Source organism: Herbiconiux gentiana (assembly GCF_024978135.1).
Taxonomy (GTDB): Bacteria; Actinomycetota; Actinomycetes; order Actinomycetales; family Microbacteriaceae; genus Herbiconiux; species Herbiconiux gentiana.
Window position 1 is genome coordinate 340,587 of the sequence record NZ_JANTEZ010000002.1, and the last position, 110,822, is coordinate 451,408.

The window sequence follows — 110,822 nt, forward strand, 5'->3', positions numbered from 1 at the left end:
GAAACGCCTGAACCCGAAGCGCATCGTGGTGCTCGGCGGGCCCAACGCCGTCACCGGCGCCGTCTACGAACAGCTCCGCGCCTACACCGGGCACTGACCGCGGTCGGCCCGGCGTCAGGCGAGGGTGTCGGCGTAGGACCTGAGGGCGTCGCGCACGAACGCCGCGCCCGCGGGGCCGCCGTAGTTGGCGGCGAAGCGGTCGTCGGCGACGTAGAGGTCGGCGAGACCGCGGAAGTAGTCGAGGTCGGGGTGAGCGGGGGCGCCGGGGTGGGATGCGTCGTCGGGCTGGGCTGTGTCGCCGGGGTGGGTGGAGGCGCCGGGGGTGCCCGAGATGGTGGCGAGCCAGGCGACGTGGCGGCGGGCCAGGGTCTGCGCCTCCGGGCCCGTGGGGTCGAGGGCGCGGGCCGCCGCGGCGCGCCAGTCGGCGTTCAGGGTGGCGAGACGCTGCTGCCAGGCGGCGCGCGCATCCGGGGTCATCGACGACCACCAACCGCTTCCCGCCGCGGCCGCCGGGGCGCCCCAGCGCGACTCCACCTCCTCCTCGTAGCGGGTGGGGTCGAAGCCGTCGAACATCGTCTCGGGCATGAGGGTTCCTCCTTCGTCCAGGGTGTCGATGGTGGTCTGCACCGACGCGATCTGCCGGTCGAGCCGGGAGCGTTCGCGTCGCAGGTGGTCGAGGTGACGGCGGAGGGCGGCGGGAGCATCCGTCGACTGATCGAGCAGCCGGGCCACCTCGCCGAGCCCGACGCCGAGCCCGCGCAGCAGCAGCACACGCTGCAGGCGCACGAGGGCCGCCTCGTCGTAGTGGCGGTAACCGTTCGCGCCGATGCGGCTCGGCCGCAGCAGGCCGATGCGATCGTAGTGCCGCAGCGTGCGGCTGGTGATGCCGGTGAGGCGGGCCACCTCGGTGATCGACCTGTCCATCGGATGCTCCTCCCGCCGGTCTCGTGAACCGACTGTAGAAGCTGACGCCGCGTCAAGGTCAAGCCGAAGGTCGAGCGGGCGCCTAGCCCGCGGCAACCTGACCGTGAAACTGTCGGAGGTTGGCGGTAACGTCGGATCATGGCCCCCTTCCGCCGCCGTCGACGTGACGACGATCAGCGTGAGCCCCTGCATCCGAGCCCCGCGGCCCCCGATGCGGCGGGCGCGGTCGCGTCGCGCCGCGCGTTCCTCAAGGCCGCCGCCATGGGAGCCGCCGGAGCAGCCGCCGCGGGCATCGGCGGAGCGGCCATCGGCGCGGGCGTCTACGCGCAGGAGTCGAACCTCGATTTCGCGCCCGAGACGCAGCAGCAGAAGCCCGGCTTCGAGCACCTCGTGGTGCTGATGTACGAGAACCGCTCCTTCGACAACGTGCTCGGCTGGCTCTACAAGAACGAAGAGCTGAAGGCCGGCCAGACGTTCGAGGGCCTGCACCAGGGCCGCCGCTCGAACCCCGTGCCCGGCACCGACGACGAGGTCGAGGCGCGCCCCTACTCGGGCTCCACCGACGAGATCATGCAGAGCCCCAACCCCGACCCCGGCGAGGAGTACTCGCACGTCAACACCCAGCTCTTTCAGCGCGTCGACCCCGTCGACAACCGCGACCTGCACGCGAACGGCCTGAGCTACCCCTACAACGCGCCCGGCCCGAACGACCAGCCCACCATGAAGGGCTTCGTCGAGGACTACATCATCAACTACCGCGAGATCACGAAGAACAAGAAGGAGCCCGGCCGCAAGGAGTACGAGACGGCGATGGGCGGCTTCACGCCCGAGATGCTGCCGGTCTTCTCGACGCTCGCGAAGAACTTCGCCGTCTTCGACCACTGGCACAGCGCCGTCCCGTCGCAGACCTTCTGCAACCGCCTGTTCTTTCACGCCTCCACCTCGCACGGCTACGTCACCAACAAGGGCGACGGCGGCTACGACAAGTGGCTCGACGCCTCGAAGGCCGACGCGCCCACCATCTTCAACCGGCTTCAGGATGCGGGGCTCACCTGGCGCGTCTACTACGACGCCGCGCAGCTGGTCTCCATGACGGGCGTGCTGCACGCGCCCGTGCTCGAGCCGTACTGGAAGTCGCACTTCCGCGTGATGGAGCAGTTCTACGACGACGTGGCGAACGGCGACCTGCCCGACTACGCGTTCATCGAGCCGCGCATGGTCTACAACCACAACGACATGCACCCGCCGCACGGCACCCTGCGCGAGAGCGACGACGTCACCGACGACGGCGACGTGGTGATCGACGGTGCGCTGTCGGATGCTCGGGCCGCCGATGCCCTGTTGCACGCCGTCTACTCGGCCATCCGCACGAGCGACTCGGCCTCGGGGTCGAACGCGATGAACACGATGCTCTTCGTCACCTTCGACGAGCACGGCGGCACCTTCGACCACGTGCCGCCGCCCTCGGCGGTGCCGCCGTCGACCGGCGACCCGGGCGAGATGAACTTCACGTTCGACCGCCTCGGCTGCCGTGTGCCGGCCATCGCGATCTCGGCGTACACGGCGAAGAACACCATCGTGAACGAGCAGATGGATCATGGCTCGGTGATCGCCACCCTGACGAAGCTGCACGGGCTGAAGCCGCTGACCCGGCGCGACGCCGCGTCGCGCGACATGTTCGACGCCGTGAACCTTACGGCGCCGCGGCCGGCCGCCGAGTGGCCGCAGACCATGCCGCAGTACTCGCCGCCGAACCCCGAGGTCAGCTTCGACGGAACATCCGAGGCGCAGCGCATCAAGCCGATCAGCAATCCGGCGAAGGGGCTGCTCGGGCTGCTGATCGCGAAGTTCGGCGTCAAGGGCCAGGCCGAGCCGCAGACCTACGCCGAGGCGTACGCGACGCTGATGGAGACGCAGAACGCCCAGGGCCAGCTCTTCGGCACCCTCGACGCGGTCGACGGCACACCCCGAGCCACGCCCACCCCCGCCCCCACGTCCTAGCGCGCATCCGTCGCTCGATCGAGCCGTCGCAAATCGCCCTCTGGCGGGCCTGAGAGGGCGATTATCGACGGCTCGATCGCGCGCGGCGGGGGTGCGCCCGTGGGCTACGCCCCGACGAGGCGCTCGGCGAGGTAGCCCGTGAGGCGGTCGAGCGAGACCCGCTCCTGCGCCATCGAGTCGCGCTCGCGCACGGTCACCGCGTTGTCCTCGAGCGAGTCGAAGTCGACGGTGATGCAGAAGGGCGTGCCGATCTCGTCCTGGCGACGGTAGCGGCGGCCGATGGCGCCGGCGTCGTCGAAGTCGACGTTCCAGTTCTTGCGCAGGTCGGCCGCGAGGCTGCGCGCGAGCGGCGACAGCGCCTCGTTCCGCGACAGCGGCAGCACGGCGGCCTTGACCGGAGACAGGCGCGGGTCGAGCTTCAGCACGGTGCGCTTGTCGACGCCGCCCTTGGTGTTCGGTGCCTCGTCCTCGTGGAACGAGTCGACCAGGAACGCCATCAGCGACCGCGTCAGACCGGCGGCCGGCTCGATGACGTAGGGCGTCCAGCGCTCGCCCGTGGTCTGGTCGAAGTACGACAGGTCGGTACCCGAGGCCTTCGAGTGCGTGGTGAGGTCGAAGTCGGTGCGGTTCGCGACACCCTCGAGCTCCCCGAACGCGCTGCCCGTGAAGCCGAAGCGGTACTCGATGTCGACCGTGCGCTTGGAGTAGTGCGACAGCTTCTCCTGCGGGTGCTCGAACAGACGCAGGTTCTCGGGGTCGATGCCGAGGTCGGTGTACCAGCTGAAGCGCTCGTCGATCCAGTACTGGTGCCACTGTTCGTCTTCACCCGGCTTGACGAAGAACTCCATCTCCATCTGCTCGAACTCGCGGGTGCGGAAGATGAAGTTGCCGGGCGTGATCTCGTTGCGGAAGCTCTTGCCGATCTGGCCGATGCCGAACGGCGGCTTCTGCCGCGAGCTGTTCAGCACGGCGTTGAAGTCGACGAAGATGCCCTGCGCGGTCTCGGGCCGCAGGTAGGCCATGCCGCCCTCGTCGTCGACGGCGCCGAGGTAGGTCTTCATCAGCCCCGAGAAGTTCTTCGGCTCGGTCCACGAGCCGGGCTGGCCGGTGTCGGGGTCGCGAATGTCGGCGAGGCCGTTGACCGGCGGATGCCCGTGCTTCTCCTCGTAGGCCTCGAGGAGGTGATCGGCGCGATAGCGCTTGTGCGTGTGCAACGACTCGACCAGGGGGTCGGAGAACACCTCGACGTGGCCCGAGGCCTCCCACACCTGGCGCGGCAGGATGACCGCTGAGTCGAGCCCCACGACGTTGTCGCGCGACTGCACCATGAACTTCCACCACTGGCGCTTGATGTTCTCCTTCAGCTCCACGCCGAGGGGGCCGTAGTCCCAGGCCGACCTGGTGCCGCCGTAGATCTCTCCGGTCGGGAAGACGAAGCCCCGGCGCTTGGCGAGGGCGATGACGGAATCGAGACGGGATGCAGGCATGAAGGCTCCGGGATATCTCCGCGCGGCCGGCTGCTCGCGCTGGATCGCCACCGATTCTACCGGGGAGCCACGGGGCACCCCGAACTCAGGAGGCCTTGGAGGTCCCATCCGATTACTCATTCCGCTGGCTGTCGCTTCAAACTACGCTTCCGACATAATTGATGAATTCTCAGGCGTCACGTGGGTGCACTATGCCCAGGCGTACGTTCAATCCGACGACGACACCGAGCTCGACGTCGACGGAGCCTTCGCCGACCAGAAGAATGGCCTCTGTGGGGCGGCCGTCGCCGGATCGGTCGTCCTCACGACGGGACTCCAGACCGGTGACGTCGGGCTCCGGGTCCTGATCCACGATTCCGAGCCTCCTGCGCCGGATCCCACCTGGGAGGACGTGGTCGAATTCCCATTCACCGCGACAGGTGCGACGGTCGAGCTCGTCGACTTCGAGGGAGATGTCGTCTGCGTAATCCCCCTCGACACGGGAGATTTCCGCGCCCGATGCAGCGCGACGGGTATGGACGAGGGACATGCGCTCGACACGACAGAGGAGGATGAGATCTCCCCGGACCATTACCTTCTCGAGTTCTGGCCGCACCCCACCGAACCCGATCGCGTCCTCCGCACCGCGAGCGCCCTTGCCAGGAGGTGGAACTCGACTCGGGGAACTGCTGAGTGAACCGAACTCAGGAAGCCTTGGAGGCCTTCTTCGCGGCGGGCTTCTTCTTCGCGGGGGCCTTGGCAGTGGCTTTCTTCGCGGGCGCGTCCTCGGAGTCGTCGGAAGCATCCGCCTTCGGCCCCGCCGCACCGCGGCTCTTGTCGACCGACCGCCTCAGCGCCTCCATCAGATCCAGCACCTCGCCGCCATCCCCGTCGTCGGGCGAGCGCCCGAACGTCTCGTCGGTGTCGACCGAGTCGCCCTGCGCCAGCTTCGCGTCGATCAGCGTGCGCAGCTGCTCCTGGTAGTCGTCGGTGAACTTCTCGGGCTCGAAGTCGCCCGCGAACTGGTCCACCAGCGACATCGCCATGTCGAGCTCCTGCGACGACACCCGCGTCGGCTCGTCAAGCGCCGGGAACGCGGCCTCGCGCACCTCGTCGCCCCAGAGCAGCGTCTGCAGCACCAGCACGTCGCCGCGCACCCGCAGCGCCGCCAGCCGCGTCTTCTGCCGCAGCGCGAAGTGCACCACGGCCGTGCGGTCGGTGGTCTCGAGCGTCTTGCGCAGCAGCGCGTAGGCCTTCGGAGACTTCGAGTCGGGCTCGAGGTAGTAGCTCTTGTCGAACATGATCGGGTCGATCTGTTCGCTCGGCACGAACTCCACGACCTCGATCTCGCGGCTCTTCTCCTCGGGCAGCGACGCCAAGTCGTCCTTGGTCAGGATGACCGTGCGCTCCCCGTCGTCGTAGGCCCGCGCGATGTTCTGGTACTCGATGATCTCGCCGTCGATCTCGCACCGCCGCTGGTACCGGATGCGCCCGCCGTCGGCGTCGTGCACCTGGTGCAGCGCGATGTCATGGTCCTCGGTCGCGCTGTAGACCTTCACCGGCACGTTGACGAGGCCGAACGTGATGGCGCCCTTCCAGATCGATCTCATACCTGATTAGACCGCGGATCGGGGCTTTCCGGCTAGGGGCGCGCAATGCAGGATGAAGGCATGGCGACCTCGAGCGCGAACGAGCAGACCGTGACGGTGGGCGGCCACCGCCTGCGCATCTCCAATCTCGACAAGGTGCTCTACCCCGAGACGGGCACCACGAAGGCGGATGTCCTGCGGTACTACGCCGAGATCGCGACCGTGCTCGTCCCCCACGCCCGCAACCGGCCGGCCACGCGCAAGCGCTGGGTGCACGGGGTGGGCAGTGACGAGCATCCGGGTCAGGTGTTCTTTCAGAAGAACCTCGACGAGGGCACCCCCGACTGGGTGCGGCGGGTCGAGGTGCAGCACTCCGACCACGTGAACGTCTACCCGCTCGTCAACAACGCCGCCACGCTCGCGTGGCTGGCGCAGATCGCGGCGCTCGAGATCCACGTGCCGCAGTGGCGGGTGGATGCGCACGGCCGCCGCAAGAACCCCGACCGTTTCGTGATCGACCTCGACCCGGGTGAGGGCGCGGGTCTGCCCGAGTGCGTCGAGGTCGCGAAGCTGGCGCGCGCGATCCTCACCGGCATGGGACTCGACCCGGTTCCGGTGACGAGCGGCAGCAAGGGCATCCACCTCTACGCGGCGCTCGACGGCTCGCAGACCTCCGACCAGGTGTCGGCCGTGGCGCACGAGCTGGCGCGCGCACTGGAGGCCGATCATCCGGAGCTCGTCGTCAGCGACATGAAGAAGTCGCTGCGCACGGGCAAGGTGCTGGTCGACTGGAGCCAGAACAACGGCAACAAGACGACCATCTGCCCGTACTCGCTGCGCGGGCGGTCGCGGCCGACGGTCGCGGTGCCGCGCACCTGGCGCGAACTGGCGTCGAAGAACCTGCGCCAGCTCGAACTCGACGAGGTGCTGAAGCGGATGCGCACCCGGGACGATCCCCTGGCCGAAAGCGCTGAGGCACCCGGCGCCGTCGAAGCGCCCGCGGGCGAATGGCACTCGAACAGATCCGCCGATGACCAGCCTGATGCGCATCCCACCGCCTCGTCGGCCACCGACCGCCTCACCACCTACCGGGCCAAACGCGACGGCACCAAGACCCCCGAGCCGGTGCCGGCGGACACCCCCGCGTCGACCGACGGCCGCAGCTTCGTCATCCAGGAGCACCACGCCCGCCGGCTGCACTGGGACTTCCGGCTGGAGCACGACGGAGTGCTCGTCTCCTGGGCGCTGCCGAAGGGCGTACCCGACGACCCTGGCCAGAACCACCTCGCCGTGCAGACCGAGGACCACCCGCTCGAGTACGGCACCTTCGAGGGCAGTATTCCCGCCAGGGAATACGGTGCGGGCACGGTGACGATCTGGGACTTCGGGAAGTACGAGCTCGAGAAGTGGCGCGACGGCAAGGAGATCATCGTCTCGCTGCACGGGCAGCCGTCGGGCGGGCTGGGCGAACCGCGCAAGGTGGTGCTCATCCACACCGGGGGTGAGCGGGGGAAGGACAACTGGTTGATCCATCGCATGCGCGCTGGAGCTGAAAGCGACGATCCGGCGGATCGTCGCCGCGACGCCAGCGCCGAGCGGCCAGCCGCTCGGGCTCGCCAGAACGCCTCGTCGCCTGAACGACCAGGCCGGGAGATCAAGCCGATGCTCGCCACCCTGGCGGCCCCGGCCGACGTCGAATCCGACGAAGATGCCTACGCGTTCGAGATGAAGTGGGACGGCATCCGCGCCATCGCTCGCGTCGACCGCGGCGCCGTCACCCTGCACACCCGGAACGGCAACGACGTGACCCCGGCCTACCCCGAGATCACCGAGGCGCTGGCGCAGCTCTACCCCGACCGCTCGCTCGTGCTCGACGGCGAGGTCGTCGCCCTCGACAAGGCGGGCCGGCCGAGCTTCGGTCGCCTGCAGCAGCGCATGGGCCTGTCGAAGCCGCGCGACGTCACCGCGGCGCGCGCGCAGGTCGCGGTCGACCTGATGGCCTTCGACCTGCTCGAGCTCGACGGCACCTCGCTCGTGAAAGAGGGCTACGACGAACGGCGACGGATGCTCGCCGACACCCTGCCCGCCGACGAGGGCCCCCTGCACCTCCCGCCCGCGGTCGACGGCGATCTCCAGCATGCGCTCGACGCGAGCCGCACTCTCGGCCTCGAGGGCGTGATGGCGAAGCGCCGCGACAGCACCTACTCGACGACCCGCTCGCGCGCCTGGTTGAAGCTCAAGCACCACCTCGCGCAGGAGGTCGTGATCGGCGGCTGGCGCCCCGGGCAGGGTCGCCGGGCCGCCCAGATCGGCTCGCTGCTCGTCGGTGTGCCCGACGCCGACGGGGTGCTGCAGTACGTCGGCCGGGTCGGCACGGGCTTCTCCGACCGCGACCTGACGGCGATCGCGTCGCGCCTGTCGCCGCTCACCCGTAAGACCTCCCCCTTCGCCGACGTGCCCGCAGCGGATGCCCGCGACGCCGTCTGGGTCACGCCCTCCCTCGTCGGCGAGGTCTCCTTCGCCGAGTGGACCTCCACGGGCCGGCTCCGCCAGCCCTCCTGGCGCGGCTTCCGCTCCGACAAGTCCCCCGCCGAGGTGGCGCGGGAGGGGTGAGTGCACGTTCGTGCGGATTCCTGGTCACGACCGGGGCGGAGTGGTAGCTTCACGACAGATTCAAGGCCAGACAATCGAGGAGGATCTCATGACCGACAAGCACCACGAGCACCACGACCACGAGGCGCGCGGCGAGCGCGACGGCGAGTACACCGACACCGAGAAGGAGAACGTCAACGTTCCCGAGCCGGAGTCGGGCGAGTACACCGACAGCGTCATCCCCGGCGACGAGTAGATAACACGCCCCACCGAAAAGACGTTTAACGAGGGGCGGGAATATCCCGCCCCTCACTCGACTTGACAGTGGGTTGCCCGCGAGTAGTGTTCTCACTCGTGGTCAACGAAACCCGCTCGGCGAAACGCTGGTTGATCGGCGATCCACTGCCGAGCGACAAGCTCGAAGGCCAGCTCCTCCCTAAGCGCCTCGCGCTCCCCATCTTCGCCAGCGACCCGCTCTCCTCCGTGGCCTACGCGCCGCAGGAGCTGCTGATGATCCTGCTGATCGGCGGCCTGGCGTTCCTCACGCTCGCCCCCTGGGTCGCGGCGGCGGTCATCCTGCTGCTCGTGGTCGTGGTGGCCTCCTACCGGCAGCTGGTCAAGGCCTACCCGAGCGGTGGCGGCGACTACGAGGTCGCGCACAAGAACCTCGGCGAGAAGGCCGGCCTCGTGGTCGCCTCGGCCCTGCTCGTCGACTACGTGCTCACCGTGGCCGTCTCGGTCGCCTCGGGCGTCGACAACATCATCAGCGCCATCCCGCAGCTGAACCCGTTCCGGGTCGAGCTCGCGGTCGGCTTCGTCATCCTGCTGATGGCGGTGAACCTCCGCGGTGTGCGCGAGTCGAGCAAGGCCTTCGCCATCCCGACCTACATCTTCGTGGGCAGCGTCGCCCTGATGATCGTCACCGGCCTCGTGCGCACCGCCCTCGGCGACGCCCCCGTGGCCGAGTCGGCCGGCTTCGACGTCAAGGCCGAGCAGCTCACCCAGGCCGCGATGGTGCTGCTGCTCCTCCGCGCCTTCTCGAGCGGATGCTCGGCCCTCACCGGTGTCGAGGCCATCTCCAACGGCGTGCCCGCGTTCCGCACCCCCAAGATCAAGAACGCCCAGCGCACGCTGGTGCTGATGGGCTCCATCGCCATCTGCCTGTTCGCCGGACTCACCGCGATGGCGCTGATCTCGAACGTGCACTACGCCGAGAACGCCTGCCACCTGATCGGCTTCGCCGACTGCGCCACCACTCCCCAGCGCAGCCTCATGGCCCAGGTCGCGGCGGCCACCTTCGGCAACAACTCGATCCTGTTCTTCGTCATCCAGGCCGCCACCGCCGCCGTGCTGCTGCTGGCGGCCAACACCGCCTTCAACGGCTTCCCGCTGCTCGGCTCGGTGCTGGCGAAGGACGCGTACGCCCCCAAGGCCATGCTCACCCGCGGCGACCGCCTCGTCTTCTCCAACGGCATGATCCTGCTGGCCCTGGCGGCGACCGCCATCCTCGTGGTCTACCAGGCCAGCCTCACGCAGCTCATCCAGCTCTACATCATCGGCGTCTTCGTCTCGTTCACCCTGGGCCAGACCGGCATGGTGAAGCACTGGCTGACGATGCTGAAGAACGGATGCGCGGACCGCGGTGCCGTCTACCGCTCCCTCGCGATCAACGCCGTCGGCGCCGTCTTCACCGCCGTGGTGCTGATCGTCGTCACGATCACGAAGTTCACCCACGGCGCCTGGCTGGTGTTCGCGATCATGCCGGTGCTGTTCATCCTGATGATGGGCGTGAACCGTTACTACCGCGACGTTAACAAGGAGGTGGAGGTCGACCCCACCACCACCTTCGGCTCCTCGGGCGACCACGCGATCGTGCTGGTCGGCCGTATGCAGAAGCCCGTTCTCAAGGCCCTCGACTACGCGATCGCCGCCCGCCACGACTCGATCGAGGCGGTGCACCTCTCGATCGACGAGGAGCAGACCTCGCAGCTCGAGCAGGACTGGCAGAACATGAACATCGAGGTGCCGCTCAACATCATCGAGTCGCCCTACCGCGACGTGGCGGTGCCGCTGGCGAAGTACATCATGAAGCACCGGGCCGAGCACGGCTCCGAGGTCGTCACGGTGTACACACCCATCTACATCGTGGGCCACTGGTGGGAGTCGATGCTGCACAACCACAAGGCCCGCCGCATCCGCAAGAAGCTGATGCTCGTGCACGGCGTGACCATCGCCCTCGTGCCATGGCTGCTCGACTCCTCCGAGCTGCTCTACGGCCGCCGTTCGCGCCCGCTGCCGGGCCAGGAGCGACGCGGGGAGCCCGTGCGTCCGGTGCCCAGGCGACCCCACTCGGGCGAGCCCGCGGCGCACAAGCGGATGCGCGGCTGAGCTTCGGCTGGACGCCACCCGTCGCCCGCCCGGATGCGGGATGGCCGCGTGCTAAACTCGCATTCGATTTCGTAGTTTATTCGTCTCATCCCGGGCGGCAGAGCCCCCGGCCCGAATCGTGAGGGGGTCTCGCATGGGGCGTGGCCGTCAGAAAGCCAAGCACACGAAGGTCGCTCGCGAGCTGAAGTACTTCAGCCCCGACACGAACTACTCGGCGCTGGAACGCGAGCTCACGGGCAAAGCCGGTGAGCCCGACTACTCGAAGTGGATCGAGGAGGACGACGACTCCGACGACGCGTTCGAGCCGACGGCCTACGAGGCGACCGACGAGCAGAAGCTCGCGTAGCGCCCTAGCCAGCTCTCGAAGCACCCAGGCATCGAGGAAAGTCCGACTCCGGTCGGGCTTTCGTCGTTTAAGGCGCTTGGCTAGGCCCGCGGGCCCTCGTCGCGAACCTGCACGAACTCCACGTCGTCGCCCGGCTCGGGCGCGTCGTGCTCCTCGTACTCGGCGGCGACCGTGCGCGCCCGCTTCGAGCTGGCCCGGTCGACCAGGATGGCCGCGAGCGCACCCAGCGCCACGAACACCGCCGCGAGGAAGATGCCGGTGAAGCCGAACACCTGCAGCTGTGTGAACTGCTCCGTCTCGGGGAACGCGAAGGTGAGGATGAGCGCGACGATCACGCCGACCACGAGGCCGACGAGCATGAAGCGGTAGTAGCGCGGGGCGCGCCGCACCGTCACCGAGGACTCGGCGCTCGGGGCGCCGGTCGGCCGGGCGGATGCGGTGCTGTCGTCGGGCTGCTGACTCACCCCTCCATTGTCCCCCACCCGGCTGGGCGCGGGGCGCGAAACGGCCGATCCGGGTTCAGCGCACCGGCACGTGCGCCGAGAGGTCGGCCCGCTGCCCCGAGGCGTGGATGCGCGCGGTCGCGAGACCGTCGGCCCACGCGAGCGCGCCGGTGGCGAGCTGCAGCCAGGTCCGCGCATCCATCTCGACCACGTTGGGCGGGGTGCCCCGGGTGTGGCCCGGCCCCTCGATGCACTGCACGGCCCCGAACGGCGGCACCCGCACCTCGACCGAGTTGCCCGGTGCCTCGTCGGCGAGGCGCTGCAGCAGGTAGCGGACAGCGGATGCCCGGGTGTCCCGGCTCGCGCCGTCGAAGTCGCCCGTGGCGGCGCTGACCGCCGCGGCCCCCAGCTCGTCGGAAATGCGTGCCTTGCCCATGCCCCCACGCTAGCCCGACCCGCGGCCGTCGGCGGTGCTCGGTAGGCTGTGGGCGTGAAGATCCTGGTTCTCGGCTCCGGCGCGCGCGAGCACGCCATCATCACGGCGCTGCGGCGCGAGGGCGACGGGCCGGAGGGCACGGTGCACGACATCGTCGCGGCCCCGGGCAACGCGGGCATCGCCGCCGACGTGCCGGTGGTCGCGCTCGACGCGAACGATCCCCGCGCCGTCACCGCGTACGTTTTCGAGAACGACGTGCAGTTCGTCGTGATCGGGCCCGAGGCGCCGCTGGTAGCCGGGGTGGCCGACGCACTGCGCACGCGGGGCATCCCCGTCTTCGGGCCCGGCCGCGCCGCCGCCGCCCTCGAGGGCAGCAAGGCCTTCGCGAAGCGCGTGATGGACGAGGCGGGCGTGCCGACGGGCGGAGCCTCGACGGCGTCCACCCTCGCCGAGGCCGAGGCCGCCCTCGCCGCGTTCGGCGCCCCCTACGTCGTCAAGGCCGACGGTCTCGCCGCGGGCAAGGGCGTGCTCGTCACGAGCGACCTCGTGGCGGCCACCGCGCACGCCCGGCACTGGCTGCAGCACGGCGACGTGCTGATCGAGGAGTTCCTCGACGGCGAGGAGGTGTCCCTCTTCCTGCTCTCCGACGGCCACTCGGTCGCCCCGCTCTCGCCCGCGCAGGACTACAAGCGGCTCGCCGACGGCGACGAGGGCCCGAACACCGGCGGCATGGGCGCCTACTCGCCGCTGCCCTGGCTCGCCGAGCGCTTCGGCAGCGAGACCGCGTTCGTCGACGAGGTGATCGAGACCATCGCCTTGCCGACGGTGCGCCGGCTGGCCGCCGAAGACACCCCGTTCATCGGCCTGCTCTACTGCGGCCTCATCCTCACGCCCGGGGGCATCCGCGTGATCGAGTTCAACGCGCGCTTCGGCGACCCCGAGACGCAGGTCGTGCTGCCCCGGCTCGAGACGCCGCTCAGCACCCTGCTGCTCGCCGCCGCGACCGGCACGCTCGAGGCGCAGCCGCGCCCCGTCTTCTCCGACGAGGTGGCGGTCACCGTCGTGCTCGCCAGCGAGAACTACCCCGGCTCGCCCGTCACCGGCCGCGCCATCACGGGGCTCGAGAACGCCACAGGCGCCGAGGGCGTGAGCGTGCTGCACGCGGCCACCGAGCTCGACGAGGTTCCGGATGCGCAGGGTCGGCCCGTGCTCCGGGCCACCGGCGGGCGGGTTCTGAACGTGGTGGCCTCCGGGCCCTCGTTCGCCGTGGCGCGTGATCGCGTGTACGGGGTGCTGGAGGGCATCCACCTCGAGGGCGCGCAGTACCGCCGCGACATCGCGGCCCGCGTCGCCGAGGAGGTGCGGTGATGGTCTCGGTGAGCAGCGCATCCGGCCCTGCAGCGGGCCCGGTCGCACCCGGCTGGCGGCACGTCTACAGCGGCAAGGTGCGCGACCTGTTCGTGCCCGACGACACGGCTCCGGATGCCCGTCCCGCCGCGCTGCTCGTCGTCGCGAGCGATCGCGTGAGCGCGTTCGATCACGTGCTCGAGCCGGGCATCCCCGGCAAGGGCGAGCTGCTCACCGGGCTGAGCCGCTGGTGGTTCCACCAGCTGCGCACGGTGCCGAACCATCTCATCGCCTCGCGCGACGGGCTGCCGCCGGTGCCCGAGGAGCTCGAGGCGCGGTCGATGGTGGTCGAGTCGCTCGAGATGTTCCCGGTGGAGTGCGTCGTGCGCGGCTACCTCTCGGGCAGCGGCTGGAAGGAATATCAGGCGTCGCAGAGCGTGTGCGGCATCGAGCTGCCGGCCGGGCTGCACGACGGCGACCGGCTGCCGCAGCCCATCTACACGCCCGCCTACAAGGCGCCGCTCGGCGAGCACGACGAGAACATCAGCTTCGAGCGCACGGTGGAGCTGATCGGGCTCGCCGACGCCACCGCGCTGCAGGAGCTGTCGCTGGAGCTCTACGAGCGGGCGGCGGCGATCGCCGAGGCGCGGGGGGTCATCCTGGCCGACACGAAGTTCGAGTTCGGGCGCAGCCCCTCGACGGGCGCGATCACGCTGGCCGACGAGGTGCTCACGAGCGACTCGTCGCGCTACTGGGATGCGGCGGCCTACGACTCGGGCGAGCGCACCGCGAGCTTCGACAAGCAGATCGTGCGCAACTGGCTGGCAGCGAACTGGGACCAGGTGGGCCCGCCGCCGACGCTGCCGCAGGAGATCGTGGAGCGCACCTCGGCGCGGTACGCCGAGCTGCTGGAGCGCCTGACGGCCTGAGCCGCCGGGCCCTCCCCCGGCCCTTCTCCGTTGTCGGTGGTGGCGGGTAGCGTCGCTGCATGGACCTCATCCTCATCCCCGGCTTCTGGTTGAACGGCGACTCGTGGAACGACGTGGCGCGCCCCCTGCGCGACGACGGCTTCACGGTGCACACCCCCACCCTGGCCGGGCTGCACTCGGTCGACGACGACCGCAGCGGCGTGACCCTGGCCACGCAGATCGCCGAGGTCGTGGCCCTCGTCGACTCGATCGAGGCGCCGAGCGAGGTCGTTCTCGTGGGGCACTCCGGAGGCGGGTCGATCATCCATGCGGTGGTGGATGCGCGGCCCGACCGCATCCGGCGGGCGATCTACGTCGACAGCTGGCCGACGGCCGAGGGCGTCGCCGTCAACGAGGAGCTCGAGGCGGTGGGCGACGAGGTGCCCCTGCCCGGCTGGGGCGAGTTCGGCGAGGCCGACCTGCGGGGGCTCACCGACGATCTGCGGGCGTGGTTCCGGCGCATCGCGATCCCGCAGCCGGTGCGGGTGGCGCGTGACCCGCAGCGGCTGCACGATCCCCGGCGCTGGGCGGTTCCGGTCACGCTCATCGCCAGCACGTTCACCCGCGAAGAGCTCGACGGGTACCGGGCGTCGGGTCACCCGTACTTCGCCGAGTTCCCGCATCTGTCGTCGCTGACCGTCGTCGAACTGCCCACCGGCCACTGGCCCCAGTTCACCCGGCCGGTCGAGCTCGCGGCGGCCATCGCGGAGGCGGCGCGCGCCTGACGGCAGGGCCTGCGCTGTCACCAGCCGGGCGTCAGGCGTCAGGCATCGGGCGTCAGGCGTCGGGTGCCCCGGCGGGCGACGCGATCCCGGCCGCCACGACGCGGGCCATGGGCTTGCGGATCATGTGGTCGCTGGCGGCGACGACGTGCGTGGTGACGCCGCGCATCCGCTCGATGATGGCCAGGTTGGCCGGCACGAGGAACTCGTCGAGTCGCCCGTAGACCACCTCGATCGGTCGCTCGACCCGCGCGAGGTCGCTGATCACGGTCTGCGACTCGATGCAGTGCTCCAGCGACTTCACGAACGGCGTCCAGTTCTGCTCGGTGATCTCCATCACGTGCTGCACCGGCAGCAGCTTCGACACCACCGCCGCCCGGGCGATCGTGAAGTCCTTGTTGGCGCGGAAGAACTGGTACGCCTGCAGGTAGCCCGCCATCCGCAGCCGCACCCGCGGGTCGCCGATCTCGGCCGGCGAGAGGTACACCGGCGGGCTGACGAGCACGAGCTTCGCGACGTGCGCGAGATGGGTCGCGGCGTAGCGGGCGCCGATCAGGCAGCCGAGCGAGTGCCCCACCAGCACGAACGGCTCGGCGAGATGCAGCGAGCGGATCGTGCGGGCGAGCGCCGCGACATGCTCCTCGAGCGTGTACTCGGCGCCCTCGGGCTGCGGGCTGCCGCCGAACCCGAGCAGCTCGATCGCGATCACGCGCTGCTGCGGTTCCACCAGGGGCACCACGAAGTGGAAGGTGGCGGCGCTCGAGGCGATCCCGTGCACCATCACGACGACGGGCCCCGGATGCTCGACCGCCGGCTCCCCCGTGTCGATCGCCACGTGCAGCAACGGGGCCTTCGGGTCGTGCAGCCCCTCGATCAGATCGCCGACCCGGCCCATGCGCTACGCGATCGTCGAGGCGTCGATCACGAAGCGGTAGCGCACGTCGGAGTTCAGCACGCGCTCGTAGGCCTCGTTGATGTAGTCGGCCGAGATGAGCTCGGTCTCGGGGGCGATGCCGTGCTCGGCGCAGAAGTCGAGCATCTCCTGGGTCTCGCCGATGCTGCCGATGCCGGAGCCTGCGAAGGAGCGACGGTTGCCGAACAGCGTGAACACGTGCAACGGCAGCGGCTGGCCGGGAGCACCGACGTTCACCATGGTGCCGTCGAGCGCGAGCAGCGAGAGGTAGGCGTCGAGGTCGATGACCGCGCTGACCGTGTTGATGATCAGGTCGAAGGAGTTCTTCAGGTCGCGGAAGGTCGCCTCGTCCTTCGTGGCGTAGTAGTGGTCGGCGCCGAGCTTCAGGCCGTCGTCCTTCTTGCTGAGCGTCTGCGAGAGCACGGTGACCTCGGCGCCCATGGCGTGGGCGATCTTCACGGCCATGTGGCCGAGCCCGCCGAGGCCGACGACGGCGACGCGCTTGCCGGGGCCGGCGTTCCAGTGGCTGAGCGGCGAGTAGGTCGTGATGCCGGCGCAGAGCAGCGGCGCGGCCTTCTCGAACGGGATCGACTCGGGCACGCGCAGCACGAAGTCCTCGACGACCACGACGTGGGTGGAGTAGCCGCCCTGCGTGATGGTGCCGTCGCGGTCGACGCTGGCGTAGGTTCCGGTGTTGCCCTTCAGGCAGTACTGCTGCTGACCGGCGAGGCAGTTCTCGCACTCGCGGCACGAGTTCACCATGCAGCCCACGCCGACGCGGTCGCCGACCTGGTGCAGGCTGACGTCGGAGCCGACCTCGGTGACCGTTCCGACGATCTCGTGGCCGACGGTCAGCGGGTACTTCTGGGAGCCCCAGTCGCCGCGCACGGTGTGGATGTCGGAGTGGCAGATGCCCGAGTAGGCGATCTCGATCAGCACATCGTTCGGGCCGAGGTCGCGGCGCTCGATGGTGGTCTTGACGAGCGGCTCGGTGGCAGAGGGGGCGGCGTAGGCGTCGACGGTCAGCATGGGTCTCCTGTTCGGGTGGGGCCTGTCCAGCATGGCACCCTCGGGTGGGGGCCGCCCGTGCGCGGCGCCCGATCGTCGACCACAGGCTCCGGATGCCCGCCCCGGCCGGGCGCGGCGGCGAACCCGCCCGGGCCGACCCCGGCCGCGCCCTGGTCACGCCGACTGGGTGGCGGCCCACTCCGCGACGCGGCGCGCGCTCTCCTCGGGCGAGACGTCCTCGACCCGGGTCATGATCGACCAGCGCACCCCGAACGGATCGAGGATCGACGCGAAGCGGTCACCCGAGACGAAGGTCGCGGGCTGCTCGCGCACGGTCGCCCCGGCCGCCTCCGCCGCCGCGGTCACGGCGTCGACGTCGGGCCGGTAGAGCGCGAGCGAGAACGACGACCCCGCGGCCGGGTCGGGCGCGACGAGGCCGTAGTCGGGCAGGGCGTCGCCCAGGGTGAGCTGTCCGGTTCCGAAGTCGAGCACCACGTGGGCGACGAGCTCGCTGCCGTCGGGCGCCGCGAACCGGGTGACGTCGACGACGCGCGCGCCGAGGACGTCACGGTAGAAGGTCAGCGCGGCCTCGGCCGGCGACACCACGAGGTGCGGGGTGAGGGAGGTCGAGCCGTGCGGCAGTCCATGGGTGGTGTACAGGCCGGTGGCCGCACTCGCAGCCGCGCCGGTAGTCGGGGTGGGGGTCGGGGTGGCCGCACTCGGAGCCGTGCCGGTGGTCGGGGCGGTCGGGGTGGCCGCACTCGGAGCCGTGCCGGTGGTCGGGGCGGTCGGGGTGGTCGTGTCGTCGCTCATGCCGCCATGCTAGGAAGCGCGGCCCGGCCGCGTCTTGTACTTCCACGACAGAGCTCGACCGAGGGGGCCGGATGCCCGAGCCGCACTCGAAGGGTCATCTCAACCCCGGGGCGGCGGGCGTCGCCTTCGACCGCTTCGAGCTCGGTCCCGGCCTCGGCGAGCTGGTGCGGCACGTCTGGGTCGCGCACTGGAACCTCCCCGACGGAGTCGAGCTGCCGCAGCGCGTGCTGGCCTACCCTGCGGTGAACGTCGTCATCGAGCCGCAGCGGGCCGTGCTCGCGGGCCCCGATCCGCGGCTCTCGGTTCAGCGTCTGACCGGGACGTCCTGGGCGGTCGGGGTGCTGTTCCGCCCCGCGGCCGCCGTGCTGCTCTCCGCCGATCCGCCGGCCGTCGCCGTCGGACGGCAGCTGCCCTTCGAGGGAGGACCCCGGCAGGACGTGCGCACGCTCATGACGGATGCGCCCGCCGAGAGCGCCCGGCAGGGCCTCGTCGACGTGCTGCGTCGCTGGCTGCTGCCGCTGGCGGCCGGCGTCGACGAGCGCGGCCGGCTGGTGAACGAGGTCTGCCGGCGGGCGGAGGAGGACGCCACGATCCTGCGGGCCGCCGAGCTGGCCGAGCTCGCGGGGGTGTCGCTGCGCACGCTGGAGCGGCTGCTCCGGGAGCGGGTGGGGGTGGGCCCGAAGTGGCTGATCGAGTGCCGCCGACTGCAGGAGGCCGCGACCCGGCTGCACGCGCATCCGGAGACCTCGCTCAGCGACCTCGCCGCCGAGCTCGGCTACACCGACTACCCGCACTTCTCGCGCCGCTACGCCGCCGTGCTCGGCGAGACCCCCGAGAACACCCGCCGCTCGGGCCGCCCCACCCCCTGACCCACGCCGCCCGCACGAGCGGGCGCGCCCGGGTCGCGCAAAAGCACCTTCGAGCCGCCGCAGAGCGTCTTTTGTGCGACCCGGCAGGGTGGGGGCTGTGGGCGCGGGGGCATGGGCGCGGTCAGCGGGCCGCGGCCGCCGCGAGCACGCGGGCCGCTTCGCGAGCCGCGCCCGCGTTGCTGATGCCCGCTCGGGAGCCCGCGAGCTTCGCCGCGATGTGCTCGCCCACCGTGACCGGCTCGTAGAGGTTCGGATGCTCGGCCGAGACGCACGACGGAAGCGTCGCGATCACGGCGTCGACGTCGCCGTCGTGGAAGAACGCGGCCGAGCGGCGCCGCTCGATCGTGCCGTCCACGATCGGCGGCTTCACGCGGTGCAGGGTCGACATCCAGCGCTCGTTCGTCCAGCGGGCGGTGAGGTCGCCGAGGTTGATCAGGAGCGCGCCGTCGGCCGGGCTGACGTCGTTCCACGACCCGTCGGATCCGAGCACCTGCAGCCCGCGCACCTGGTCGGCCCAGAGCACCGTCACGATGCCGTAGTCGGTGTGCTCGCCCATCCCGGTGAGCTCGCCGTCGAGGTCGACGGTGCCGGGCGGGAGTGCGTAGTTGTTCATGCGCAACACGTCGAGGGAGTGGCCCGTGAAGGCGTCGAAGAAGCCCGCGGGGAGGCCCAGGGCATCCGCGAAGATGTCGGTCATCGTGTTCGCGACGCGCCTGGCCTCGGCGAAGTAGGACTGCACGCGCGGCTCGAAGCCCGGTGCCTCGGCGCCCGGCCAGAGGTTCTCGGCGTAGTTCTCGGCGTCGAGCTCGACGCCCGGGTAGTCGCTCCGCGCGGCCCCGACGTTGAAGGCCTCGAAGAAGTCGTTCATGCGGCTGGCCGACTCGACGCCGAGGCTGAGGCTCAGCGACTCGGACTTCGGCGCCGAGTAGCCGCGGTTGATGCCGGGCGGGGTGCGGAAGGTCTTCTTCGTCTCGATGTCGAGGGCGAAGAACTCGTCGAGCGCGTCGGCGAGGCCCTGCTGCACCGACGGCGCGATGCCGTGCCCGAGGATCTGGATGAAGCCGACCTCGGAGCACGCCGCATCGATCGCCCGGGCGACGGCAGCACGCTCCTCGGAGCTGCCGCCTGCCACATAGGGCGCGATGTCGACGACGGGTACCTGGAACGTCATGGCGGGCCTCCTCGACCGGCCCGCGAGAGGTCTCGTCGGGGCCCGGGCTTCGAGGCTAGCGGCCCGCCGTTACAGGCGTATTACGCGAGGAGCGCTCGGCTCAGAGGTTCGTCTCGGGGCGGATCTCGTCGTACTCGCCCTGGTTCAGGATCTCGGAGACCTCGGCGAACCGGTACTGCGCGGTCGCGGGGCCCTCGGCCTCGGGGGCGTCGGGGACGAGGTGGTAGACGACCTGGCCGTCGCTGTAGGGGAGCACGAGCTCCTCGGGGGCTCCGTCGTCGAGCGGGATGGTCTGGTCGTCGAGCGGGCCGCCCGAGAGGTGGGCGAGTGCGGGTGTAGTCATGCGACCAGGGTACCCGGATGCCTGGGGTGGGCGCTCGTCGTCTGGGTGTCGGCTGGGCATCCGGTGTGGGCAGGTGGTGCTCGGGCACACTGGTCGCGAGCGAGGGGGCGCTTCGCGAGCACGGGGCGCGCAGCGTGAGCGAGGGGGACGCTGTGGTCGAGCGAGGGGGCGCCGTGGGTGAGCAGACGGGCGGGAAGACGGGCGGGCGCGGAGGCGCCGAGCTGCGCGGATCGGTGCGGGTCGAGCCGCGCGGGCCGTTCTCGTTGACGGCGGGCATCCGCTTTCTGGAGGGCTTCACGCCCGCGGCGCGGGAAGCGGCGGGCGCGGACTCGCTCGAGGCGGCCTTCGCGCTCGAGGGGTCGTGGAGAACGGTGGGCGTCTCGGTCGCCCAGGATGCCGCCGGCACCGTGCGCGGGCGGCTGTTCGCGGAGCGGGCGCTCGGCCGGGCGGAGCTCTCGGCGGCCACGGCGCAGCTCACGCGCATCCTGTCGCTCGACGTCGACGGCAGCGGATTCGCCGCGGTCGGCGAGCGCGACCCGGTGATCGGGGCGCTGCAGCGGCGCTACCCGGGACTCCGGCCGGTGGCGTTCTGGTCGTGGTACGAGGCGGCGGCGTGGTCGATCATCGGGCAGCGCACCCGCATGACGCAGGCGGCGGCGCTGAAGCAGCGGATGGCCGCCGAGCTGGGCGAGACCGTCGTCGTCAACGGCGGCCCGCAGCAGGCGTTCCCGGCACCGCGGGTGCTGGCCGGGCTGGGGTCGTTCCCGGGGCTGCCGGCGCCGAAGGTCGAGCGGCTGCGGGCGCTCGGCGAGGCGGCGGCCGCGAACCGGTTCGACAGCGCCGGGCTGCGCGCGCTGCCCCGGGAGGAGGCGCTGGCCGCGCTTCAGGAGTTGCCGGGGATCGGGCCCTTCTCGGCCGAGCTGATCCTGCTGCGGGGGGCCGGCGACCCCGATCACGCTCCGCTGCACGAGGGGCGGCTGGCGGATGCGGTGCAGCACGCGTACGGGCTGGCGACGCGTCCGACGCCGGACGAGCTGGAGCGGCTGTCGGCCGGGTGGGCGCCGTACCGCACCTGGGTCACGCTGCTGCTGCGGGTGGCGCTCGACGAGGCGTCGCGCTAGCCGCACCGCCGTCCGCCCGCGCCCTGCGCCCGTGCCCGCACCGGGGATCGCCGCTCAGGCCGGCCGCACCCCGTCGAGCGCGTCGGCCGCGAAGCGCGGCCAGAGGGCCGTGTGCTCGAGCGGCAGCGCCACCCAGTCCTTGAACGGCCGCCCCTTGCCGCCCGGGTCGAGCAGCCCGGCGCCGTCGAGGGCGCGGGCCTCGGCGAAGACGTCCGACCCCGCGCCGAGCTTCAGCCCCAGCGCGTCGCCGTTCAGCACGGCGAACATGGTGCCCGCGAGCGTGAGCACGGGCCGTCCCATCATGCGCGACCGCCGGATGCCCGGATCGCCGAGCTCCGCCACCACGAGGTCGAGGGCCTTGAGGGCCTCCTGAGAGCTGACCGGCGCCGCCATGAGGGGATGCTACTCCCCGGCCCCCGCGAGCGGACGGCGCCGCGCGAGCGGACGGCGCCCGGCGCGAGACCGGCGCTACGCGACCGGCGGGCCCTCCGCGCGCGGCGGCCGCTCCGCCAGCAGCAGCCCCGCGCGCTCGGCGAGCGCCGCCACCGCGAGCGTCGTGCGGTCGCCGAGGTACGGCCCGATCAGCTGCGCCCCCACGGGCAGCCCCGTGCGACGGCCGAGCCCCACCGGCACCGCGGTCGCGGGGTTCCGCCCGATAGCCGCGAGCCGGCTCCAGTCGCCCACGAGCGACGAGGGATGCGCCTGCCCGTCCACGACGATCGTGCGCGAGGCCGCGGGCACCGTCGAGTGCTCCTGCGCGGTCGTCGGCGCGATCGGAGCGAGCACGACGTCGACACCGTCGGGCCGCCCGGCCCCGCGGAACATCGCGCTCCACCGCTCGGTGACGCCCCGCTGCCGCTCCCAGGCCCGCCAGGCGTCGCCGATGACGACGGCGGAATCGCCCGGCGCATCAGCGACCGTGTTCGCCAACTCGATCTCCTGCAGCAGCGCGAAGAACTCCAGCCCCTCGGTGCCCGCGACCGGCGGATGCTCGAGCTCCACGACCTCGCAGCCCTCCCGCTCGAGGCGGCCGGCGAAGGACTCGATGGCCTCCGCCGTCTCGGCGTCGATCGGCAGCGCCTCGTCGCGCCAGAGCGCCACCCGGATGCCGGAGAGCGTGGACACCCGGCTCGGCGGCAGCGCGAGGCGCCAGCCGGCGTCGTCGGGTGCCGCCGCACCGGCCAGCACGTCCATCAGCAGCGCCAGGTCGCGCGCCGACCGGGCGAGCGGCCCCGAGGCCGACAGCGGCGGCTCGATCAGTCCGCCGTCGGGCCAGGGCAGATGCCCGCGCTTGGAGACGGTGCCCGTGCTCGGCCGGTGCCCGAACACCCCGCACCAGGCGGCCGGGATGCGGATCGACCCGGCGAGATCGCTGCCGAGCTCACCGGCCGCGAAGCCCGCCGCCACGGAAGCCGCCGACCCTCCCGAGGAACCACCCGGCGTGCGGGCGGCGTCCCAGGGATTGACCGTGCGACCGAAGTCGTCGTTGGCCGATTGGCTGTCGGCGAGCATCAGCGGCACGTTGCTCTTGCCGAGCAGCACGGCGCCGGCGTCGCGCAGCCGGGCCACCGCCGGGGCGTCACCCGCGGCGATGCGGGAGTCGCTCAGCCGGCCCTGGCTCGTGCGCAGCCCGCGCACGTCGAAGGAGTCCTTGATCGTCATGGGCACCCCGGCGAGCGCCCCGAGAAGCTCCCCGGCCGCCCGACGACGGTCGACCTCGGCCGCCTGGGCGCGCGCGCCGTCGGCGTCGACCGTCACCAGCGCGACCAGCTCGGCATTCTCCCGCCCGATCAGGGCGAGGTGCTCGTCCACGAGCTCGACGGCCGACACCTCCCGGCGCCGGAGCGCCCCCAGCAGGTCATAGGCGTCGAGGGAGTTCAGCGGGGCATCCACCGCGCCATCCTGCCCCACCCGCATTGCGCGCGTGTTTCGGGCCCACGGCGGAGCCCTGCGGCGCAGCCCTGCGGCTCAGCCCGCGTACGCCCCCACGAGCCGCACCGCTCCGCCGTCGACACCCTTGGCGCCCTGCTCGAACCCGTCGGCCGCCGAGAACGCCCGGGTCGCGGTCGAGACCGTGCCGACCGGCCAGGTGCGGATGCCCTCCGCCTCGATCGCCCCGGCCACCGCCGACGCCGACGACGCCGCGACCACCGCGAAGAACCCGATACCGAGGTTCCAGGTGCCCTCTGCCGACTCGAGCGTCGAGCCCGCGAGCGACGACAGCACGCGGAAGACCGGCGCCGGCGACCAGGTCGACCGGTCGACCTCGACCCATGCGCCGCGCGGCAGCACGCGCGCCAGGTTCGCCGCGATGCCACCCCCGGTCACGTGCGAGAGCGAGTGGATGGCGCCCGACAGCGCCGGCTGCGCGAGCACCCGCACGAGCGGCCCCGAGTACAGCCGGGTCGGCTCGAGCAGCACCTCGCCCACGACCCCGCCGAGGTCGTCGGAGCGGTCGGTGTAGCCCAGCGAGGCGTCGGCGAGGATCTTGCGCACCAGCGAGTACCCGTTCGAGTGCAGCCCCGACGACTCCAGTGCGAGCACCACGTCCCCGTCCTGCACCCGCTCGGCCCCGAGCAGCGAGTCGGCCTCGACCGCGCCCACCGCGGCCCCGGCGACGTCGTAGTCGTCGTCGCCCATGAGCCCCGGATGCTCGGCCGTCTCTCCCCCGACGAGCGCCGTGCCGGTCTCGGCACAGGCCGCGGCGATGCCCGCGACGATCGTGGCGATGCGCTCGGGCACCACCTTGCCGCAGGCGATGTAGTCGGTCATGAACAGCGGCCGCGCACCCACGACGACGATGTCGTCGACGACCATGCCCACGAGGTCCTGACCGATGGTGTCGTGCTTGTCGAGGGCCTGCGCGATGGCGATCTTGGTGCCGACCCCGTCGGTCGAGGTGGCGAGCAGCGGATGCTCGAACTGCTTCAGTGCCGACACGTCGAACATCCCGGCGAACCCGCCCACTCCGCCCAGCACCTCGGGGCCGTGGGTGCGCTGCACCGCCGCCTTCATCAGCTCGACCGCGCGGTCGCCCGCCTCGGTGTCGACTCCGGCGGCGGCGTAACTGTTGCTCATGCGCTCATTCTCCCAGTCCGGGCGCCGCGATCAGAAACCGCAGGCAGCGAGCTCCTGCACCGCGGGCTTCAGCGCGGTGGTGCCGCCGAGCAGCACCACGTCGGTGGCACCGAGATCGGCGATGCCCTCGAGCACCCCGCGCGGCACGCAGTCGCCGGGCACCACGTACAGCGGCGCGTCGCGGAGACCCGCGAGCACGCCTCCCGCCAGGGCGTCGGGGAAGTTCAGTCCGGTCGCGAGGTAGACCGTGTCGGCCGAGTCGAAGGCGTCGGCGTTCAGCGCGATCGACGTCGCGTAGCGGTCGTCGCCGCTGACCCGGGAGACGGCGGCCGGCACTCCCGTGCCGAGCGAGTCGGCCACCCCCTGCGAGACGCTGAAGGGGCCGCCCGCGACGGTGAGCGAGCCGCTCTTCAGGCCTCGGAAGAGGTCGAGGGTGGGCGCATCCGCCGTCGCCGCCGGGCCGTTCACGAGCACGACCGGCTCGCCCTTCGAGCCCGCGGCGCCGCCGGCCGAGAGGGCGTCGGCGAAGCCTCCGCCGGTGGCGACGTAGGCGTGGGGCTCGGTCGTGAAGGCGTCGGCCACGACGGCGCGGCTCGCCTCGTAGCGGTCGGCTCCGGCCAGACGGTCGATCCGGGCATCCGGAACCAGCTGGGCGAGCGTCGAGCGCACCGAGTCGCGCACCGAGTCGGTGCCGCCGACGACGACGATGCGCGCGGGCTTCAGCGCGGCGATCTTCGCCGCCACGACGTCGGGAACGGCATCGGGGAGCACCGGCAGCAGCGGGCCGCCCTGCGCGACGGCGGCGGGGCCGGCGCTCAGCGCATCCGGGTAGTTGGTGCCCGTCGCCACGTAGACCACGGGCGCGGTGCCCGGGAAGGCCTCGTCGGCGACGGCCACCGCCACGTCGAACCGGGTGGCGCCGTCGAGGCGGCTGACGGCCGGGCGGTCGGCGACGAGCACGGTGCCGGTGACCGTCTTCGAGCGCTGGATGCCCTCGCCGTAGCTCGCGAAGAGGCTGACGCTGTGGCTGCCGGCGCCGATGCCCGCCGCATCGGGGATCGACCAGCGCCCGTCGGCGCCGACCGGGACGAGCGTCTCGGGGCCGCCGTCCACCGAGAGGTGCACCGTGTGACGGAGGCCGCCGCCCGGCACCGTGCCGGCCGCCGCCTCACCGCGGTACAGCGGCACTCCGCCGAGGAGCGCCTCGCTCACGGGAGCGGCGACGTCGACCAGGGGCTCCCACGACGTCTGCACCTCGAGGGCGTCCTCGAAGAACGGCGAGTCGATCGGGAACGAGCCGGTGGTGCGACCGCTCTCGCCGCAGCCCGTCTTGTAGTCGCCGAACGAGATGACGCCCACGGCGTAGGAACCGGCGATGACCGCTCCGCCGCTGTCGCCGCCCAGGGCGCAGATGTTCGAGAGGAAGGCGTTGACGTCGGTCGAGCCGATCTTCGAGGCGATGTCGACGGACTTGACCGTGCCGCAGGTCCAGCCGGTCTTGCGACCCGATTTGCAGATGCTCTGGCCCACGACCGCGCGGGTGTAATCGCGCACCGTCGCGCGCTCTCCCGACTCGGCCGAACCCTGGTTGCCACCCCAGCTGCCGACGGCGGGCTGCGGGGTCCAGGCCGGGGCCGTGGCGTAGAGGGCGGTGTCGTACCAGCTGCCGAACTTCAGCGAGGCCGGCAGCGGCGAACCGAGGGTGGTGCCGGCCACGGTCGGGTCCTGACCGGGTCTCGGCTGCTCGAGCGAGAACACCCGGCCGCTGTACTCGGCCCCGGGGGTGACGCAGTGCCCGGCCGTGAGGAACTGCGCGGCGCCGGTCGAGCCGTCGATGCCGTTGAAGCCGACGGAGCAGAAGTAGTCGTAGAGACCCTTGTGGTTGTAGTACCCCTGACCGCCGACGAGATCGCGGAGGAACTCGGCGTCGGGGAGGTCGGCGCTCTGGCGGCTCGGCGTGGTCTCGGTCGAACCGCCCACCTCGGCGAGCGCGCCGGCCTGCCGCGCCGCCGCCGCGTCGGACTCTGTGGGCACCGTCACGACGAGTTCGGTGCCCTCGAGCCGCGACCCGAGCACCACGGTGCCCGTCGCCTGCAGGGCGTCGACGACCTCGGACGCGGTGGCCGCCGCGTCGGCCTGCGCGTAGAACTGCTCGGGGGTGATGCCGAGGTCGCGCTCGAGGGCGGCGGCGAGCTCGGGCGGGGTGCCCGCCGCTTCGGCGCCGTAGGCCTCGAGCGGGAAGCCGCCCATCACGACGGGGCCGGGGGCGACCGGCTCGGGGCCGGGGTCGGCGAGGGCGGCGGAGGCGGGTGCTCCCAGGAGGGCGCCGGCCGCGAGGGCGAGGGCGGTCAGCGACCCGGTGACGGCGGTGCGGACGGTCATGGCTGGTGCCTCTCGTTCGACCGAGGGCGCGTGCCGCCGCCCGAGGGCGTCACGATGATCGGAGTCCCCCCGGCTCGATCCTGTTCATCGTACGTCGTCGACTCGCGCGGGTCGACCCGGCCGCCTTGCCGGGTCGGCCCGGCCGGCTCGCCAGGTCGGCCCGGGCGGCTCCCCGGGCCGACCCGGCCGCTCAGAACGCGCAGGGCGTCAGGTCGGCCACCGCCGGCTTCAGGGCGTTGTCGCCGCCCAGCAGCACGACCTCGCTCGCTCCCATCGACGTGATGCTGCCGAGCACCGCCCGCGGCACGCAGTCGGTCGGCACGACGAACAGGGGCGAGTCGCTGATGCCGGCGAGCACCCCGCCGGCCAGCGCATCCGGGAAGTTGTAGCCGGTGGCGAGGTAGACCGTGCCGGCCGTCTGGAAGGCGCCCGTGTTCAGTGCGACCGAGGTGGCGAAGCGGTCGCTGCCCGTGAAGCGGTCGACCGCGGCCGGCACGCCCGTGCGCAGCGACCCCTCGACGCCGGTCGACACCGAGTTCGGACCGCCGACGATCGACAGCGACGTGGTCTTCAGGCCGCCGAGGAGCTTCACCGTGGCGGCGTCCGCCGAGGCCGCTCCTCCGTTCACGAGCACGACCGGCTCGCCCTTCGACCCGGCCGCCCCGCCCGCGGACAGCGCGTCGGGGAAGTTGCCGCCCGTGCTGACGTAGGCGTGCGCGGCAGTGCCGAACGCGTTCTTGACCACCGCGCGGCTGACCGCGTAGCGGTCGGCTCCGGCGATCCGCTCGACGGTCGCGGTCGGCACCAGGCTCTTCAGGGTCGTCTCCACCGAGGCGTTCACGGCGTTGACCCCGCCGACGATCACGATGCGCTGCGGCTTCAGCGCGGTGAGCTTCGCGGCCACGACGTCGGGCACGCCGTCGGTGAGCACCGTCAGCAGCGGGCCGCCCTGGGTGGTCGCGGCGGGACCGGCGCTCAGCGCATCCGGGTAGTTGTAGCCCGTGGCGACGTAGACGACGGGAGCCGTCGTCGGGAAGGCGGCGTCGGCGATCGCGACGGCGACGTCGAAGCGCGTGGCGCCGCCGATGCGGGAGACGGCCGGCCGCTCGGCCACGAGGAACGAGCCCGAGACCGCGCCCGTCTGCTGGCGGCCGTCGAGGTAGCTGGTGCGCATGCTGAAGGTGTGGGTGCCCGGGGTGAGCCCGACGGTCGATGGCGCCGAGAAGACGCCCGTCTTCGACACGGGCAGGGCCTCGGCGTCGCCTCCGTCGATCGTGAGCAGCACGCTGTGGTGCGGTCCGCCGCCGGCGACCGTGCCGGTGACCGGCGATCCGGCGTACAGCGGTGCACCGCCGCCGAGCACCGGGCTCGCCGGCTTGGCCAGCTCGACCAGCGGCTGCCAGCCGGGAGCGATGTCGAAGGCGTTCTCGTAGGGCGAGTCGATCGGGAACGACCCCGTGAGCTTGCCGCTCTCGGAGCAGCTCTGCTCGAACTGACCGAGCGAGAGCACGCCGAGGGCGTTGGAACCCGACATCACGGCGCCGCCGCTGTCGCCCGGCAGCGCGCACATCGTCGAGGTGAACGCGTTGACGATCGCGCCGGTGCTCGACTCCTCCCAGTACTCGTCGACCGCGGTGACCGTGCCGCAGGTCCAGCCGCTGGTGCGGCCCGACTTGCAGATGCCCTGACCGACGACCGCCCGGGAGTAGTCGCGCACGGTGACGGGCGTGCCGGAGGTGACCGAGCCCCGGTTCAGCTTCCAGGTGCCGACGGCCGCCCGCGGGGTGAAGTTGGAGGTGTAGGTCTCGAACGCACTGACGTCGTAACCCTCACCGAACCGCGTCTCGGCGGCGATCGGATTGCCGAGCGGGTCGCCCCAGCCGGGCTCGTCCTGATCGGGCCGGTTCTGCTCCAGGAAGTTGACGTAATGACCCGACTGTCCGCAGTGGCCCGCGCTCAGGAACTCGGCCGACGACGACTCCGACAGTCCGTTGACCCCCACCGAGCAGTAGTAGACCCAGGTGCCGTCGACCCAGTAGTACCCCTGGCCGCCCACGAGGTCGCGGAGGGCGGTGCCCGACTCGACCGGCTGCGCCGACCGGACGGGCGCGGAGCCGAGCTCGGCGACGGCCCCGGTCTCGGCGACCGCGGCGGCGGCGGTCTCGTCGGCCACCGTCAGCACGAGCTGCGTGCCCTCCAGCCGCGACGCGAGCACGTCGACGCCCGAGGCCCGTAGCTCGTCGACGACCTCGACGCCCGTCGCCGCGGCATCGGCCTGCGCGTAGTACTCCGCCGGGCTGAGGCCGAGGCCGGCCTGGAGCGCGTCGGCGAGCTCCGGCGGGGTGGCCGCGGCCTGCGCCGCATAGGCCTCGGCCGAGAAGGCGCCCATCACGGTGCGCCCGGCGGGAGCGGTCGTCGTGGGCTCGGGGGTCGGCGGCTCGTCGGCCCCGGCGGCTGGGGCTCCGAGGAGCGCGCCCGCGGCGAGGGCGGAGACGGTGAACACGCCGAGCACGCCGAGGCGGCGGACACGGGGACGGGGAGCAGGACGCAGCACGCGATGCCTCTCAGTGGGGCCGAGAGCGGACGTCGCCTTCCGGGGTGTCGTCGCTGACGCTCACGAGTCCCCCGGCTCGGATCTAGCTCATCCTAGGGCGGCGGAGGCGCAGGATCCGGGCCGCGCCGGGGTCCCAGTTCGGGGGTCAGTCCTCCGACTCCAGCAGCGCCGCCGCGTCGGCGACCTGGCCGAAGAAGAGCGCCTGGTCGGCGAGCTCGGCCGGGTCGCCCGACGAGCCCTGGATCGTGATCGTGAAGGCGCGGCCGTCGGATCGCTCGAGGTACCAGGAGCCCGCCAGCACGCCGACCGAGCTGCCGCCCTTGAAGGCGATGTACGACCAGGTGTCGCCGCCGGTGAGCTCCTCGCCGAGCCCCGGGTTGATCGCGAGGATCTCGCGCACCGGCGCACCCGTCGGCGCCTTCGCCTTCTGCTGCAGCCCGCGGTGCACGGCGACGAGGTCGTCGGGGGTGGTGAACCAGTCGAGCCCCTGCTCCCAGACCGGGGTGGTGACCGCGGCCGCGTCGACGTCGAGCAGGCCGGTGGGGAGTCCGGCGAGGAGAGCCCGCCGCCCGTCCTGGTCGGCCGCCTGCCAGGCGTCGGCCGACGACGGCGTGCCCCAGCCGAGCTGGAACAGCGCGCGGGTGGTCAGCAGCGGGGTGTTCTCGGCGGGGTCGTGGTGGCCGAGCTCGGCGAACGACCTCTCGACGGCCTCCGGCCCCACCGTCGCGACGAGCAGGTCGGTGGCCGTGTTGTCGCTCTGCGAGATCATCGCGGCAGCAGCATCCTGAACCGTGATCGTCGTGCCGCTCGGCTCGAGCCGCAGATCGCCCGAGGGCAGGCTCTTGACGGCGTCGGTGAGGGTGAGCGGCGAGTCCCAGGCGAGCGTGCCGGCCGCGACCGCGTCGGCCACCGCGCCGAGCACGTAGAGCTTGAACATCGAGCCCGAGGGCTTCGACTCGTCGGCATCGGCCTGCCCCGGGCTCGTGGCCTCGAGGATGCGCTCCCCGCTCGCCACGTCGGTGACGACGAGCGTGGTGTCGGCGGCGAACCCGGCGATCGCGTCGTCGAGCTCCTGCCACGACGCCGCCGGCACCCGGTCGGCGGCCGAAGGGCTGAACAGGATGCCGTTGATCAGCTCGTCGGCGTCGAGCGAGAGCTGCAGGTCGAGCCTCTGCCCGTCGCGGTCGACGATTGTCACGAGCGCCTGGCCCTCGGCTGACTGCACCGAGGTGGGCACCCACGGGCCGGAGGCGCGGAGGCCCGTGAACACCTCGGCCAGCTGGGCGGGCGTGAGCTGCGAGGCCACGGTGGGCGACAGGCGCTCGGTCACCTGGCCCTCGATCTGGTTCGGCTCGGTCGGTTCACTGCTGATCGACTCGATCACCCAGGCGGCGTGCTCGCCGACGGCGGTGTCGGGCAGGGCGACGGGGGTGGGTGCTGCGGTGGAAGCGTACGACGAGGCCGGGCCCGTGCCCGCACCGGTGCCCGCGCCGCTCCCGGTGCAGCCCGCGAGCACGGCGGCGGTCGTGAGGGCGAGGGCGGCGAGCGCCGTTCGGGCCGGGGCGGTGCGCGGTGAGAGAGTCATGGCTCCAGCCTTTCGAGCGGGCTCCGGATGCGCATCCGGCGGCCGGGGGACCGCCCTCCCCCTGGCGGCGGAACCCGCCGCGCCGGAGCGGCGGAACCGCCCGACCAGCAGCGGCCGAACCGCCCGACCACCGGGGCCCGATCGACCGGTAGAATCGTTGCAATGTGCGGCATCGTGGGCATCGTTTCGGCTGAGCCCGTCAACCAACTCGTCTACGACTCCCTCCTGCTGCTGCAGCACCGCGGGCAGGACTCCACCGGCATCGCCACCGCCGAGGGCAGCGTCTTCCACATCGTGAAGGCGAAGGGCCAGGTGCGCGAGGCGTTCCGCACCCGCGACATGCGCTCGCTGCTCGGCACCATGGGTCTCGGCCACGTGCGCTACGCCACCCAGGGCCAGGCCTCGCAGGAGCAGGAGGCGCAGCCCTTCTACGTGAACGCGCCGTACGGCATCATCCTGGTTCACAACGGCAACCTCACGAACACCCGCGAGCTCACGAACGAGCTGTACAACATCGACCGCCGGCACCTGAACACCAGCTCCGACACCGAGGTGCTGCTGAACGTGTTCGCCAACGAGCTGCAGTCGCAGATCACCGGCCTCTCGCTCGACCCCGATCAGGTCTTCACCGCCGTCGAGCGGGTGCACGAGCGCGTCGAGGGCTCATACGCCACCATCGCGATGATCGCCGGGCACGGGCTGCTCGCGTTCCGCGACCCGTTCGGCATCCGCCCCCTCACCATCGGCAGCCGCCTGCTGCAGAGCGGTCAGATGGAGTACGTCGTCGCCTCCGAGTCGCTGGTGATGGAGAGCCTCGGCTACCAGATCGTGCGCGACGTCGAGCCCGGCGAGGCCGTGTTCATCACCCTCGACGGCGAGCTGATCTCAAAGCAGTGCGCGCCGAACGCCCGGCTCATCCCGTGCTCGTTCGAGTACGTCTACCTCGCCCGGCCCGACTCGGTGCTCTCGGGCATCTCGGTCTACGAGGCCCGGCTGCGGCTCGGCGACTACCTCGCCGACACGGTCGCCCGCTACACGCCGATGGGCGACATCGACGTGGTCATGCCCATCCCCGACTCCTCCAGGCCGGCCGCGATGCAGGTGGCCCAGAAGCTCGGCGTCGAGTACCGCGAGGGCTTCTACAAGAACCGCTACGTCGGCCGCACGTTCATCATGCCGGGCCAGGCGGCGCGCAAGAAGTCGGTGCGTCAGAAGCTGAACGCCATGTCGAGCGAGTTCAAGGGCAAGAACATCCTGATCGTCGACGACTCGATCGTGCGCGGCACCACCTCGAAGGAGATCGTCGACATGGCCCGCCAGGCCGGGGCGAACAAGGTCACCTTCGCATCGGCGGCGCCGCCCGTGCGCTACCCGCACGTCTACGGCATCAACATGCCGTCGCGGCACGAGCTCGTCGCGCACGACCGCAAGATCCCCGAGATCGCGGCGGCCATCGGCGCCGACCACCTCATCTACCAGGAGGTGGAGGACATGCGGAAGGCCATCACGCAGGGCTCACCCCTCGTGCACGACCTCGAGATGAGCTGCTTCACGGGCGAGTACGTCACGGGCACCGTCACGCCCGAGTACCTCGCGTGGGTGGAGAAGAACCAGCTCTCCTAGGCTGGGCACATGCCGACTCCTGACTTCGTCCTGTCCCTGCGCGAGAAGATCGGGCACGAGCAGCTCTGGCTCACGGGGGTGACCGCCGTGGTGCTGCGGGCGGCGTCGGGTCAGGATGCTCGCGCCGATGTGCCGGGTTCGGTGGCCGACGTGCTGCTCGTGCGGCGCAGCGACAACGGCGCCTGGACGCCGGTGACCGGCATCATCGACCCGGGCGAGGAGCCCGCGGTGGCGGGTGCGCGCGAGGTGCTCGAGGAGGCGGACGTGGTCGCCGAGCCCGTCAGCCTCGCCTGGGTGCACACGCTGCCCGAGGTCGTCTACGACAACGGCGACCGCACGCTGTACCTCGACCTCTGCTTCCTGTTCCGCTACGTGTCGGGCGAGCCGTTCCCGGCCGACGGCGAGAACACCGAGGCGGCGTGGTTCCCGCTGGACGCGCTGCCTGTCATGAGCACCGAGATGCGCGCGCGGATCGACGCGGCGGTCGCGGGCGAGGCCGCGGCCCGGTTCGAGTTCTAGGCGCGAGCTCTTCCGCCTTCTCGCACTCGCGCCGGGGCGTCGCTTGGCGCTTTCAGGCACTTCCGAAGCATCCGCCGTAATCTGGCCCATATGCCCGAAGCACCACACCGCCTCACCAGTGCGTTCCAGCGCCTGATCGACGGCACCAAGCGCCCCGTCGGCATGATGCTCGCCCTCGGCGTGGCCTCTGCCCTGCTCGTCACCGTGATGGCCGTTCCCGCGGTCGCCGTCACCGGGGTGTACGCTTCGCGCACCGCCGACGTGCTCGACACGCTGCCCGACTACATCCGGCCGTCGACGCTCGCGCAGAACTCCGAGATCTACGCCACGAACAGCGACGGCACCCAGGTGCTGCTCGCCACGGTGTTCGACCAGAACCGTCAGGAGGTGGGCTGGGACGACATCTCGCCCTACGTGAAGGACGCGGTCGTCACCACGGAGGACCCGCGCTTCTACGAGCACGCGGGCGTCGACATCGCCTCGACTCTGCGCGCGGCCCTCGGCAACGTCGCCTCGGGCGGCGTGGAGAGCGGCGCCTCGACCATCACGATGCAGTACGTGCGCAACATCCTCGTGCAGCAGGCGGAGTCGCTCGACACCAAGGCCGAGCGCGACGCCGCCTACGAGGCCGCGACCACCGAGTCGGTCGATCGCAAGCTCACCGAGATGCGCCTCGCGATCGCGCTCGAGAAGCAGTATTCGAAGAACGACATCCTGCTCGGCTACCTCAACATCGCGAACTTCGGCGGCTCGGTCTACGGCATCCAGGCCGCGGCCGAGTACTACTACGGCGTCAGCGCCAAAGACCTCTCGGTCGCGCAGGCCGCCTCGCTCGCCGCCACGGTGAACGAGCCGAACGGGCTGCGCATCGACGAGCCCGAGAACATCCCTGACAACCAGGCCCGCCGTGACGAGGACGTGCTCGCCTCGATGCTGAAGCACAAGGCGATCACGCAGCAGCAGTACGACGAGGCCATCGCCACGCCGGTCACGCCCGTGATCACCGCGCCCACCACCGGCTGCCAGGCCGCCGCCAGCGGCGCCGCCTACTTCTGCGACTACGTCACCTACATCGTTCGGAACGACGCCACCTTCGGCGACACCTCCGACGAGCGCTGGTCGAACTTCAAGCGCGGCGGCTACAAGATCTACACGACGCTGAACACCGACCTGCAGTGGAACGCCGACTCCTTGATGAAGGAGTACGTGCCGGCGTCCAGCGACGAGGCCGACCTCGGCTCGACGATCGTCACGGTCGAGCCGGGCACGGGGCGCATCCTGGCGATGGCCCAGAACACGAACTACGCCGCCGACCCCGACACCCCGGTGGCCGGTTCGACCGCCCTGAACTACAACACCGACATCGACTACGGCGGATCCTCGGGCTTCCAGGTGGGGTCGACCTACAAGGTGTTCGCGCTGGCCGAGTGGCTGAAGCAGGGGCACACCCTGTCCGACCGGGTCTCGGGCAACGAGCGCGAGTGGGATCAGTCGACCTTCCCGAACAGCTGCCAGGCCCTCGGCGGCCCGTGGGAGCCGGCGAACGACGGCAGCGCCCGCCCGGGCACCATGTCGGTGCAGAACGCGCTCACCAACTCGGTGAACAACGCCTTCATCGCCATGGCGCAGCAGCTCGACCTCTGCGCGATCAAGGCCACCGCCGAGTCCCTCGGGGTGCACCGCGCCGACGGCAACCCGCTCGACACGCAACCCTCTTCGGTTCTCGGCACCAACGAGATCGCGCCGCTGACCATGGCCGCCGCCTACGCGGCCATCGCGGCGAACGGCGTCTACTGCGCTCCGGTCGCGATCGACCGCATCGTCGGCCCCGACGGCCAGGACGTGCAGGCCCCGCAGGCCAACTGCCAGCAGACCATGGACCCGTCGATCGCCTCGACGCTCGCCTACGCCATGCTCGGGCCGATCGAAGAGGGCACCGCGGTCGCCTCGAACCCCGAGGACGGCATCACGCACATCGGCAAGACCGGCACCACCGACAACGAGAAGGACACCTGGATGGTCGGGGCCTCCACCAAGGCCGCCACGGCGGTCTGGGTCGGCAACGTGACCGGTGACGTGTCGATGACCGACGTCTACCCGAACGGCTACCTCGGCTCGACGGTGCGGCACCGCATCTGGAACGGGATGATGACGGTCAACGACGAGGTGCTCGGCGGCGACGACTTCCCCGAGCCGAACGAGGAGCTCGTGGACGGCAGCTCGGAGCGCTTCGACTCGTCGAGCTCGTCGGGTTCGTCGAACTCGGACTCGGGGTCTGGCTCGGGCACTACGCCGTCACCGTCGTCGACGTCGGCTCCCTCGGCTCCGGTCGCGCCCGCGCCTGCCGACCCGGCTCCCAGCGCGCCGGCACCGGCTCCGGCTCCCGACCCCGTGGTGCCGGCCGACCCGGTTCCGACGCCGGCTGCGACGCCGTCGCGCTGACCTGATCGGCGGCCCTGTCGGGCGGAAGTTTTCGAGCATTCATCAGGCCTTTCTGATAGAATCTCAGTATGCTTCCAGCCGATCTCCCCACCGCGAGCGGCGTCGAGTTGCTCGAGGAGATCGCCGCGAGCGAGGCCCAGTTGCGGGTGCTCCAGGCGTGGGTGATCCGGCTCGCCGGTGAGGTGGGCGTGCGGTCGCGCCCTGAGCTCGGAGACGAGGGGTTGAGTCGCTCGCAGAACTTCACGTCTCCGGTCGCGCTGCTCGCCACTGTCACCGGCGCGTCGGCGAAGGAGTGCAAGAGCCGGCTCGATCTCGGAAAGCGGCTGCGGGGCGAGATGATGCTCGGTGGGGGCGAAGGGCCCGCGCCATACCCACGCGTGGCGGATGCGCTCGACTCGGGCGAGCTGCCCATCGAGGCCGCGGCGACCATCGTTCGGCGGTGCAGAGAACTCGCCGACCGCGGATGCGCGCCCGACGTCGTCGCCGGTGCCGAGGAGACTCTCGTCGATCAGACCCTCTCCTGCCACCTCTCGGCCGATGAAACGGCGCGGATGGCGATCCACCTGCGGGAGGTGCTCGACCCCGACGGGGCGGAGCCGCGCGACCAAATACACCAACAACTCCGCTTCCTCACCATCGGTCAATCGCCGGACGGGATGATCCGCGGCACATTCGCGCTCACCCCGGAGCAGGGCGGGGTGTGGCGGTCGAGCTTCCAGGCCATGCAAAGCCCCCGCGTGACCGGCCCGCGCTTCCTCGAGGAGGGCGACTACGTCACCGCCGACGACCGCACCTCAGCGCAGAAGAACGCCGACACCATCACCGAACTCATCGCCCGCGCGGCCGGTGCCGACGACATGCCCCGAATCAACGGGGCCACCACGACCCTGAACCTCCACGTGACGCTCGCCGATCTCGAGGCCGGGCGCGGGGTCGGGTACATCGACGGGCTCGACGAGCCGGTCCCCATGTCGACCGTGGAGCAAATGCGGTGCACCTCACCGATGGCGGTCACGCTCTTCGGCGACCGGGGCGAGGTCCTCTTCCACGGCAAAACCAAGCGACTCTTCACCGCCGCCCAGAACCGGGCACTCGCCGCCCGAGACGGCGGCTGCGTGTGGCCCAACTGCGACCGACCACCCTCCTACTGCGAAACCCACCACGCCGACGAATGGGTCTCCGACGACCACCCACCAGGCAGAACCGACATCGACAACGGCGTCCTCCTCTGCCACTTCCACCACTCCCACCTCCACAAAGCAGACTGGAAACTAGTCATGCAAGGCGGAGTACCCCACCTGATCCCACCCCGATGGAACGACCCCGAACAAACCCCCATCCCAACCACACGCCGACGCACCATCACACGCCCGGCCGCCTAACAACGCGCCCACCCGCACAACCCGGCCACAATCACCGAGGGCAAGCGCAAAGCGCGCGGCAGCCCCCCAGAGCCGGACCCCCGACGCTGGCCGCCGACAGAGCTGCCGCGCGCTGACGCGCTTGCCCTCGATGGTCATGGCGAAGTTATCGAGGCGCTGGAGGACCGCCCGACGTTTGTGAGAGATTGGTCGCCATGTGTGGGTCGGATCGGATGGATACTCCCGATATCGGCGCCTCTGCCTGGCGCTGATTCCGTCGCTGCGGGTTCCGGGTCCCTGGTCCGGGTTCCGGGTTTCGGGTCCCTGGACCGGGTCCCTGGTCCGGGTTCCGGGCTCCAGGTTCTGGGCCCCTGGTTCGGGTCCCTGGTCCGGGGTCCTGGTCCGGGGTCCGGGTCCGGGTCCGGGTTCCGGGTCCGGGGTCCGGGGGCCGGTCCGGGGTCAGGGGTCACGGGTCGGGGGTCCGGGTCCGGGGCCGGGGGCCGGACCGAGGTCAGGGGTCACGGGCCACGGGTCCGGGCCGAGGTCAGGGGGCCGGGGCCGCCGTTGCCGTGGGGGCGTCGGTGAGAATGCGGACGGCCGGGCCGTAGCGGTCGAGGAGGGCGTCGATCTGCGTCTGTTCGTGGCCCTCCAGGGAGAGTTCGAGCAGGCCGTCGACGCCGCTGCCCCAGCCGACCAGGTCGATGCCGTCGAGGTCGCCCGCGTCGACGTCGGCCGTCACCGCGTCGGCCGCCGCCTGCGCGTCACGGGCCGAGACATAGGACTGCTCGAAGAGCACCTGGTCGCGCTTCATGCCCGAGACGCCGACCAGGTCGTTCTCGATCGCCGGGTCGAGTTCGGTGAGGTAGATGCGCAGCACGTTCGGGTCGCCGCGGGTGCCGCTGGCGAGCCCCGTGTAGACCTCGGGGTAGCGGCCCGGGGCGTAGCCGCGGATCGCCTGCATGCCCGCGACGAGCTCCGGGCCGATCATCGCCATGTCGTCCTCGACGTCGCCCGAGCCGTAGTCGGCGGGGTCGTAGTCACCGACGTAGGGGACGACGAACGGGGGCTCCGCGTCCGAGGGGGACGTGGTCTGCGGTGCAGAGGGAGCACCCGTCGACGGAGCGGTGGCGGCGGGAGGGGTCGCGGTGGGTGACGGAGCGCCGGCAGACGGGTCGCGCTGCCCCGCGCATCCGGAGACCGACGCCGTGAGGGCGATCGTGAGCACCAGCCCGACCGCGAGCCGATTCGAGCGGACGTTCATGTCGCCTCCCCGTGCGCCCCGCTGCCGGTGGTTACGCCGACAGCTCGGCAAGCTTCTGTTCTATGACGGTAGCAGCGTCGTCGATCAGCGCCTCGGAGATTACGACGCTGGGCAGGAAGCGGAGGACGCTGTCCCAGCTTCCGGCGTCGAGCACGATCACGCCGTTCGACGTGGCGTGGCGGATGATCGCCGCCAGCGCCTCAGGGTTCGGCTTCTTCGTGCCCGGCTGCACCAGCTCGACACCGAACATCGCGCCCTTGCCTCGCACCTCGCCGACGATCGGGAAGCGCTCCGCCCAGTCGCCGATGCGGGCGAGGAACGCGCGCTCCACGCGCTGGGCCTCGCCGATCAGGTCATCGCGCTCGATGACCTCGAAGACCTTGAGCGCCGCCGCGGTGGAGACCGGGTTGCCGCCGAAGGTGCCGCCAATGCCGCCGGGCTGCACCGCATCCATGATCTCGGCCCGGCCGGTGACCGCCGCGAGCGGGAAGCCGCCCGCGATGCCCTTGGCGCTCGTGACAAGGTCGGGCACGACGCCGTGGTGCTCGATGGAGTACCAGGCGCCCGTGCGCGCGATGCCGGCCTGGATCTCGTCGGCGACGAAGACGATGCCGTTCTCGGTGCAGAACTCGCTGAGGCGTTTGAAGTAGCCGGGCGCCGGGATGATGATGCCGCCGTCGCCCTGGATGGGCTCGACGAACAGCGCGGCGAGCTCGGTGGCGCCGATGTGGGTGACGATGTAGTCGATCGTGCGCTCGGCCGCCTCCTCACCCGTCATGCCCTCGGGGTCGCGGAAGGGGTAGCTGATGGGCACGCTGTAGATGTCACCCGGCATCGGGCCCATGCCGGCGCGCTCGGGCCAGGGGCGGTAGGTCATCGCCATGGTGAGGTTGGTGCGGCCGTGGAAGGCGTGGTCGAGGGTCGCGATGACCCGTCGGCCCGTGTACTTGCGGGCGATCTTGACCGCGTTCTCGACCGCCTCGGCACCCGAGTTCACGAGGATCGAGTGCTTCTCGAAGTCGCCAGGGGTGATCTCGGCGAGCTTCTCGGCCACCCGAAGGTAGGTTTCGTACGGCGTGACCGTGAAGAGCGTGTGGGTGAGCTTGGCGGCCTGCTCGGCGGCGGCCGCCACGACCTCCGGATGCGCGTGGCCAACGGTCGTGACACCGATGCCGCAGCCCAGGTCGATGATCTGGTTGCCGTCGACGTCGACGAGGATGGCGCCTGAACCGTGGTCCATGTAGATGTCGGCGAGGGTGCCGGCGCCCCGCGACACGGCCTTGCGGCGCCGCTCGTGCAGCTCGCGCGACTTGGGGCCGGGCAGCTCGGTGACGAGCTTGCGCTCCTGGGGAACCGTGAACGGGGTGTCGGAAGCCATGCCCCGAGCCTATGCCTCGCCTCTGACAGAGGGGTCAGAAGGGTCAGCCGGGTCAGCCGCCCGCCGTGCCCGACTTCGACGAGGCGAAACCCGACTTGCCCGACGAGCCGAAGCCCGACTTCAGCGGCGCCCGCTCCCCGGTCGTCGCCCCGGCCGGCGCCGGCGAGACCACGTCGCTCTGCAGCCGCGATCCCGGCGCGGCGAACCCGGCCGACGGCACCGGCGCCCAGCCCGAGACACGCGACGAGTTCCACCGCGACCCCGCGAACAGCAGCGGCCCGAGCCACAGCCCGGTGTACCCCGCCCGCGGGTAGTTCGAGGACGGCTCGCACAGCTCCTCGGGAGTGTCCACGATGTCCTGCCCCTGCTTCTCGAGCACCGCGATCTGCTCGGTCACGTCGGCGATGCAGTCCTCCTTCGAGGAGTACATCGGCCGCTCGGCGTCCGACGGCACCACGTACTTCTGCCCGTCGGCACCCTCCAGCACCACACCCTCCTCGGTGGGCGCACAGCCCGAGAGCGCGAGCACCGCGCCGGCGATCGAGGCGACGGCCACACCCCGGGTGAGCCCCGGACGGTTGGCCACGGCGATGCCCGACAGCGACAGACGGGTCGAGGCGGCAGATCTCATCGGGAACCTCCGGGGGCGATGTAGTGCGGCACGAACTCGGCGAGGTCGCCCGTGATCGGCCCGCTCGTCTCGCGCAGGTCGATGCCCGCGGGCGTCTCCCCCACGATCCAGCTGCCGATCACGGCCGTCTTGCCGGGGATCGGCGGGAAGGCGGCGAGCGCCTGGTACACGAGGTCGTCGTAGGGGCCGGGCTCCGACGCGACCAAAGCACCCGAGGCATCGTGCACCGAGACGTTCGCGCCTTCGCGACCGAGTCGCGGCTTCGACACGTACGGGCGCCCGGAAAGAGCATCCGGAGCCGAGAAAGCGGGCAGCAGGTTCGGGTGCCCCGGGAACAGCTCCCAGAGCACGACGAGCAACTGCTTGTTGCTCAATAGCAGCTTCCAGGCGGGCTCGACCCACTGCGTGGCGCCCCGGCTGATCGGCAGGAAGCCGCCGAACTGCTCGGTGATCATCCACTCCCACGGGTACAGCTTGAAGATGTGGCGGATGGGCTCGTCGGAGCCGTCGAGGAAGAGCTGCCGGTCCATGCTCCAGCGCACGTCCTCCATGAAGACGAGCTTCGGGTCGAAGCCGGCGGCGGCAGCGGTCTCGGCCATGTAGGCCACGGTGTCGAAGTCCTCCACGATCAAGGCGCCGTCGCCCGTGTCGTGCAGCGAGGCGAGGTGCAGCCGGGCCCCGGGGGCGAGGCCCCAACGAGCGGTGCGGATGTGCGTCCACTGCTCCACGAGCAGCTCGTGCAGCCCGTTGAACTGGTCGGCGTCGGCCGGCAGCGCGCCCGAGGAGCGCAGGTCGTCGAACCACTGCCACTGGGCGGCGGCCGACTCGACGAGCGAGGTGGGCGTGTCGGCGTTGAACTCGAGCAGCGACACGGTGCCCGCCCCGTCGTAGGCCAGGTCGAAGCGGCCGTAGACCGTGGGGTCGTCGTCGTCCCAGGATGCGCGGACGAGCTCGTGGTACCGCCCCGGTATGCCGAACTCCTCGAACCGGCCCTGGCGCACCACGTGCTCGACGGCGTCCATGCACCGCGTGAACAGCTCGGTCGTGGCCGCCTCGATCAACTCTATCTCGGGCATCGTGAAGACGTAGGCGGCGGACTCGTTCCAATACGGCCGGCCGCCCTCCGACTCGAGGTCGTAGAAGCTGAAGCCGACCGCGTCGAGGCGGTCGCGCCACGCGTGTCGGGGGGTCATCTCGGTGCGATGCATCGTCACGAGCGTAACCCCGCGGCGGGGGTGCGGGGCGGGGCTTGCGGGTGACGCCCGGGTCGGGCATCCGCTCGCTCTGGCGAGAAGCCGGCAGAGCGGATGCCCGCCCGCACTACTTCAGCGCGTCGAGCTCGGCGAACTCCTCGTCGCTCAGCTCGATCGCGGCCGCGGCGACGTTCTCCTCGAGGTGGCCGACCGACTTGGTGCCGGGGATCGGCAGCATCACGGGCGAGCGGCGCAGCAGCCAGGCGAGCGCGAGCTGGCTCGGGGTGACGCCGTGCCGCGCGGCGAGCTCGGCCAGGGGCGAGCCCTCGCCGCTCAGCTTGCCGGTCGCGAGCGGGAACCATGGGATGAAGGCGATACCCTCGGCGGTCGCGTGGTCGAGCAGCGCCTCGGACTTGCGGTTCGAGATGTTGAACAGGTTCTGCACGGAGACGATCGGGGCGACGGCCGACGCGGCCTCGACCTCGTCGATCGAGACCTCGGAGAGGCCGATGTGGCGCACCTTGCCCTCGTCCTGCAGGGCCTTGAGCTCGCCGATCTGCTCCTCGAGCGGCACCTTCGGGTCGATGCGGTGCAGCTGCAGCAGGTCGATGCGGTCGACGCCGAGGTGGCGGAGGTTCAGCTCGGTCTGCTGGCGCAGATACTCGGGGCGGCCGACCGGGATCCACTCGTTCGGGCCCTGGCGGGTGAAGCCGACCTTGGTGGCGATGGTGACGCCCTCGGCGTAGGGGTGCAGCGCCTCGCGGATGAGGCCGTCGGTGACGAAGGGCCCGTACGCGTCGGCGGTGTCGATCAGGGTCACGCCGAGCTCGACGGCGCGGCGCAGCACGGCGATCGCGCCGGCGCGGTCGGCCGGCTCGCCCCACACGCCGGGGCCGGTGAGCTGCATGGTGCCGAAGCCGAGGCGGTCGACGCTGAGATCTCCGCCGATGGCGAAGGTTCCGGATGCGGCGGCGGGCTTCTGAGAGCTGGTGTCAGTCATGCAGGGGTCAACCGGGTGGGGCGCCGCTCTCTTCCCCCATGGCGTTCGCCAGGCGCGGAACACCGCGGCCGCCCTCGCGCCTCGAAGTGGAGTAGCAATTGCTCATCACGCCCCGGCCGCGTCGCCTGCCATCCTGAATCCGCACCGCGTTCCGGGTGCACCGCGGCTCCTCCCGTGCATGTCCCCCACCTCACGTGTGGCATCGCCGCCGCCCCGGAACGCGGTGCATCCTGCGCGCATCTCGACTGGACCGGCTCAGACCGCCTGGGCGAAGGGGGCCGGAGCGTCGGCGAGGGCCTCGAGATTCGCCGGCACCGGCCAGCCCTTGCGGCGCAGCGACTGCGCCCAGAGGCGTCCGGCACGATACGACGAGCGCACCAGCGGCCCCGCGAGCACGCCGAGGAAGCCGATCTCCTCCGCCTCCTCGCGGATCTCGACGAACTCCTCCGGCCGCACCCACGATGCCACCGGCAGATGCCGCGGCGACGGCCGCAGGTACTGCGTCACCGTGATGATGTCACAGCCCGCGTCATGCAGGTCCTGCAGCGCCGCCGAGATCTCCGCCCGGGTCTCCCCCATGCCGAGGATCAGGTTCGACTTGGTGATCAGCCGCGCATCCCGAGCCTGCGTGATGACCCCGAGCGACCGCTCGTACCGGAACGCCGGCCGGATGCGCTTGAAGATGCGGGGCACCGTCTCGACGTTGTGCGCGAACACCTCGGGCCGCGACTCGAACACCGTCTCAAGCAGCGCCGGGTTGCCCGAGAAGTCGGTCGCGAGGATCTCGACCCCCGTGCCGGGGTTCATCGCGTGGATCTGGCGCACCGTCTCGGCGTGCAGCCACGCCCCCTCGTCGGGCAGGTCGTCGCGGGCCACCCCGGTGACGGTCGCGTAGCGCAGGCCCATCGACTGCACCGACGACGCCACGCGCCGTGGCTCGTCCCGGTCGTAGTCGGCGGGCTTTCCGGTGTCGATCTGGCAGAAGTCGCAGCGCCGCGTGCACTGCGAACCTCCGATCAGGAAGGTCGCCTCCTTGTCCTCCCAGCACTCGAAGATGTTGGGGCAGCCGGCCTCCTGGCACACCGTGTGCAACTCCTGCGTCTTCACCAGCGACTGCAGCGCCGTGTACTCGGGGCCGAAGCGCGCCTTCGTCTTGATCCACTCGGGCTTCCGCTCGATCGGGGTCTCGGCGTTCCTGACCTCCAGGCGCAGCATCCGCCGGCCGTCGGGGGCCGCGGTCACGAGGCCACCGCCAGGCCGTGCAGCTCGCGCGCCGGGGCTGCGAGCGGGGCCGAGGCCGGTGCCGGGGCTGCGATCACCGGATGCCCGCCCGCCGCCTCCCGCGGCGACTCGAACCGCGCCACCACCGCCTCGACCACGTCGCGCGGCTCGACCCGGCGGCCGAGCACCTCGCTCAGCGTGGTGACCCCGGCGTCGCGGATGCCGCACGCGACGATCGCGTCGTACGGCTCCAGCGGGTTGCTGCAGTTGAGGGCGAAGCCGTGCGTGGTGACGCCGGAGGCGACGCGGATGCCGATGGCACCGAGCTTGTGCTCGCGGCCGTCGAGCGTGGTCCAGATGCCGGAGCGGCCCTCGACGCGATGGGCGTCGACCCCGAGGGAGGCGACGACGTCGAGCAGCAGCTGCTCGAGCATCCGCACGTAGGCGACGACGTCGATCGGGTCGGGCAGACGCACGATCGGGTAGCCGACGAGCTGGCCGGGCCCGTGCCAGGTGATCTTGCCGCCGCGGTCGACGTCGATCACCGGGGTGCCGCCGCCGGCCGCGCCCGCCGGGCGCTCGGACGGCTCGGTGCGCTTGCCGGCCGTGTAGACCGCCTCGTGCTCGAGCAGCACCAGGGTGTCGGGCGCGGAGCCCGCCACGACCCGGTCGTGCAGGTGCGATTGCAGCGTCAGGCCCTCGAGGTACGGGACGAGTCGATCGCCCACACCCTCGTTCAGAACATCCGTCATGGCGTCATCCTACGATTAATGTACGCGGCACAACAATGCACGTTGCGGGCTTCTTAGGGTCATTCGATAGGGTCAGGGCGCAGCGCCGTGCGGCGCGGATCGAGGAGCACCCACGGCATGAGCCCCGCCACGAGCGACAAGAGCATCTACGACGGCATGTCCAAGAAGGACAGGCAGGCGCTGTCGCGGGAGCTGGCGCGGCTCAGGCGCATCGAGGAGCAGAAGCGTCGGCGGCGCAACAAGATCATCGCGATCGTCGTCGCCGTGGTCGCGGTGGTGGCGCTGCTCGCCGGTGCGGCCTGGGCGATCTACAGCACAGTGCGGGCGAGCTTCACCGGCCCGGCGAACATGCTGAGCGACGGGATCGTGCTGACCGGCAGCGGCTCGGCGATCACCGCGACGACCACCGACGCCATCCAGCCCGGCGAGCAGCCGGTGCCCTCGGAGCTCGACACGGCGACCGTGCTGCGACTCACGGAGTACGTCGACTACGGCAGCGCCGACGTCGGCACCTTCGAGACGACGAACGGTGCCTCGCTGCAGAGCTACGTCAGCGCCGGCTACGCGAGTCTCGAGCTGCACCCCGTGGCGCTCGAGGGGCCCGACAGCTACTCGGCCCGAGCGGCGAACACGATCGCCTGCGTGGCGAACGCGGTGCCCGACGCGGTTCTTCCGGTGCACAACGCGCTGATCGCGAAGATCGCCGACCTGCCCGACGGCGGGCTCTCGAACGACGAGCTGGCGAAGCTGGTGTCGGATGCGGGACTGACCGACGACTCGGTCGCCTCGTGCATCACGGGGAACGAGTTCTCGGACTGGGTGACCGACTCCACCGCGCGGGCGCAGGCGGGTATCCCGAACGCCGACGTCGAGACGCTGGCGGCCGCGCCGCTGCTGATCGTCGACGGCAAGGCCTACACCGGGGCGCTCGACGACCCCGAGGCGCTCTCGACCTTCATCACCGAGACCTACACCGAGGTCGCCGACCCGCCGGCCACCGACGGCACCGACCCGACGGCCCCCGCCGACGGCACGGCCCCCGCCGACGGTACGGCCCCGGCCGACGGCACGGCCCCCGCCGAGTAACGGCGCGTGGTCATTTTCGGCGCGAAACGCACGGTTTTGGCGCCGAAAGTGACCACTCGCGAAGAGGTGGAGCGGGCGTCAGTGGGCGGCGCCGAGCTCGATGACGAAGACGCCGACCGCGATGAGGGCGATGCCCGCGATCATGCGCGGGGTCAGCTTCTCCTTGAACAGGATGCGCGCGAGGATCGCCGTGAGCGCGACCCCGCACGCGGCCCAGATGCCATACGCGATGCCGACCGGCAGACCGCCCGCGAGGGCGATCGCCAACAGCGTGAAGGCGAGCAGGTAGAACACCACGACGGGGGCGATCCAGCGTCGCTTGCGGAACCCCTCCGAGGCCCGGAGCGCCAGGGTCGCGGCCACCTCGGTGACGATGGCGCCGGCCAGCAGCAGCCAGATCATGGGCGGTCTCCGTCGACGGAGGCGGGATGCGCATCCGGAGCCTGGTGCGGTGAGCCCGTCTCGACCAGCACGACACCGACGATCACGATCGCGATGCCCACCCCGATGGTCAGCGTGAGCTGCTCGCCGAAGACGAGGGCGGCCAGCACGGCGGTGAGTGCCACGCCCGCCGCCGACCAGACACCGTAGATGACGCTGATCGGGGCGCCGCGGCGCAGCAGCACGGCGAGCGCCACGAACGCGCCGGCGTAGCCCGCCGCGGCGAGCGCCACCCAGCCGGGGTGGTCGACGGCGGCGCGCAGCGACAGGGTCGCCGTCACCTCGAGCGCGATCGCGGCCGCGAGCAGCAGCCAGTTGCGCAGATCCGAGCCCATGTAGCCGCCTTCCGTCGGGGCCACCCTAGCGGCGTCGCGCTCGGGTCGCCGGATCAGTCGTCGGCGACGGTGATGGTCACGTCGATGTTGCCCCGGGTGGCGTTGGAGTACGGGCAGACCTGGTGCGCCGCGTCGGCGATGGCCTGGGCGGTGTCGTGCTCGACGCCCGGCAGCACCACCTCGAGCAGCACGGCGAGCTGGAAGCCGCCCTGTCCGTTGGACGAGATGCTCACGCGGCCGCCGACGGAGGAATCGCTGACGTCGACCTTCTTCGAGCGGGCGACCATCTGCAGGGCGGAGTGGAAACACGCGGCGTAGCCCGCGGCGAACAGCTGCTCGGGGTTGGAGCCGTTGCCCGAGCCGCCCATCGCGGCGGGCACGGCGAGGTCGAGGTCGACCCGCCCGTCGGAGCTGCGGACGTGGCCGTCGCGGCCGGCTCCGGTGGCGAGGGCTTCGGCGGTGTAGAGGGCGTTCGACATGGGTGGTGCCTTTCGGGTGGGTGACGCCGGGGGTCGGCGCCGGGGGTGGGTACGGGTGGGCGGGTTCGAGCGGTCAGGGAACAGGAGGGGCGACGGGCGCCCGCATGCCGGAGGTGATGCGCCCGAGGGTCGACACGAGCTCGGAGAGCTCCGCAGCCGACGAGACGCCGTACCGCGGCCCCAGGCAGGCGATCGCCTCGCCCAGCTCACCGAGGGTGCGTCGGCCGTCGGCGGTGAGAGACGCCGTGACGCGGCGCTCGTCGCTGTCGCGGCGCTCGCGCAGCACGAGCCCGCGCTCGTCGAGCCGGCGCAGCAAGGGTGACAGCGTTCCGGAGTCGAGCCCCAGCTGCTCGCCGAGCCCCCCGACCGTGAGGCCGTCGGGTGCCGAGCCGAGCGCGACGAGCGCGATGTACTGGGTGTACGTGAGATTCCACGGCTCGAGCACCGTGCGGTGGGCCTGCGCCACCGCGTTCGAGGCGCGGTAGAGCGCGAAGCAGATCATGTCGTCGAGGGGATTCATCGCGGTCGATCATACGCAACCAAGTTGTGCGCAATCAAATGGAGGGAATAAGGTTGTCGATACAACCGTTTCAGATGCCATGACCTCGACCGCAGACCTCCTCGCTCCCGACACCGCCATGGGCGCCGTCACCCTCCGCGTCGGCGACCTCGACCGCATGATCGCGTATTACCGCGACGCCGTGACGCTCGACGTGATCGCGCAGCAGGGCGACTCCGCGGTGCTCGGCCGGGGCGGGGTGCCGGCCGTCGTGCTGCAGCACGCCCCCGAGCTGCGGAACCCCGAGCCCCGCTCGGCGGGGCTGTTCCACACGGCCATCCTGTTCGACACCGAAGCGGCGCTGGCCGCGGCGGTCTACTCGGTGGCCACCCGCTTCCCGCAGTCGTTCACCGGCTCGAGCGACCACCTCGTCTCGAAGGCCTTCTACTTCGACGACCCCGAGCACAACGGCGTGGAGCTCTACTGGGACCGCGACCGCACCGAGTGGAGCTGGGCCCACGGACAGATCGAGATGGGCACCGTCTACCTCGACCCGAACGCGTACCTGCAGCAGCACCTCAGCGCCGACACGGTGGCCGAGCCGCGCGTGGGCGGAGCATCCGTCGGCCACGTGCACCTCTCGGTGGGCGACGTCGCCCGAGCGCGCGACTTCTACGTCGACTCGCTGGGCTTCGAGACGACGATCGCGATGGGCTCGTCGGCGCTGTTCGTCTCGGCCGGCGGCTACCACCACCACATGGCGATGAACGTCTGGAACTCGAAGGGCGCCGGGCGGCGTCAGCCCGCGCTCGGGCTCGGCCAGGTCGAGATCGTGCTACCGGATGCCGACGGCGTCGCCGCGGCCGACGAGCGGCTGCGGGCGCGCGGTCTGCAGACGGCGAACGACGGGCTCCAGGTGACGGTGTCCGACCCGTGGGACAACACCATCCTCCTGAAGCCCGCCGTCTGAGACTCGCTCAGGCCGTGGCCAGACCGATCGCGCCGGTCGCGGTGCCGGCTGCGGGAGCGGAGCCCGCTGCGCGAGCCGTGCTGGCCGAGCGCGCAGGGCGCGCGACGGCGTCACGGGAGCGCCCGCGCACGGGCCCTTCGGAGTCGGTGTAGCGGCCGATCGGCCGCCGATTCACGGAATCCGTCGAGACATAGGAGCCCCAGACGTGTCGGGGGCCGTACTCTGGGTCGTGTTCGGTCATTCTTCTGCCTTCCAGGGTGGGGTGTTTCCGAACCCGCGGTGCCGGGGGTCCAGCCCGGCACCGCGACTTATCTCAGGCCGGGTCAGGCCTGGCCGATGCCGACCGTCTCGGGGGCGACGTCGGCGCCGGGAGCCGAGGGCTCCAGGGCCTCGGCCACCCGCAGCGCGAGGGTCGCGTCGACGTTGTGCCAGTACTCGAGCACACGCACGCGCAGCTCGGGGATGGTCACCTTCGAGACGTGGCCGGCGATGTTCGCCACCAGCCGGTCGCGCGCCGCGTCGTCGAGCACCTCGCGCACGAGGGTTCCGGCCTGGCCGAAGTCGTCGTCCTCGGGGTGCAGCGTGGCGGCGGTGCGGACGAGCTCGCCGTCGGCCTCCCAGCCCGCGTCGTTGCCGTGCCGCGCGGGGTCGGCGTGCGGTCCGCCGTAGGAGTTCGGCGCGTAGACCGGGCGCGAGGGCGACGCGAAGTCGTGACGCATCGCTCCGTCCTTCGAGTAGGAGTTGACCGGGCTGTGCGGCGCGTTGACCGGGAGCTCGGCGTGGTTCGTGCCGACACGGTAGCGGTGGGCATCCGCGTAGCTGAAGATGCGGGCGAGCAGCATCTTGTCGGGCGAGGCCGCGATGCCGGGCACGAAGTTCGAGGGGGCGAAGGTCGCCTGCTCGATCTGCGCGAAGTAGTTCTCGGGGTTGCGGTTCAGCGTCATGGTGCCGACCTCGATCAGCGGGTAGTCGCCGTGCGGCCAGACCTTCGTGAGGTCGAACGGGTTGAAGCGGTACGAGGCCGCGTCGGCGTAGGGCATGACCTGCACCGAGAGGGTCCACGACGGGAACTCCTCGCGGGCGATGGCCTCGCTGAGGTCGCGGATGTGGAAGTCGGCGTCCTCTCCAGCGATCTGGTCGGCGTCGGCCTGCGAGAGGATCTCGATGCCCTGGTTGGTCTTGAAGTGATACTTCACCCAGAAGCGCTCGCCCGCGGCGTTGATCCACTGGTAGGTGTGCGAACCGAAGCCGTCCATGTGCCGCCACGAGGCGGGCAGGCCGCGGTCGCCCATCAGCCAGGTCACCTGGTGCGCCGACTCGGGCGAGAGGGTCCAGAAGTCCCACTGCATGTTGTGGTCGCGCAGGTGCGTGCCGGGCAGGCGCTTCTGCGAGCGGATGAAGTCGGGGAACTTGATGCCGTCGCGGATGAAGAAGACCGGGGTGTTGTTGCCCACGAGGTCGTAGTTGCCCTCGTCGGTGTAGAACTTCAGCGCGAAGCCGCGCGGGTCGCGCCAGGTGTCGGGCGAACCCTGCTCGCCGGCGACGGTGGAGAAGCGGGCGAGCAGCTCGGTGCTGGCACCCGGCTGGAACAGCGACGCCCGGGTGTAGGCGCTCACGTCGCCGGTGGTCTCGAAGACGCCGAAGGCGCCGCCGCCCTTCGCGTGCACGACACGCTCCGGAACCCGCTCGCGGTTGAACTGGGCGAGCTTCTCGACGAGGTAGTGATCGTGGAGGACGACCGGCCCGTCGGCCCCGACGCTCTGCGAGTGGTCGTCGCTGGCGACGGGAGCGCCCGAGTTGGTGGTGGTGAAGTCGGTCATGTTCTCTCCGGTTCTGTTGTGGTGATCGCCTCGGCCGCCTGGCACGCGGGGCACAGGCCCCAGAACGTGACCTCGGCGGTCGTGACGCGGAAGCCGCTCGTCGAGGACGGGCTCAGGCAGGGCGCGGCGCCGTGCACGCAGTCGACGTCGTCGACCGCTCCGCATCCGGTGCAGACCACGTGGTGGTGGTTGTCGCCCACGCGCCGCTCGAACCGCGCGGGAGACCCCGCGGGCTCGATCCGGCGCAGCAGCCCGGCCTCGGTGAGGGCGTTCAGCACGGCGTAGGTGGCCGGCAGCGACAGCCCGGGGAGCTCCCGGGCGGCCAGCTGCCGCACCTCGTCGGCATCGGCGTGCGGGTGCGTCTCGAGCGCCCGCAGCACGGCCAGCCGCTGCTCGGTGACACGCAGGCCGGCAGAGCGGATGCGCGTCGCGAGCTCACTGGTCATGAGACGACCGTAGCCGCTAATCATGAATGTTTCATGATTAGCGGCTACGTCGGGCGTGTCGTCAGGCGGCTAGCCGGCGCACACCGTGAGGTCGGCCACGGCCATCGGAAGGGCCTGCTCGCCACCCAGCAGGGTGACCTCCGTCGCACCCAGATCCGTGATCCGCTTCAGCGTCTCGGCGGGGATGCAGGAGCCCGGCACCGTGAACAGCGGGGCGTCGATCCGGGGGCCGTAGGCGGAGCCCGACAGCGCATCCGGGAACCGCTCGCCGGTGGCCAGCAGCACCCGGCCGGCCTCGTCGAAGGAGTACCGGTTGATGCTGCGCGAGGTCGCGTAGCGGTCGGCACCTCCCAGACGCACCGTCGGGGCGATGGTCGCCGCCTGGTTCAGGATGCCCGCCGAGACCGACTCGCTGCCGCCGACGATCACGATCTTCGACACACCGAGCTGCTCGAGGAGGTCGGCGGTCGCGGAGTCGAGCTTGCCCGCGGGGCCGTTCACGAGCAGCACCGGACCGGCGCCGTCGACCGCGGCACCGGCCGACAGGGCGTCGGCGAAGGTGGTTCCGGTCGCCAGCACGGCGACGTCGGCGCCGTCGGGGAACGCGGCCTTCGCGAGGTTGCGCGAGGCCTCGAAGCGGTCGACGCCGCCGATGCGGGAGACCTCTCCGAGCTCCTTCAGGCTCGCCTCGGCCTCGGCCGAGACGGCCTCGACGCCACCCACGATGACGATCTTCTTCGCACCCAGGCGCTGGATCTCGGCCTTCACCGCATCCGGAACCGAGGCCTTCGTCGTCAGCAGCACCGGAGCGTCGGCACGCGTGGCGGCCGGAGCCGCCGACAGCGCGTCGGGGAAGGACTCGCCGCTCGTGACGTAGACCGTCTCCGAGCCGTTCGGCCAGCCGTCCTTCGACGCGTTCACCGCGACCTCGAAGCGGTCGGCGCCGCCAATGCGGTCGACCTCGGGAGGCGTGGGCAGTCCGCCCGTGACCGACACCGGGATGCGCACCACGGTGCCGCTCGGCTGCGCGGTGAGCACCAGTTGGCTCGCGGCATAGGCGTCGGCGGGCACCTCGACGGTGACCTCCGCGCTGCCGTCCGTCACCGGGACGGCATCGAAGGTCGCCGCCGATCCGGGCCAGGAGACCTGGAGCGAGGTGTTCTGCGGGCTGCCGAGCGAGGTCAGGTCGAGACCCGAGACCGTGGCCGAGACCTCGGCACCCAGCTCGACCGGGCCGGCGGTGACGTCGGTCACCGCGACCGCCTGCCGGGCGAAGTCGGGCGTGAGGCCCGGGTTCGCCTCGAGGTACGCGATCCACGCGTCGCGGTCGACCAGACCCGAGTCGCGCGTGTCGGTGCCCTCGGTGAACTCGCGGAAGTTGTCACCGCCCTGCAGCAGGAAGTTGAACGACCCGATGCGGTACGACGCGTCGGGGTCGATGGGCTTCCCGTCGATGAAGACGCCGGTGATGTGCGAGCCCTGCTCGGCCTCGGGGTCGAAGGTGTAGGTCACGTTCTTCGACAGCCCCAGCTGCAGGTACGGCCGCGACGGCACGGTGCCGTCGGGGTTCGTCTGCCACTGCTGCTCGAGCACCGTCGTGAACTGCTCGCCGGTGAGGCTCGTCGTCCAGAGGTTGTTCACGAACGGCAGCACCGCGTTGGCCTCGGCGTAGGTGACCACGCCGTCGGGGGCGAAGGTCAGCTCCTCACGGAGTCCGCCGGGGTTGACGACGCCGATCTCGGCACCGCCCCGGTCGGCGGAGCCGAGCGAGGAGACGAGCGAGTCGGCCACCAGGTCGCCGAGCGTCGACTCCGAGGCGCGGTCGTCGCGCTTGCCCCCGGTGTAGACGCCGTCGACGTAGGAGCCGCCGCTGAACGCGGTGGTGATGTCGGCGGTGACGGAGCCCTTCGGCTGGTTGCCGATCTCCGCGGCCTTCGCGAGTGCCGCATCCGTGATGGTCTTCACCTCGGCGACCGCCGGATAGGTGCTGACCAGCTGGGCGTCGAGCGCGGCGCTGTTGGCCGCGGTCTCCTCGGGCGTCGCGCCGGTGGCGGCGGCCAGGCGCTTGACGTTCTCGGCCGTGTAGCCCTCCACCTCGCCGGTGGCGGGGTCGAGGGAGAGCACGACGTGACCGATGTTCTCGCCGTAGTTGCCGGTCTGCAGCACCGGGCGGGTCTTGTCGCTGCCCGGGATCGGGCCGTCCCACGCGTACTGCTTGTGCGTGTGGCCGGTGAAGATCGCCGCCACACGGGCGTCGGTGTCGTTCACGATCTTCGCGAAGGCTCCGCCCTCGGCGACCTCCTGCTCGAGGGTCGCGCCCTCGACGAGGCCCGCGCCGGCGCCCTCGTGGTAGCTGGCGATGATCACGTCGGCCTCGCCGTTGGACTCGTCGCCGTCGCTCAGCTGAGCGGCCACGCGGTTCACCGCGTCCACCGGGTCGCCGAAGTCGAGGTCGGCGATGCCGCCGGGCGAGACGAGCGACGGGGTCTCCTGGGTGATCGCACCGATGACGGCGACCTTCAGCCCGCCGACCTCCTGGATCGAGTACTCGTCGAGCGCCGGCGTCTGAGTGCCCTTCTCGTAGACGTTCGCGCCGAGGTAGTCCCAGCTCGCGTTGCGCGCGTCGTCGGCGCCGATGATGCGGTCGACGAGATCGGCGTAGCCCTGGTCGAACTCGTGGTTGCCCACGGCACTCGTCTTCAGGTCGAGCGCGTTCAGCACGTCGATCGTGGGCTGGTCCTGCTGCACCGCCGAGGCGAAGAGCGAGGCGCCGACGTTGTCGCCCGAGGAGATGAAGAGCGAGTTCGGGCTCTGGGCCTTGAGCTGCTCGACCGTTCCGGCGAACTTCACGGTGTTGGTGTCGATGCGTCCGTGGAAGTCGTTGATGTCGATCAGGTTCAGATCGAGCGTCGACGGCTCCTCACCGGCCGCCGGCGTGTAGCCGACGATCACCGGGTCGTGGTCGCTCGAGCGGAAGACGTCCTCGGAGTAGAAGTTCGTCGCGTTGTAGTTGTAGCGGCTGTACTCCTTGGCGATCGTCTCGCCCGAGTTGATGTTCCAGATGTCGACACCGCTCACCTTGGCGTCGGCCGAGGGGCTGGCGTAGACGTGGTCGAGCGAACCGCTCGCGCCACTGAAGGAGTAGCTGTACTTGCCCGACTTGGCGCCCTGGTCGACGTAGCCCGCGTCGGTGATCGTGACGGCCGGGTCCTCCTGGGTGTAGGCGTTGAAGTCGCCGATCAGGAAGACGTCGCTGGTGCCGAGCTCGGTCTGCAGCGACTCGGAGAAGTCGAGCAGAGCGGTGGCCTGACGCACGCGGTCGCCGTTGAAGTAGCCCTGCGGGCCGTCGGCGTTGTCACCGGTGGCCGTGTCGGAGGACGACTTCGACTTGAAGTGGTTGACGATCGCGATGAACTCGCTACCCTCGGCGCCCACGGGAGCGAACTCCTGGGCGAGGGGCTGACGGGCGTTCGCGAAGGCCGGGTCGATCAGCACGCGCGAGGCGCCCACGGGGGCGACGACGGCCTTCTTGTAGATGAAGGCGGTGCGGATGACGTCCTGCTCCTCGATCGGGGGCAGCGCGTCGGCGGCCGGCGAGGGCACGAAGGCCCACTCGTCCGAGCCGGCGGCGGCGTTCAGCGCCGCGACGAGGGTCGACAGGGCCGCATCGCGGTCGGCGCCGAACTTCGCCGAGTTCTCGATCTCCTCGAGCGAGACGACCTCGGCGCCCAGGCCGTTGATCGCCGCGACGATCTTCGCCTGCTGGCGGGCCAGGTCCTCCGGCTCGGCGGCACCGCGGGCGTCGCAGCCGGTGTCGACCGTCACGGGGTCGCCGTCGCGGTCGGTGTAGTACGAGCATCCGGAGAGCTGGTCGCCGGTGGTCGTGAAGTAGTTCAGCACGTTGAAGCCCGCGAGCTGCAGCGCGCCGCCGACGTCCTCGGGCGCCGCATCCTGCTCGCCGGCGAAGCTCGCGGGGGCCTCGGCACCCGAGACGTACTGCGAGGTCGGCTGGAATTTCCAGGCGTTGTTGCGGTAGTCGAAGACGACCGGTGCCGCGAACGTCACCGACGAGCCCACGACGATGTCGGGGTTCTCGGTGAGGTAGGGCAGCGGGATGTCCTTGTTGGCGTCGGAGCCGAGGAAGTTGATGCTGGCGCCGTCGTCGAGGGTCACGGCGCGGGCGGCGTTGTCGGCGACGGCGGCCGTGTAAGCGTCGGTGCCCGGCCGGGCCAGCTCGGTGGGGGTGATCAGGGGCGAGTCGCCGGCGGCCAGGCCGATCTCGGCGTACTGATTGGTCGTGTAGGTGTTCGTGACGGTCCACTCACCCTGGGGCGCGACCAGCATGCTCTCGACGGCCTCACGACCCGCGGCATCCAGAGGCAGCGTGAGGGCCAGCGGTACCACCGGCTCCGCGGCGTCGAGCTTCACCAGGCCGTCGGCCGAGGCGACCTCGAACTCGGTCAGGCCCTGGAACTCGGTGACCGTGCCGGTGATCTGCACGTGGTCCCCGATGGCGACGGATGCGACGGTCGCCTTCGAGTAGACGAAGATCGCGTCGCTGGCGGTGCGCCCGTCGACCTCGGCACCGGTGCCGGGGGTCTGGACGACGTAGCCGTTGAACCCGCCGACCGGATAGGCCGCCGTGACGACACCGCTGGTGGTCACCACCGGCTTGTCGGGAGTGGCGAAGGGCGAGGCGTCGCCCGTGCCCTGGATCTCGGCGATGGTGTACTCCGCGGCGGCGGCCGCGGGCGCAGGCGCCTCGGTGGCGGAGGCGGTGGACACGACGCCGACGAAGGGCGACGCGAACAGCGCCCCTCCGGCGATCGTGGCGAGGATCGCTTTCAGCGACCTCGAGGGTGATTCGGACATGGATCTCCTAGACGAGGGGGCTCACACGGATGCCGTCATGCTAGGGAACCTGCGCAACGAAAGAAAGACTGAACATTTCGGGCAGGTTAATAAAGAGAAACTGAATGATTGTCACCCTGATGGGGGGCAAGAAGCGTATCGCGGGGCAACGGGTGTTGTCCACAAACCGCATCCGCTGGATAGTGTGATTGACAGAACGGAACGTGCTGATCCAGGGGGACGAATGCCGGGTACCACTCATCGACGGGTCGTCGGCGCCCCGTCGGAGAAGGTCGTGGGCCTCGACCGCGATCCCGACGAGATCATCGACGCGCTCCTCGCCGGAGGCAGCGTCGTCATCGTCGGCGCGCCGGGCAGCGGCAAGAGCCACCTCGTGCGAGCCGTCGCCGACGGGCTGCGCCGCCGCGGTGTCGATCCGGTGGTGCTGCGGTCCGGTGAGAGCGCTCCCGCTGGTCTCGGCGAGCCTGCGCGGCCCGGTTCGGCGCCCCTCGTGCTCGTCGTCGACGACGCCCTCGCCCGGCCCGCATCCGAGCTCGAGGCCATCAGCCACGCGGTCTGCACCGGCGCCGCCCGGGTATTGATGACGGCCGAGACAGACCCGTGCATCCAGATCTCGGGGTTGCCGCCCGTGCTCGCGCAGCTCTGGCTCGACGGCGTCGTGGTGCGCCACGACCTGCAGCCGCTCGACGACATCACTGCCGATCAGCTCATCTCATGTGTGGTCGGCGACGACGTGCTCGACTCGGTCACCCGCGCCGTGGTCACCCAGCGCGCGGCCGGCTCCCGGATGCTCCTCCGCGAGCTCGCGCTCGACGCCGCCGAGGCGCGGCGCGGCGGGGGGCACGAGCCGTGGGAGATGCGCCGGGCGAGGGCCGGATCGCGGCTCGCCGACGCCCTTCGCACCATGGTCGACTCCTACGACCTGGAGCAGCAGCTCGCCCTCGCCCTGGTGGCGAGACTCGACGGGGTCGAGTACACCACGCTCAGCCGAGTCGTCCGCTCGAAGGTGCTCGACACCCTGCTCGGTCGGCGCGTCGTGCGCGAGACGGGGCCGCACCGCCTGCTGCACGCCACCCTGCCGATCGCCCAGGAAGCCGACCACCGGCTGCCACCCGGCAGGGTTGACGCGCTCGTCGACGAACTGGTCACGCGCGTGCTCACCGAGCCCGGAGTGGGCCCCAGCCGACCGGTGATGCGCGCCGCCGCCGCGTCGTGGCACGCCGGGAGCACGTCGATCCCTGCACCGGCCGACGTCGACCCGGCCTTGAGGGGCCTGGTGCTCGGCACCGCCGCCGCGGCGGCCAACGCCGAGGGCCGGGCGGGGCTGGCACTCGACTACGTGGCCCTGGGATTCGCGGTCGACGGGCATCCGGGACTCAACCTCGAGGCGTCGCGCGCCCTCGCCCGTCTGCATCGCGTCGACGAGGCCTTCGAGCAGCTGTCGCAGCTCGACCCGGCTGCGGTGCCCACGGCCGAACTGCGGGGCATCGTGCGCTGGTGGGCGAGCATGATCGGGTGGCAGCCGGCCGGGCGCTCCCTCGGCGACATCGAGGCCTGGCTCGACGCAGCGGGGGTCACCGACCCTGGCGTGCTCTGCGAGCTCGAAGCGCAGCGCGCGGAAGAGCGCTACCTCGATCTGGACTGGACCGGTGGCGAGAAGCATGCGCTGAGGGTGATCGACGACGCTGAGGCCGGCACGCTCGCCCGGCTGCGCTCTGCGGTCGTGGCGTCGATGTGCGCGGCCCAGCTCGGTCGGGGGGCAGACGGGCTCGCGATGCTGGCCAAGGCCGAGCGCATCAACCGCGACCCGGTCACGAGCCGACCGGTGTCGCTGCGCACCGAGCTCGTGCTGATCTGCTTCCAGGCGTTCAGCGGCGTGATCGCGGGGAGCGTCCCCCCGCACCTCGACGAGCGACTCCGTTACGCCGTCGGTGTCGCGGCTCAGCGCAAGGATCGCAGCGGGCTCGCGCTGGCCGGCATCGTGTCGGGCGTCGCGCTGGGCTTCGCGGCCGGCGACGACGCCGTCTCCGAACTCGAGTTCGGCGCGGCGATCGATCGCATCGACCGCATCGAGTACGCCGTGTTCCGGCCGCTGGTCGGCAACCTCCGGGCCAGCGCCCTCGCTCGCCTCGGGCGGGTGGCCGAAGCCAGGCAGGTGCTCGACGAGATCGACATCGAGCAGCTGCGGGTGCATCGCCTGTTCCGCTACTCCCGGCACATCGTCGAGTACGACATCGCGATCGCCGCGGGCGAGCTGGGCACCGCGGAAGCTGCTCTGGTGGCCGCCGAGACGGAGCGGGCCATGGGTGATCCCTCGGCCGGGCCATCGGCGACCGACACGATGCGCCGCAACAGCCTGACCCGCACGCTCGACGCCCTGGATCCCGCCCCTCGGCTCGAGGGTGGGACGAGCCGGGTGCTGACCGACCGCGAGCACGAGATCGCCCTGCTCGTGGCGAGCCGCCTGAGCAACAAGGAGATCGCGCAGCAGCTCTATCTGTCGGTGCGCACGGTCGAGTCGCACATCTACGCCGCGCGCGGCAAGCTGGGCGCCGGCTCCCGTCGTGAGCTCGGCGAGCGCGTGCGCGAGCAGGATGCCCGGCTGCGCACCACGGGGCGGTAGACTGGGCGCGTCCTCCCCCGTCACTCCCCGAGGAGCAGCTGTGCCCAAGATCGTCGTCGACGTCATGCCGAAAGCCGAACTCCTCGACCCGCAGGGCAAGGCCGTCGCCGGCGCTCTGACGCGGCTCGGCAAGACCGAGTTCACCGGGGTGCGGGTGGGCAAGCGCTTCGAGCTCACGGTCGACGGCGACGTCGACGCCGCGGTGCTCGCCGACGTGCGCGAGATCGCCGACGAATTGCTGTCGAACTCGGTCATCGAAGACGTCGTGAACATCACGGTGCTCGACGAGGCCGGGGCGCACAGCGCGGCCGCCTCGGGGGCGCTGGCATGACCCGCGTCGGCGTCGTCACCTTCCCGGGCTCGCTCGACGACCGCGACGCCCAGCGCGCCGTGCGCTTCGCCGGGGCCGAGCCGGTGGCCCTCTGGCACGGCGACCACGACCTCCAGGGCGTCGACGCGGTGGTGCTGCCCGGCGGCTTCAGCTACGGCGACTACCTGCGCTGCGGGGCCATCGCCTCGCACTCGCCGATCATGCGTGAGGTCGTCTCCGCCGCCGAGCGCGGCGTGCCGGTGCTCGGCATCTGCAACGGCTTCCAGATGCTCACCGAGGCGCACCTTCTGCCCGGCGGCCTTATCCGAAACGACCACGGCTCGTTCATCTGCCGCGACCAGCTGCTGCGCGTCGAGAACGCCTCGACGGCCTGGACGAACGCGTTCGCCGTCGGCCAGGAGATCACCATCCCGCTGAAGAACGGCGAGGGCGGCTACATCGCGTCCGCCGAGACGCTCGAGCGGCTCGAGGGCGAGGGTCTCGTCACGTTCCGCTACGTGGGCGTGAACCCCAACGGCTCGCTGAACGACATCGCCGGCGTCTCGAACGAGCGCGGCAACGTGGTGGGGCTGATGCCGCACCCGGAGCACGCCATCGAACCGGGCTTCGGCCCTGACACGGCGCTCGCGATGCGCTCGGGCGTCGACGGCCTCGGCCTGTTCACCTCGGCGCTGCAGTCGCTGCTGGCTGTCTGAGCGCTCACCGTCAAGCCCCTCCGGTCGATCCGAACCGGGGGTAGACCTGATGCTGAGGAGCGATACCACGTGGCAGGGAGCTCCGGAGCACAGGAGGCACCGATGCCCACCACAGGATTCCCCACCGAACGCGCCCGGCCGGTCGATGCGACCGCCCTCGTCTGGCGCTGCCCGCAGCCCGACCTCTGGGTCGCCGTCGACGCGCACGGTCGCCCGGCCGGCATCGTCTCGCAGCGCCGCCGCAGCCTCTTCGTGACGACCGCCGTCACCGGGCACGCCCTCGGCCAGCACGAGACCCTCGCCGCCGCGCAGACCGCCCTCGAGCGCCACGCGGTGGCGTAGGGCATCCGCTCGACCGGGAGGTGGGGCGGGCTGGGGTGGTGGCGGTCGGTCGGCGGCGGTCGGGGTGGTGTTCGGGGGTGGCGGTCAATCGTCGGCGGGGCCGCGCTCGACGGCGGTGAGCGCCTGGGTGTCGAGAGCCGCGGCGCCGCCGTAGCCGCTGCGGCGGCGGTGCACGAACGTGACGGCCCAGAGCACGATGCCGAGCACGAGCAGGATGCCCGCGATCTCGTACTGCTCGGGAGGCCGACCCGAGGTCCACGGCAGCACGAGGTAGAGGCACGCGACCGCGCCGATCACGGGCAGCGCGGTCGGGGTGCGGAAGTGCGTGTGGTCGACGGGCTTCCGGCGGAGCACCAGCACGCTGACGTTCACCACCGAGAACACCGCGAGCAGCAGCAGCGAGGTCGTGCCACCCAGCAGCACCGCGATGGGGTTGTCGGGGTCGATCGAGACGAAGGCGGTGAGCCCGAGCGCGATGGCCGTGGTGAACAGGATGGCGGCCCACGGCGTGCGCCGCTTCGGCAGCACCTTCGACAGGAACGGGGGCAGCACGCCCTGCTTGCTCATGCCGTAGAGCAGGCGGCTCGCCATCATCATGTTGATCAGCGCGCTGTTCGCGACTGCGAAGAGCGAGATGAACGGGATCAGGGCCGAGATCGGGAAGTCGGGTGCCGCCGTCTGCACCACGGTCACGAGCGGGGTGTCGTTGCCGGCCAGCTCGCCGACGGGCACGATGGCGACCGCCACGATCGACACCAGCACGTAGATCACCGCCGTGATGCCGAGCCCCGTCAGCATCACCTTCGGGAAGATCTTCGAGGGGTTCTTCGTCTCCTCGGCCATGTTCACCGAGTCCTCGAAGCCGACCATCGCGAAGAACGCCAGCGAGGTGGCCGTCGAGATCGCGAGGAAGACGCTCTTGTCGTCGGGGGTGTCGAAGGCGACCGCGCGGGAGAAGTCGGCCTGACCGCCGAAGATGGCGAAGAAGCTGATGAAGATGACCAGCAGCAGGCCGGACAGCTCGACCAGGGTGAGCACGACGTTCAGGCCGACGCTCTCCGCGACCCCGCGGAGGTTCACGGCGGCGATCAGGATCATGAACGCCAGGGCGATCACGAGCGCGAGGCCGGGGCCCTCGCCGAGCCCGAAGCCGATGGCGAAGTTGCTGGCGAACGCTCCGGCCGCCGCCGAGGCCGAGGTGATGCCCGACGACATCACGGTGAAGCAGATCAGGAACGTGACGAAGTGGATGCCGAAGGCCTTGTGCGCGTACAGCGCCGCCCCGGCCGCCTGCGGGTACTTGGTCACCAGCTCGAGGTACGAGCACGCCGTGATGGTCGCCACGACGAACGCGATGAGGAACGGCAGCCAGGCCGCACCCCCCACCTCGGCCGCCACCTGACCGGTGAGCGCGTAGATGCCCGTGCCGAGGATGTCGCCGATGATGAACAGCAGCAGGAGCTTCGGGCCCATCACCTTCTTCAGTTCCGGTTCCGACGGAGAATTCGTGGGTGACGCTGCCGTGGCTGTCATGTGGCCACTATGCACCCTGTTAACCTTCGGCGGGCATAATGCGGGCATGGCGAAGAAGACGAAGACTGCACTGAGAGAACTGGTCAAGGCCCTCGAGAAGCACCAGGAGGTGCTGGAAGACAAGAAGAGCGGGCACGGCAAGCGCGACCGCGCGACCGCGAAGGTGCGCACCGCGGCCATCGCCTACGCCTCGGCCGTGTATGCCAGGAACGGCGGCACCAGCCCGTTCCTCGACCTCCCCGACCCTGGGCTCGACGAGTCGACCGTGGCGTCGCTGAAGGCCGAGAAGGAGGCGCTCGTGGCGAAGCAGTCGCAGAAGAAGTCGTCGAAGCACGCCGCTCCCGAGGGGAATGCGCCGGCCGACGAGGTCGCGCCGGCCGGCGAGGCCGCCGCCGCGTCCTGACGCCGGCGCCGGCGCCTCGGCGTCAGGCCGGCGACTCCGCCCCGAAGCGCTGACGACCCAGCACCGCGAGCAGCTCGAGCTTCGCAGCCGACTCGCTCCGCGGCGCGGCCGTGAGCACGAGCAGCGACTGCCCCTGGTCCTCGGTGAACAGGGCCTGGCAGTCCAGCTCGATCGGGCCGAGCTCCGGGTGGATCAGCGTCTTGTGGTCCTCGAAGCGCCGCGCGACGACCTGCGTCCGCCAGATCGTGTCGAACTCCTCGCTGACGCGTCGCAGCTCGCGCACGAGCGCGCCGGCCCGGGAGTTCTCGCCGGCGGCGCCGTAGGCCGCGCGCAGCCCGGAGACCTGCGCGCGGCTCTGCCTCTCCCGGTCGTCCTCGGGGTACAGCTCGCGTTCGGCCGGGTCGGTGAACCAGCGGTGGATGCCGCTCCGCGCCGCACCGGTGTGCCGCGAGTGGTCGCCCATCAGCGCCTTCGACAGCTCGTTCTGCACCAGCGTCTCGCCGAGGCTCGACAGCACGAGGGCCGGACTGCTCTCGAGCCGGTCGAGCACCCGCAGCAGCGCCGGGGCGACGTGCGTGTCGAGTGGGGTGCGGGCCGGTGCCGTGTGGCCCGCCTGCCGGTAGAGGTAGTCGCGCTCGTCGAGCCCGAGGCGGAGCGCCCGGGCCAGCGCGGCGAGCATCTGCTCGGACGGCTGCGGCCCGCGCACCTGCTCGAGGCGAACGTAGTAGTCCGTCGACATGCCGGCGAGCGCCGCCACCTCGTCGCGGCGGAGGCCCGCGACCCGGCGGCGCGGGCCGGCCGAGAGCCCCACGTCCTCGGGGCGGAGCTCGGTGCGACGGGCGCGGAGGAAGTCGGCGAGGGCGGCGCGGTTCATGATCCGATTATCGGCCGGGCGGGCATCCGGAGACAGGGATCGCGGATCCCCCGACAAGCGCTCCGCTCCCGCCCGGCGCCGCCCGCCCGCAAGCTGGGGCCATGGACATCAGAACCAGCACAGTATTCATCCCCGGCGCCACCTCGGGCATCGGCCTCGCCCTCGCCCTGCGTCTGCAGGCAGCGGGCAGCACCGTCGTCATCGGCGGCCGCCGCACCGAGCTCCTCGAGGAGCTCGCCGCCCACCACGGCTTTGACACGGTCGCCCTCGACATCACCGACCCCGCCTCGGTGACGGCGGCCCGCGACACGGTGCTCGAGCGCCATCCCGAGCTCGACACGATCATCGCGATGGCGGGCGTGATGGCCGTCGAGGACGTGCGCGACCCCGACTTCCTCGACGGGGCCCTGCGCGTGGTCGAGACCAACATCGTCGGCCCGCTGCGCCTCGTGGCCGCCTTCATCGGTCACCTGCAGACGCGGCCGCAGGCCACTGTCATGACGGTGTCGTCGGGGCTCGCCCACACCCCGCTCGCGGTGTCGCCCACCTACAACGGGTCGAAGGCCTTCATCCACCGGTTCAGCGAGACCCTCCGGCTGCAGCTGGCGTCGACCTCGGTCGAGGTCGTCGAGCTGGTGCCGCCGGCGGTGCAGACCGACATCATGCCCGGGCAGGCCGACGAGCCGAGCTACCTGACGCTCGACGACTACGCCGACGAGGTGATGGAGCTGCTCGGCGCGAACCCGCACGCGCACGAGATCCTCGTCGAACGGGTGAAGTTCCTGCGCTTCGCCGAGGTCGAGGGGCGGTACGAGGCGGCGGTCGCGGCCGTCAACGGGTGATCGGCGCGGGCGGGGCAGGCGGGGCGGGCGGCGGCTGAGGCGTTCGGGGCGGCTGCCGGCCGCGGGCGTCAGCCCTCCTGCTGGGGCGCGCTGGCTGCGTCGGCTGCGTCGCCTGCCCCGCCCGCCCCGCCGATGTTCACCAGCCAATTGATGCCGAAGCGGTCGCGCACCATGCCGAAGCTGTCGCCCCACGGTGCCTGCACCAGCGGCTCGGTGACCGTGCCGCCCTCGGCCAGCTTGTCGAAGTACCCGTGCAGGTCGTCGCTGTCGTCGGGCCCACCGCTCAGCGACACGGAGATGTTGGTGCCGACGGTCAGCTCCATGTGACTCGGGGTGTCGGACATCATCAGCACCAGTCCGCCCGGCGCGCTGAGCTGGGCGTGCATCACCAGGTGCTCCTCCCCCGGCTCGACCGGCATGCCGAAGTCGCCGAACGAGCTCACGCCCAGCTCGCCGCCGAAGACCGACTGGTAGAACTCCGCCGCCTCCCTCGCCTGGCCGCGGAAGTTGATGTAGGGGTTCAGGGTGGTCATGGTCGCTCCTCCGAGTGGTCGTGGGGGTACGCTAGCAGAACATGTGAACGCTGTACACATGTAATCGGTGAACGGATGCGCGAGCATCCGTCGCCCGTCACCCGACTAGCCCGAACAGGCCCCCGACGGCACCTCGTCGGTCGTCGACACCGCCGCCAGCACGGGCGCGATCTCATCGAGCGTGAGAGCGTAGCCCGTCTCGGCGTCGACGGTGGAGCGCGCGAACACGACGCCGACGACCTGGCCGGCGTCGTCGAAGAGGGGGCCGCCCGAGTTGCCGGGGAGCACGGTCGAGCGCAGGGAGTAGATCTCGCGGGTCACGGCGTCGGCCCCGTAGATGTCGCGGCCGACGGCGTCGACGACGTCGCGCACCCGGGAGGGGACGACGGAGTACGGGCCGTTCTCGGGGTAGCCCGCGACCACCGCCGAGTCGCCCGAGGCGAGCTCGGTGCCGAGCGGCAGGGGGTCGGCCGGGAGGCCGGGCACGTCGAGCACCGCGAGATCGCGCTGGGGGTCGAAGACGACGAGTCGGGCCTCGTAGGGGCGGCTCTGCCCGGCGAGCTGCACGGCCAGGGAGTCGCTGCCCGCCACGACGTGTGCGTTGGTCACGACCCGGTCGGCCGCCACGACCCAGCCGCTGCCCTCGGCGTCGGAGCCGCAGCGCGGGGCGGAGGACAGGATGCGGACGACACCGCCCGCGGCCTGGTTCACCGCATCCGGAACCGTGGGGTCGGGCTGGGGCGCGCCCGGGATGATCTCCTGACCGTAGGCGAAGACCTCGGGGAAGCCGGCCGTGTCGAGCGCCTGGCCGAGCGTGCCGAGCGCGCTCTCGGCGGGCACCGGGGCGATGCGGTCGAGGGTCGCGACGACCCGCGAGGAGGCGATGGCCTGGGTCAGCTGGGGGACGCCGGCCGAGGGCAGGAAGGCCGCCAGCAGCCACACCACGACACCCCAGATGAGCAGGCCCAGCACACCGCCGCCCAGCGCGTCGAGGCCCCGGCCGATCTTCACGATGCCGATCACGCGGCGCAGCAGCGAGGCGACGCCCGTGAGCACCGCCGAGGCGAGCGAGATGCAGACGATCAGCACGCCGACCGCGGCCAGGGTGCGCTGCAGCGGACTGCTCCAGCCGAGACCCGCCAGCCAGTCGACCACCGGCGGCGCGGCCCAGCCCGTCACGAGCGCGCCGACCACGATCCCGGCGAGCGCCGCCGCCGTGAGCAGGGCACCCCGGCGCCAGCCCCCGACGACGGCCAGCAGGGCGATCACGAGCAGCACGAGGTCGATGACGATGTCCATGTGCGGATCAGGCTACGCGGGGGGCGTGGCGGGTCGCTGGGAGAGTCCTGCGGCTGCGCCCGCCGGGGTTCCGCCAGGGCCTCCGGTCCGCCTCCGGCGCGTAGGATCGCGCCATGGCCCTGGACGACATCCCCCTCACCACGATCGACGGAGCGTCCTCGACGCTCGCCGACTACGCGCCCGTCAAGCTGATCGTGAACGTCGCGTCGCGCTGCGGACTGGCGCCGCAGTACGAGAAGCTCGAGGAGCTGCAGAAGCGCTACGAGGCGCGCGGCTTCACCGTGCTCGGCTTCCCGAGCAACCAGTTCCTGCAGGAGCTCGGCGACACGGACAAGATCAAGGAGTACTGCTCCATGACCTGGGGCGTCACCTTCCCGATGTTCGACAAGGTGAAGGTGAACGGGCGCTCGGCGCACCCGCTCTACCAGGAGCTCACCAAGACGCCCGACGCCTCCGGCAAGGCCGGGCGGGTCAAGTGGAACTTCGAGAAGTTCGTCGTCACGCCCGACGGGGCGGTGCACCGGTTCCGTCCGTCGACGGAGCCCGACGACCCGGAGATCGTGGCGCTGATCGAGGCCTCGCTGCCTGCTGCTGAGTAATGCTCGCTTAATCTGCGGTTCTCCGCTAGCGTCGGCAATCGGCCGGCTCCTTCCGGTCTCCACCGACGATCGGAGAACCCATGCGCATCCGCACCATCGCCCCTGTCGCCACGCTGACACTAGGTGTCCTGCTCGCCTCAGCCGGGGTCGCTCCCGCATCGGCCGTTCCCGCTGGCGTCCATCGCATCGGCGGAGCGGATCGCTTCGCGGTCTCTGCGGCGATCTCGGCCGACACGTTCGCCGCCGTGACCTCCGTTCCCGTGGCCTACGTCGTCTCGGGTGAGACGTTCCCCGATGCGCTCTCGGCCTCCGCGCTCGCCGGACTCAAGGGTGGGCCGGTGCTGCTGACCCGGCGGGACGGCCTGCCCGACGCCGTCAAGTCCGAGCTGTCGCGACTCCGTCCTGCGAAGATCGTGGTGCTCGGCGGGCCGGCGGCGATCAGCGCGGCCACCTACGACGCGATCGGCCTGCTCGCCCCCATGACCATCCGGCTCGGCGGGGCCGACCGGTTCGACGTCTCGGCGGCGGCGGCCCGTGAGGCCTTCCCCGAAGCCCTGCCACCGGTGAGCTTCGTGGCATCGGGCGAGAACTTCCCCGACGCCCTGTCGGGAGCGGCGGCCGCGGGCCACCTCGGCGGCCCGGTGCTGCTGACCCGCACGGCCGACCTCCCCGGCGTGATCCACACCGAGCTCACGCGCGAGAAGGCGGGCCTGGTCAAGATCCTCGGCGGGCCCAACGCCGTCTCGGCAGCGGTGCAGACCGCGATCGTCACGACCATCCAGCCCGAGACCGCCCGCATCGCGGGAGGCGACCGGTTCGAGGGATCGGCCGCAGTGTCGTCGACTCTGTTCGGGGCCGCCGACACCGTGTACATCGCGTCGGGCGAGAGCTTCCCCGACGCGCTCTCCGGAGGCGCCGCCGCCATCGTGAAGGAGGCGCCCGTGCTGCTCGTGAACAGATCGTCGATACCCGAGCCCATCAAGGCCGAGCTGACGCGCCTGAAGCCGACGTCGATCGTCGTCCTCGGGGGCACCTCCGCGATCGCCGCCTCGGTCGAGGCGGAGCTCAAGGGATTCCTGAAGCCATGACATCGTCGATCGGGGGTGCGGCGCGGAGACGCCACGGCCTGACCTGGGTCTGCGTGGCCGCGCTGGCGCTCGTGGCGGTGTCGAGCGCGTCCCCCGTCGCCGCGGCCGAGGAACCACCGGCCGACGGGGGCGCGGCGGAGCTCGGCACGAAGGAGGAGGCGGAGGCCCTGGCCGCGATCTCGGTGACCCGGATGGCGGCCGCAGATCGCTTCGAGCTCGGCGCCGCAGTCGCCCTCGCGACCAGGCCCAGCGGGGCCGACGTCGTGTACGTCGCGTCGGGCGCGAACTTCCCCGATGCGCTCAGCGCCGGCCCGGCGGCCGTCCAGCAGGGCGGGGCGCTCCTGCTCACCGCGCCGGATGCCGCGCCGCCGTCGGTGCTCGCGGCGCTGACCAGACTGAACCCGCGATCGGTGATCGTGGTGGGCGGCGAGAGCGCGGTGTCCTCGGCCGTTCTGGGGCAGCTCGCCGCGGCGGCCCCGCGCGCCGTCGTCGGCCGCCTCTCCGGCGCCGACCGATACGCCGTCAGCCGGGCCATCGCGGGCCAGGCGTTCCCGGCGGGGGCCGACAACGTGTTCGTGGCCACCGGGGCGAATTTCCCGGATGCGCTCTCCGCGGTCTCCCCGGCCGCCATTCTCGCGTCGCCGGTGCTGCTCGTCAACGGATCGGCCGCGGTTGCCGACAGCGACACGCAGCGCGCCATCGCCGCCGTCGCACCCGGCTCGCTCGTCGTCATGGGCGGTACGCTCTCGGTCTCGGCCGGCGTCTACGACACGCTGTCCCCCTCGGTCGCCACCGTGCGCATCGGCGGGGTCGACCGCTTCGCGGTCTCCGCGGCGGTCAACGAGCACTTCCTCGCCGACTTCAGCACCGTCTACTTCGCCACGGGAGCCACGTTCCCCGACGCCCTGGTGGGCGGCGTGCTGACGGGCACACGACACAACCCGCTCTACATCGTCCCGCCGGGCTGCGTCCCGGCGCCGGTGCTGTCCCGCCTGGCCCGCTCGGGCACGTCGCAGGTCGTGCTGCTCGGCGGCTCGGCCTCGCTCTCCCCCGCGGTGGAGGCGCTCACACCCTGCCCCTGACGGTCGGCCTGAGTAGAGTGGCGGCCGTGGCGACTGAGGGCGGGACAGCGGACGGGTGGGTCGTGGAGGCGCTGCGGGCCGCGGGGTGCGTGTTCGCCGAGGAGGAGGCCGCCGTGGTGGTCGAGGCCGCCGGCGGGGATCGCCGGGAGCTCGAGCGGCTGGTGCGGGAGCGGGCCGCGGGGCGTCCGCTGGAGCAGCTCGTGGGGTGGGCGGCGTTCGCGGGGCTCCGGGTGGTCGTCGAGCCCGGGGTGTTCGTGCCCCGGCGCCGCACCGAGCTGCTCGTTCGCGAAGCGGTGGCGGATGCGCCCGACCGCGCCGTCGTGGTCGATCTCTGCTGCGGCTCGGGTGCCATCGGGGCGGCGATCGCGGCCTACGGTCAGGGGCGCATCCGTCTCACGACCGATGCCGACGGGGACGTCGCGTTCGAGGTCGTGCCGCAAGAACGATGGCCCGATGTGCGGCCGGTGCGATTCGGCGTGGTCACCACCGATGATGACGGGGACGTCGCGTTCGAGGCCGTGTCGGAGGCCGACCACGACCGCGGTGCGGCCGGGGAACCGGGGCGCTTCGAGGTCGTCGCCGCCGACGTGGATCCGGCGGCCGTGCGGTGCGCCCGCCGCAACCTCGGGGCCGAGAGGGTGTTCGAGGGCGACCTGTTCCAGGCGCTGCCCGAAGGGCTGCGCGGGCGGGTGGACGTGCTGGTGGTCAACGCGCCCTACGTGCCGACCGCCGCCATCGCCACGATGCCCACCGAGGCGCGGCTGCACGAGGCCGGAGCCGCCCTCGACGGAGGCGGGGACGGGCTCGACGTGCAGCGGCGGATCGTCGCCGGAGCCGCCGCCTGGCTGCGCGATGGCGGCCGGCTGCTGATCGAGACCAGCGAGCGTCAGGCGCCGAGGACGGCCGCGCTGTTCGAGGCCGCCGGCTTCGCCCCCCGCATCGTGCGGGACGAGGCGCTGGACGCGACCGTCGTCGTCGGCCGGCGCTGACGCCGAGCCAGGCGCTCACGCCGAGTCAGGCGCTCACGCCGAGTCAGGCGCTCACGCCGAGCCGCGGGTCTGATGCCGGCGGGTCAGCCCTTGTAGGGCGCCCGAACCATGGCGATGAGGGCCGCGAGGCCCAGGACACCGGTGACCAGGCTGAGCAGCCCGATGAAACCGATCAGCAGATCTCCGACCACCATGTGCGCCTCCTAGAACGTCCCTTCAAGCCTACCGCGCACCGCCGACGCTCAGGCCCAGGGGTCGACCAGCACCTTGCCGTCGAGCCGGCCCGCCACGAGCAGCTCCAGTTGCTCCGGCAGGCCCTCGAGCGGCACCACGCCGACGAGCAGCTCCGGCCCGACGACACCCTCGGCGAGGATGTCGAGGGCGGGCCGCAGATCGGCATCGCAGACGTGGGCGAGGCTCGAGTCGATCGTCACCTCGCGGAACACCAGCGAGTGAACGTCGAGCTCCGGCTTCGCCTTGGGCAGTCCGACGGCGAGCACACGTCCGCCGTCGCGCACGAGGGCGACCGCGGTGGCGAGCTGACCCGGCGCTCCGCTCGCCTCGATCACGACGTCGGGCCGCTCGCCGCCGAGGGCGGCGGTGACCGCGGAGAGCAGCTCGGGGGCAGGGGCGGGCGCGACGACCGCCGCGGCCCCGAAGCGCAGCGCGCGCTCCTGCTTCGGGCCGGGGAACTCGACGACCACCACGGTCGCGGAGATCAGGTGCTCGAGCCCTGCCAGCACGAACGACGCGATCGCTCCCCCGCCGATGATCACCACCCGGTCGCCGTCGCGGGCGCCCGAGCGGCGGGCGGCGTGGATGCCGACCGCGAGCGGCTGGGCGAGCGCGGCGTGGTCGAACGAGAGCCCGTCGGGGATGCGCGCCAGCGTCTTCGAGGGCACGGCGACGTACTCCGCCATCCCGCCGTCGGTGCTGAGCCCCAAGGTCCAGTACTGCGAGCACATGTTCGTGCGCCCCTCGAGGCAGCGGGCGCAGGATCCGCACCACACCCCGGCCCCGCTCGCGACGCGGTCGCCGGGCTGGAAGCCGCTGTCCGCATCCGCCTCGACGACCTCGCCGACGAACTCGTGACCCGGGATCATCGGCCCGGTGTGGCCCGTGACGCGGTGCGCCGTCGCCACCGGGAAGACCTTGGGCCCGACCGCCCACTCGGTGGCGTCGGTGCCGCAGAGCCCCGAGCGCACGACCCGCAGCAGAACCTCGCCCGCCCGGCGCGTCGGCTCCGGCGCCGTGGTCGAGACCCGGATGTCGTGGTCGCCGTGGTAGATCGCGGCGCGCATCAGACGAGCACCGCGCGACGGCGGCGGGCGACCGAGTAGAACACGGCGGCGATCAGGATGAGCACACCCTGGAAGATGTACTGCCACATCTGCGACAGCCCCAGGAAGGTGGTGGCGTTCAGCACCTGGATCAGCAGGATCGAGCCGAACAGGCTGCCGACGAAGGTGCCGCGGCCGCCGAGCAGCGAGGTGCCGCCGAGCACCACGGCGGTGATGCTCGAGAGCGTGTACGACACCCCCTGCGCCGGGTCGCCGACGCCGATCTGCGTCATCAGCACGATGGCCCCGAGGAACGCGAGCACCGAGGTGGCGACGTAGGCGAAGATCACCGTGCGGTCGATGTTCACGCCGATCCGCCGCGCGGCCTCCTCGTTCGAGCCGGTGGCCCGCAGCCGCCAGCCCCAGCGGCGCTTGCGCAGTGCGAGCTCGAGCAGCACCGTGAACACGACGAGCACGATGAAGATGAGCGGCACCGGGCCGACGCGGGTGGTGATCAGCGCGGTGAACGAGCCGGCGATGTAGCCGCCGGGCGAGTCGCGCAGCAGGAAGCTCAGCCCCTGCAAGGCGATGTACAGCGTCAGGGTGGCCGCGATGGCCGTGAACTTGCCGAAGCGGATGAGCGACCCGTTCACGAGCCCGGTCGCCACCGCCAGCACGAACATCAGCAGGATGCCGAGGCCCATCACCCCGAACGGCTGGCCGTCGTTGACGAAGAACGACCCGACCACCACCAGGAAGCCGGCGAGCGGGCCGACGGACAGATCGATGCCGCCGATCAGCAGCGAGATGGTCTGCCCGAGGGCGATGAAGCCGAGCGCGCTGACGAGCATCAGCACCGAGAAGATGTTGAAGTCGGAGAGGTAGCGCGCGTTCTGGCTGAAGATGAAGGCGCCGAGCACCGCGATCACGGCCACGAGCAGCGCCGAGGGCGCGTAGTCGCCCTGGATGAACCGGCGCAGCGGTGTCGAGCGAGCGACCTTCTCGGTGGCGAGCTGGGTGTTGGCGGTGTGCGCCGTGCTGGTCACGGCGGTCTGCACGATGCGGGTCTCGGTGATGTCGTCGCCGGCGAGCGTGCCGACCGCGTTGCCGCGCGACATCACGATCACCTGGTCGCAGAGGCCCTCGAGCTCCTTCGCGTCCGACGAGGCGACGACGACCGGGATGCCCGAGGCCGACACCTCGCGGAGGATGCGGTAGATCTCCAGCCTCGCTCCGACGTCGACGCCCTGGGTGGGCTCGTCGGCGATCACGATGGACGGTTCGGAGAGCAGCGCCCGGGCCATGACGACCTTCTGCTGGTTGCCGCCCGAGAGCGAGGAGACCACCGCATCCATCGACGACGCCTTCACGGCGAGCGAGTCGAGGGTCGAGCCGACGGTCGACACCTCCTCGCCGCGGTTCACGAGCGCCCAGCGCTTGAACCGCTTGAGGGCCGAGATGGCGGCGTTCTCGCGCACCGTCAAGGTCATCATCAGACCCTCGCGGTGCCGGTCGCTGGGCATGTAGGCGGTGCGGCCGAGCAGCTGAGAGGCCGACAGCTCGCGACCACCGACCGCGACCCGGCCGGTGAAGCCGTCGAGCCCCGCGAGCGCGCGGAGCAGCTCGCTCTGACCGTTGCCGACCACGCCGGCGATGCCCAGGATCTCACCGCGCTTGACCGCGGCCGAGACGTCGACGAAGCCGTCACCCGTCATCCGGTCGAGCACGAGGTTGACCTCGTCGCTCTCGGTGGCCGTGTACTTCGGCGGGAAGGTCGACTCCATCTGGCGGCCGACGATCATCGTCAGCAGCTCGTCGTCGGTGACCTCGTCGACGCGGGCGATGCCGCGCAGCCGGCCGTCGCGCAGAACGGTCACCCGGTCGGCGAGCTGTCGCACCTCGGCCATGCGGTGCGTGATGTAGACCACGGCGGTGCCGCGGGCGACGGTCTCGCGCACCCGGGCGAAGAGCAGGTCGACCGAGTCCTGGCCGAGCGGGGCGGTGGGCTCGTCGAGCACCAGCACGCGCGGCTCGAGGGCCAGCGCCTTCGTGATCTCGAGCAGGTGCTTCTGCGCCACGCTGAGCGTCTCGACCCGGTCGCCGAGGTGAGCGGTGAGGCCCGACTCGCGGATGATCCGGGTCGCGTACTCCTCAATCGATCCCTTGCCCTCGAACACCGACGGGGGCAGCGCCACCCGCAGGTTCTCGAGGATGGTCATGTCGGGCAGCACCGCGGGGTGCTGGTGCACGATGGCGATGCCGAGCTTGGCGGCGAGCGCCGGGCTGAGCCCGTCGATGTCCTCGCCGTTGACCCGGATGCGGCCGCCGTCGGGCTGCACCGTGCCGGAGGCGACGTTCATCAGCGTCGACTTGCCGGCGCCATTCTCCCCGAGGAGCGCGTGCACCTCACCCGGGAGCACCTCGAGCGAGACGTCGGTCAGCGCCGCGACGCCGGAGTACGACTTCGAGATGCCGGTCAGCGAGAGGACGGCGACGGTGGTGTCGACGTCGTGCAGTTGTGTGTCCACGGGATGCCCTTGCGATCGTTGCGTGCGTGAAGCGGATGATGCGGCCGGAGGAGGCCGGGCCCCGGAGAGGGGCCCGGCCCACCGGCTACTTCAGGAGAGCGGCCTGGTCCTGGGGCGTCATCTCGGCGGAGAGGAAGATGTCGCCGGGCAGGTCGGCCTCGCACTCGACGGGGTTGGGCGTGCTCGTCACCGAGTCCTCGAACACCGGGGCGTCGAAGGTGGTGGTGTCGGGCAGCACGCCACCGGTCGCCTTGGCCACCGCGTACTGCACGGCGAGCCGCACGTTGTCGTTGCCGGTGGCGACCGTGGTCATCTTGAAGTCGGGGTTCGCGGCCTGGTTGTCCGTCCAGAAGCAGCCGAGCACGTTGCCGTCCGACGTCGCCAGGGCGGGGATGGAGCGACCGCTCTTGGTGAACTCGGGCAGCGCGCCGACGAGCGACGGGCCGAAGTCAGAGACGATCACGTCGATCTGCGGGTTCTTCGCGATGGCGCTTGTCAGCACCTGCTGCGTGACCGCCGGGTCCCAGTTGGTGGGCTCGAAGGGCGTCTCGCCGATGAACTCGTACTCCCCGCCGGTGCCGAGCACCGAGTTCATGCCGGTGAGCTCGTCCTCGCCCTGGCTGTTGCCCTTAGGGCCCGAGAGGAAGAGGATCTTGGCCCCGTCGGGGAAGTTGCTCTTGATCCACTTGCCCCAGTTCTCGCCGTCGGTGGTGAAGTCGGCGCCGATCCAGGCGTCGTAGTCGACGCCGTCCTCACCGCCCGGGTTCACGCGGTAGGGCACCGTGACGACGCCCGCCTGGTAGGCGCTGCGGAGGGCGGGCAGCATGGCCTCGCCCGCATCCGGGAACACGACCAGCGCGTTGACACCCTTGGCGACCATGCCCTGGATGTCGGCGATCGACTTCTGCGTGTCGCCTTGGCCGTCGGCGTACTCGTAGCCGGTGACGCTCGGGCACTTGGCGACCTCGTCGGCGCCGGCGGCGGTGGTGATCTTGCGCCAGCTGTTGCCGCCGAAGCCGTCGAGGAGACCGAGGGTGATCTCGTTCGGTCCGCACCAGTCGGGGGCGCCGGCGACCGGCGCACCCCCGGTGGCCGGGGTGTCGTTGGACGACGGGGCGCCCGAGCTGCACGCGGTCAGCATGAGGGCGAGAACGCCGACGCCCGCTGCGGTCAGGGCGATTCGTTTGCGGATGGCCATGGGATGGTTCCTCTCACTGTGCGCGGCGCCTCTGCCGCGGGTGACTCGGGGTGGGTACTGAGGGTGGGATGGTCGGGGTGGATGATCGGGGTCGGTGGTCAGGCGGCCGCGCCGACGCGCTGCCGGTGACCGAACCGGGCGCGCAGGGCGGCCCAGTCGATGGTGTAGAGCGCCACGCCGACGGCGAGCGCCGCGGCCTGGATGATCGAGCGCACCGCGAAGGGCACGCCCGCCGCCAGCACGAACTGGTCGAGCTGGCTGAGGAAGACCGCCGCCACGACGGTCGCGAGCGGGAAGCCGCGACCGCCGAGGAGGCTGGTCCCGCCGAGGACCACCACGGCCACGGCGGGAATCAGGTAGGCGTTCCCCTGGAACGCGGTGGGCTGTGCCGTGATGCCGGCGAGCAGGATGCCCGCGAGGCAGTACAGCAGCTGGGCCCAGACATAGGCGGCGGCCTGGTGCGTGCGCACCCGCAGGCCGGTGGCCCGGGCGGCCACGGGGTTGGCGCCGACAGCTTCGAAGCGCCGCCCGGCGACCGTCTTCTTGACCAGCAGGGTCACCAGCAGGAAGGCGGCGAGCGCGAAGAACACCGAGTTCGGGATTCCGAAGCTGAGCCCCCCGGCGACGTCGCGGAGCAGGCGTGTGGTCGTGGTCGGGCTGCCGCCCGATATGCCGAGCACGACGGCGAACAGCAGCGCGTTGGTGCCGAGCGTCGCGATGATGGCGTTCAGGCCCAGCCGGCCGATCAGAAGGCCGTTCAGGATGCCCGCCACGACGGCGAGCCCGGCGGCGAGCAGCACGGCCGGCACGAGCAGCGAGTCGTCGCCGTTCGGGATGCGGCTGACGACCACGATGGACAGCGACACCGCACCCGGGATCGACAGGTCGATGCCACCCTGCTGCACCACGAGCATCTGCCCGAGGCCGACGCAAGAGAGCACGGCGGCGAAGGGGAGCATGCCGAGCACCGCGCCCTGCGAGACGCTCGACGGGGCGAACAGCGCGCTCACGACGAACAGCACGATGACCGCGATACCCACCGTGACGAGGCCCCGCGAGATCGACCAGCGCGAACTCGTCAGTGCGGGTTGCCGTCGCTCCGTTGCGCTCATACTGTCTCCCTGGTGGGTGGGCTTGCGAGGAGCCCCTCATCGGGCTCGTCGTTGAGTATAGCTTTACACTCGCTCCCGAGCGTTCACAACTGCTTTTGATAACTATTGGGCCACTCGGGCCGAATCGCGGCGATCTGGCGTATTGCGGGGCAGGAGCGGTGGTCGCCGCGTGAAGCAGAAGTGTACATTGACTCTGAACAAGCCGACGAAAGGGATGACGATGTCAACTGCTGGAGCCGGGCGACGCGCCCTGGTGATCGGATCGACCGGGATCGCGGGGCAGGCGCTGTGCCGACTGCTGCTGGAGAAGGGCTTCGAGACCTTCGGGGTGTCGCGGTCGGCGACCGCGCCGGTGCCCGGGGTGCAGCCGATCGCGGCCGATCTCCTCGACGCCGAGGGGCTGTCCTCGGCCCTCGCCGAGGTGGACCCCGAGCTCGTCTTCATCACGGCCTGGATGCGCCAGCCGAGCGAGGCGCAGAACATCGAGGTCAACTCGGCCATCGTGCGAAACGTCATCGAGGCCACGACCGCGGGGGGTTCCGTGAAGCACGTCGCCCTGCTCACGGGCCTCAAGCACTACCTCGGGCCGTTCGACAACTATGCGACCGGCGTCATGGCCGACACCCCCTTCGAGGAGGAGTCGGAGCGCCTCGACAGCCCCAACTTCTACTACGCGCAGGAGGACGAGCTGTTCGCCGGAGCGGCGACGCACGGCTACGGCTGGAGCGTGCACCGCGCCCACACCGTCTTCGGCTACGCCGTGGGCAACGCGATGAACATGGCGCTGACCCTCTCGGTCTACGCCACCATCTGCGCGCGCACCGGGGAGCCGTTCCGCTTCCCCGGCTCGGAGACCCAGTGGAACGGCGTGACCGACGTGACCGACTCCGACCTGCTGGCCGAGCAGCTGCTCTGGGCGGCGACCGACCCGGCCGGGCGCGACCAGGCCTTCAACATCGCCAACGGCGACGTGTTCCGCTGGCGCACCCTGTGGCCGCGCATCGCCGAGCACTTCGGTGTGAGCTGGGAGGGCTTCGACACCGCGCCCGCGCCGCTCGAGAACCGCATGGGCCACGCCGACGAGGTCTGGCGGGAGATCGCCGCCGAGCACGGTCTCGCCGAGGCCGACGTGTCACGGCTGGCGAGCTGGTGGCACACCGACGGCGACCTCGGTCGCAACCTCGAGTGCTTCACGAGCATGAACAAGAGCCGCGAGGCGGGCTTCCTCGGCTTCCGCACGACGCCGGCGAGCTTCTTCGACAAGGTGGAGCGCTACCGGGCGGCCCGCATCCTCCCCTAGCGGGGGCGTGCGGGCGCTGGCAAGGGCGACGGGACCTAGCGGGACGTCCAGGCGAGCAGCTGCTCGAGCGGCCACGTCGTCACGATCCGCTCGGGCGGGATGCCCGCCGCCGCCGCGCGCTCGGCACCGAGGTCGATGAAGCCGAGGTGACCGGGCGCGTGCGCGTCGGAGTCGATGCTGAACAGGCAGCCCGCCTCGAGCGCGAGCGCGATGAGCTCGTCGGGCGGGTCCTGCCGCTCGGGCCGCGAGTTGATCTCGACGGCGACGCGCGCCTCGGCGCAGGCCGCGAATACGGCGTCGGCGTCGAACTCCGACTGCGGCCGGGTTCCGCGGGAGCCCTGCACGAGACGGCCCGTGCAGTGGCCGAGCACGTCGGCGCGTCCGGAGCGGATCGCGGCGAGCATCCGCTCGGTCATCGGACCCTTCTCGTCGCGCAGCTTCGAGTGCACGCTGGCGACCACCACGTCGAGCCGGTCGAGCAGCTCCGGCTGCTGGTCGAGCTCCCCGTCGGCCAGGATGTCGACCTCGATGCCGGCGAGCAGCCGGAACGAGCCGTCGCCCTCGGCGTTGATGGAGGCGACCACGTCGAGCTCGGCCTCGAGCCGCTCGGCGGTGAGGCCGTGCGCGATCTTCAGGCTCGGCGAGTGGTCGGTGAGGGCGAGGTACTCGTGGCCGAGCGCCCGGGCGGCGGCCGCCATCGACGGGATGTCGGTCGTGCCGTCGGACCAGTCGCTGTGGGCGTGCAGGTCGCCGCGCAGCTGCTCGCGAAGCGCCTTGGCCGCCGGCCCGAGCTTCTCGCCGGTGCGGGCGCGCAGCGCGGCGAGGTAGTCGGGCACCCGGCCCTCGAGGGCCTGCAGCACGATCTCGAGCGAGCGGTCGCCGATGCCCTTGGTGCGGGCCAGGCGGCCGTCGGATGCCCGTGCCGCGAGCTCCTCGGGTGCGAACTCCCCCGCCACCGCCGCCGCCCGGCGGAACGCCTTGACCTTGAAGCCCGGCGCGAGCTCCCGCTCGAGCAGGAACGCGGTCTCGGTGAGGGCGTCGACGGGGTCCATGCCCCCGACCCTAGCCCCGCGCCCGCGGGGGCACGAGGCGGGGCCGGGCAATCGACGCGCGGGGCGGCGACGAACCACCCGAGGGGAATACCCTTCGAGCAGGAGGTGGGGCATGGCGGCTCCGAGCGAGTACCTGCGGGCGCGACGCGACCCGGAGTTCCGGGAGCGGGTGGCCCGGGGGTACCACGGTGCGCACGACGTGCTCGACGCGCTGTGGTGGCGCGAGCATCCGGGATCGCCCACCCCCGACGGGGTCGAGTCGCCCGCCGCGCGCCGCGCCGAACTGCAGCGGACCGCCTACGCCCCGGCGGCCAGGGGTGCCGCCGACGCCGTGCCGCGCGCCGATCGTGCGGCGGCCGAGCTCGCGCAGCTCGATGCGGCCCTCGACGAGGAGCGGCGCGCGATCGACGACGCCCTCGCCGCGGCCGACACACCTCGCGCCCTGCTGCCCGTCGCCGCTGCCGACGCGGAGGACCGCGCGGACGACGCCGCTCCGCCCGCCCGCCCGCAGCGGGGCCGCCGCCGTCTCGCCGCCGTCGCAGCCGCCGGGTTCGTGCTGGCACTCGTCGGCGGGGCGGCGGGTTTCACCCTCGCCGCCGTCTCGGGCGGCAGCCTCCCCGGGCTGGGCGCCGGCCGCGACGCGCCGTTCGCCGACCCCTCGGGCGCCCTGGCGATCTTCGACCGGCCTCCGCAGCCCGCCGACCGCCCGCCCCTGCTGTACGCCGTTCAGCTGCGCGAGGACACGCTGCGCACCCTGTCGATGGCCGGCACCCCGCTCTACGTGGCGCGGGACATCGACGACGACGTGTGCATCGTGCTGGTGCAGGACAACGGCACCTACACGGCGAATTGCGTGCCGCCCGACCGCTTCCCCGCGACGGGGCTGCTGATCCGCGGATCGATCGGCGTGGCCGGCCGCCCCTCCCAGGGCGACCAGCTGCCGCTGAGCTTCGTCGACGTCGAGGCCACCTGGCTGCCCGACGGCAGCACCGTCTGGGGCCAGAACCCCCAGACGCGCTAGCGGCTCCTCGCCGGAGACGTAGGGTGGCGGGCATGGACGACGAGGAGCGCCGGCGTCAGGCCGCCGAGCAGGAGGCCAGGGCCCTGCAGGCCCTCGAGTCGATCCGGCACGGCGGTGATCTCGGCACGGAGACGCTCGCGCTCTCGAACGAGTTCACCGACCGGCACACCGCGCGCCTGAGGAGCTGGGTCGCGGCCCGATTCAGGGCCGCCCGCTTCAAGGCGGCCCGATTCAGGGCCGTCCGCTTCAGGGGAGGACGTGGCCCGCGGCCGTGAAGATGCGGTACCACTCCGGCCGCGTCAGCACGACGTCGGCGCCGGCGGCGGCCTCCGCGACCCGGCCCGGGTTCGTGGTGCCGAGCACGACCTGGATGCCCGCGGGGTGGCGGGTGATCCAGGCGGTCGCGATCGCCATCGGAGTGACACCGTAGCTCGCGGCCACTTCGTCGAGCACGTCGTTCAGCTCGGCGAAGTGCTCGCGGTCGCCGAGGAAGACGCCGTCGAAGAAGCCCTTCTGAAACGGCGACCAGGCCTGCAGCGTGATGTCGTTCAGCCGCGCGTGGTCGAGGAGGCCGAGACCGCGGTCGACCGACTGGTCGAGGCGCAGCATGTTCGCCGCGACGCCCTGGGCGATGATCGGCGCGTGGGTGATGCTCAGCTGCACCTGGTTCACGACGAGGGGCTGGCGCACGAAGCGGGCCAGGAGGTCGATCTGCCCCGGGGTGTGATTCGAGACCCCGAAGTGCCGCACCTTGCCCGCGCTCTCGAGGGCGTCGAACGCCGACGCCACCTCCTCGGGCTCGACGAGCGCGTCGGGACGGTGCAGCAGCAGGAGGTCGAGGTGCTCCAGCCGGAGGGCCGCGAGCGACTCGTCGACCGTGGCGAGGATGTGCTCGGCCGAGAAGTCGAAGAAGCCGTCACGGATGCCGACCTTCGACTGGACCACGACCTGCTCGCGCTCGGCCGGGGTGAACGACACGGCGTCGCCGAAGCGGCGCTCGCTGCCGTGGCGCTCGCCGCCGTAGATGTCGGCGTGGTCGAACACCGTGATGCCGGCATCGCGGGCGGTTCCGACGAGGGTGCGGATCTCCTCGTCGGACAGCTCGGCGATCCGCATCAGGCCGAGCACGACGGCGGAGACGGACAGGTCGGTGCGGGCGAGGCGCTGGGTCTTCACGGGCTCCAGCCTCCCGCATCCGCCACGATTCAGCCAGCCGGTACTCCCGCCGAGGGCCGGTTGCCGGTACGTTCATGAGGAACCATTAACTCTGGAGGGAATCACACCATGACCGCATCATCGCCCCAGCCCGCTCCGGCCGGAACCGACTACCCCGGCAAGACCCTCGGCATCGTCGGCCTGATCGTCGCCATCTTCTTCAACCTGATCGGGCTGATCATCTCGGCGATCGCGCTGAACCAGTCGAAGAAGGCCGGCTACAAGAACACCCCCGCGCTCGCGGGTGTGATCGTCGGCGCCGTGCTGTTCGTGATCGGCCTGATCATCGGCATCCTGTCGGTCGTCGCCTCGGTGTCGATGATGGGCACCACCACCTACTGAGCACCACCACCTCCTGAGCCTCACGCTCAGCAGCATCCGCTCCGCGTCCCCGTTCAGTCGGGGGCGCGGAGCGTTTGCGTGTGCGGCGCGCGGAGCGCCTCGACCAGCGCGGCGAGCAGCGGCCGACGCGCGGCCCCGCGGCGCACGGCGAGCGACACCACCCAGGGCGGAGGCGGGTCGCTGAGGGGCAGGCGCGCGCATCCGCTCGCCTCGATCACGTCGGGCACCACGGCGACGCCGAACCCCGCGGCCACCCACGGCGCCACGCTCGGCAGGTCGGGCAGCTCGGCCGCCAAGTGCCGGGTGAGCCCGCGATCGGCGAGCGCCCGGTCGAGCTGCAGACGGTTGCCGTAGCCCGGCAGCACGTCGACCCACTCCTCGCCGGCCAGCTCGGCGAGCGCCACCTCGGGCCGCGCCGCGAGCCGGTGCCCCTCGGGCACGAGCGCCACGAAGTCGAAGGCCGAGATGGGCCAGGCGTCGAGCGTCGGCGGTGCAGGCACCGCCAGGAACGCGAGGTCGAGCCGGCCGTGCGCCAGGTCGTCGGCCAGCCCGGTCGAGCCCACGGGCGACGAGACGAGCTGAATGTTGACGAGCGGATGCTCGCGCCGGAAGCGCCCGAGCACCCCGGGCAGGTCGAGCAGCTGCATGCCGGTGAAGGTGCCGATGCGCACCCGCCCGCGCAACCCGCTGCCCGACTCGGAGGCTGCACGACGGAACTCGGCGGCGTCGTCGACGAGGTCGCGCGCGAGCGGCAGCAGCACCTCGCCCGCCGCGAGCAGCCGCACCGACTTGGTGGTGCGTTCGAACAGGGCGACACCGAGCTCGCCCTCGAGGCTGCGCAGGCCCGCCGAGACGGTCGACTGGGCCACGAAGAGCCGTTCCGCCGCGCGGGTGACGCTGAGCTCGTCGGCCACCGTCACGAAGTACTCCAGCAGCCGCGTCTCCATGCGGCGATCATAGACGTGATCGATGAGACTGTGCGGCATAATTCGTTGGACACGATGACGACCGCGGAGCATTCTCGAAGCATGACCGCACTGCTCTCCGAGCCCCGCACCGCGTCCGTCCCCGTCGGCACCCCCGGCGGCGTCCCCGGCAGAGTCCCCGGCGGCTCCGCGCCGCGACCGCGTCTGCCGCACGCCGCCGGGTTCTGGGTGACGGCCGTCGCCTTCCTGGTGATGATGGCCTTCAACACGGTGCCGACCCCGCTGTACGCGCTGTATCAGCAGCGCGACGGCTTCCCGACCGTAGTCGTCACGCTCATCTTCGCCGCGTACTCCACGGGTGTGATGCTGGCCCTCTACCTCGCCGGCCACCTGAGCGACCGGCTCGGCCGGCGCCGGGTCATCCTCACCGCGGCGGTGATCGAACTCGTCGCGGCCGTGCTGTTCGTGCTGTGGCCGGATGCGGTCGGCCTGGTCATCGCCCGCTTCGTCGCCGGCCTCGGCATCGGGGTGCTCACCGCCACCGCCACGGCCCACCTCGCCGACCTGCGGCGCATCGCGCGCCCGGGCGCGGGCATCGGCTTCGCCGCCACCATCGCGGGGGTCGCGAACATGGGCGGTCTGGCGCTCGGTCCGCTGATCGGCGGCGTGTTCGCCGAGTGGGTGCCGGCGCCGCTCGTGACGCCCTATCTCGTCTTCGCGGCGGCCCTGGTGGCGGTCGGCTTCGCCTACGCCTTCGTGCCCGAGACCGTGACACCGCCGACCGCTCCGGCGGCCTACCGACCCCAGCGCGTGCGCGTGCCGGCCGAGAGCCGGGGGGCCTACTGGGCGGCAGGGCTCGGCGGGTTCGCGGCTTTCGCGATCACCGGCCTGTTCGGCTCGGTGGCCCCGACCTTCCTGGCCCAGCTGCTGCACCAGACCGACCACCTGGTCGCCGGTGTGGTGTCGTTCTCGGTGTTCGGGGCGGCCGCCGTGGCGCAGATCGTCTTCGCGCGGCTCTCGACCCGTCGCCAGCTGGTGCTCGGTGTGGTGTCGATGGCCACCGGGCTCGTGGCGCTCGGCGCAGCGGCACTCGTGGCCCAGGCGGCGGGTGGCGCCGGCGCGCTGGTGGCGACGGTGCTCTTCGTCGGCGGCGGCGTGGTGGCCGGCGCCGGGGTCGGCCTGGTCTTCCGCGGCGCCCTGGCCACCGCCGGCTCGCTCGCCACGGGTGGCAACCGCAGCGAGATCACCTCGGGCATCTTCCTGCTGGCGTTCGCCGGGATGACCGTCCCGCCGCTCGCGGTCGGCGCCGCCCTGCTGGCGCTGCCGCTCGTGCTGGTGCTGCTCGGCTTCGTGGGGCTCGTGCTGGTGCTGATCCTCTGGGCCGGGCCCCGGATGATCCGCACCACCCGCTGAGGCGGGGCCGCGCCCGAGTCGCCCCGCCGCCGCGCGCGAGTCGCCCCGCAGCCGCGCCCGAGTCGCCCGAGGCCGCCCCGGAAGCCGCCTAGGAGTCGCCGCCCACCGCGGGCTCGCCCACGAACTGGTGGGCCTCCCCGGCCAGCTCGACCCAGTTCTGGGTGTCGGCGATCCCGACCCACCGTCCGCCGACACCCGCCGGCGCGGCCGACGGCGCCTCGGCACTGACGGCGACGTCGCGCCCCACCAGGTCGTCGGCGCGATGGGCGGGAAGTGCCACCACGAGCAGCTCGCCGTCGAGGGCGGCGAAGGCCGCCCCCTTCACCAGGAGGGTGGTGCCGTCCAGCGTCACGTCGTCGTCGGGGTCGGCGAGGAGGGCCCGGGTCACGTCGTCGAAGGCGGGGTTCGTCATCGGAGCATCCGTTTCTCGCGGCCCGGCGAGCACCCGCTCTCGGGTGGGCCCGGCGACCGCATCGCCGCCATTGTGCCCCACTTCGCCGCCCGGCGCCTGCCGCGCGGGCGCCGGCCCGGGCTCGGAACGGATACCGCGACCCGCCGTGCCCGATCGACGACGAGAGCGTAGTGTGCTCAAGGTCGGGCCCACGGGCTTCGCCGCAGGAGAAGGGATCGTAACGCCGAGATGCTGGACGATCGTGCCGAGCTGCCCGGTTCGGGCGAGGTGCTCGAGGCCCTCGAGGACTACCTGGCGTCCCGCAGCAGCCTGCGACGGCTGATCCGCGCCGAGACCGAGCTCTCCGACAGCGCCTGGAACGCCCTGCTCGAGCTGCGCGCCGAGGCCGAGCGCGGCGGATCCCTCACCCCCAAGGAGCTGGCCGCCCGCCTCGAGCTGCGCAGCGCCTCGATCACCGCCCTCGTCGACAAGCTGGTGCGCCTCGGCTACGTCGATCGCACGGCGAGCAGCACCGACCGACGTGGGCTGTCGCTCGGCATCACGAGCTCGGGCGCCGAGTTCACCGGCCGGCACGACCGGGCGCACGACCCCGAGCTGGCGGTGGCGGCCCGGCTCGAACCGGCCGCGGCCGCGCTGGTCGTGCGCGTGCTCGACGACCTCGCCCTCGCGGCCGGCCGGTCGTTTCCCGTCACGGAATGACCCGGCATCGCTAGGCTGGGCTGATCGCTCATCAGGAGGAGTCCGAGGTGCCGTTCCGCAGCAAAGAGGTGCTCGAGTCGTGGCTGGCCGACTACCGGTCGGAGTCGTCGGCCGGAGCCCGGGTCGCCGAATACGCCGACGTCGCCGTGCAGGACGGCAGTGACGGGTCGGACACCGGTCTCGTGATCATCGGGCTGCGCAACGCGACCACCGACGTCTACATGCAGCCGGTCGCGCTCGGCGACCCGCACTGGGAGGTCACCTTCGCCGCCCGCGATCGCGACCTCGCGCTGAGCACGGAAGACGTGGTCGCCCTCTCGCAGGAGCTGGCCGCCGCGGCGGAGCTCTGCGCCTATCTCGAGCGCCGCTCCCGCGAGCACCTCGAGGCCCACGGGGCCGGCGCGGCGGGCGGCGCGCCCGCCGACGAGGTCGCCGACGTGGTCGCCGACGCCGAGCGATGACCGACCCGGCCGACGACCCGGGGCTGGCATCGCGGCTCGGCCTCGGCCTCGCCGCCCTCGGCCGCCCCGCCTACATCACCGCCGGGCGCGCCGACGACCTGGGCCCCGCCGCCGACCGCTCCGTCGAGGCCCTGCGCGACCGCGCCCACTCGCTGCTCGACGCGGCCTGGTTCCTCGGCATCCGCTACCTCGACGCCGCCCGCTCCTACGGCCGGGCCGAGGAGTTCCTCGGCTCCTGGCTCGCCGCGCATCCGGGCCGCCGCGACGAGCTCACCATCGGCTCGAAGTGGGGCTACGAGTACGTCGGCGGGTGGCGGGTCGACGCGCCCGTGCACGAGCGCAAAGAGCACAGCCTCCGGATGCTCGACCGCCAGTGGCCCGAGACGCTCGACGCCCTCGGCACTGCTCCCGACGTGTACCTCGTGCACTCCGTCACGCCCGACAGCCCCGCCCTCACCGACCGGGCGCTGCTCGACCGGCTGCGCGAACTCACGGGCGAGGGCGTGCGCGTCGGCTTCTCGACCAGCGGACCGGGTCAAGGCGAGGTGATCGAGCGCGCCCTCGCGCTCCCCGACTCGCCGTTCTCGGCGGTGCAGTCGACGTGGAACCTGCTCGAGCCCTCCGTCGCCCCGGCCCTCGAGGCCGCGAACGACGCCCGCTGGCTCGTGGTGGTGAAGGAGGTGCTCGCGAACGGCCGGCTCACCGCCGCCGAGGGCACCCCCGCGGCGCTCGCCCTGGCCGAGTCCGACGGACAGCCGCTCGAGGGTCTCGCGGTGGGGGCGGCGGTCGCGCATCCGTGGGCCGACGTCGTGCTGAGCGGAGCCGTGACGCGGGCGCAGCTGCGGGCCGGCACCCGGGCTCGCGTGCCCGCGCTCGACGCCACGCTGCTGGCGGGGATCGCCGAACCGGCGGAGGAGTACTGGGCGGCGCGCTCGGCGCGGACCTGGGCCTGACGGCGAGGCTGACGCCGAAGGCCGGCTCCGCTGAACGGAACCGGCCCTCGGGGTGCGCCCGTCGAGCGGGCGGCAGTGGGGTCAGACGCGGCGGTTGCCGGTGAGGAAGCGCACCAGGAACACGATGATGGCCAGCACCAGCAGGATCGCGCCCACGTAGAGCAAGAAGTTGAGCGACGAGACGAACCCGCCCGTGAAGAGCAGGATGACGGCGATGACGGCGATGATGATGACGAGGATGTTCACGAGATCTCCTTTGTAGGGGTGAGGACCGCAGGATCACGGCCTCGTATTCGACGCCTCGTGGGCGCACGGGGGTGGGGCCGGCTCAGACCAGCGGGTCGCTGTCGGTGGTGCGGCGGGTGACCTGCTCGCCGCTGGCCGGGTCGACGGCCGAGCGGGTGGTGGACACCGACGAGCGGCGACGCAGCGTCAGCACCAGGCTGATCAGGAACACGACGACGCCGGCCCCCATCAGGATGTAGCCGATGAGTGCGAGGTTGACGAAGCCGCCGAGGTCGACGTTGACCGCGAAGGCCAGGATGGCTCCGATGACGAACAGCGCGATACCGGTTCCGATACCCATGTGATGGTCCTTTCGTCTGCGCCGAGGGGCACGATGGTAGGGGAGCGGCCCCTCTCCTGACAATCGTCTGACTGTCGCTCGCGGGCCGTTCACCGTCCTGCCTACCATGATCTGGTCAGCAGTGATTGACTCAACGGAAGTTGTTCCAAGCGATGGCCGATCTGAAGCAGCGGGCCGCGGTGTTCGCGGCGCTCTCCGATCCGACGCGGCTGTGGATCGTCGACCTGCTCGTGCTGGGCGATCTGTCGTCGACCGAGATCCAGTCGGCCCTAGGTGTCCCGTCCAATCTCGTCGCCCATCACGTGCGCGTGCTCGAGAAGGCGGGCATCCTCACCCGCACCCGGTCGGAGTTCGACGGGCGCCGCACCTACCTCCACCTCGTGCAGACCGCGTTCGACGAGCTCATGCCAGGGCTCCTCACGCTCGGCGGCCGGGTGGTCTTCGTCTGCACGGCCAACTCGGCGCGGTCGCAGCTCGCCGAGGCGGTCTGGCGCACGGCCAGCTCGATCCCGGCGATCTCCGCGGGCATGCGGCCGGCGACGGCGGTGAACCCGGGGGCCGTCGCCGCGGCGCAGCGGCACGGGCTGGCTCTCGACCCCCACGCCGTTCCGCAGCACGTCGACGACGTGGTCGGCGAGGGCGACTTCGTGATCAGCGTGTGCGATGCGGCGCACGAGCAGCTGCACGGCTCCGACGACCTGCACTGGTCGCTGCCCGACCCCGCCGCCGACGGCAGCGACTCGGCCTTCGACCGCACCGTGCGCTCCCTGCGCGAACGGGTCGGTGCGCTCGTCACCCGGGTGGCCCCCGCGGCGTGAGAAGCGGGCCCGCTATCAGGGTGACGGATGCGCGTCCACTCGTTGTGGCCGACGGCCGCCCCTCGCTACATTGGGCGCATGCAACCGCTGCAGCGAGTGACCGCCCCGACCGTCGACGTGCTGACGGCGATGCTCGACGGGGCGGAACCCATCTGGGGCCTGCGCATCGTGAAGGAGTCGGGACGCCCCTCGGGCACGGTCTACCCGATCCTCGACCGGCTCGAACGTCAGGGCTGGATCCGGTCGACCTGGGAGGAGCTCGGCAGCCGGGAGAGCCCACCGCGTCGCCTGTACGAGTTCACCGAGGAGGGCGAGGCGGCCGCGCGCGACATCCGGAACACCTTCCTCGCCAAGCACCGCGGCTGAGGCCCCGCCCGCCGCTCCCCGTCGGGAGTCGCGGTCCCGAGCGGTTCTGCACTAGCTTCGACATGTGTCGACCGATCTTCCACGCACAGTTCTTCCACGCGCAGATCTCCCGCGCACCGAGCTCGCGCCGTGGCTGCGCCGCATGGACGTGTCCGACCAGATCTTCCTCACCGGCACCGTGCTCGTGCTGCGCGAGATCCGGTGCCGACGCTCCGAGCTGCCGGTGCCGTTCGACGAGCGGCGGCTGTGCAGCACCGCGACGCCCGACGACGCCGCCCGCTACGCCGCGGAGATCTCAGAGGCCTACCGCGATCAGCCGCCCCTCGCCGCCCCCGACGGAGTCGACGAGCACTGGCGCATCAGCAGCATGACGGGAGCGATCGCCGCGCGCATCCGCTCGGCGTACCCGGCCCTGGACTGAGGCGACCCCGTCGCGGCGGCGTTCGAGCAGGCGCTCGAGCTCGGTCTCGTAGGCGTCGATCATGCCCTCGAGTGAGAAGCGAGCCGCCTGCGCCCGCGCGACGGCCGGGTCGACGGCGGCGGCCACGCGGATGGCCGCGGCGAGCGAGACGGGTCGGTCGTCGACGGCGACCGCGCCGGCCGCGGGACGCACCAGGCCGAGCACCGTTCCGGCACCGGGAGCGACGAGCTCGGGCACGGCGCCGTGCGGCAGGGTCGCCACCGGGGTGCCCGAGGCGAGCGCCTCGACGACCGAGAGGCCGAACGGCTCCTCCCAGATCGGGCTGGCCACGAACACCGAGCCGGAGGCGTAGAACGCCGGCAGCGCGTCGTGACCGAGGTGGCCGACGTACTCGACATCACCGCCGAGGAGCGGCTCGATCTCCTCGGTGAAGTAGCGGGGGTCGGCGATCGGGCCGGCGACGCGCATCCGGAAGCCCGCTTCGCGCGCCGCGGGGATGGCGAGGTGCAGGCCCTTCTCGGGCGTGATGCGGGCGGCCCAGACGGCGAGCCCCTCCTCGCGGGGCACGTCGACCTGCCAGCGTTCGAGCGGGATGCCGTTCGGGATGCTCAGCACGCCGGGCAGTCGCGGCGCCCAGGCGCGGGCGTTCCGCGGCGAGACGGCGACGTAGGAGTGCAGCGGCGAGGGCGACCAGCCGGGAGCGTCGAGCAACGCGTTCACGTCGGCCAGGGTCGGCGGGGTGTGCAGCACCGTCATCATCGGGCGGTCGCGCAGGGCCCGGTAGGGCAGACTGCTGAGGGAGTTGTTGATCACCACGTCCCAGTCGCCGGCGGCGATCAGGTCGAGGCTGTGCTGGCTGGCCTCGGCCAGGAAGCCGGCCTGCTGGCGGCGCACCAGCGGGGTGGCGGCGAAGACGAACTCGAAGTCGCTGGGCACCAGGGGGTGCAGCGCGGCGGAGGTGCGCGAGCCCTCCTTGGCGAACAGGGTGACGTCGTGGCCGCGGCGCACCAGCTCGTCGGCCAGCATCGCCGTGTGCGACTCGGTGCCGCCCTGGAACGGCTCGGCGATGGGGTGGTGCAGGTGGCAGAGGATGGCGATTCTCATGCGGCGTCCGTTCGGGGGTGGGGGCGGGTGGGCGGGGCGGCCGGGGTTTGCGCGGTGGGCGGGGTGGCTGCGTAGCGGTCGGTGGTCGGGTCGTGGGTGACGAGACCGAGCTCGGCGAAGGCGTCGAGCCACCCGCGCATCGGCACCGCACCCCACTTGGCGGTGAAGCGGCCGGTGTTCCGCAGGATGTCGTCGAGGTGCTCGACCGGCGGGTCGCTCACCGGGTGGTGCTGGTGATCGGCCTCGGCGCCGCCGGCGAAGAGCAGGTCGACACCGGCGGCCCGGGCGGCGAAGCCGAAGTCGGTGTCCTCGCCGCCGTAGCCGAGGTAGCCCTCGTCGAAGCCGCCGATGCGGCGCCAGGTCTCGGGCGTGCAGGCGAACGAGAGCGACCAGAACAGCTCGTGCGCGGCGGGCTCCAGGATGCCCGGCTCGGGCCTCGGCCGGAATCCGTGCACCGTTCCGACCGCCTCGAAGGTCTCGGGGCGGGTGTAGTCGACGCCCTCGGGGAGGTAGGCGACCGACCCGGTGAGCAGCGCGTCGGGGCGGCGACGAGCGGCGGCATCGTAGGCGTCGAGGAGCCCGGGTCGGGGCAGGCAGTCGACGTCGAGGAAGACGAGCAGCTCGGCGCCCGCGGCGATCGCGGCCTCGGCCCCCGCGTTGCGGGCCTCGGCGAGCGGAAGGGCGCGGCCGTCGGCCGGCACGCGGAGCACGGTGGCTCGGGGGTCGCTCGGGGTCGCGATCGGGGCGTCGTCCATGGCGACGACGACGCGCCGGGTTCGGCGGCCGGACGGGTAGCGGGCGAGCCACTCCTCCTGCCGGGCGAGGTGCAGTCGGCGGCCCGCCACGGCGGTGATGACGGCGATCACGCGGCGGCGCCCGCGGGCTGGGGCGCTGCGGCGGCGGGCTGGGATTCTGCGGCGGCGGGCCGGGGTTCGGCAGTGACGGGCCCGACCGCTCCGGCGGCGGGCTCGGGCTCTGCAGCGGCCGGCGGGGTCGCCACAGCGGCGGGGGCCGCCAGGTCGTGCAGCAGGGCGGCGATGCGGGTGGCGGCGGCGCCGTCGTTCCAGTGCTGCCAGGTGCTGCCGTCGAGGGCGGCGGCGGCGCGGTGGGCGGCGGCCCAGTCCGTGCGGGCGACGTCGGCGGGCGCCACCACGAGGCACGGCAGCGGCGCCCTCGTCAGCGCCTCGGCGAGATGGTCCTGCTCGGCGTGCGGGCGGGCATCCGGAATCAGGATCGCCGGGCGCCGGGCGGCGGCGATCTCGGCCACGGCGTTCGAGCCGCAGTGCGAGAGCACGAGCGGAGCGGCGCGGAGGGCGGCCCAGACCTCGTCGGCACCGGCGTCGCGGAGGTGGCGCACCGGGTGCCCCGCCGCCTCGAGACCGGCGGCGGCGGCGTCGAGCGGGTCGGCGCCGCGGCCCCCGGCGCCGTGCAGCACGAGCACCTCGGCGGGCAGGGCCCGCACCGGCGCGTCGGCCGGCGCGGGGGCGAAGCGGCTGAGCGCGCCGACGCGGTGCAGGCGACCGGCCGGAACCGAGGCGGCGGGCGGCCCGAGCAGCTCGGGCCAGGGGGCGACCACGGCGTCGGAGAGCTCGTAGGCGAGCCGATGCGCCGGATCGTCGCGGAGCCCGGGCAGGGTGAAGCTGACGACCGGAACGCCGAGCAGCCGCACGAACGCCGCGATCTCGGCCGAGACGTCGACGACGAACAGCTGCGGGCGCGTCTCGGCGACCCAGGCGGCGATCGTGGCGAGACGCTCGGGGTGGCCGGGAGAATCGGTGGGCGCCCAGTGCAGGCGGCCGTGGGCCGTGCGTCCGCCCCCGGGCTCACGGCCCGGCGCGGGGCCCGGCTGGCGGCCCGGCTCACGGCCCGGCTCGCCGGCCTGCCGCGTCGGCTCGACCGTGTCGAGCGGGAGGTGCACGGTGCGGGCGTGCGGCGCGGCCACCTCACCGGCGGCCGAGGTGAAGACCGTGACCTCGGCGTCGAGCAGCGGGATGACCGAGCCGGCCGTCATCCGGTGACCGGCCCCGCGGTGGTGCACGTACCATCCGATGCGGAAGGGGCGCAGGCTCGACACGGGATGCGTTCCTTCCGGATGGGAGGACCGAACGGCCCTCTTCTCCGTCTACACGCTTCCGGGCCCGATGGAAGGGGCTTGCCGCCGGTATCCGATCAGGGCATGATCGCGCGCGCCCGCAGCGGCTCGCTCATGTTCCGAGCGGCTCGCTCATGTTCTCGAGCAGCGTCGGCAGGGTGCGCTGCACGTACGGCGAGGAGTGGAACCCGGCCGCATCGGCCCCGGTGAGCAGCCACGTCTCGAAGGCCCGCTCGTAGGTGTCGAGGATGACCCGCACCGACCGCACCGGCGAGCCCGCGAACCGCCGGCCGAGCTTGGCCATCAGCTCGGAGTGCACGTCGACGAGGGCGTCGAGGAACAGCTTCTCGGCCTTCAGCACGGCGACCCCGCCGTCGCTGCGCCGGAGCGCCCTCGCCCGGCGGTCGGCCCGGATCAGCATGCCGTCGCGGTCGAGCGGCCAGGAGTCGGCGAGCGCCACCGCGGCCTCGGTGAAGGCGGCCGAACCGCCGGCGCCGCTCGGCTCGAAGGTGGCGACACCGCCGCGCAGGCGGGCGGCGCAGTCCTCGACCAGCCCGTCGGTGACCGCGTCGAGGAAGGCGTCGTCGTCGGGGAAGAGGGCCCGGAAGGAGTGCGGGTGCACGCCGACCTGACGGCAGACGTCCTCGATCAGCTGCGGTGTGACACCCCCCGACTCGGCCAGCGGCACGCGGGCCGCGGTCGCCAGTCGCGCCATCACGGCCTGGCGCTGAATCTCGATCCTGCTCACGCTGCATCCTCCGCGGTCAGCCTAGCCGCGGGGTCCGATGGGAAATCCCTGAACGCCGGAATCACGGGCGAGGGGGTTCGGTTCGGGTGAGAGGCGCGGATGCGCCGCGCGACGCCGCGGACGGGCATCCGCTCGCCCGCCGAACCACCCGAAAGGCCCTTATGAAGCTGTTCACCCCTCTCACCGCCGGCGATCTCGAGCTGCCCAACCGCGTCGTGATGGCGCCGATGACCCGGCTGCGGGCCGACGAGAACGGCGTGCCCACCGAGCTGATCGCGGAGCACTACGCGCAGCGGGCCGGCATGGGGCTCATCGTCAGCGAGGGCGTCTTCCCGAGCGCCGAGACGCGGGCGTATCCGGGTCAGCCCGGCATCGTGACCGACGAGCAGCAGGAGGGCTGGCGGCGTGTCGCCTCCGCCGTGCACGAGGCCGGCGGGCGCATCGTGATGCAGCTGATGAACGGCGGCCGCGTGACGACCACCGCGATCACGGGAACGCCCCGCATCGTGGCGCCGAGCGCCATCGCGATCGACGGCGAGACCCGCCTGGCCGACGGCTCGAAGGCGCCCTACGGTCTGCCGCACGCGCTCACCACCGACGAGCTCGCCACGGTCAAGGCGGAGTTCGTCGACGCCGCCCGCCGCGCGATCGACGCCGGCTTCGACGGGGTCGAGCTGCACGCGGCCAACGGGTACCTGCTGCACGAGTTCCTCTCGCCGGCGTCGAACGTGCGCACCGACGCCTACGGCGGGTCGCCCGCGGCTCGCGCGGCGTTCGTGATCGAGGTCGCCCAGGCCGTGGCCGCTTCGGTCGGTGCCGGTCGGGTGGGCATCCGCATCTCCCCGTCGCACAACATCCAGGACGTGCTCGAGACCGACGCCGACGACGTGCGCGCCACCTACACGGCGCTCGTCTCCGGCATCGCGCCGCTGGGCCTGGCGTACCTGAGCGTCCTGCACGCCTCGCCCGCCGACGAGCTGGTGCAGTCGCTGCGGGCGGCGTTCGGCGGGGTGTTCGTGGTGAACAGCGGATTCTCGGAGATGACCTCGCGCGACGAGGCCCACGCCCTGGTCTCCGACGACCTGGCCGACGCCGTGGCGGTGGGCCGCGCCGCCATCGCGAACCCCGACCTCGTGGACCGCTGGCGCGGCGCCCACCCGGAGAACACCCCCGACCAGGCGACCATCTACGCCTCGGGCGCGGAGGGCTACACCGACTACCCCCGTCTGTCCGCCTGATCAAGCGGGTACCGTCCCCCACGCGCTCGGGTAGCGTGGGGGCGGTGCCGCCACCGGGGCGGGCAGCGAGGAGGGGTCGATGTCGGTCGGATTGCTGGCGGTGGTCGACGACATCCTGACGGCCGCGCTGAAGGCGAGCGCGAAGACGGCGGGGGTCGTGATCGACGACGCCGCGGTCACCCCGCAGTACGTTCAGGGCCTGACGCCCGCGCGTGAGCTGCCCGTGGTCTGGAAGATCGCGCTCGGCAGCCTCGTGAACAAGTTCGTGATCATCATCCCGATCGCGCTGCTGCTGTCGGCGTTCGCGCCGTGGGTGCTGCCGTTCCTGCTCATCGTCGGCGGCACGTACCTCTGCTTCGAAGGCGCCGAGAAGGTGCTCGAGTGGTTCGGGCTGCACCACGAGTCGGGTGAGACCGAGGCCCGCGACGAGAAGAAGCTGGTGTTCGGGGCGATCCGCACCGATCTCATCCTGAGCACCGAGATCATGCTCATCGCGCTCGACAGCCTCGACGAGTCGCTCGGCATCGGGATGACCCTCGGCGCCCTCGCCGTGATCGGCCTCGGCATGACCGCCCTCGTCTACGGCGCCGTGGCGCTGCTGGTGAAGATCGACGACGTCGGGCTGCGGCTGATGAAGAACGCGTCCCAGGGGGTGCGCCGCACCGGCGCGCGCATCGTGGCGTCGATGCCGACGGTGTTCCGGGTGATCAGCGTCGTCGGCACGGTCGCGATGCTCTGGGTCGGCGGGCACCTGGTGATCGAGAACCTGTCGGAGACGTTCTGGCACGGGCCGCACGACGTCGTGCACGCGATCACGCACGCGATCGAGGCGGCGGGGCCGGTCGTGGTGTGGATCGTCGAGACGCTGTGCTCCGCGGTCTTCGGACTGGTGCTCGGTCTCGTGGTGGTCGGCGTCGTGCTGCTGGTGCGCCGCGCGCTCCCGGGGCGGGCCCGTCAGCACCACGCGCCGGAGGAGACCGCGGGGGTCTGACCGCGCCGGCCGGGTTCTTCAGGGCGTCAGGTCCGACAGTGGCGGCCGAGGGCGTCAGGGCGTCAGGAAGCCAGCGGCTCCCGTTCGGGTCGCTCGACGCGCGGCGAGACCTCGGCCCAGACCTCGTCGAGCGACAGCCCGAGCACGCCCGCGACGGCCGCGATCGTCGAGAACGCCGGCGTCGCCACCCGCCCCGACTCGATCTTGCGCAGCGTCTCGGGCGACAGCCCGGCGTCGAGGGCCGTCTCGAGCAGCGCACGATCGCCCCGCGCCCGCCGCAGCAGGGCGCCGAGCCGGCGCCCGCGCTCGACCTCGGCGGGGGTGAGCGGCAAGCGGACCATGCGTCGATCCTACCGCGTCGTCGGGATAGTATTACCGGGATAGTTATCCGACGGCTATCGCGAGACGGAGACCGGATGATCGAGATACTGAGCCCGCGCGAGCTGCCCCGGGCGCGTGCCGCCGGAGCCCTGGTGGGCCGCATCCTGCACGAGCTGCGGGGCCGTGCGACCGTCGGCACGAGTCTGCTCGAGATCGACGGCTGGGCTCGGGAGCGCATCCTGGAAGCCGGCGCCGAGTCGTGCTACGTCGACTACGCCCCCTCCTTCGGCAGCGGCCCCTTCGGCCACTGGATCTGCACCTCGGTGAACGACGCCGTGCTGCACGGGATGCCCTCGGCCCAGATGCTGGCCGACGGCGACCTCCTGACCCTCGACCTCGCCCTCTCGCTCGACGGGGTGGTGGCCGACGCGGCGGTCAGCTTCCTCGTGGGCGACACGCGGCCGCCCGGGAGCGTGGCCCTCATCGACGCCACCGAACGGGCCCTCGCCGCCGGCATCGCCGCCGCCGAGCCCGGCGCCCGCATCGGCGACCTCTCGCACGCCATCGGCACGGTACTCACCGAGGCCGGCTACCACGTCAGCACCGAGTTCGGCGGACACGGCGTCGGCTCGACCATGCACCAGGACCCGCACGTCTCGAACATCGGCCGGCCCGGCCGCGGCTACCGCCTGCGCCCGGGGCTGCTGCTCGCCCTCGAACCCTGGGCCATGATCGGCACCGACCGCCTGGTCACCGACCCCGACGGCTGGACGCTGCGCAGCGCCACCGGCAGCCGCACCGCCCACACCGAGCACACGATCGCGATCACCGCCGCCGGCCCCGAGATCCTCACCCGCCCCTGACCGCACCGAGCGCCGGGGCCGCTACAAATTGCACACCATCGACACGTCACCGCTGACGAAGATCGCCGAGCGGTGGCCCGACCGGAAGGCACCCTCTTGAAGATCCAGACCATGAGCATCTTCGTCGACGATCAGCAGCAGGCGCTCGACTTCTACACCGGCGCGCTGGGTTTCGCCGTGGCCGCCGACGTGCCGCTCGGCGACCATCGCTGGCTCACCGTCGTCGACCCCGACCGGCCGGACGGTACCCAGCTCTCGCTGGAGCCGAAGGGTCATCCGGCGGTGGGGCCGTTCACCGCAGCTCTGGCCTCTGACGGCATCCCGTTCTGTCAGCTCGGGGTCGACGACGTGCAGGCCGAGTACGACCGCCTGACCGCGCTCGGCGTGACCTTCACGCAGCCGCCCACCGACTACGGGCCGGTGATCGTCGCCGTACTCGACGACACCTGCGGCAATCTGGTGCAGCTCGCCCAGCAGACCGGCTAGACGGCCACGACGGCGACCGGGGCCGGGGCGGAGAGCTCCACGTGGGCCTTGATGACGCCCCGCTGCGCGCGGGCGGTGGCCACCGCATCCGTCGCCTCGTCGATGCCGTAGACGTGGGTGATCAGGGGCGACAGGTCGATGCCCGAGCTCGCCAGGAAGCGGAGGGTCTGCGGCCACACGCCGGGCGAGCCGATCGAGCCCGTGATCGTGAGCTCCTTCGACTGGATCAGGCCGAGCGGCGCCGGCGCCGAGCGGCCCACGTCGATGCCGATGTAGGCGATGCGCCCGCGGAAGGCGGCCAGCTCGAGCGCCGTCGCCATCACCTCGGGGCGGCCCGAGCACTCCACCACGACGTCGGCGCCGCGCGAGCCCGAGAGGCGGTCGAGGGTGGCGGCAGCGTCGTCCGGATGCACGGCCTCGACGGCCCCGAGTGCGACCGCGACCGCGCGGCGCTCCTCCGAGGGCTCGACGACGATCGTCGTGGCCCCGAGGGCGGCCGCGGCGGCGGTCACCGCGAGCCCGATGGGCCCGGCGCCGAGCACCACGAGCACGTCGCTGCCGTTGACGTTGCCCACCCGCATCAGCGCGTAGTACGCGACACTGAACGGCTCGACGAGGGCGCCTGCAGCCCAGGACAGCTCCTCGGGGAGACGGTGCAGCCAGGCGGGCTTCGCCACGAAGTACTCGGCGGCGGCGCCGGAGATGGAGAAGCCGAAGTGGTCGTCGCCGATCACGCACTCCCCCACCACGCGGTCGCCCACGGCGAACTCGGTGACGGCCGAGCCGACGGCGGCCACCTCGCCCGACCACTCGTGACCGGGGATCACCGGGTACTCGAACGGGATGATGTAGCGCCCCTCGAGCAGCTCGATGTCGGAGTGGCAGACGCCGACCCGGCGCGAGGCGATCAGCACCTCGTCGGCGGCGATGGCCGGGATGTCGAGCTCGCGCACGTCGGCGCTGTCCTCCTCGACGAACTGCAGCGCCTTCATCGCGTTCCCTTTCCGGCCTGGATGAGCACCTTGACCTGGTCGCCGCGGGGCGAGAGCAGGGTCTCGAAGCCCTGCACGACGTCGTCCATCTGCACCTGCGCGGTGACGACCTTCTCGACCGGGTAGCGCCCGCGGGCGATCAGGTCGATGATGCGGGGCCAGTCGGTGACGGGGTAGCACCAGGTGCCGGCGAGCGTGATGTCGTGCTCCGAGAGCACCATCGGGTCGATCGAGGCGGCCTTGGTGTGCAGGCCGGTCTGCGAGACGCGGCCGGCGGAGCGCACCGAGGCGATGGCCGCCTGCAGCGCGCGCTCGTTGCCCGAGCACTCGACGACCGCGTCGACGCCGACGCCCTCGGTGCGGTCCTTGAGGTAGGCGGGCACGTCGACCGCGGTCGGGTCGAGCACCTCGCCCACGTCGAGGGCGCGGGCGAACTCGGCGCGGTGCGGGTTGACCTCCGAGATGAACACCGAGGCGCCGAGCGACGAGGAGTAGAGGGCGGCGAGGGCGCCGATCGGGCCGGCTCCCGTGATCAGCACGGTGTCGCCCGGCCGCACCTGCGCGGTGTCGACGCCGTAGGCCGCGACCGCGCCGGGCTCGACGAGCGCGCCCTGCAGGTCGCTCACCCCTTCCGGCAGCACGCTGACGTGGGTGGCGGGCACGACGGCCAGCTCGGCGATGCCGCCCCAGGCGAAGCTCAGGCCGATGCAGGCCATGCGCTGGCAGAGGTGGTTGAGGGCGCGCCGGCAGTAGTAGCAGGTGCCGCAGCTGAGCAGGGGCATCACCGAGACGCGGTCGCCCGCGCGCACGGTGGTGACCCCGGCACCGACCTCGACGACCTCGGCCGAGAACTCGTGGCCGAGGATCTGCGGGGCGGTGGCGCCGGTGAGGGCGTGCGGCGAGGCCGGGATGACGATCGGGCCCATCGCGTACTCGTGCAGGTCGGTGCCGCAGACCCCGCACCAGAACGGACGGAGCAGCACCTCGCCGGCAGCGGGCCCGGTGGGATCGGCGACCTCCTCGACTCGGATGTCGTGGGCGGCGTGGAAGACGGCGGCTCTCATTCCCTGCTCCTTCGCATGGCGGTGATCGACTGGCATATGCTCGAGTTCATTGACACTGTACACAGGTAATCTGTTCAGTATCACTACTCGATTCTCAGAGGAGCAGACGATGACGTTCGTTCTCGAAGGTGTCCACCACGTCGGAATCACCGTGCGCGATCTCGAGGCCTCGCGCGCCTGGTACAGCCGCATGTTCGGCCTCACCCCCGGGGTGGTGAACCACGGCGAAGGGCCCGAGCTCGCCCAGGGCGTGCAGGTTCCGGATGCTCGGCTGACCTTCTCCATGCTCACCGTCGGCTCGACCCGGATCGAGTTCCTGCAGTACCACGAGCCTGTCGGCGAAGACTTCGACCGGCGCAACTGTGACGTCGGAGCGGCCCACGTCTGCTTCGAGGTCGACGACCTCGACACCGCGGTCGCCGAGCTCACGGCGAAAGGCGCCGTGTTCAGCAGCCCGCCGAACACCATCGACGACGGCCCGCTCGCCGGGTCGCGCTGGGCCTACTTCCGCGACCCCGACGGCATCCAGCTGGAGCTCTGGCAGTCGCCCCGCTAGGCCGCCGGCCCCACCGCCGCGTCGACCCCACAGCCACGTCAGGCCACGAGCCCCGCGATCGCCTCGGCCACGAGGTCGGGACGGGTCAGGAAGGGGTGGTGCCCGGCGGGCAGCTCGAGCATCCGCGTCGCCCGGGCGCCCTCGCGGCGCTGCAGCCCCGGGGTGGTGCTGCGGTCGTCGGCGCAGAGGAGGTAGGTGGAGTCGGCGCCCTGCCAGCCGGCGCTCGTGGTGGGCGTGACGAACGACTCGACGTGCTGCGGGGTCAGCCGGGCGAACGCCTCGCGCTGCACCCCGGTGTCGCCGTCGTGCAGGAAGCGGGCGCCGAACGTCTCCGCGTCGTAGCCGTCGAGCTCGAGCGCGCCGGCTCCGGAACCGGCGGCGGCGTCGGCGTCGGCAATAGCCACGGCCACGGGGTCGGGCTCGCCCGCGAGGATCGACCCCTGCGACTCCCCCACCGCCGGCAGGTAGGAGGAGATCAGCACGAGCCGGGCGACCGCCGGGTGCGGCCCCGCCTCGGCGATGACGGTGCCGCCGTAGGAGTGCCCGACTACGACGGCCCGCCCGTCGTCGAGTTCGTCGAGGGCCTGGCGCAGGGCCGTGGCGTCCGCCACCAGCCCCCGCGACCCGTCGGGCGCGAGCGCCTCACCGCACGACGGCAGCTCCAGCGCGCGGCTCCGGATGCCCGCCCGCTCCTCGAGCAGCCGCGCCGTCGGCCGCCACCACCACTCGCCGTCGCGCACCAGCGCGCCGTGCACGAAGATCAGCTCCATGGCCCGACGCTAGCGCGGGCATCCGTTCTCGAGGGCGACGCTCTGCCGTGGGCAGAACGGCTAGCGGGCGGGGCGGCCGGACGCGGCTCGGGTGACCTCCGCGATGGAGGCCCAGTCGAGCTCGGCCTGGCCGTCGTCGAGCGCCTTCTCGAACACCCCGCGCAGGGCCGAGGACGTCGGCAGCACCACGTCGGAGGCGCGTGCCGCGTCGAGCGCGAGCATCAGGTCCTTGAAGCCGAGCTCGGTGGTGAAGCCGGCCGGCGAGTAGGTCGATGACGCGATCGCCGTGCCGTAGCCCGAGTACACGACGCCGGGGAACAGGCTGTCACCGAGCAGCTCGACGAACATCGCGGTGTCGATGTCGCGCGACTCGAGCAGGGTGATCGACTCCGACAGGGCCTGCAGCGCGTGGATGATGAGGTAGTTCACGCCGATCTTCACGACGTTCGCGCTCGACGGGTCGGTGCCGACGTCCCACACCCGGCGACCGAGCGTGGACAGCAGCGGGCGCACGCCCTCGACGAGCTCGGGATCGCCCGCGGCGAGCACGGTGAGCGCGCCCGACCCGGCGGCCGGCGGCCGGCCGAGCACGGGGGCGGCGACGTAGCCGACCCCGGCGTCGGCGTGCAGCGCCGCGAGCCGGGTCGCCGCGGCCGCTCCCACCGTCGCCATGTTGACGTGGACGGTGCCCCGGGGCGCGGCCTCGAGCACGGCGGTGTCGAAGAGATCGAAGACGACCGACTCGTTGGAGAGCATCGAGAGCACGAGGCCGGTCTGCAGCGCATCCGACACCGAGGCGGCCCGGGTCGCGCCCCGCTCCACCAGGGCGTCGACCGCCTCCGGCGACCGGTTCCAGACCACGACCTCGTGGCCCTCGTCGAGCAGGTGCCCGACCATGGCACCGCCCATCGAACCGAGGCCGACGAAGCCGACGCGGGTCACGCCCCCGGCTCCCCGCGCCCCGCCGCCGTGTTGAGGTGCGACTGCGAGTCGCGCAACGTCGGCAGGCTGCCGCCCACCGTGAAGTAGCGCTTGCCGGCCACGAGCAGGTCCTCGGCGGGGAACTTGGTGATCACCTGGCACCCGTCGGCGGTCACGATGACCTCCTCCTCGATGCGCGCGGCGCCCCAGCCGTCGGCGGCGGGCCAGTAGGTCTCGAGGGCGAAGACCATGCCCTCCTTCAGCTCCTCGGGGTGGTCGAGCGAGACCAGCCGCGAGAAGATCGGCTTCTCCCAGATCGACAGGCCGACGCCGTGGCCGTACTGCAGGGCGAAGGCAGCCTCCTCGTCGGGGAAGCCGAACTCCTGGGCGGTCGGCCAGACCTTCACGATGTCGGCGGTCGTGGCGCCCGGGCGCACCAGGGCGATGGCGCGGTCCATGTACTCGCGCGCCCGCTTGTAGGCGTCGCGCTGCGCCGACGACGCCGATCCGACCGCGAAGGTGCGGTAGTAGCAGGTGCGGTAGCCGTTGAACGAGTGCAGGATGTCGAAGAACGCCGGGTCGCCCGGCCGGATCAGCCGGTCGGAGAAGACGTGCGGGTGCGGGGAGCAGCGCTCGCCGGAGATGGCGTTCACGCCCTCGACGTACTCCGAACCGAGGTCGTAGAGCTTCTTCGAGACGAGCCCGACGGCCTCGTTCTCGCGCACGCCCGGCCGCAGGAACTCGTACAGGTCCTCGTAGGCGGCATCCACCATCGAGGCCGCCTGGGTGAGCAGGCCGATCTCGTCGGCGGTCTTGATGCGGCGGGCCTCCATGAACAGCTGCTGGCCGTCGACCACGCGGATGCCCTGCTTCTGCAGCGCGAACAGCACGGGCAGCTCGATCACGTCGACGCCCAGCGGCTGGTCGGCGACCCCGAACTTCTCGAGCTCCCGCTTGATCTTGGACGCCACCCGGTCGGCGATCTCGGCGTCGGGGCTGAACGCGCCGCGCAGGGTCGAGATGCCGGCCCGCGAACCGCTCTCGGCGCGCGGACGCACGGCCCCGTGGTGCGGGGCATGCGGGTCGGCGTCGGCCTCGGCCGTCGTGGTGTCGAGCCAGGGGTTGAACAGCCCGTGGTGCTTGGCCGCCGAGCCGAAGTCCCACATGATCGGGTCGGTGTTGCGGGTGAGCAGACTGAAGCGGATCAGCTTGTCCATCGCCCAGGTGCCGATGTGCGTCGAGGTCATGTAGCGGATGTTCGAGAAGTCGAACGCCAGCACCGCGCCGAGCTCGCTGCGGGAGAGCTCGGCCTTCAGCCGCGCGAGGCGCTCGCTGCGCAGGCGGTCGAAGTCGATGCGCTGCTCCCAGTCGACCGCGTTGGTGCCGCGGGTCGCGGTGGGGATGGTCGCGAAGCCGCCGGGCGGCGGCTGGAGCGGGGAACGGGTGTCGGCACCGGTGCCGTCGAGCTGTGTGGTCATACGAGGACCATCCCTCCATCGATCATGATCACCTGGGCGGTGAGGTAGTCGGAGTCGGACGACGCCAGGTAGAGCGCCGTTCCGACGATGTCGTCGACGGTGGCCGTGCGGCCGCGGATGATGCCCGCGGCGAATTCGTCCATGGCCCCGCCGGCCGTCTTCGTCTCGCCGATGGCGAGCAGGTCCTCGTCGAGCTTCACCCAGAGCGGGGTGTCGACGACCCCCGGGGCGAAGGCGTTGACGGTGATGTCGTGCTCGGCGAGCGCCTTGGCCGCCGACTGCGTGAGCGAGATGACGGCGGCCTTGGCCGCCGAGTACGGGGCGAACGCCGGGAAGCCCTGACGACCGGCCATCGAGGTGGTGTTGACGATCTTGCCGCCGCCGCCCTGGGCGATCATCTGGCGGGCGGCCTCCTGGGTGCCGATCAGCACACCCAGCGCGTTGACCTCCATGATCGAGCGCCAGTTCTGCTCGGTCACGTCGAGGAACTTCATCGGCGCGTTGAAGCCGGCGTTGTTGAACCACACGTCGAGGCGGCCGAACTCGGCCACCGTGCGCTCGACGACGGCGCGCACCGCGGCCCGGTCCGACACGTCGGCCTGCACACCGATGGCGGTCAGCCCCTCGTCCCGCAGCGCCTGGGCGGACGCCTCGGCGGCCTCGCCGTTCAGGTCGGCGATGACGACGGATGCGCCTTCCACCGCCAGCGCACGCGCGATGCCCCGTCCCATGCCGCTGCCGGCTCCGGTGACCACCGCCACGGTGCCCGATACACGATTCGCCATTGATTCGTCCCCTTCGGTGTTCAGTCTAGCTTGTCACAGTGTTCACCATAGCAACACACTTCCTCGACCGGATGCACGATTGCCCTCGTCCGCGGGCCGGGGGTTCGTATACTCTTGCTGCACAAGTCCGCGAGCGAGGAGTGCGACCATCACTGACGACATCGGCCCCCGCCTCCGCGCAGCGCGCATCTCCCGAGGCCTCAGCCTCCGCAGCGTCGCCACCGCCCTCGGGGTGTCGGCCAGCTTGATCTCGCAGGTCGAGACGGGCAAGACCCAGCCGTCGGTGAGCACCCTCTACGCGCTGGTGAACCACCTCGGCATCTCGTTCGACGACCTGATGGCCGGCAGCGCCCACGGCTCCTCGCCCGCCCCCACCGCCGTGCCCAGCATCGGCGCGGCACCGGCCGTCGACACCCCGGCGCCCCTCCCGCCCGCGGCGGCGCCGTCGGGCCCCACCGCGCCGCCGCTGCAGCGCGGCACCGACAACCCGGTGCTCGAGATGGAGAACGGGGTTCGCTGGGAGCGTCTCGCCGCCAGCCGCGAGGGTGTCGTCGATCCGCTCCTGGTCACCTACGAGCCCGGCGCCTCCAGCTCGATCGAGGGCCGCATGATGCGGCACAGCGGCGTCGAGTACGCCTACCTGCTCTCGGGCGAGCTCACCGTGAAGCTCGACTTCGACACCTTCGTGCTGCGGGCAGGCGACTCGCTGAGCTTCGACTCGGTGCGCCCGCACCTCTACCTGAACGAGGGCTCGGTACCGGCGAAGGGGCTCTGGTTCGTGGTGGGCCGCCGTGAGTTCTCGCAGGAGATGGCGCCCTCGGGGCAGCCGGAGCGGGCGGGCGACAACCTGGCGTCGGCCGTCGACGTGCTGCAGGCGATGGACCGCCTGGCCTGACGCCAGGACGGCCCCTCGCTCACACCAGGATCGACAGCGGGTTCTCGACCGCCTGCTGGAACGCCGCCAGCCACCGGGCGGCGAGCGCCCCGTCGACCGCGCGGTGGTCGACCGAGAGCGTGCAGCGCATGACGGTCGCGACCGCGAGCTCCCCGTCGACGACGACCGGCTGGGGCTTCGCGGCTCCCACGGCGAGGATGCCCGAGTGCGGCGGGTTGAGGATCGCCGCGAACTCCAGCGTGCCGTACATGCCGAGGTTCGACACCGAGAAGCTGCCGCCCTCGAGCTCGCTCTGCTTCAGCTTCTTCGCCTTGGCCCGGCCGGCCAGGTCGGCGACGGCGGTGCTGACCGAGCTGAGACTGCGGGCGTCGACCCCGCGCACCACGGGGGTGACGAGACCGCCGTCGGTCGCCACGGCCACCGCGATGTCGACGGACGAGTGCACGCGCATCCCCTCGTCGCTCCAGGTGACGTTGGCCTCGGGCACCGCCTGGAACGCGGCCGCCACCGCCTTCAGCACGAAGTCGTTCACCGAGACGCGCACGCTCGAGGTCTCGTTGACCCGTGCGCGCAGCGCCAGCAGCTCGTCGACCCGGCACTCCGCCGTGAGGTAGAAGTGCGGCACGGTCGACTTGCTCTCGGTGAGCCGCCGGGCGATGGCCTTGCGCATCGGGGTGTGCGGCACGAGCTCGGTGCCGTCGGGCGCGCTCGTAGCCGCCGCGGGCTCCGGGGCGACGGATGCGCGTTCCGCCGTCGGGGCCGCCGCCGCCGGGGCGGCCTCGGCCGGAGCCGGGGCTGTCGGGGCCTCGGCGACCTCGACGTCGCGACGCACGATACGCCCGCCGGGGCCGGTTCCGGTGATCGCCGCAGCATCCAGCCCGCGCTCCTTCGCCAGCTTGCGGGCGATGGGGCTCATGAACAGCCGCGCGTGGTCGTCGGCCGATTCGACCGGCGCCGACACCGGCGCAGCCGCCCCGGGCGCCGCCGCCGCCGGTGCGGCCGAAGCCGCGGCGGCCTCCAGCGACGCCGCCTCCACCACCGGCGTGCCGCCGTCGGGGTCGCGCTCGGTCGCGTCGGGTGCCGAGTCGGGCCCGCTGACCGCGGCCGCCGGTGCCTGGCCGAGCGCCGCGTCGATGTCGGCGTCGGTCTCACCCTCGGCGATCAGCACCGCGATCGGCGCCCCGATCTCGCCGGCCTCGCCGGGCTCGAGCAGCACGCGGCCGACGACCCCGGCGTCCTCGGAGTTGTACTCCACGACGGCCTTCTCGGTCTCGATCTCGGCGAGCGGGTCGCCGACGGCGACGGTCTGGCCGGGCGTGACGAGCCAGCTCGCGATCGCGGCCTCCTCCGAACCCGCCAGAACACTGGGCATGCGGATGATCGTCGCCATCTCAGGCCCCCTTCCCGAATGCGGCGCGCACCCGTTCGAGCCCGACGACCACGTCGTCGGCCTTGGCGATCGCGGCCCGCTCGAGCACCTTCGAGATGCTCGGCGAGGCCTCGGAACCGGTGACCCGCTGCACGGGCTGGTCGAGCCAGTCGAAGTAGCGGCGCTGGATCTCGTCGGCGAGCCAGGCCCCGTAGGAGGTGCCCTGGGCGCCCTGCTCGACGATCAGCACCGCGTTGGTCTTGCGGATGGACGCCCCGACGGTGTCCCAGTCGAGGGAGGCGCGGTCGAGGAAGCGCAGGTCGATCAGCTCGGCGTCGATGCCGGTCTGCTCGATGGCCTTCGCGCTCTCGCCGACCATCGACAGGTACGTGATCACAGTGACGTCGGAGCCGGTGCGCCGCACCGCGGCCGTGCCGAACGGGATCTGGTGGTCGAGATCATCCGGGATCTCGCCCGACTCGGCGTAGAGGTCGACGTGCTCGATCATCAGCACCGGGTCGTCGATGGCGAGCGCCGCGTTCATCAGCCCCACGTAGTCGAACGGGGTCGAGGCGGCCATGATGCGCCAGCCGGGGCTGGTGGCGAAGATGCCGGCCGGATCCATCAGGTGCTGCGAGCCGTAGCCCGAGCCCATGGCGATCTTGGTGCGCAGCACGAGCGGCACCGGGTTGTCGCCGCCGAACATGTGCCGGGCCTTGCCGATCTGGTTGAACACCTGGTCGGCGGCCACCCACATGAAGTCGGGGTACATGAACTCCACGACCGGCCGGAAGCGACCGTCGAGCGCGATGCCGCCGCCGAGGCCGGCGAAGGCGTTCTCGCTGATCGGGGTGCCGAGCACGCGACCGGGGTACTTCTCCGAGAGGCCCTTGGTGGCGCCGTTGGTGCCGCCCTTCAGCCGGTGGATGTCCTCGCCGAGCACGACGATGCGCTCGTCCTCGCCCATCCGGCGGTCCATCACGGCGGCGACCGCGTCGACGAACTTGCCCTTGGTGGTGCCACCCGTGTAGTCCGCCTGCTCGAGGGTGTCGGCGCCGGCGATCTCGGAGAGGTCGCCGCGGATGCCCACGTCGACGAAGCCCGGGTCGGGCCACAGTTCGGGGCGGATGCGCTTCACCCCCGGCTTGCCGTCGGGATCCGGCTCGGTCAGGGCGTCGACCGCGAGGCGCACGGCGTCCTGGGCCTGACGGCGCACGGCGGCGAGCCCGTCCTCGTCGATGCGGCCGAGGGCGGTCAGCTCCCGCGCCATGCGGAGCAGCGGGTCGCGGTCGCGCCAGGACTGCTCCTCCTCCTTGCTGCGGTAGCCGAAGGCGCTGCCCGGGTAGGGGCCGTTCTGGTGGAAGTAGCGGTAGACCTCGGCCTCGATGACGGCCGGGCCGTCGCCCGCGCGCATCCGCTCGCTCGCCCGCTCCATCGCGAGGTGCACGGCCAGCGGGTCCATGCCGTCGACCCGCCAGGCGGGGATGTCGAAGCCGAGGGCACGGGCCGACAGCCGCGGCTCGGCGGTGACCTCGGAGACGTGGGTGGAGACCGCGTAGAGGTTGTTCTCGATGAAGAAGCAGAACGGCAGCTTCCATGCGGCGGCGAGGTTCATCGACTCGAGCACCGAGCCGATGTTCACGGCGCCGTCGCCGAAGTAGCTGACGGTGAGGTCGGAGCCGCTGGACCCGTCCGAAGCGCCGCCCGACGCCTGCTTCTCGGCCCAGGCGTGCCTCTGCGCCCAGGCGTTCCCCGCCCCCAGCGGCACCCCGCCGCCCACGATCGCGTTGGTGCCGAGCGCGCCCGCCTCGTGCCACTGCAAGTGCATCGAGCCGCCGCGCCCGCGGCAGTAGCCCTGGGCGAGGCCGAGGATCTCGGCGAGCGTCTTCTGCAGCACGTCCTGCACGGCGGGCGTCACGAGCGCGCGGGGGTCGAGCCCCTCGGGGGCGACGTGGGCCAGCGCCTTGGCGAGGAACTGGTGGTGCCCGCGGTGCGAGCCGTTGACGCCGTCGCTCGAACGCAGCGCGACGATGGATCCGACCGCGCCGCCCTCCTGGCCGATGCTGGAGTGGGCGGGCCCGTGCACGAGGCCGGCGCCAGCGAGCTCCAGCACCGCCTCCTCGAAGGCGCGGATGAGGTGCAGCTGGCCGAGCATCGTGTCGAGCAGAGCCGGATCGGCGGCCTTCCAGTCGGCGGCGGTCGTGCTCAGCTCGACCCAGGGGGAGCCGGGCTGGAGGCGTTTCTCGCGTGGCATGGCAGGTGCTCCTTTGCACGGGGGTGAAGCCGGTCGTTCAGCAGACTAGATCGCCAATGGATCCATTGCAAGCCTATCGCGACGAAGAGAGGGTGAGTATCGTCAGCAGTGGATACATTCATCTCAAGGAGGCGACCGTGGCCCTACCCGGACTCCGAGGTGCCGAGCACCTCGGCTTCACCGTGCCCGACCTCGAGGAGGCGCACCGCTTCTTCGTCGACGTGATCGGCTGCACGCACGTCTACACGCTGCCCGCGATGCGCCGTGACGACGACTGGATGCGCGAGCACCTGAACGTCGACCCGCGGAGCGTCGTCCGGGAGATCCGCTTCTACCGCTGCGGCTTCGGCCCGAACTTCGAGGTGTTCGAGTACGAGCCCGCCGACGACCAGCGACCGCAGCCGCGCAACAGCGACCTCGGCGGTCACCACGTCGCGTTCTACGTCGACGACCTCGACGTGGCCGTCGCGGCACTCGAGGCGGCGGGCGTCCGGATGCTCGGCGCACCGACTGCGAGCCGCAACGCCTCGGAGGGTCAGCGCTGGGTCTACTTCCTGAGCCCCTGGGGCATGCAGTTCGAGCTGGTCAGCTACCCGCACGGCAAGCAGTACGAGCAGGAGGCCGAGGTGCGGCTGTGGCACCCGGCTCGGCCGGGCGAATGACCCGCGGTTAGTATTCGAGGCGATGACCGACACCAGCGCCTACCGCGACAACGTCGCAAGCCACCGCATCGCCGAGAGCCTGCGCGACGACATCCTCGGCGGCGTGCTCGCGCCCGGCACGAGGCTGCGCCAGGAGGATCTGGCCGAGCGCTTCGGTGCCAGCCGCATCCCCGCCCGAGAGGCGATCCGGATGCTCGCCGCCGACGGCCTCGTCACCCTCGTCGCCAACTCCGGCGCCTGGGTGTCCCGGCTCACCCTCGAGGAGTGCGTCGAGTCGTACTCGATCCGCGAGCGGCTGGAGCCGCTGCTGCTGCGCCGGAGCCTCGAGCACCTGACACCCGAGCAGCTCGACCGGCTCGCCGAGCTGGCCGACCGGATGGAGGCGAACACCGACGTCGAGGCCTTCATGGCCGACGACCGCGAGTTCCACCTGCTGAGCTACGCGGGCGCCGCCTCGGGCGAGCTCTGGCAGATCATCCACCGGCTCTGGAACACCACGCAGCACTACCGGCGGGCGTACGCGACCCTGGTCGGCGTCTCGGGCATCGGGGTGACCCACCTCGAGCACCACCTGCTGGTCGACTGCCTGCGGCGCGGTGACCCGGATGACGCCGAGCGGGTGCTGGTCACCCACATCCGGCGCACCCGGCTCGAGCTCGAGAAGCACCCCGAGCTGTTCGCCTGAGCGCCGACCCGGGTCAGTCGGACGTGCGCCGTTCGCGGAACTCGCCGGCGGGCTGCTCGCCGCGCGCGAACGCCTCCTCTTCGCGCTGCCGCAGCTCGACCCGGCGGATCTTGCCCGAGATCGTCTTCGGCAGCTCGGCGAACTCCAGTCGCCGCACCCGCTCGAACGACGACAGCGTCTCACGGGAGTGGGCGAAGATCGCGTCGGCGGTCTCGATGCTCGGCTCCCAGCCGGCGGCGAGGGTCACGTAGGCCTTGACGAGGCTGTGCCGCATCGCATCCGGAGCCGGCACGACCGCCGACTCGGCGACGGCCGGGTGCTGCAGCAGAGCGCTCTCGACCTCGAACGGCGAGATCTTGAAGTCGGAGGACTTGAAGATGTCGTCGGTGCGACCGACGAAGGTGATCGTGCCGTCGCTCGCGCGCTCGGCCACGTCGCCCGTGCGGAAGTACCCGTCGGCCCGCGCCGCGGCCGTGCGCTCGTCGTCGCCGTAGTAGCCCGACATCAGGTTCGCGGGCTCCTCCGAGAGGTCGAGGCAGATCTCGCCGAGCTGCACGCCGTCGTCGGCCGGGGAGGGCTCGCCCGAGACGGGGTCGACGATCGCGATCGCGACACCCGGCAGCGCCTGCCCCATCGCGCCGGGCACCACGGCAGCGCCCGGCGGGTTCGCGATGATCGCGGTGGTCTCGGTCTGGCCGTAGCCGTCGCGGATGGTCAGGCCCCAGGCCTCCTCGACGGCGCTGATCACCCCGGGGTTCAGCGGCTCGCCGGCCGAGAGGATCTCGGTCAGCGCGCGGGGCTTCCGGCCGAGATCGCTCTGGATGAGCATCCGCCACACCGTCGGAGGCGCGCAGAAGGTGTTCACCCCGGCGCGGTCGAGCTGACCGCGCAGGGCGGGCGCGTCGAAGCGGGAGTAGTTGTAGACGAACACGGTCGCCTCGGCGTTCCACGGCGCGAAGAAGCAGCTCCAGGCATGCTTGCCCCAGCCCGGCGAGCTGATCGCCAGGTGCGTGTCGCCCGGCTGCACGCCGAGCCAGTAGAGCGTGCTGAGGTGACCGACCGGGTAGGACTCGTGGCTGTGCACCACCATCTTCGGCTTCGAGGTCGTGCCCGAGGTGAAGTAGATCAGGCACGGATCGCCCGAGTCGACCACGACGGTCGGGCTGATGCCCGGAGCGTCGACCGACTCGGCGTAGTCGATCCAGCCCTCCGGCACGGCCTCGGGGTCGGCGCCGACGACGATCGGGGTGAAGTCGCCCGGCACCTCGTCGAACTTGCCGATCTCCGCCACGTCGGCGATGACGTGGGCGATGTCGCCGCGCTCGATCCGGTCGGTGAGGTCGGCCGGCGAGAGCAGGGTCGTGGTGGGCAGGATGACCGCCCCGAGCTTCATCACGGCGAGCATCGACTCCCACAGCTCGACGCGGTTGCCCAGCATGAGCATGACGTGGTCGCCCTGCTCGACACCCTCGCCGTGCAGCCAGGCGGCGACCTCGTCGGACCGGGCGCGCATCCGGTCGAAGCTGACGACCAGCTCGCTGCCGTCCTCCTCGACGATGTGCAGCGCCGGACGCTCGTTGCCGATCGCGATCTCGTCGAACCAGTCGACCGCCCAGTTGAAGTGCGGCCCCACGTCGGGCCAGCGGAAGGCGGAGCGGGCGGCGACCGCGTCGGTGCGGTGCTCGATCAGGGTGTCGCGGGCGGCCCGGAAGCTCTCGGTCGGGTTCATGGATCCAGTCTGGCGCACCCGCCGGGGCGTCAGGCCAGCAGCAGGGTGATGTTCTCCGGCGAGCGCTCCAGTTCGCCCGCCTCGATGCGGCGGGCGAGCTCCACCACGCGTTCGTTGGCGGGGGCGCTGCCGCCGCGCTCGCGCTGCACGTCGACGACGAGGCCGTTGATCTCGTGCACCTCGTTGCGGCGGCCCTTCATCCAGTCCTGCAGTGACGTGGTGCGGGTGGTCGGCGAAGAGAAGCGCCGCAGCACCTGCTCGAAGAGCTGCTCGGCAAAGACCTCGGGGTTCGTGAGGTCGGCGTCGGTCATTCCGAAGATGGGGCGGAGCGCGACCCCCGAGTCGACGGCGGCCTGCGCCGCCTCGGTGCCGCAGCGCAGCATGAACTCGTACATGCCGGGCACCTGGATCGCCTTGGCGAGCTCGAGGTCGAGGATGGCCGAGGGCACGAGCTCGGCGGCGTTGACGATCAGCTTGCCCCACTTCGAGGAGCGGATGTCGTCGGAGACCTCGACGGTGCCCGCGTGCCTCAGCACCTCGGCCACCTCGTGCTCCCGCCCGATCACGGCGGGGTGGATGCCCCCGATCGCGAACCAGGCCTCCTCGGGCGGGGTCTCGCGGTTGCAGACGCCGGGCTCCCACATGTTCGAGGCCACCTCGATGACCGCACCGACGGCTCGCTCCGGGCCCATCACGTCGGCGATGTCGTCGACCGACATGCCGTTCTGCAGGCCCACGACGAGGCCGTCGGGCTTCACCAGCGGTTTGATCAGCTCGCAGGCCCACCGGGTGTCGTACGCCTTCACCACCACGAAGACGAGGTCGAAGGGCTCACGGAGGGTGGCGACCTCGAACAGGTCGTAGGCCGTGACCGCCGTGTTCTCCGTGCGGTCGGGCATCCTCACCGTGATGCCGTGCTCGCGCATCGCCGCCACGTGGGCCGGCCACTGCTCGATGAAGGTGACGTCGTGGCCGGCGCGGGTGAGGTCGGCGGCGATCGCCGCGCCGTTCGCTCCGGTGCCGACGAAGGCGATTCGGGGATTGTCGATCGACATTGATCTGCTCCATCTGTTCAGCTGGACTGCACGATGTTCAACGCTACTACAATCATGACCGCTCGAACCGGCTCATGTTTCGATCAGTCGACGATTCGGGCCGCGGGCCGGAGACCCTCGTAGGGTGAGCCCATGGCAGCGGAGTTGACGCTTGGCGCAGAGGAAGAGCTCCATCTCATCGATCTCGAGAGCGGGAAGCTGTCCGCACGGGCGCCGCAGATCCTGTCGCGGCTGCCGGCCGAGAACTACTCGGCGGAGATCCAGCGCACCACGGTGGAGACGAACACCGACGTGGTTTCTACCCTCGACGGGCTGCGGCAGGAGATCCTCCGGCTGCGCCGGGGCGTGATCGAGGCGGCGGCGCCCGACGGGGTCGGCATCGCCTGCGTGGGAACGGCACCCCGGTCGGAGTTCGCCGACTTCGAGCTCACGACGACCGGGCGCTACGGCCGCATGCAGGAGCAGTACCGGTTGCTCGTCGACGAGCAGCTGATCTGCGGCACCCAGATCCACGTCGGTGTCAGCGACCGCGACCTCGCCGTCGACATCGCGCAGCGGGTCTCCCGCGACCTGCCCGTGCTGCTGGCCATCTCGGCGAGCTCCCCGTACTGGAACGGCCTCGACACCGGCTACTCGAGCATCCGCTCGATCATCTGGCAGCGCTGGCCGAGCGCCGGCGCCACCGGCGACCTGGGCTCGGCCGCCGAGTACGACGAGCTGCTCTCCGACCTGATCGCCACCGGGGTGATCGCCGACTCGAAGATGGCCTACTTCGAGGTGCGTCCCTCCTCGCACGCGCCGACGCTCGAGCTGCGGGTGTGCGACGCCTGCCCGATCGTCGACGACGCCGTGCTCATCGCGGGGCTGTTCCGCGCGTCCGTGCGCGCGGCCGAGCTCGACATCGAGGCGGGCCGGCCCTACCACCCCGTCCCGGCCCCGATCCACCGCGCCGCGATGTGGCAGGCCGCGCGCAGCGGGCTCACCGGCGACCTGCTCGACGACGGCCCGCACCCGCGCCCCACCGCCGCCGCCCACGCCGT

The 110,822-nt window shown here is 71.7% G+C and carries 107 protein-coding genes (2 of these 107 cut by a window edge); 47 read left to right on the top strand and 60 right to left on the bottom strand.

Annotated features, from left to right (window positions below):
* Positions 1-97, top strand: the 3' portion of a protein-coding gene (locus tag NVV95_RS05305) for a cell wall-binding repeat-containing protein (protein ID WP_259485496.1). Its footprint begins 1,886 nt before the window's first position; the window shows 97 of its 1,983 coding nt (coding positions 1,887-1,983); the start codon falls outside the window, past its left edge; the stop codon is at positions 95-97.
* Between the two features lie 17 nt (positions 98-114).
* Here NVV95_RS05305 and NVV95_RS05310 read toward each other — a convergent pair whose 3' ends face one another.
* A complete protein-coding gene (locus tag NVV95_RS05310; RefSeq protein ID WP_259485497.1) occupies positions 115-924 on the bottom strand; it encodes a MerR family transcriptional regulator in 810 nt (269 codons plus the stop codon).
* A gap of 138 nt (positions 925-1,062) precedes the next feature.
* Here NVV95_RS05310 and NVV95_RS05315 point away from each other — a divergent pair, with 138 nt between their 5' ends.
* Positions 1,063-2,925, top strand: a complete 1,863-nt coding sequence (locus NVV95_RS05315) for an alkaline phosphatase family protein (RefSeq protein ID WP_259485498.1) — start codon at positions 1,063-1,065, stop codon at positions 2,923-2,925.
* Positions 2,926-3,029: 104 nt separating this feature from the next.
* Here the strand turns inward: NVV95_RS05315 and NVV95_RS05320 are convergent, their stop codons facing one another.
* Positions 3,030-4,412, bottom strand: a complete 1,383-nt coding sequence (locus tag NVV95_RS05320; RefSeq protein ID WP_259485499.1) for a glycine--tRNA ligase — start codon at positions 4,410-4,412, stop codon at positions 3,030-3,032.
* On the opposite strand from NVV95_RS05320, the gene NVV95_RS05325 reads away from it, so the two are divergent.
* Entirely contained in the window at positions 4,411-5,088 is a 678-nt protein-coding gene (locus tag NVV95_RS05325) for a hypothetical protein (RefSeq protein ID WP_259485500.1), read from the top strand. The two genes, NVV95_RS05320 and NVV95_RS05325, sit on opposite strands and share 2 nt — an antisense overlap.
* A 7-nt stretch (positions 5,089-5,095) precedes the next feature.
* Here the strand turns inward: NVV95_RS05325 and ku are convergent, their stop codons facing one another.
* Positions 5,096-6,001, bottom strand: coding sequence for a non-homologous end joining protein Ku (ku, locus tag NVV95_RS05330; protein ID WP_259485501.1), 906 nt, complete (start codon positions 5,999-6,001; stop codon positions 5,096-5,098).
* 60 nt (positions 6,002-6,061) lie between these two features.
* Here ku and NVV95_RS05335 point away from each other — a divergent pair, with 60 nt between their 5' ends.
* The 4 genes from NVV95_RS05335 (at position 6,062) to NVV95_RS05350 (ending at position 11,306) form a co-directional block, all read left to right on the top strand.
* The gene (locus tag NVV95_RS05335) at positions 6,062-8,593 is read left to right on the top strand and encodes an ATP-dependent DNA ligase (RefSeq protein ID WP_259485502.1); all 2,532 of its coding nucleotides are present in this window, start codon (positions 6,062-6,064) and stop codon (positions 8,591-8,593) included.
* Positions 8,594-8,681: 88 nt separating this feature from the next.
* A complete protein-coding gene (locus NVV95_RS05340; RefSeq protein WP_259485503.1) occupies positions 8,682-8,828 on the top strand; it encodes a hypothetical protein in 147 nt (48 codons plus the stop codon).
* A gap of 98 nt (positions 8,829-8,926) precedes the next feature.
* Entirely contained in the window at positions 8,927-10,960 is a 2,034-nt protein-coding gene (locus NVV95_RS05345; protein WP_259485504.1) for an APC family permease, read from the top strand.
* A 133-nt stretch (positions 10,961-11,093) separates the two neighbouring features.
* The gene (locus tag NVV95_RS05350; RefSeq protein WP_259485505.1) at positions 11,094-11,306 is read left to right on the top strand and encodes a DUF3073 domain-containing protein; all 213 of its coding nucleotides are present in this window, start codon (positions 11,094-11,096) and stop codon (positions 11,304-11,306) included.
* Between the two features lie 80 nt (positions 11,307-11,386).
* On the opposite strand, the gene NVV95_RS05355 is transcribed toward NVV95_RS05350, so the two are convergent.
* Positions 11,387-11,770, bottom strand: a complete 384-nt coding sequence (locus NVV95_RS05355) for a hypothetical protein (RefSeq protein WP_259485506.1) — start codon at positions 11,768-11,770, stop codon at positions 11,387-11,389.
* 55 nt (positions 11,771-11,825) lie between these two features.
* Entirely contained in the window at positions 11,826-12,185 is a 360-nt protein-coding gene (locus NVV95_RS05360; RefSeq protein ID WP_259485507.1) for a sterol carrier family protein, read from the bottom strand.
* A gap of 54 nt (positions 12,186-12,239) precedes the next feature.
* On the opposite strand from NVV95_RS05360, the gene purD reads away from it, so the two are divergent.
* From purD to NVV95_RS05375, 3 genes are read left to right on the top strand one after another with little or no spacing between them, the layout of a single operon-like run.
* On the top strand, positions 12,240-13,553 hold the full coding sequence (gene purD, locus NVV95_RS05365; RefSeq protein WP_259485508.1) for a phosphoribosylamine--glycine ligase: 1,314 nt from the start codon (positions 12,240-12,242) through the stop codon (positions 13,551-13,553).
* Positions 13,553-14,461: a phosphoribosylaminoimidazolesuccinocarboxamide synthase gene (locus NVV95_RS05370; RefSeq protein WP_259485509.1), complete on the top strand. Its 909-nt coding sequence runs from the start codon at positions 13,553-13,555 to the stop codon at positions 14,459-14,461. Before purD ends, NVV95_RS05370 begins: the two co-directional genes overlap by 1 nt.
* A 59-nt stretch (positions 14,462-14,520) precedes the next feature.
* Positions 14,521-15,225 (top strand): alpha/beta fold hydrolase, encoded by a 705-nt coding sequence (locus tag NVV95_RS05375; protein ID WP_259485510.1) that lies wholly within the window; start codon positions 14,521-14,523, stop codon positions 15,223-15,225.
* A 52-nt stretch (positions 15,226-15,277) separates the two neighbouring features.
* Here the strand turns inward: NVV95_RS05375 and NVV95_RS05380 are convergent, their stop codons facing one another.
* The 3 genes from NVV95_RS05380 to NVV95_RS05390 all read right to left on the bottom strand — a co-directional run bounded on the left by NVV95_RS05380 (position 15,278) and on the right by NVV95_RS05390 (position 17,956).
* Positions 15,278-16,117 carry an alpha/beta fold hydrolase gene (locus NVV95_RS05380; protein ID WP_259485511.1) on the bottom strand — a complete coding sequence of 280 codons (840 nt, stop codon included), beginning with the start codon at positions 16,115-16,117 and terminating at the stop codon, positions 15,278-15,280.
* Between the two features lie 3 nt (positions 16,118-16,120).
* On the bottom strand, positions 16,121-17,164 hold the full coding sequence (locus tag NVV95_RS05385) for an NAD(P)-dependent alcohol dehydrogenase (protein WP_259485512.1): 1,044 nt from the start codon (positions 17,162-17,164) through the stop codon (positions 16,121-16,123).
* A 153-nt stretch (positions 17,165-17,317) separates the two neighbouring features.
* Positions 17,318-17,956, bottom strand: a complete 639-nt coding sequence (locus tag NVV95_RS05390) for a VOC family protein (RefSeq protein WP_259485513.1) — start codon at positions 17,954-17,956, stop codon at positions 17,318-17,320.
* Between the two features lie 71 nt (positions 17,957-18,027).
* Between NVV95_RS05390 and NVV95_RS05395 the strand changes: the two genes are divergently transcribed.
* Positions 18,028-18,825, top strand: a complete 798-nt coding sequence (locus NVV95_RS05395; protein ID WP_259485514.1) for an AraC family transcriptional regulator — start codon at positions 18,028-18,030, stop codon at positions 18,823-18,825.
* A 121-nt stretch (positions 18,826-18,946) separates the two neighbouring features.
* Here NVV95_RS05395 and NVV95_RS05400 read toward each other — a convergent pair whose 3' ends face one another.
* Together NVV95_RS05400 and NVV95_RS05405 are read right to left on the bottom strand one after the other, a co-directional pair.
* Positions 18,947-19,996: an isopenicillin N synthase family dioxygenase gene (locus NVV95_RS05400; RefSeq protein ID WP_259485515.1), complete on the bottom strand. Its 1,050-nt coding sequence runs from the start codon at positions 19,994-19,996 to the stop codon at positions 18,947-18,949.
* A 100-nt stretch (positions 19,997-20,096) separates the two neighbouring features.
* Positions 20,097-20,339, bottom strand: a complete 243-nt coding sequence (locus NVV95_RS05405; protein ID WP_259485516.1) for a response regulator — start codon at positions 20,337-20,339, stop codon at positions 20,097-20,099.
* Positions 20,340-20,512: 173 nt separating this feature from the next.
* On the opposite strand from NVV95_RS05405, the gene NVV95_RS05410 reads away from it, so the two are divergent.
* Entirely contained in the window at positions 20,513-21,460 is a 948-nt protein-coding gene (locus NVV95_RS05410) for a DNA-3-methyladenine glycosylase family protein (RefSeq protein WP_259485517.1), read from the top strand.
* 54 nt (positions 21,461-21,514) lie between these two features.
* On the opposite strand, the gene NVV95_RS05415 is transcribed toward NVV95_RS05410, so the two are convergent.
* The 6 genes from NVV95_RS05415 to NVV95_RS05440 form a co-directional block, all read right to left on the bottom strand.
* On the bottom strand, positions 21,515-21,853 hold the full coding sequence (locus NVV95_RS05415; protein WP_259485518.1) for a hypothetical protein: 339 nt from the start codon (positions 21,851-21,853) through the stop codon (positions 21,515-21,517).
* A gap of 75 nt (positions 21,854-21,928) precedes the next feature.
* Positions 21,929-23,353, bottom strand: a complete 1,425-nt coding sequence (locus NVV95_RS05420; protein ID WP_259485519.1) for an amidase family protein — start codon at positions 23,351-23,353, stop codon at positions 21,929-21,931.
* 75 nt (positions 23,354-23,428) lie between these two features.
* Positions 23,429-24,538, bottom strand: coding sequence for a phosphoribosylformylglycinamidine cyclo-ligase (gene purM, locus NVV95_RS05425; RefSeq protein WP_259485520.1), 1,110 nt, complete (start codon positions 24,536-24,538; stop codon positions 23,429-23,431).
* 30 nt (positions 24,539-24,568) lie between these two features.
* Positions 24,569-26,920 (bottom strand): cell wall-binding repeat-containing protein, encoded by a 2,352-nt coding sequence (locus NVV95_RS05430; protein WP_259485521.1) that lies wholly within the window; start codon positions 26,918-26,920, stop codon positions 24,569-24,571.
* A 190-nt stretch (positions 26,921-27,110) separates the two neighbouring features.
* Positions 27,111-29,474 carry a cell wall-binding repeat-containing protein gene (locus NVV95_RS05435; RefSeq protein ID WP_259485522.1) on the bottom strand — a complete coding sequence of 788 codons (2,364 nt, stop codon included), beginning with the start codon at positions 29,472-29,474 and terminating at the stop codon, positions 27,111-27,113.
* A gap of 145 nt (positions 29,475-29,619) precedes the next feature.
* The gene (locus tag NVV95_RS05440; protein WP_259485523.1) at positions 29,620-31,059 is read right to left on the bottom strand and encodes a serine hydrolase; all 1,440 of its coding nucleotides are present in this window, start codon (positions 31,057-31,059) and stop codon (positions 29,620-29,622) included.
* 162 nt (positions 31,060-31,221) lie between these two features.
* Here NVV95_RS05440 and purF point away from each other — a divergent pair, with 162 nt between their 5' ends.
* The 4 genes from purF to NVV95_RS05460 all read left to right on the top strand — a co-directional run bounded on the left by purF (position 31,222) and on the right by NVV95_RS05460 (position 37,025).
* A complete protein-coding gene (gene purF, locus NVV95_RS05445) occupies positions 31,222-32,682 on the top strand; it encodes an amidophosphoribosyltransferase (RefSeq protein ID WP_259485524.1) in 1,461 nt (486 codons plus the stop codon).
* Positions 32,683-32,691: 9 nt separating this feature from the next.
* The gene (locus tag NVV95_RS05450; protein WP_259485525.1) at positions 32,692-33,201 is read left to right on the top strand and encodes an NUDIX hydrolase; all 510 of its coding nucleotides are present in this window, start codon (positions 32,692-32,694) and stop codon (positions 33,199-33,201) included.
* A gap of 90 nt (positions 33,202-33,291) precedes the next feature.
* The gene (locus NVV95_RS05455; RefSeq protein WP_259485526.1) at positions 33,292-35,643 is read left to right on the top strand and encodes a transglycosylase domain-containing protein; all 2,352 of its coding nucleotides are present in this window, start codon (positions 33,292-33,294) and stop codon (positions 35,641-35,643) included.
* A gap of 68 nt (positions 35,644-35,711) precedes the next feature.
* Entirely contained in the window at positions 35,712-37,025 is a 1,314-nt protein-coding gene (locus tag NVV95_RS05460; RefSeq protein WP_259485527.1) for an HNH endonuclease signature motif containing protein, read from the top strand.
* Positions 37,026-37,548: 523 nt separating this feature from the next.
* Here the strand turns inward: NVV95_RS05460 and NVV95_RS05465 are convergent.
* The 7 genes from NVV95_RS05465 to lipB form a co-directional block, all read right to left on the bottom strand.
* On the bottom strand, positions 37,549-38,265 hold the full coding sequence (locus NVV95_RS05465) for a hypothetical protein (RefSeq protein WP_259485528.1): 717 nt from the start codon (positions 38,263-38,265) through the stop codon (positions 37,549-37,551).
* A gap of 31 nt (positions 38,266-38,296) precedes the next feature.
* Positions 38,297-39,643: an aminotransferase class III-fold pyridoxal phosphate-dependent enzyme gene (locus NVV95_RS05470; RefSeq protein ID WP_259485529.1), complete on the bottom strand. Its 1,347-nt coding sequence runs from the start codon at positions 39,641-39,643 to the stop codon at positions 38,297-38,299.
* Between the two features lie 52 nt (positions 39,644-39,695).
* On the bottom strand, positions 39,696-40,274 hold the full coding sequence (locus NVV95_RS05475) for a hypothetical protein (RefSeq protein ID WP_259485530.1): 579 nt from the start codon (positions 40,272-40,274) through the stop codon (positions 39,696-39,698).
* A complete protein-coding gene (locus tag NVV95_RS05480) occupies positions 40,271-41,482 on the bottom strand; it encodes a glutathionylspermidine synthase family protein (RefSeq protein ID WP_259485531.1) in 1,212 nt (403 codons plus the stop codon). The genes NVV95_RS05475 and NVV95_RS05480 overlap by 4 nt, the downstream gene beginning before the upstream one ends.
* A 112-nt stretch (positions 41,483-41,594) precedes the next feature.
* Positions 41,595-42,467 carry an aldo/keto reductase gene (locus NVV95_RS05485; RefSeq protein ID WP_259485532.1) on the bottom strand — a complete coding sequence of 291 codons (873 nt, stop codon included), beginning with the start codon at positions 42,465-42,467 and terminating at the stop codon, positions 41,595-41,597.
* Between the two features lie 255 nt (positions 42,468-42,722).
* Positions 42,723-43,709 (bottom strand): lipoyl synthase, encoded by a 987-nt coding sequence (gene lipA, locus NVV95_RS05490; RefSeq protein WP_259485533.1) that lies wholly within the window; start codon positions 43,707-43,709, stop codon positions 42,723-42,725.
* Positions 43,706-44,440 (bottom strand): lipoyl(octanoyl) transferase LipB, encoded by a 735-nt coding sequence (gene lipB, locus NVV95_RS05495; RefSeq protein ID WP_259485534.1) that lies wholly within the window; start codon positions 44,438-44,440, stop codon positions 43,706-43,708. Before lipB ends, lipA begins: the two co-directional genes overlap by 4 nt.
* Before the next feature lie 117 nt (positions 44,441-44,557).
* Here lipB and NVV95_RS05500 point away from each other — a divergent pair, with 117 nt between their 5' ends.
* Complete coding sequence (locus NVV95_RS05500; protein ID WP_259485535.1) at positions 44,558-45,526, top strand: DsbA family protein; 969 nt, start codon at positions 44,558-44,560, stop codon at positions 45,524-45,526.
* 78 nt (positions 45,527-45,604) lie between these two features.
* Here NVV95_RS05500 and NVV95_RS05505 read toward each other — a convergent pair whose 3' ends face one another.
* The 4 genes from NVV95_RS05505 to NVV95_RS05520 all read right to left on the bottom strand — a co-directional run bounded on the left by NVV95_RS05505 (position 45,605) and on the right by NVV95_RS05520 (position 47,301).
* Positions 45,605-45,928 carry a DMT family transporter gene (locus tag NVV95_RS05505; protein ID WP_259485536.1) on the bottom strand — a complete coding sequence of 108 codons (324 nt, stop codon included), beginning with the start codon at positions 45,926-45,928 and terminating at the stop codon, positions 45,605-45,607.
* Positions 45,925-46,302 carry a DMT family transporter gene (locus NVV95_RS05510; RefSeq protein WP_259485537.1) on the bottom strand — a complete coding sequence of 126 codons (378 nt, stop codon included), beginning with the start codon at positions 46,300-46,302 and terminating at the stop codon, positions 45,925-45,927. The genes NVV95_RS05505 and NVV95_RS05510 overlap by 4 nt, the downstream gene beginning before the upstream one ends.
* Positions 46,303-46,355: 53 nt before the next feature.
* Positions 46,356-46,781, bottom strand: coding sequence for an organic hydroperoxide resistance protein (locus NVV95_RS05515; protein WP_259485538.1), 426 nt, complete (start codon positions 46,779-46,781; stop codon positions 46,356-46,358).
* 73 nt (positions 46,782-46,854) lie between these two features.
* A complete protein-coding gene (locus NVV95_RS05520; RefSeq protein ID WP_259485539.1) occupies positions 46,855-47,301 on the bottom strand; it encodes a MarR family winged helix-turn-helix transcriptional regulator in 447 nt (148 codons plus the stop codon).
* A 79-nt stretch (positions 47,302-47,380) separates the two neighbouring features.
* Between NVV95_RS05520 and NVV95_RS05525 the strand changes: the two genes are divergently transcribed.
* Complete coding sequence (locus tag NVV95_RS05525) at positions 47,381-48,250, top strand: VOC family protein (protein ID WP_259485540.1); 870 nt, start codon at positions 47,381-47,383, stop codon at positions 48,248-48,250.
* A 7-nt stretch (positions 48,251-48,257) separates the two neighbouring features.
* Here NVV95_RS05525 and NVV95_RS05530 read toward each other — a convergent pair whose 3' ends face one another.
* The 4 genes from NVV95_RS05530 to NVV95_RS05550 form a co-directional block, all read right to left on the bottom strand.
* Entirely contained in the window at positions 48,258-48,491 is a 234-nt protein-coding gene (locus tag NVV95_RS05530; RefSeq protein ID WP_259485541.1) for a hypothetical protein, read from the bottom strand.
* An 82-nt stretch (positions 48,492-48,573) separates the two neighbouring features.
* Positions 48,574-50,070, bottom strand: a complete 1,497-nt coding sequence (locus NVV95_RS05535; protein ID WP_259485542.1) for a catalase — start codon at positions 50,068-50,070, stop codon at positions 48,574-48,576.
* Complete coding sequence (locus NVV95_RS05540; RefSeq protein ID WP_259485543.1) at positions 50,067-50,516, bottom strand: Fur family transcriptional regulator; 450 nt, start codon at positions 50,514-50,516, stop codon at positions 50,067-50,069. The genes NVV95_RS05535 and NVV95_RS05540 overlap by 4 nt, the downstream gene beginning before the upstream one ends.
* Positions 50,517-50,585: 69 nt before the next feature.
* A complete protein-coding gene (locus tag NVV95_RS05550) occupies positions 50,586-55,388 on the bottom strand; it encodes an ExeM/NucH family extracellular endonuclease (RefSeq protein ID WP_310796050.1) in 4,803 nt (1,600 codons plus the stop codon).
* Positions 55,389-55,611: 223 nt separating this feature from the next.
* On the opposite strand from NVV95_RS05550, the gene NVV95_RS05555 reads away from it, so the two are divergent.
* From NVV95_RS05555 to NVV95_RS05570, 4 genes are all read left to right on the top strand, one after another.
* The gene (locus tag NVV95_RS05555; protein ID WP_259485544.1) at positions 55,612-58,011 is read left to right on the top strand and encodes a LuxR C-terminal-related transcriptional regulator; all 2,400 of its coding nucleotides are present in this window, start codon (positions 55,612-55,614) and stop codon (positions 58,009-58,011) included.
* A gap of 40 nt (positions 58,012-58,051) precedes the next feature.
* Entirely contained in the window at positions 58,052-58,342 is a 291-nt protein-coding gene (purS, locus tag NVV95_RS05560) for a phosphoribosylformylglycinamidine synthase subunit PurS (RefSeq protein ID WP_259485545.1), read from the top strand.
* Entirely contained in the window at positions 58,339-59,037 is a 699-nt protein-coding gene (purQ, locus tag NVV95_RS05565; protein WP_259485546.1) for a phosphoribosylformylglycinamidine synthase subunit PurQ, read from the top strand. Before purS ends, purQ begins: the two co-directional genes overlap by 4 nt.
* Before the next feature lie 102 nt (positions 59,038-59,139).
* A complete protein-coding gene (locus tag NVV95_RS05570; protein WP_259485547.1) occupies positions 59,140-59,379 on the top strand; it encodes a hypothetical protein in 240 nt (79 codons plus the stop codon).
* A gap of 84 nt (positions 59,380-59,463) precedes the next feature.
* On the opposite strand, the gene NVV95_RS05575 is transcribed toward NVV95_RS05570, so the two are convergent.
* A complete protein-coding gene (locus NVV95_RS05575; protein ID WP_259485548.1) occupies positions 59,464-60,912 on the bottom strand; it encodes an APC family permease in 1,449 nt (482 codons plus the stop codon).
* Positions 60,913-60,958: 46 nt separating this feature from the next.
* Here NVV95_RS05575 and NVV95_RS05580 point away from each other — a divergent pair, with 46 nt between their 5' ends.
* A complete protein-coding gene (locus tag NVV95_RS05580; RefSeq protein ID WP_259485549.1) occupies positions 60,959-61,315 on the top strand; it encodes a hypothetical protein in 357 nt (118 codons plus the stop codon).
* Between the two features lie 22 nt (positions 61,316-61,337).
* Here the strand turns inward: NVV95_RS05580 and NVV95_RS05585 are convergent, their stop codons facing one another.
* The gene (locus NVV95_RS05585; RefSeq protein WP_259485550.1) at positions 61,338-62,189 is read right to left on the bottom strand and encodes an MmyB family transcriptional regulator; all 852 of its coding nucleotides are present in this window, start codon (positions 62,187-62,189) and stop codon (positions 61,338-61,340) included.
* A 101-nt stretch (positions 62,190-62,290) separates the two neighbouring features.
* On the opposite strand from NVV95_RS05585, the gene NVV95_RS05590 reads away from it, so the two are divergent.
* Positions 62,291-63,031 carry an SDR family oxidoreductase gene (locus tag NVV95_RS05590; protein WP_259485551.1) on the top strand — a complete coding sequence of 247 codons (741 nt, stop codon included), beginning with the start codon at positions 62,291-62,293 and terminating at the stop codon, positions 63,029-63,031.
* A 68-nt stretch (positions 63,032-63,099) separates the two neighbouring features.
* On the opposite strand, the gene NVV95_RS05595 is transcribed toward NVV95_RS05590, so the two are convergent.
* Together NVV95_RS05595 and NVV95_RS05600 are read right to left on the bottom strand one after the other, a co-directional pair.
* Positions 63,100-63,564 carry a VOC family protein gene (locus NVV95_RS05595; RefSeq protein ID WP_259485552.1) on the bottom strand — a complete coding sequence of 155 codons (465 nt, stop codon included), beginning with the start codon at positions 63,562-63,564 and terminating at the stop codon, positions 63,100-63,102.
* A 105-nt stretch (positions 63,565-63,669) separates the two neighbouring features.
* Positions 63,670-64,863, bottom strand: a complete 1,194-nt coding sequence (locus NVV95_RS05600; RefSeq protein WP_259485553.1) for a MarP family serine protease — start codon at positions 64,861-64,863, stop codon at positions 63,670-63,672.
* 113 nt (positions 64,864-64,976) lie between these two features.
* Here NVV95_RS05600 and NVV95_RS05605 point away from each other — a divergent pair, with 113 nt between their 5' ends.
* The 4 genes from NVV95_RS05605 to NVV95_RS05620 all read left to right on the top strand — a co-directional run bounded on the left by NVV95_RS05605 (position 64,977) and on the right by NVV95_RS05620 (position 68,621).
* Positions 64,977-65,462, top strand: a complete 486-nt coding sequence (locus tag NVV95_RS05605) for a glutathione peroxidase (RefSeq protein WP_259485554.1) — start codon at positions 64,977-64,979, stop codon at positions 65,460-65,462.
* An 80-nt stretch (positions 65,463-65,542) separates the two neighbouring features.
* Positions 65,543-66,550, top strand: coding sequence for a cell wall-binding repeat-containing protein (locus tag NVV95_RS05610; RefSeq protein ID WP_259485555.1), 1,008 nt, complete (start codon positions 65,543-65,545; stop codon positions 66,548-66,550).
* Positions 66,547-67,632, top strand: a complete 1,086-nt coding sequence (locus tag NVV95_RS05615) for a cell wall-binding repeat-containing protein (RefSeq protein ID WP_259485556.1) — start codon at positions 66,547-66,549, stop codon at positions 67,630-67,632. The genes NVV95_RS05610 and NVV95_RS05615 overlap by 4 nt, the downstream gene beginning before the upstream one ends.
* Before the next feature lie 26 nt (positions 67,633-67,658).
* Entirely contained in the window at positions 67,659-68,621 is a 963-nt protein-coding gene (locus NVV95_RS05620; protein WP_259485557.1) for a class I SAM-dependent methyltransferase, read from the top strand.
* Positions 68,622-68,863: 242 nt separating this feature from the next.
* Here the strand turns inward: NVV95_RS05620 and NVV95_RS05625 are convergent, their stop codons facing one another.
* The 4 genes from NVV95_RS05625 to NVV95_RS05640 form a co-directional block, all read right to left on the bottom strand.
* Positions 68,864-69,922 carry a zinc-dependent alcohol dehydrogenase gene (locus NVV95_RS05625; protein WP_259485558.1) on the bottom strand — a complete coding sequence of 353 codons (1,059 nt, stop codon included), beginning with the start codon at positions 69,920-69,922 and terminating at the stop codon, positions 68,864-68,866.
* On the bottom strand, positions 69,922-72,429 hold the full coding sequence (locus tag NVV95_RS05630) for an ATP-binding cassette domain-containing protein (protein WP_259485559.1): 2,508 nt from the start codon (positions 72,427-72,429) through the stop codon (positions 69,922-69,924). Before NVV95_RS05630 ends, NVV95_RS05625 begins: the two co-directional genes overlap by 1 nt.
* Before the next feature lie 85 nt (positions 72,430-72,514).
* Positions 72,515-73,627, bottom strand: coding sequence for a substrate-binding domain-containing protein (locus NVV95_RS05635; RefSeq protein WP_259485560.1), 1,113 nt, complete (start codon positions 73,625-73,627; stop codon positions 72,515-72,517).
* 98 nt (positions 73,628-73,725) lie between these two features.
* Complete coding sequence (locus NVV95_RS05640) at positions 73,726-74,739, bottom strand: ABC transporter permease (protein ID WP_259485561.1); 1,014 nt, start codon at positions 74,737-74,739, stop codon at positions 73,726-73,728.
* 220 nt (positions 74,740-74,959) lie between these two features.
* Here NVV95_RS05640 and NVV95_RS05645 point away from each other — a divergent pair, with 220 nt between their 5' ends.
* Positions 74,960-76,039 carry an SDR family oxidoreductase gene (locus NVV95_RS05645; protein ID WP_310796051.1) on the top strand — a complete coding sequence of 360 codons (1,080 nt, stop codon included), beginning with the start codon at positions 74,960-74,962 and terminating at the stop codon, positions 76,037-76,039.
* Positions 76,040-76,074: 35 nt separating this feature from the next.
* Here NVV95_RS05645 and NVV95_RS05650 read toward each other — a convergent pair whose 3' ends face one another.
* A complete protein-coding gene (locus NVV95_RS05650; RefSeq protein ID WP_259485563.1) occupies positions 76,075-77,091 on the bottom strand; it encodes a PHP domain-containing protein in 1,017 nt (338 codons plus the stop codon).
* Positions 77,092-77,203: 112 nt separating this feature from the next.
* Between NVV95_RS05650 and NVV95_RS05655 the strand changes: the two genes are divergently transcribed.
* Together NVV95_RS05655 and NVV95_RS05660 are read left to right on the top strand one after the other, a co-directional pair.
* A complete protein-coding gene (locus tag NVV95_RS05655) occupies positions 77,204-78,112 on the top strand; it encodes a hypothetical protein (protein ID WP_259485564.1) in 909 nt (302 codons plus the stop codon).
* A gap of 32 nt (positions 78,113-78,144) precedes the next feature.
* Positions 78,145-78,387, top strand: coding sequence for a hypothetical protein (locus tag NVV95_RS05660; RefSeq protein ID WP_259485565.1), 243 nt, complete (start codon positions 78,145-78,147; stop codon positions 78,385-78,387).
* Here NVV95_RS05660 and NVV95_RS05665 read toward each other — a convergent pair.
* Positions 78,359-79,288, bottom strand: a complete 930-nt coding sequence (locus NVV95_RS05665; protein ID WP_259485566.1) for an aldo/keto reductase — start codon at positions 79,286-79,288, stop codon at positions 78,359-78,361. The two genes, NVV95_RS05660 and NVV95_RS05665, sit on opposite strands and share 29 nt — an antisense overlap.
* A 108-nt stretch (positions 79,289-79,396) precedes the next feature.
* On the opposite strand from NVV95_RS05665, the gene NVV95_RS05670 reads away from it, so the two are divergent.
* On the top strand, positions 79,397-79,669 hold the full coding sequence (locus NVV95_RS05670; RefSeq protein WP_259485567.1) for a hypothetical protein: 273 nt from the start codon (positions 79,397-79,399) through the stop codon (positions 79,667-79,669).
* Between the two features lie 53 nt (positions 79,670-79,722).
* On the opposite strand, the gene NVV95_RS05675 is transcribed toward NVV95_RS05670, so the two are convergent.
* Positions 79,723-80,616: a LysR family transcriptional regulator gene (locus tag NVV95_RS05675; RefSeq protein ID WP_259485568.1), complete on the bottom strand. Its 894-nt coding sequence runs from the start codon at positions 80,614-80,616 to the stop codon at positions 79,723-79,725.
* Between the two features lie 81 nt (positions 80,617-80,697).
* On the opposite strand from NVV95_RS05675, the gene NVV95_RS05680 reads away from it, so the two are divergent.
* A complete protein-coding gene (locus tag NVV95_RS05680; protein WP_259485569.1) occupies positions 80,698-82,008 on the top strand; it encodes an MFS transporter in 1,311 nt (436 codons plus the stop codon).
* A gap of 88 nt (positions 82,009-82,096) precedes the next feature.
* Here the strand turns inward: NVV95_RS05680 and NVV95_RS05685 are convergent, their stop codons facing one another.
* Entirely contained in the window at positions 82,097-82,420 is a 324-nt protein-coding gene (locus NVV95_RS05685) for a hypothetical protein (RefSeq protein WP_259485570.1), read from the bottom strand.
* 228 nt (positions 82,421-82,648) lie between these two features.
* Here NVV95_RS05685 and NVV95_RS05690 point away from each other — a divergent pair, with 228 nt between their 5' ends.
* Genes NVV95_RS05690 through NVV95_RS05700 form a run of 3 tightly spaced genes read left to right on the top strand, consistent with a single transcriptional unit; the run spans position 82,649 to position 84,533 of the window.
* A complete protein-coding gene (locus NVV95_RS05690) occupies positions 82,649-83,119 on the top strand; it encodes a MarR family winged helix-turn-helix transcriptional regulator (protein ID WP_259485571.1) in 471 nt (156 codons plus the stop codon).
* 47 nt (positions 83,120-83,166) lie between these two features.
* Entirely contained in the window at positions 83,167-83,580 is a 414-nt protein-coding gene (locus NVV95_RS05695) for a hypothetical protein (protein ID WP_259485572.1), read from the top strand.
* A complete protein-coding gene (locus tag NVV95_RS05700; RefSeq protein ID WP_259485573.1) occupies positions 83,577-84,533 on the top strand; it encodes an aldo/keto reductase in 957 nt (318 codons plus the stop codon). Before NVV95_RS05695 ends, NVV95_RS05700 begins: the two co-directional genes overlap by 4 nt.
* Positions 84,534-84,614: 81 nt before the next feature.
* On the opposite strand, the gene NVV95_RS05705 is transcribed toward NVV95_RS05700, so the two are convergent.
* Both NVV95_RS05705 and NVV95_RS05710 read right to left on the bottom strand, forming a co-directional pair.
* Positions 84,615-84,779: a hypothetical protein gene (locus tag NVV95_RS05705; protein ID WP_179546608.1), complete on the bottom strand. Its 165-nt coding sequence runs from the start codon at positions 84,777-84,779 to the stop codon at positions 84,615-84,617.
* Positions 84,780-84,861: 82 nt separating this feature from the next.
* Positions 84,862-85,119 carry a DUF6458 family protein gene (locus tag NVV95_RS05710; RefSeq protein ID WP_259485574.1) on the bottom strand — a complete coding sequence of 86 codons (258 nt, stop codon included), beginning with the start codon at positions 85,117-85,119 and terminating at the stop codon, positions 84,862-84,864.
* Positions 85,120-85,271: 152 nt separating this feature from the next.
* Between NVV95_RS05710 and NVV95_RS05715 the strand changes: the two genes are divergently transcribed.
* Both NVV95_RS05715 and NVV95_RS05720 read left to right on the top strand, forming a co-directional pair.
* Positions 85,272-85,937 carry an arsenate reductase/protein-tyrosine-phosphatase family protein gene (locus NVV95_RS05715; RefSeq protein ID WP_259485575.1) on the top strand — a complete coding sequence of 222 codons (666 nt, stop codon included), beginning with the start codon at positions 85,272-85,274 and terminating at the stop codon, positions 85,935-85,937.
* Between the two features lie 78 nt (positions 85,938-86,015).
* The gene (locus NVV95_RS05720) at positions 86,016-86,303 is read left to right on the top strand and encodes a PadR family transcriptional regulator (protein ID WP_259485576.1); all 288 of its coding nucleotides are present in this window, start codon (positions 86,016-86,018) and stop codon (positions 86,301-86,303) included.
* Positions 86,304-86,598: 295 nt separating this feature from the next.
* Here the strand turns inward: NVV95_RS05720 and NVV95_RS05725 are convergent, their stop codons facing one another.
* From NVV95_RS05725 to NVV95_RS05740, 4 genes are all read right to left on the bottom strand, one after another.
* Positions 86,599-87,828, bottom strand: a complete 1,230-nt coding sequence (locus NVV95_RS05725) for a glycosyltransferase (RefSeq protein ID WP_259485577.1) — start codon at positions 87,826-87,828, stop codon at positions 86,599-86,601.
* Entirely contained in the window at positions 87,825-88,694 is an 870-nt protein-coding gene (locus tag NVV95_RS05730; RefSeq protein ID WP_259485578.1) for a glycosyltransferase family 2 protein, read from the bottom strand. The genes NVV95_RS05725 and NVV95_RS05730 overlap by 4 nt, the downstream gene beginning before the upstream one ends.
* A complete protein-coding gene (locus NVV95_RS05735; protein WP_259485579.1) occupies positions 88,691-89,902 on the bottom strand; it encodes a glycosyltransferase in 1,212 nt (403 codons plus the stop codon). Before NVV95_RS05735 ends, NVV95_RS05730 begins: the two co-directional genes overlap by 4 nt.
* A gap of 130 nt (positions 89,903-90,032) precedes the next feature.
* Positions 90,033-90,668 carry a hypothetical protein gene (locus NVV95_RS05740; RefSeq protein WP_259485580.1) on the bottom strand — a complete coding sequence of 212 codons (636 nt, stop codon included), beginning with the start codon at positions 90,666-90,668 and terminating at the stop codon, positions 90,033-90,035.
* Positions 90,669-90,829: 161 nt separating this feature from the next.
* Between NVV95_RS05740 and NVV95_RS05745 the strand changes: the two genes are divergently transcribed.
* On the top strand, positions 90,830-91,906 hold the full coding sequence (locus NVV95_RS05745; protein ID WP_259485581.1) for an alkene reductase: 1,077 nt from the start codon (positions 90,830-90,832) through the stop codon (positions 91,904-91,906).
* Positions 91,907-91,985: 79 nt separating this feature from the next.
* Complete coding sequence (locus NVV95_RS05750; protein WP_259485582.1) at positions 91,986-92,897, top strand: DUF808 domain-containing protein; 912 nt, start codon at positions 91,986-91,988, stop codon at positions 92,895-92,897.
* 62 nt (positions 92,898-92,959) lie between these two features.
* Here NVV95_RS05750 and NVV95_RS05755 read toward each other — a convergent pair whose 3' ends face one another.
* Entirely contained in the window at positions 92,960-93,238 is a 279-nt protein-coding gene (locus NVV95_RS05755) for a helix-turn-helix domain-containing protein (protein ID WP_259485583.1), read from the bottom strand.
* A 75-nt stretch (positions 93,239-93,313) separates the two neighbouring features.
* Here NVV95_RS05755 and map point away from each other — a divergent pair, with 75 nt between their 5' ends.
* The gene (map, locus tag NVV95_RS05760) at positions 93,314-94,081 is read left to right on the top strand and encodes a type I methionyl aminopeptidase (RefSeq protein WP_259485584.1); all 768 of its coding nucleotides are present in this window, start codon (positions 93,314-93,316) and stop codon (positions 94,079-94,081) included.
* Positions 94,082-94,177: 96 nt separating this feature from the next.
* On the top strand, positions 94,178-94,567 hold the full coding sequence (locus NVV95_RS05765) for a VOC family protein (protein ID WP_259485585.1): 390 nt from the start codon (positions 94,178-94,180) through the stop codon (positions 94,565-94,567).
* Here the strand turns inward: NVV95_RS05765 and NVV95_RS05770 are convergent.
* Together NVV95_RS05770 and NVV95_RS05775 are read right to left on the bottom strand one after the other, a co-directional pair.
* Positions 94,564-95,559 carry a zinc-dependent alcohol dehydrogenase gene (locus NVV95_RS05770; RefSeq protein WP_259485586.1) on the bottom strand — a complete coding sequence of 332 codons (996 nt, stop codon included), beginning with the start codon at positions 95,557-95,559 and terminating at the stop codon, positions 94,564-94,566. The genes NVV95_RS05765 and NVV95_RS05770 overlap by 4 nt on opposite strands.
* Positions 95,556-96,623, bottom strand: a complete 1,068-nt coding sequence (locus tag NVV95_RS05775; protein WP_259485587.1) for a 2,3-butanediol dehydrogenase — start codon at positions 96,621-96,623, stop codon at positions 95,556-95,558. Before NVV95_RS05775 ends, NVV95_RS05770 begins: the two co-directional genes overlap by 4 nt.
* Before the next feature lie 109 nt (positions 96,624-96,732).
* On the opposite strand from NVV95_RS05775, the gene NVV95_RS05780 reads away from it, so the two are divergent.
* Positions 96,733-97,179, top strand: coding sequence for a VOC family protein (locus tag NVV95_RS05780; protein ID WP_259485588.1), 447 nt, complete (start codon positions 96,733-96,735; stop codon positions 97,177-97,179).
* 38 nt (positions 97,180-97,217) lie between these two features.
* On the opposite strand, the gene NVV95_RS05785 is transcribed toward NVV95_RS05780, so the two are convergent.
* Genes NVV95_RS05785 through NVV95_RS05800 form a run of 4 tightly spaced genes read right to left on the bottom strand, consistent with a single transcriptional unit; the run spans position 97,218 to position 101,133 of the window.
* Positions 97,218-97,949, bottom strand: coding sequence for an alpha/beta fold hydrolase (locus NVV95_RS05785; RefSeq protein ID WP_259485589.1), 732 nt, complete (start codon positions 97,947-97,949; stop codon positions 97,218-97,220).
* Between the two features lie 60 nt (positions 97,950-98,009).
* Positions 98,010-98,891: an NAD(P)-dependent oxidoreductase gene (locus tag NVV95_RS05790; protein WP_259485590.1), complete on the bottom strand. Its 882-nt coding sequence runs from the start codon at positions 98,889-98,891 to the stop codon at positions 98,010-98,012.
* Positions 98,888-100,348, bottom strand: coding sequence for a M24 family metallopeptidase (locus NVV95_RS05795; protein WP_259485591.1), 1,461 nt, complete (start codon positions 100,346-100,348; stop codon positions 98,888-98,890). The genes NVV95_RS05790 and NVV95_RS05795 overlap by 4 nt, the downstream gene beginning before the upstream one ends.
* Positions 100,345-101,133 carry an SDR family NAD(P)-dependent oxidoreductase gene (locus NVV95_RS05800; protein WP_259485592.1) on the bottom strand — a complete coding sequence of 263 codons (789 nt, stop codon included), beginning with the start codon at positions 101,131-101,133 and terminating at the stop codon, positions 100,345-100,347. The genes NVV95_RS05795 and NVV95_RS05800 overlap by 4 nt, the downstream gene beginning before the upstream one ends.
* Between NVV95_RS05800 and NVV95_RS05805 the strand changes: the two genes are divergently transcribed.
* Complete coding sequence (locus tag NVV95_RS05805) at positions 101,078-102,028, top strand: helix-turn-helix domain-containing protein (protein WP_445727689.1); 951 nt, start codon at positions 101,078-101,080, stop codon at positions 102,026-102,028. The genes NVV95_RS05800 and NVV95_RS05805 overlap by 56 nt on opposite strands.
* 19 nt (positions 102,029-102,047) lie before the next feature.
* On the opposite strand, the gene NVV95_RS05810 is transcribed toward NVV95_RS05805, so the two are convergent.
* Both NVV95_RS05810 and NVV95_RS05815 read right to left on the bottom strand, forming a co-directional pair.
* Positions 102,048-103,400, bottom strand: a complete 1,353-nt coding sequence (locus NVV95_RS05810) for a dihydrolipoamide acetyltransferase family protein (RefSeq protein WP_259485594.1) — start codon at positions 103,398-103,400, stop codon at positions 102,048-102,050.
* 19 nt (positions 103,401-103,419) lie between these two features.
* Positions 103,420-105,651 carry an alpha-ketoacid dehydrogenase subunit alpha/beta gene (locus tag NVV95_RS05815; protein ID WP_259485595.1) on the bottom strand — a complete coding sequence of 744 codons (2,232 nt, stop codon included), beginning with the start codon at positions 105,649-105,651 and terminating at the stop codon, positions 103,420-103,422.
* A 137-nt stretch (positions 105,652-105,788) separates the two neighbouring features.
* Here NVV95_RS05815 and NVV95_RS05820 point away from each other — a divergent pair, with 137 nt between their 5' ends.
* Together NVV95_RS05820 and NVV95_RS05825 are read left to right on the top strand one after the other, a co-directional pair.
* Positions 105,789-106,313, top strand: coding sequence for a VOC family protein (locus NVV95_RS05820; RefSeq protein WP_259485596.1), 525 nt, complete (start codon positions 105,789-105,791; stop codon positions 106,311-106,313).
* Positions 106,314-106,335: 22 nt separating this feature from the next.
* A complete protein-coding gene (locus tag NVV95_RS05825; protein ID WP_259485597.1) occupies positions 106,336-106,998 on the top strand; it encodes a GntR family transcriptional regulator in 663 nt (220 codons plus the stop codon).
* Positions 106,999-107,011: 13 nt separating this feature from the next.
* Here NVV95_RS05825 and NVV95_RS05830 read toward each other — a convergent pair whose 3' ends face one another.
* Positions 107,012-108,727 (bottom strand): AMP-binding protein, encoded by a 1,716-nt coding sequence (locus NVV95_RS05830; protein ID WP_259485598.1) that lies wholly within the window; start codon positions 108,725-108,727, stop codon positions 107,012-107,014.
* A 29-nt stretch (positions 108,728-108,756) separates the two neighbouring features.
* Positions 108,757-109,782, bottom strand: coding sequence for a ketopantoate reductase family protein (locus NVV95_RS05835; RefSeq protein ID WP_259485599.1), 1,026 nt, complete (start codon positions 109,780-109,782; stop codon positions 108,757-108,759).
* Between the two features lie 132 nt (positions 109,783-109,914).
* Between NVV95_RS05835 and NVV95_RS05840 the strand changes: the two genes are divergently transcribed.
* Positions 109,915-110,822, top strand: the start of a protein-coding gene (locus NVV95_RS05840) for a carboxylate--amine ligase/circularly permuted type 2 ATP-grasp protein (RefSeq protein WP_259485600.1). The gene runs 1,696 nt beyond the window's last position; the window shows 908 of its 2,604 coding nt (coding positions 1-908); the start codon lies at positions 109,915-109,917; the stop codon falls past the right edge of the window.

What these genes read in the sequence shown, in the direction of transcription:
- NVV95_RS05615 (WP_259485556.1), top strand. Translation starts at nt 66,547, where the DNA reads ATGACATCGTCGATCGGGGGTGCGGCGCGGAGACGCCACGGCCTGACC.
- NVV95_RS05725 (WP_259485577.1), bottom strand. Translation starts at nt 87,828, where the DNA reads ATGAGAATCGCCATCCTCTGCCACCTGCACCACCCCATCGCCGAGCCG.
- NVV95_RS05535 (WP_259485542.1), bottom strand. Translation starts at nt 50,070, where the DNA reads ATGACCGACTTCACCACCACCAACTCGGGCGCTCCCGTCGCCAGCGAC.
- NVV95_RS05350 (WP_259485505.1), top strand. Translation starts at nt 11,094, where the DNA reads ATGGGGCGTGGCCGTCAGAAAGCCAAGCACACGAAGGTCGCTCGCGAG.
- NVV95_RS05835 (WP_259485599.1), bottom strand. Translation starts at nt 109,782, where the DNA reads ATGTCGATCGACAATCCCCGAATCGCCTTCGTCGGCACCGGAGCGAAC.
- NVV95_RS05590 (WP_259485551.1), top strand. Translation starts at nt 62,291, where the DNA reads ATGGACATCAGAACCAGCACAGTATTCATCCCCGGCGCCACCTCGGGC.
- NVV95_RS05430 (WP_259485521.1), bottom strand. Translation starts at nt 26,920, where the DNA reads ATGACCGTCCGCACCGCCGTCACCGGGTCGCTGACCGCCCTCGCCCTC.
- NVV95_RS05785 (WP_259485589.1), bottom strand. Translation starts at nt 97,949, where the DNA reads ATGGAGCTGATCTTCGTGCACGGCGCGCTGGTGCGCGACGGCGAGTGG.
- NVV95_RS05380 (WP_259485511.1), bottom strand. Translation starts at nt 16,117, where the DNA reads ATGGGCCGGGTCGGCGATCTGATCGAGGGGCTGCACGACCCGAAGGCC.
- NVV95_RS05455 (WP_259485526.1), top strand. Translation starts at nt 33,292, where the DNA reads ATGCCCGAAGCACCACACCGCCTCACCAGTGCGTTCCAGCGCCTGATC.
- NVV95_RS05685 (WP_259485570.1), bottom strand. Translation starts at nt 82,420, where the DNA reads ATGACGAACCCCGCCTTCGACGACGTGACCCGGGCCCTCCTCGCCGAC.
- NVV95_RS05475 (WP_259485530.1), bottom strand. Translation starts at nt 40,274, where the DNA reads ATGAGATCTGCCGCCTCGACCCGTCTGTCGCTGTCGGGCATCGCCGTG.
- NVV95_RS05655 (WP_259485564.1), top strand. Translation starts at nt 77,204, where the DNA reads ATGGCGGCTCCGAGCGAGTACCTGCGGGCGCGACGCGACCCGGAGTTC.
- NVV95_RS05825 (WP_259485597.1), top strand. Translation starts at nt 106,336, where the DNA reads ATGACCGACACCAGCGCCTACCGCGACAACGTCGCAAGCCACCGCATC.
- NVV95_RS05805 (WP_445727689.1), top strand. Translation starts at nt 101,078, where the DNA reads ATGCCGCTGCCGGCTCCGGTGACCACCGCCACGGTGCCCGATACACGA.
- NVV95_RS05605 (WP_259485554.1), top strand. Translation starts at nt 64,977, where the DNA reads ATGGCCCTGGACGACATCCCCCTCACCACGATCGACGGAGCGTCCTCG.
- NVV95_RS05720 (WP_259485576.1), top strand. Translation starts at nt 86,016, where the DNA reads ATGCAACCGCTGCAGCGAGTGACCGCCCCGACCGTCGACGTGCTGACG.
- NVV95_RS05610 (WP_259485555.1), top strand. Translation starts at nt 65,543, where the DNA reads ATGCGCATCCGCACCATCGCCCCTGTCGCCACGCTGACACTAGGTGTC.
- NVV95_RS05370 (WP_259485509.1), top strand. Translation starts at nt 13,553, where the DNA reads ATGGTCTCGGTGAGCAGCGCATCCGGCCCTGCAGCGGGCCCGGTCGCA.
- NVV95_RS05580 (WP_259485549.1), top strand. Translation starts at nt 60,959, where the DNA reads ATGGCGAAGAAGACGAAGACTGCACTGAGAGAACTGGTCAAGGCCCTC.
- NVV95_RS05405 (WP_259485516.1), bottom strand. Translation starts at nt 20,339, where the DNA reads ATGACTACACCCGCACTCGCCCACCTCTCGGGCGGCCCGCTCGACGAC.
- NVV95_RS05465 (WP_259485528.1), bottom strand. Translation starts at nt 38,265, where the DNA reads ATGAACGTCCGCTCGAATCGGCTCGCGGTCGGGCTGGTGCTCACGATC.
- NVV95_RS05710 (WP_259485574.1), bottom strand. Translation starts at nt 85,119, where the DNA reads ATGGGTATCGGAACCGGTATCGCGCTGTTCGTCATCGGAGCCATCCTG.
- NVV95_RS05485 (WP_259485532.1), bottom strand. Translation starts at nt 42,467, where the DNA reads ATGACTGACACCAGCTCTCAGAAGCCCGCCGCCGCATCCGGAACCTTC.
- NVV95_RS05500 (WP_259485535.1), top strand. Translation starts at nt 44,558, where the DNA reads ATGAGCCCCGCCACGAGCGACAAGAGCATCTACGACGGCATGTCCAAG.
- NVV95_RS05515 (WP_259485538.1), bottom strand. Translation starts at nt 46,781, where the DNA reads ATGTCGAACGCCCTCTACACCGCCGAAGCCCTCGCCACCGGAGCCGGC.
- NVV95_RS05315 (WP_259485498.1), top strand. Translation starts at nt 1,063, where the DNA reads ATGGCCCCCTTCCGCCGCCGTCGACGTGACGACGATCAGCGTGAGCCC.
- NVV95_RS05555 (WP_259485544.1), top strand. Translation starts at nt 55,612, where the DNA reads ATGCCGGGTACCACTCATCGACGGGTCGTCGGCGCCCCGTCGGAGAAG.
- NVV95_RS05680 (WP_259485569.1), top strand. Translation starts at nt 80,698, where the DNA reads ATGACCGCACTGCTCTCCGAGCCCCGCACCGCGTCCGTCCCCGTCGGC.
- NVV95_RS05470 (WP_259485529.1), bottom strand. Translation starts at nt 39,643, where the DNA reads ATGGCTTCCGACACCCCGTTCACGGTTCCCCAGGAGCGCAAGCTCGTC.
- lipB (WP_259485534.1), bottom strand. Translation starts at nt 44,440, where the DNA reads ATGACGGATGTTCTGAACGAGGGTGTGGGCGATCGACTCGTCCCGTAC.
- NVV95_RS05400 (WP_259485515.1), bottom strand. Translation starts at nt 19,996, where the DNA reads ATGACGTTCCAGGTACCCGTCGTCGACATCGCGCCCTATGTGGCAGGC.
- NVV95_RS05335 (WP_259485502.1), top strand. Translation starts at nt 6,062, where the DNA reads ATGGCGACCTCGAGCGCGAACGAGCAGACCGTGACGGTGGGCGGCCAC.
- NVV95_RS05320 (WP_259485499.1), bottom strand. Translation starts at nt 4,412, where the DNA reads ATGCCTGCATCCCGTCTCGATTCCGTCATCGCCCTCGCCAAGCGCCGG.
- NVV95_RS05635 (WP_259485560.1), bottom strand. Translation starts at nt 73,627, where the DNA reads ATGGCCATCCGCAAACGAATCGCCCTGACCGCAGCGGGCGTCGGCGTT.
- NVV95_RS05510 (WP_259485537.1), bottom strand. Translation starts at nt 46,302, where the DNA reads ATGGGCTCGGATCTGCGCAACTGGCTGCTGCTCGCGGCCGCGATCGCG.
- purQ (WP_259485546.1), top strand. Translation starts at nt 58,339, where the DNA reads ATGACCCGCGTCGGCGTCGTCACCTTCCCGGGCTCGCTCGACGACCGC.
- NVV95_RS05530 (WP_259485541.1), bottom strand. Translation starts at nt 48,491, where the DNA reads ATGACCGAACACGACCCAGAGTACGGCCCCCGACACGTCTGGGGCTCC.
- NVV95_RS05750 (WP_259485582.1), top strand. Translation starts at nt 91,986, where the DNA reads ATGTCGGTCGGATTGCTGGCGGTGGTCGACGACATCCTGACGGCCGCG.
- NVV95_RS05625 (WP_259485558.1), bottom strand. Translation starts at nt 69,922, where the DNA reads ATGCGCGCCGCGATCTACCACGGCGACCACGACATCCGGGTCTCGACC.
- NVV95_RS05460 (WP_259485527.1), top strand. Translation starts at nt 35,712, where the DNA reads ATGCTTCCAGCCGATCTCCCCACCGCGAGCGGCGTCGAGTTGCTCGAG.
- NVV95_RS05310 (WP_259485497.1), bottom strand. Translation starts at nt 924, where the DNA reads ATGGACAGGTCGATCACCGAGGTGGCCCGCCTCACCGGCATCACCAGC.
- NVV95_RS05395 (WP_259485514.1), top strand. Translation starts at nt 18,028, where the DNA reads ATGCCCGAGCCGCACTCGAAGGGTCATCTCAACCCCGGGGCGGCGGGC.
- NVV95_RS05770 (WP_259485586.1), bottom strand. Translation starts at nt 95,559, where the DNA reads ATGAAGGCGCTGCAGTTCGTCGAGGAGGACAGCGCCGACGTGCGCGAG.
- ku (WP_259485501.1), bottom strand. Translation starts at nt 6,001, where the DNA reads ATGAGATCGATCTGGAAGGGCGCCATCACGTTCGGCCTCGTCAACGTG.
- NVV95_RS05550 (WP_310796050.1), bottom strand. Translation starts at nt 55,388, where the DNA reads ATGTCCGAATCACCCTCGAGGTCGCTGAAAGCGATCCTCGCCACGATC.
- NVV95_RS05325 (WP_259485500.1), top strand. Translation starts at nt 4,411, where the DNA reads ATGAAGGCTCCGGGATATCTCCGCGCGGCCGGCTGCTCGCGCTGGATC.
- NVV95_RS05830 (WP_259485598.1), bottom strand. Translation starts at nt 108,727, where the DNA reads ATGAACCCGACCGAGAGCTTCCGGGCCGCCCGCGACACCCTGATCGAG.
- NVV95_RS05755 (WP_259485583.1), bottom strand. Translation starts at nt 93,238, where the DNA reads ATGGTCCGCTTGCCGCTCACCCCCGCCGAGGTCGAGCGCGGGCGCCGG.
- NVV95_RS05450 (WP_259485525.1), top strand. Translation starts at nt 32,692, where the DNA reads ATGCCGACTCCTGACTTCGTCCTGTCCCTGCGCGAGAAGATCGGGCAC.
- NVV95_RS05650 (WP_259485563.1), bottom strand. Translation starts at nt 77,091, where the DNA reads ATGGACCCCGTCGACGCCCTCACCGAGACCGCGTTCCTGCTCGAGCGG.
- NVV95_RS05570 (WP_259485547.1), top strand. Translation starts at nt 59,140, where the DNA reads ATGCCCACCACAGGATTCCCCACCGAACGCGCCCGGCCGGTCGATGCG.
- NVV95_RS05385 (WP_259485512.1), bottom strand. Translation starts at nt 17,164, where the DNA reads ATGCTGACCGTCGACGCCTACGCCGCCCCCTCTGCCACCGAGCCGCTC.
- NVV95_RS05815 (WP_259485595.1), bottom strand. Translation starts at nt 105,651, where the DNA reads ATGCCACGCGAGAAACGCCTCCAGCCCGGCTCCCCCTGGGTCGAGCTG.
- NVV95_RS05575 (WP_259485548.1), bottom strand. Translation starts at nt 60,912, where the DNA reads ATGACAGCCACGGCAGCGTCACCCACGAATTCTCCGTCGGAACCGGAA.
- NVV95_RS05360 (WP_259485507.1), bottom strand. Translation starts at nt 12,185, where the DNA reads ATGGGCAAGGCACGCATTTCCGACGAGCTGGGGGCCGCGGCGGTCAGC.
- NVV95_RS05525 (WP_259485540.1), top strand. Translation starts at nt 47,381, where the DNA reads ATGACCTCGACCGCAGACCTCCTCGCTCCCGACACCGCCATGGGCGCC.
- NVV95_RS05640 (WP_259485561.1), bottom strand. Translation starts at nt 74,739, where the DNA reads ATGAGCGCAACGGAGCGACGGCAACCCGCACTGACGAGTTCGCGCTGG.
- NVV95_RS05675 (WP_259485568.1), bottom strand. Translation starts at nt 80,616, where the DNA reads ATGGAGACGCGGCTGCTGGAGTACTTCGTGACGGTGGCCGACGAGCTC.
- NVV95_RS05780 (WP_259485588.1), top strand. Translation starts at nt 96,733, where the DNA reads ATGACGTTCGTTCTCGAAGGTGTCCACCACGTCGGAATCACCGTGCGC.
- NVV95_RS05375 (WP_259485510.1), top strand. Translation starts at nt 14,521, where the DNA reads ATGGACCTCATCCTCATCCCCGGCTTCTGGTTGAACGGCGACTCGTGG.
- NVV95_RS05745 (WP_259485581.1), top strand. Translation starts at nt 90,830, where the DNA reads ATGAAGCTGTTCACCCCTCTCACCGCCGGCGATCTCGAGCTGCCCAAC.
- NVV95_RS05810 (WP_259485594.1), bottom strand. Translation starts at nt 103,400, where the DNA reads ATGCCCAGTGTTCTGGCGGGTTCGGAGGAGGCCGCGATCGCGAGCTGG.
- NVV95_RS05775 (WP_259485587.1), bottom strand. Translation starts at nt 96,623, where the DNA reads ATGAGAGCCGCCGTCTTCCACGCCGCCCACGACATCCGAGTCGAGGAG.
- NVV95_RS05595 (WP_259485552.1), bottom strand. Translation starts at nt 63,564, where the DNA reads ATGACCACCCTGAACCCCTACATCAACTTCCGCGGCCAGGCGAGGGAG.
- NVV95_RS05585 (WP_259485550.1), bottom strand. Translation starts at nt 62,189, where the DNA reads ATGAACCGCGCCGCCCTCGCCGACTTCCTCCGCGCCCGTCGCACCGAG.
- NVV95_RS05340 (WP_259485503.1), top strand. Translation starts at nt 8,682, where the DNA reads ATGACCGACAAGCACCACGAGCACCACGACCACGAGGCGCGCGGCGAG.
- NVV95_RS05670 (WP_259485567.1), top strand. Translation starts at nt 79,397, where the DNA reads ATGACCGCATCATCGCCCCAGCCCGCTCCGGCCGGAACCGACTACCCC.
- purM (WP_259485520.1), bottom strand. Translation starts at nt 24,538, where the DNA reads ATGAGCAACAGTTACGCCGCCGCCGGAGTCGACACCGAGGCGGGCGAC.
- NVV95_RS05440 (WP_259485523.1), bottom strand. Translation starts at nt 31,059, where the DNA reads ATGACTCTCTCACCGCGCACCGCCCCGGCCCGAACGGCGCTCGCCGCC.
- NVV95_RS05795 (WP_259485591.1), bottom strand. Translation starts at nt 100,348, where the DNA reads ATGACCACACAGCTCGACGGCACCGGTGCCGACACCCGTTCCCCGCTC.
- NVV95_RS05540 (WP_259485543.1), bottom strand. Translation starts at nt 50,516, where the DNA reads ATGACCAGTGAGCTCGCGACGCGCATCCGCTCTGCCGGCCTGCGTGTC.
- NVV95_RS05715 (WP_259485575.1), top strand. Translation starts at nt 85,272, where the DNA reads ATGGCCGATCTGAAGCAGCGGGCCGCGGTGTTCGCGGCGCTCTCCGAT.
- NVV95_RS05660 (WP_259485565.1), top strand. Translation starts at nt 78,145, where the DNA reads ATGGACGACGAGGAGCGCCGGCGTCAGGCCGCCGAGCAGGAGGCCAGG.
- NVV95_RS05390 (WP_259485513.1), bottom strand. Translation starts at nt 17,956, where the DNA reads ATGAGCGACGACACGACCACCCCGACCGCCCCGACCACCGGCACGGCT.
- purF (WP_259485524.1), top strand. Translation starts at nt 31,222, where the DNA reads ATGTGCGGCATCGTGGGCATCGTTTCGGCTGAGCCCGTCAACCAACTC.
- NVV95_RS05645 (WP_310796051.1), top strand. Translation starts at nt 74,960, where the DNA reads ATGTCAACTGCTGGAGCCGGGCGACGCGCCCTGGTGATCGGATCGACC.
- NVV95_RS05600 (WP_259485553.1), bottom strand. Translation starts at nt 64,863, where the DNA reads ATGGACATCGTCATCGACCTCGTGCTGCTCGTGATCGCCCTGCTGGCC.
- NVV95_RS05700 (WP_259485573.1), top strand. Translation starts at nt 83,577, where the DNA reads ATGACCGACCCGGCCGACGACCCGGGGCTGGCATCGCGGCTCGGCCTC.
- NVV95_RS05800 (WP_259485592.1), bottom strand. Translation starts at nt 101,133, where the DNA reads ATGGCGAATCGTGTATCGGGCACCGTGGCGGTGGTCACCGGAGCCGGC.
- NVV95_RS05505 (WP_259485536.1), bottom strand. Translation starts at nt 45,928, where the DNA reads ATGATCTGGCTGCTGCTGGCCGGCGCCATCGTCACCGAGGTGGCCGCG.
- NVV95_RS05520 (WP_259485539.1), bottom strand. Translation starts at nt 47,301, where the DNA reads ATGAATCCCCTCGACGACATGATCTGCTTCGCGCTCTACCGCGCCTCG.
- NVV95_RS05480 (WP_259485531.1), bottom strand. Translation starts at nt 41,482, where the DNA reads ATGCATCGCACCGAGATGACCCCCCGACACGCGTGGCGCGACCGCCTC.
- NVV95_RS05415 (WP_259485518.1), bottom strand. Translation starts at nt 21,853, where the DNA reads ATGGCGGCGCCGGTCAGCTCTCAGGAGGCCCTCAAGGCCCTCGACCTC.
- NVV95_RS05690 (WP_259485571.1), top strand. Translation starts at nt 82,649, where the DNA reads ATGCTGGACGATCGTGCCGAGCTGCCCGGTTCGGGCGAGGTGCTCGAG.
- map (WP_259485584.1), top strand. Translation starts at nt 93,314, where the DNA reads ATGATCGAGATACTGAGCCCGCGCGAGCTGCCCCGGGCGCGTGCCGCC.